Below are 112,518 nucleotides of genomic sequence, written 5' to 3'. Positions count from 1 at the left end.
GTATCGACCCGGCCCGGCACCGCAACTCATCGGTGCGCGCCGAACTCGGTGTCCGATGGCCGCCAGCGGCGGCTCCCCGCCCCCGCTTTCCTTGAATCCGCAACCAGTTGTGTGATCTCAAGGAGGCGGGGAGCGATGTCCACGAGGAACGCGATGAACGGGACGGCGGTGCTGGTGACGGGCGGCAGCCGCGGCATCGGCGCGGCGACGGCGGTCCGGCTGGCCCGGGAGGGCGCCGACGTGGCCTTCACCTATGTACGGGACGAGGCGGCGGCCAAGGAGGTCGCGGCCCGCATCGAGGCGACCGGTCGGCGCGCCCTGCCGCTGCGCGCGGACGCGGGCGACGCCGGGGAGGCGGCGGGCGTGGTGCACCGGGCGGCGGACGACCTGGGCCGGCTCGACGTCCTGGTGAACAACGTCGGCATCGGCGTCCTCGGCCCGCTGGGCGAGCTGACCCTGGCCGACGTGGACCGCGTGCTCGCGGTGAACGTCCGGGCCACCTTCCTCGCCTCCCAGGCGGCGGCGGAGCGGCTCCCGGACGGCGGCAGGATCGTCACGATCGGCACCTGCATGACCCGGCGCGTGCCGGGCCCCGGCGGCACCCTCTACACCCTGAGCAAGTCGGCCCTGGTGGGCCTGACGCGGGCCCTGGCGCGGGAGCTCGGCGGACGCCGGATCACCGCGAACATCGTCCACCCGGGCCCGGTCGACACCGACCTCAACCCGGCGGACGGCCCGTACGCGGAGGCCCAGGCGGCCATGACCGCACTCGGCCGCTTCGGCACCCCGGACGAGGTCGCCGCCGCCGTCGCCTACCTGGCGGGCCCGGAGGGCCGCTATGTGACGGGCGCCGAACTGTCGGTCGACGGCGGCCACGCGGCCTGACGGGGGGCGGGGGGCTGAGCCTGGTGACCCGGGCCCGGCCTCGCCCGAGGGGCCGGGCTTCACCCGACGGGCTGAGCCTCGCCCGGCTCGGCCGGCGAGTGAGCCGAAGGGGCGCGCCGGGGGAACGGGTCCGAGCGCGCGGAGCCTCCCGAGGAACGAGGGAGGCGAGCACGGTCGGGCCCGTGAGCCCGGCATGAAGCGCCCCGGAGGCGAACCGAGCCCAAAAAAATGCAGAGGGCGCACCGGTGCTGTCGGGTCGGTGCGCCCTCGTGGCCGGGCGGGGTGTCGTACCCGCCCGGTCAGGGGCCGGTCGGTGTCGGCCGGCCGCGCCCCCGAGTCGTACGGGCTCCCCGTCAGCCGCCGAGTTCCTGGTGGCGGGCGGTGAGGCGGGCGGCGCCCGTCTCGGTGAGGGAGCCGAAGAGGCGGAGGCGGGAGATGCCGCCGTCCGGGTAGATGTCGATCCGCACCCGGGAGCCGACCGCGGGCGTGTCGAGCACGAAGCGGTGGTTGGTGTCGGGCTGGAGCCGGGTCCGGGGCAGGATCTCGGTCCAGTCGTCGGAGCCCTCGGCGGCGACGGAGAGCGCGGCCCAGCCGGCGCTGTTGCCCTTGAGGTAGGCGGTGTCGATCTCGACGGCGCGGATCTCGGACTCGGCGGCGAGCGCGTAGCGGATCCAGTCGTTGCCCTTGTCGCGGCGGCGGCGGGTCTCCCAGCCGTCGTCCATCTTGCGGGAGCGGCCGGGCTGGATGGTGTTGGTGGCCGGCGAGTAGAAGCGGTCGGAGGCGTCCTCGACCTGGCCGCCGTTCTCCAGGGCGGCGAGGTCGAAGGTGCCGAGGACGGCCAGCCACGCCGGGTCGGGGGCGACCTCGCCGTACACGCGGAGGCGGGCGATGCCGCCGTCCGGGTGCTGGTTGACGCGGAGGTGGGTGAAGCGCTGCTCGACGTCGACGGCGAAGCCGTTCGCCGCGTGGCCGCCGATGGCGGTGCGCGGGACGAGGGTCGTCCACTTCACGTCGTCGGCGAGCAGGTCCTCGGGCGAGGGCGAGCCGGGTACGGAGGTGGCCTCGACGGAGACGGCCTGCGGGTAGTTGCCGCGGAAGTGGGCGGTGTCGACGACGATGCCGCGGATCACGCCGGGCGCGCCGAGCCGGACGAGCGCCCAGTCGTGGTCCTCGGCGGTGGGGTGCGGCTCGGCGGCGGAGACGCCGCGCCGGCGGCGGGTCTCCCAGCCGTCCATGATCTTGCCCTTGTGGCCGAAGTGCTCGGGGTCGAACTCGGCGGGCTCGGGCTTCAGCAGGTTCTCGCGCTCGGCGAAGAACTCGTCGTTGGCGGCGATGACGCCGGCGCCGAGGCGGCGGTCGGCGAGGTCCGCGTACTGGGTGAAGGGGAACTCGGCCGTGCGGTAGTCGGCGTACGGGTCGCCGCCGCCGTACGGGCTGGCGTCGCCGGTGAAGGAGGGTATGCCGGTGCTCACGGGTCAGTTGTTCCTTTCGAGGAGACGGCCGGAGGGCTCGGCCAGGGTGCCGCGGTCGTTGATCTTCTCGCCGCGCAGCCAGGTGGAGGTGACCACGCCGTGGAGGGTCCTGCCCGCGTAGGCGGTGATGCGGTTGCGGTGCTGGAGCTCGACGGGGTCGACGGTGAAGGTGGCGTCGGGGTCGACGACGGCGAAGTCGGCGTCGCGTCCGGCCTCGATGGCGCCCTTGCGGTCGAGGCCGGCGAGGCGGGCGGGGCCGGCGGACATCCAGCGGACGACGTCCTCCAGCGAGTGGCCGCGGCGGCGGGCCTCGGTCCAGATGGCGGGGAGTCCGAGCTGCAGCGAGGAGATCCCGCCCCAGGCGGAGGAGAAGTCGGGCGTCTTCAGGTCGGCCGTCGACGGCGAGTGGTCCGACACGATGCAGTCGATCACGCCGTCGGCCAGGCCCTGCCAGAGGGCGTCCTGGTTGGCGGCCTCGCGGATCGGCGGGCAGCACTTGAACTCGGTCGCCCCGTCCGGGATCTCCTCGGCGGTGAGGGTGAGGAAGTGCGGACAGGACTCCACGGTCACCTTGAGGCCGTCGGCCTTGGCGGCGGCGATCAGCGGCAGCGCGTCCGAGGAGGACAGGTGCAGGACGTGGACGCGGGCGCTCAGCCGCCGGGCCTGGTCGATCAGGTTGGCGATGGCCGTGTTCTCGGCGTCACGCGGCCGGGAGGCCAGGAAGTCGGCGTACTGCTCCGAGGACTTCTGCGGCGCCGCCGCGAGGTGGTGCGGGTCCTCGGCGTGCACGATCATCAGTCCGTCGAAGCCGGCGATCTCCGCGAGCGACCGCGCCAGCTGCTCCTGGTCCAGCTCGGGGAACTCCTCCACGCCCGACGGCGAGAGGAAGCACTTGAAGCCGTAGACGCCGGCGTCGTGCAGCGGGCGCAGGTCCTTGACGTTGTCCGGCAGGGCGCCGCCCCAGAAGCCGACGTCGACGTGGGCCTTCGTCCGGGCGACGTCCTGCTTGACCCGCAGGTTCTCCACCGTCGTCGTGGGCGGCAGCGAGTTGAGCGGCATGTCCACGATGGTGGTGATGCCGCCGGCGGCGGCCGCGCGGGTGGCGGTCCAGAAGCCCTCCCACTCGGTGCGGCCCGGGTCGTTCACATGGACGTGCGAGTCGACGAGGCCCGGCAGGACGACGTCGTCGCCGACGTCCTCCAGTCGGGCACCGGCGGGAACCTCGGCCTCGTACGGCAGCACCGCCGCGATCGTCCCGCCCGAGACGGCGATGGCCGCCGGCCGCGTGCCCTCCGGGGTGATGACCCGTGTCGAGCGCAGTACCAGGTTGACGTCCACCATGCCCCTTTCCCGTTCCGCTTCCACGAAGCAGAATTTCAACGAACTGTTGAAGGAGTCTGCGGCCGGGACGAGATGCCCGTCAAGGGCCCACCCGGTCGGCCGTCCCTCCGCGGAACCGCCTTAGACGTTTCCACAAAGTGGAATGCGAATTTCGTAGAGTAGAAGGTATCTCCGCACAGGCGGGGTCGTCCAGATCCTGCGGAGCAGCCGCCGACAACGGACAAACACCCCGCTGACCGGCCCGGACGCCAGGCCCCGCACACGGTGCCCGGCGCGGCGGACCGGTAGGCTGCTGCCTTGCCCGCCTGCCCCGAAAGGACCGTTGACGTGCCGACGTCCAGCGCCAGCACCACCGACGCCGCCAAGCCCGCCGCGAGCGGCGGCGTCCAGTCCCTCGAGCGCGCCTTCGATCTCCTGGAACGGATGGCCGACGCCGGGGGCGAGGTCGGGCTGAGCGAGCTCTCCGCCAGCAGCGGACTTCCGCTGCCCACCATCCACCGTCTCATGCGCACCCTGGTCGCCTGCGGTTACGTCCGCCAGCAGCCCAACCGTCGGTACGCGCTCGGCCCCCGCCTCATCCGCCTCGGCGAGTCCGCCTCCCGGCTGCTCGGCACCTGGGCCCGCCCCTATCTGGCGCGGCTCGTCGAGGAGACCGGCGAGACGGCGAACATGGCGCTGCTCGACGGCGACGAGATCGTGTACGTCGCCCAGGTGCCGTCCAAGCACTCCATGCGCATGTTCACCGAGGTCGGCCGCCGGGTGCTGCCGCACTCCACCGGCGTCGGCAAGGCGCTGCTGGCGCACACCCCGGACGACGAGGTGCGCGCCCTGCTCTCCCGGACCGGGATGCCGGCCGCCACCGAGAAGACCATCACCACGCCGGACGGCTTCCTGGCGGCGCTCGCGGCGGTCCGCGAGACGGGGTACGCGGTCGACGACAACGAGCAGGAGATAGGGGTCCGCTGCCTCGCGGTCTCCGTCCCCGACTCCCCCACGGCGGCGGCCATCTCCATCTCGGGCCCGGCGGGGCGGGTGACGGAGGCGGCCACGGAGAAGATCGTCCCCATCCTTCAGCAGGTGGCCCGAGAACTCTCCACGGCCCTCACCAACACGACGGCGAACGGCCAGGCGTAGGCCCCGCCCGCACCACCGCGGCCTGCGCCCGGCGCCGCCGCCGTTTCGTTGTGGGCGATCGTTCCGCTGGGGCGATGGGGGTCCCCCCTGCTCGAGCGAAGCCGAGAGCTTGGGGGAGGGTGGGCACAACGGAACGGCACCCTCAGCGGTGCCTCCGCGCCCCGAGCCTGGACCCGCACCGGTACGGCCTCGTGCACGGGGTGCGGGTTCAGGCGCAGAAGCCTGGGCCCGGCAAGCGGCGCCGTTCCGTGCCCACCCGTTCCGCCCCTGCGGAACGCCTGCCCACACGGAGGCCCGGCGGAAGGGCCGCCCCGCAGCCGACCCCGGCGCGGAAGCCGGGCGTGCAGGGTGGGCCCCTGCGGAACGCCTGCCCACACGGGGGACCCGCAGAAGGCGCCGCCCCGAAGACCCGGGCCCGGCGCGGAAGCCGGACGTGCAGGGTGGCCCCGCCCTGCGGAACGCCTGGGGCCACACGGGGAGGCCCGCCCCCCGCGGGGGGGTCAGGCGGGGGTGGGGAGGGTGGCGCGGCCGTCCTGGACGGTGATCGTGGCGTCCGCCGCCCCCAGGTGCCCCTGGTCGTGGGTGACGAGCAGCGTCGCCGTCCCCCGCTCCCGCGTCAGCCTCGCGAGGAGCGCGACGATCGCCGCGCCCCGCTCGTGGTCCAGCGCGCTCGTGGGCTCGTCGACGAGGAGGACCGACGGCTCGTTCATCAGCGCCCGGGCGATGTTGACCCGCTGCCGCTGCCCGCCGGAGAGCTGGTGCGGCCGGCGCGCGGCCCGGTCCGCGAGGCCGACCGCGTCGAGGAGGTCCAGGGCCCGGTCGCGTACCGACTTCGGCGGACGGCCGGACAGGTGCGCCATCACCTGGAGCTGTTCCGCCGCCGTCAGCGAGGGCAGCAGGTTCGGCTGCTGGAAGACGATCCCGATCGAGGTCCGGCGGAGCTCCGCCCGGCCCGCCGCGTCGAGCCCCGCCGTGTCCGTGCCGGCCACGACGACCCGGCCCCGGTCCGGGGTGACGAGCGTCGCGGCGACGGCGAGCAGGCTGGACTTGCCGGAGCCGGAGGGGCCGACGACGGCGGTGAGCCGGCCCGGCGGGACGGTGAGGGAGACGTCGTCGAGGGCGGTCAGCCGTCCGTCGCCGTCCGGGTAGGTGAGGGTGACGGCATCGAGTGCGAGGCTCATCGGACGCTCCCGAGCGCGGTGAGGGGATCGACGGCGGTGATCCGCCGGATGGACAGGGCGGAGCCGACCGCGCCGAGCACGATGATGACGGCGGCCGGCCCGAGGACGGTGAGCGGCGAGAGGACGAACGGCACGTCGCCGCCGCTGACGAGCGCGCCGATGCCGAGCGCGAGACCGGTGCCCAGCAGCGTTCCCGCCACCAGCATCAGCACCGCCTGCCCGAGCGCGTCCCGCAGCAGATAGGGCGTGGAGGCGCCGAGCGCCTTGAGGACGGCGACGTCCCCGCTGCGCTGGATGGTCCAGACGGTGAAGAAGGCCCCTATGACGAGCGCGGAGATCACGAAGAGGAAGCCGCGCATCAGCTGGAGGGAGCCGTTCTCGGCCTGGTAGGACCCTATGGCGCCGAGGGCGTCGTCGACGGTCCGCGCCTCGGTGCCGGCGGCCGCGTCGCCGGCGGCCCAGTCGGCGCCGGCGCCGCGCAGGGCGATCACCGTCGCCTGCGCCTCCGTCGTCGTGCCGCTGTGGCCGAGCCGCTGCCAGTCGTCGAGCGACGTCCACACGACGGGCGTGTGGCTGTACGAGGCGTCCCCGGCCACGGCGGCGACGGTGACCTCCAGCGGGCCGAGCCGGACCGTGTCCCCGGCGCGCGCGTCCAGTTCCTCGGCCGCCGACCCGGACAGGACGGCCCGGCCCGGCGCGACGGCTCCGGGCGCGAGGCCGTCGCCCGGCTCCGTACCGAACGCGGAGACGGCGGCGGTCCGCTCGCCCGCGACCGCGTTGAGCGTGCGGATGCCGAGCGGCGCCGCGCCGGTCACGCCGGGCCGCTGCGCCCACGCGCTCCACTGCTCCTCCGTCACCGTGGAGTTGGTGAACGAGACCGACTGCCCCGCGGGCGGCGCCGCGAAGGCGATCCGGTCGGCGGGCAGGCCGGTGATCGCGGAGACGTTCTCCCGCGCGAGTCCGGCCGTCAGCCCGGATAGGAGCCCCACGAGCAGGGTGATCAGCACGATCACCGTGCCCATGAGGGCGAACCGCCCCTTGGCGAATCTCAGGTCTCTCCATGCCACGAACATGGGGCCAAGCCTGGCCGCCGGGACCCCGCGCGGACATCGCGCCACGGATGGCTCCGTATTCAAACTTTCGGTTGAGCCGCCATCCCTCGTCCCTGCCTACGCTGGTCAGGTCATGGATCCACGCAGTCTCACCCCCGCCCTCCGCGCCCTGCGCCTCTGCCTCCACCTCCTGATGGGGGGGCTGCTGGTGCTCGCCGCGGTCCGTGCCCACTCCACGGCCGGGACCGTCCTCGCGGTCCTGACCGGCGCGGTGTACGCGGCCGGGGCCTGGCTGCCCTCCGTACGGCGGTCGCAGCGGGCCGCCGCCGGCTGGCTCGCGGTCCTGGCGCTCGCCTGGCTGGCGCTGCTGTGGGCGACGCCGGAGGCGCTGTGGCTCGCCTTCCCGCTGTACTTCCTCCAGCTGCATCTGCTGCCCACCCGCTGGTCGCTGCCGGCGGTGGCGCTGACGGCGGGCGCGGCGATCCTCTCGTACGTCGGGCACGGCGCCGCGCTGAACCCGGGGGTCTTCATCGGGCCGCTGCTCGGCGCCGCCGTGGCCGTGGCGACCGTCCTCGGCTACCAGGCGCTGTACCGGGAGAGCGAGCGGCGGCGGCGCCTCATCGAGGAGCTGATCGCGACCCGCGCCGAGCTGGCGGCGGCCGAGCGGCACGCGGGGACGCTGGCCGAGCGGGAGCGGCTGGCCCGGGAGATCCACGACACGCTCGCGCAGGGGCTCTCCTCGATCCAGCTGCTGCTGCGGGCGGCCGAGCGGGCGCTGCCCGCGGGTTCGCCGGCGGCCGGGCACATCGACCGGGCGCGGCAGGCCGCGCAGGACAACCTGGCGGAGGCGCGCCGGTTCGTGCGGGCGCTGACGCCGCCGGATCTGGAGCACGGTTCGCTGGCGGCGGCCCTGGAGCGGTTGTGCGAGCCGGGCCCGGGGCCGCGGGCCCGGTTCTCGGTGAGCGGGACGCCGGTGGAGCTTCCGACGCCGTACGAGGTGGCGCTGCTGCGGATCGCGCAGTCGGCACTGGGCAACACGGTGCGGCACGCCGCGGCCTCGCGGGCGGAGATCACCTTGTCGTTCATGGACGCGTCGGTGACGCTGGACGTGGTCGACGACGGGCGGGGCTTCGACCCCGCCTCCGTGCACCCGTCCTCGGACGGCGGTTTCGGGCTTCCGGCGATGCGCTCGCGGGCGGAGTCGCTGGGCGGCACGTTCACCGTCGAGTCGGCGCCCGGCCAGGGCACCGCCGTCGCCGTCTCCCTCCCCCTTCCCGCCGGAGCCGCCGTATGACCGTCCGACTTCTCCTCGCCGACGACCACCCGGTGGTGCGGGCGGGGCTGCGCGCGGTCCTGGACACGGAGCCCGGCTTCACCGTGGTCGGGGAGGCGGCGACGGCGGAGCGCGCGGTGGAGCTGGCGGCGGCCGGGGGCGTGGACGTGGTCCTGATGGACCTCCAGTTCGGCGCGGGGATGCACGGTTCGGAGGCGACGGCGGCGATCACCGCGCTGCCGGGCGGGCCGCGGGTGCTGGTGCTGACGACGTACGACACGGACGCGGACATCCTGGCGGCGGTGGAGGCCGGCGCGTCGGGCTATCTGCTGAAGGACGCGCCGCCGGAGGAGCTGGCGGCGGCGGTGCGGACGGCGGCGGCCGGCCAGTCGGCGCTCGCGCCGGCGGTGGCGCACCGGCTGATGGACCGGATGCGGACCCCGGCGGAGGCACTGACCAAGCGGGAGCTGGAGGTGCTCCAGCTGGTCGGCGAGGGGCTGTCGAACCAGCAGATCAGCAAGGTGCTGTTCCTCAGCCAGGCGACGGTGAAGTCCCATCTGGTGCACGTCTTCGCCAAGCTGGGCGTGGACTCGCGGACGGCGGCGGTGGCGGCGGCCCGCGAGCGGCGGCTGATCCGGCGCTGACCCTCAGGAACCGGGTCGCTGGGGCGGCAGGGCGGGGCCGAAGAGTTCGACGGCGTGGCGGACGGCCGCGAGGGCCTCGGCGAGGGCGCTGACGGAGCCGAGCGAGCCGGCCACGAGGAGCAGGCTGCGGCGCAGCCGCCACACCTCGGGGGCGCCGCTGACGGCCATCGCGTCGAGCGCCGCGAGCTCGTCCTCGGCGATCTCCCGGTCGGCGAGCTCCACCCGGTGGCCGGCCAGTTCGCGCCGGAGGCGGGCCACGGCGGACCGGAGTCCGGCCACCCTCGGGTCCACTGTCTCGCCGGTCACTGGCCTCTGCTCCACGCTCCGCACCACGGCCCCCACTCCCGGACGTCCGCTCCGGGACGTCCGCCGCCGACTGGCTCCGGGCGGTGGTCGGGCGCCCTGAGTGGGGGTCAGTTAACCCCTCGGCCGCCCGGCGGGGAAGAGGCCGGGAGGCGCATTCATGCGACCGTGTCATTCCGTGTCATGAGGTAAGCAGTCCTCATGACGAAGACTGTCTCTCCCTCTCCTTCCTCCCCTTCCTCCCCGCCGCTCGTCGCCGGACTGCTGCTGGCCGCCGGCGGCGGGCGCAGGCTCGGCGGGCGGCCGAAGGCGCTGCTGCCGTACCGGGGCCGTCCGCTGGTCGAGCACGCGGTGCGGGTGCTGCGCGAGGGCGGCTGCGCGGTGGTGCACGTGGTGCTGGGGGCGTCGGCGGAGCGGGTGCGGGAGCGGGCCGAGCTGCCGGGGTGCGTCCTGGTGGAGAACCCGGCGTGGGCGGACGGCATGGGGGCGTCGCTGCGGGTCGGCCTGGCCTCGCTGGCGGCGGATCCGCGCGGGGTGGACGCGGCGCTGGTGTCGCTGGTGGACCAGCCGGGGATCGGGGCGGCCGCGGTGGCCCGGGTGCGGGCGGCGTACGGGGCGCGGGACGCGCTGGCGGCGGCCTCGTACGACGGGAGGCGGGGCCATCCGGTGCTGTTCGGCGCGGACCGGTGGGCGGGGATCGCGGCGGTCGCGGAGGGCGACCGGGGGGCGCGGGACTACCTGGCGGCGCACCGGGAGGCGGTCGCGCTGGTGGACTGCTCGGACGTGGCGGAGCCCTTCGACATCGACACGGAGGCGGACCTGTACCGGCTGGAGGGGTGAGGCGGTCCGGGTGCGGGCACCTGGAGTGAGGGGGCTGGCACCCGGAGCCATGTTCTGTCGACCCGAAGAATCTCGACATCAACAAACGATTGAACTTCCACCATGAGGAAACTAATATCCACTGCATAGAAGCGCCTGATCCCCTGTGAAGGCGCTCGCGGCCGTATCTCGGCACCCGCGGCACTCCGTGCCGTCTGTGACGCCCGGCGGCCGCCAGGCACCGCACGCGTAGTCCGCTGAAGGAAGTGACAGGTCATGTCCGCACCAGCGCCGTCCCCCCTGGCCGTCGTCGACGCCGAGCCCCTGCCGCGCCAGGAGGAGGTGCTGACGGAGGCGGCCCTCGCCTTCGTCGCCGAGCTCCACCGCCGGTTCACCCCGCGCCGGGACGAGCTCCTCGCGCGCCGCGCCGAGCGCCGCGCCGAGATCGCCCGCACCTCGACCCTCGACTTCCTGCCGGAGACCGCGGCGATCCGCGCCGACGACTCCTGGAAGGTCGCGCCCGCCCCGGCGGCCCTGAACGACCGCCGCGTCGAGATCACCGGCCCGACCGACCGCAAGATGACCATCAACGCGCTCAACTCCGGCGCTAAGGTGTGGCTCGCGGACTTCGAGGACGCCTCGGCGCCCACCTGGGAGAACGTGGTCCTCGGCCAGGTCAACCTGATCGACGCCTACACCCGCGCCATCGACTTCACCGACGCCCGCACCGGCAAGTCGTACGCCCTCAAGCCGGCCGAGGAGCTCGCCACGGTCGTCATGCGGCCGCGCGGCTGGCACCTGGAGGAGCGTCACCTCACCTTCGAGGGACGGGCCGTGCCCGGCGCGCTCGTCGACTTCGGCCTGTACTTCTTCCACAACGCGCAGCGCCTGATCGACCTCGGCAAGGGCCCGTACTTCTACCTCCCGAAGACCGAGTCGCACCTGGAGGCCCGCCTCTGGAACGACATCTTCGTCTTCGCCCAGGACTACGTCGGCATCCCGCAGGGCACCGTCCGCGCCACGGTCCTCATCGAGACCATCACGGCCGCGTACGAGATGGAGGAGATCCTCTACGAGCTCCGCGACCACGCCGCCGGCCTCAACGCGGGCCGCTGGGACTACCTCTTCTCCATCGTCAAGAACTTCCGTGACGGCGGCGCCGAGTTCGTCCTCCCGGACCGCAACGCGGTCACGATGACGGCCCCGTTCATGCGCGCGTACACCGAACTCCTCGTCCGCACCTGCCACAAGCGCGGCGCGCACGCGATCGGCGGCATGGCGGCCTTCATCCCGTCCCGCAAGGACGCCGAGGTCAACAAGGTCGCCTTCGAGAAGGTCAAGGCCGACAAGGACCGGGAGGCCGGCGACGGCTTCGACGGCTCCTGGGTCGCCCACCCCGACCTGGTCCCGATCGCCATGGCCTCCTTCGACGCCGTCCTCGGCGACAAGCCGAACCAGAAGGACCGGCTGCGCGAGGACGTCTCCGTGGCCCCCGGCGACCTCATCGCCATCGACTCGCTCGACGCCAAGCCCACCTACGACGGCCTGCGCAACGCCGTCCAGGTCGGCATCCGCTACATCGAGGCGTGGCTGCGCGGCCTCGGCGCCGTCGCCATCTTCAACCTGATGGAGGACGCGGCCACCGCCGAGATCTCCCGCTCGCAGATCTGGCAGTGGATCAACGCGGGTGTCGTCTTCGAGAACGGCGAGACCGCGACCCCGGAGCTGGCCCGCAAGGTCGCCGCCGAGGAGCTGGCCGCCATCCGCGCCGAGATCGGCGAGGAGGCGTTCGCCGCCGGCAAGTGGCAGCAGGCCCACGACCTCCTCCTGCACGTCTCCCTCGACGCCGACTACGCGGACTTCCTCACCCTCCCCGCGTACGAGCAGCTCGTCGGCTGATCTCCCGCACGCCCCCGTCCAGGGCCCGTCCCTCCCGGTGAACGCACAGCTCCGGGGAGACGGGCCCTGGCGCGTCACAGGGGACGTGACGCAACCGAGATATGCAGCTACCTAGCGGTAATAAGTCAGCGCGTGCGAGATTCCGCCATGCCACCGGCCGGCGGCTGTCCCCCACGTCACTGCGTCCCCGCAGGAGCACACAGCCATGCCCTCGACCCCCCACCGCGCGCTGCGCGCCCTCCTGGCCCTGTGTACCGCCGCCGGTCTCGCCTCCGTCGCCGCCCCCGCCGCCCAGGCCTCCCCCGGCAGCGGCCCCACCGCCGTCGTCGCCATGGGCGACAGCTACATCTCCGGCGAGGCGGGCCGCTGGCTCGGCAACAGCCTCACGAACTCCGGCGGCCGCGACGGCACCGACCGCGCCTGGACCGGCAGCGGCTACGACCCGTCCCGGGTGTACGGCCCCACCGCCGGCGGCTGCCACCGCTCGGACGTCTCCGAGGTCAGGAGCGCCGGACCGATCGCGAGCACCCTGATCAACCTGGCCTGCTCCGGGGCCACCACGGCGAACGTCGTCCGCGCCGCACAGGGCGGCCAGGCGTACAAGGGAGAGGCGCCGCAGGCCGACCAGCTGGCCGCCGTCGCCGCCACGCACGACGTGGAGCTGATCGCCCTCTCCATCGGCGGCAACGACCTCGGCTTCGCCGACATCATCACCACCTGCGCGACCGATTACATCGTCTGGTACTCGTACTGCCACGACGACCAGCAGGCCGAGGTCGACGCCCGGATCGACGGCGTGATGGCCGGCGTCGGCAAGGCGGTCGACGAGATCCGGGCCGTGATGACCGGCGCGGGCTACGCGGCCTCCGACTACCGGATCGTGCTCCAGTCGTACCCGTCGCCGATCCCCCGCGCCGCCGAGAACCGCTACTCCGAGAGCGGCTGGTCCCGGACGAACACCGGCGGCTGCCCGTTCTGGAACAAGGACTCCGACTGGGCGCGGGACTCCCTCGTCCCCCAGCTCGCGAACCGACTGCGGCAGGTGGCGGTGGCGAAGGGCGCCCAGTTCCTCGACCTGCGGGACACGCTCCAGGGCCGCGAGGTGTGCGCGAAGGCGAGCCGTCAGGTGACGGCGGCGCTGCCGCCGTCGGGGGCGGCGAGCGAGTGGGCGCGGTGGATCGACAGCCAGTCCACCCAGGGCCTCGTCCAGGAGTCCATGCACCCCAACGCGTACGGCCAGCAGGCGCTCGGGCGCTGCCTCGCGCTGATCCAGGCCGTCCCGACCGGCCACCGGGCCTGCCGCAACACGGCGGGCGCGGGACCGTCCGGGATGTACCTCACGGCGGGCTGAGTCTCCTCACGGCGGGATGAGGCGCGGGCTCGGACGCCTCACGGCAGGCTGATGCCGAGCGGGCCGAGGGCCCGCTCGGTGCCGTGCCGGTCGGCCCCGGCCATCGCCTCGACCAGGGCGGCCGAGCCGCCCGGCCAGTCGGCCGCCGCCGCGTCGAAGGCGGCCCGCCGGGACTCCAGCGGGCCCTTCTTCGCGGGCAACCGGTCGAGGACGCGCAGGGCCCGGGACGACACCGGCACCTGGAGCGGCTCCGCGTCCTCGCCGCGCACCCGGAGGGCGTCCAGGGCGTAGGCGCCGACGACCGGATCGCGCAGCGCCCCGCGCAGGGCGGAGGGCGGCGCGGCGGCCGTGTCGAGGAGCCCGAACAGGGCGCGCACGGCGGCCCCTTCGGAGGCGTGGGCGTGGACGGCGCCGAGCGCGGCCAGCAGCTCCGACCAGGCGTCGGCGGTCTCCCCGCGCGCGTGCAGCCAGTCGGCGAGCACGCGCGCGGCGGCCGGATGCGGCCACTGCGCGGCGGCGGTCACCAGCTCCTTCGCGGTCCAGGCGGCGGCCTCGGCCGCGGTGGGCGCGGCGATCCGGCGCACCCGGAGCAGGTAGCGGACGGTGGCGGCGCCGCGCGGGGTGAGGCCGAAGGCGTCGCCGGAGCGCAGGACGAGGCCGGTGGCGGCGAGCCGGTCGGCGACGGCGGCGAGGTCGCGGGCCGGGCCGTCCAGCCGGGCCCGGTCGTCCTCGGTGATCCCGGCGGAGCCGAGCAGCCGGACGAGTTCGGGCACGGGCGGGGTGACGTAGTCGCCGGTGGCGCCCTCGGGGACGGGGACGGGCACGTCCTCCAGGGCCGGGTCGACGGTCCAGTCCTCGTACTCGGCGGCGCGGCGGGCGATCGAGTCGGCGGCGCAGCCGCGCTGGTAGAGCGCGTAGAGCAGGTGCGGTGCCTCGCCGCCGTACGGCTCGTACTCCTCCTCGGCGAGTTCCTCGACGGCGGCGAGCAGCGCGTCGGCGTCCCGTTCGGTGTCGCCGGCCGGGCCGTCGTCGGCCGGCGGCGGGACGGCGACGGAGGGGTCGCCGTAGTAGTCCATGTGCTCGTCGAGGAGGGCGTCGGCGAGGACGAGGTGGGGGAAGTCGTCGGGGCCGGGAGCGAAGCGGGCGAAGGGGCCGGCGAGCTCGTCGGCGAGGCCGGCGGCGGTCCAGCGGTCGAGGAGCGCGGCGGTGACGCGGCCGATGCCGGCGGCGACGGCGTGGTCGGTGAGGAGCGGGCCGGCGGCGGGCGGCTGCTCGGCGTCGCGGACGTAGGCACGGGCGACGGCCTCGGCGAGCACGGTCTCGGCGAGCGCGGTCCGTCCCATGAGGTCGGCGCGGAGGACTCCGTCGGGCAGCGGCGCCCCGTCGAGGGCGCCGATCCGCCGCCGTACGTCGTCGGCGTCGGCGAGGTCGGCGCCGACGGTCCGCAGCAGCGAGGCGTACCAGCGGTGCCAGGTGAGGTTGCCGGGGTCGGTCATGGCCCGTTCGAAGTCGGGCCCGGCCTCGGCGACGACGGCGGCGACGCGCTGCCGCAGCTCGCCGTCGAAGCAGCCGGCGAGGGCGCCGACGACGGCCGGGTAGGCGGGGAGGTCGCCGGGCGGGGCGTAGACGAAGGCCGGCAGGTCCTCCACGAGCAGCTGCCGCACGAGGCGCGGGTCCGGCTCGGGCAGCCCTGCGGTCCGGTCGGCGCCGCGCAGGGCGAGCAGCCCCAGCACGGCTTCGGCGGCCCGCGCGAAGGCCGGGTCGCGGTGCTCCGGCCTGCCGTCGAGGAGCGCCAGGAACTGGTCCAGCCCGGTATTGGTGAGAACGGTCTCGGCCACGGTTCCAGGGTAGTTCGGGGGCGCCGGGAACGGCCTGAGGGACACCCCCGGCGGTGTTCAGCGGACGACGACGGTCCGGGGGGCGGAGAAGTCGCCCCAGGTGCCGTCGGGGAGGCGGGCGCGGAGGGTGAGGGTGAGGGTGGTGCCGGGGCGGGCCTGGGCCGGGAAGGTGTAGGTGGCGCGGCCGGGGGGCGGGGTGGTGCCCCAGACGACGGTGGTGGCGAAGCGGCCGTCGATGTGCAGTTCGTGGTGGGTGACGGGGGCTCCGGTGCCGGGCGGGGTCCAGGTGAGGGTGATCTCGCCGTCGGCGGAGGCGGCGGCGAGGGCGCGCGGGGAGGTGTTGGGGGGCGCGCCGGGGGCGGCGGGGGTGGTGAGGTCGGCGGGGGCGGTGTCCGGGGAGGAGTTCTCGGCGGCGTCGCGGGCGCGGAGGGTGAAGGAGTAGGCGGTGCCGGGGCGCAGTCCGGTGACGCGGGCGGTGGTGGCGGAGCCGGGGGCGGTGTGGACGCGGACGCCGGCCTGGTGGACGTCGTAGGCGGTGACGCGGGTGTCGTCGCGGGAGGGGGTCCAGGTGAGGACGGCGGCGTCGGGGCCCGCGGGGGTGGCGCGGAGGGTGCCGGGGGCGGTGGGGGGTTCGCGGTCCTCGGCGGTGGCGCGCAGGGTGGTGGCGGGGACGGCGGGGGTGGGGGGCGAGGTGTTGCCGGCGGCGTCGCGGGCGCGGACGGCGAAGGTGTGGCGGGTGCCGGGGGCGAGGCCGGTGACGTCGGTCATGAGGGTGCCGGCGGGGAGTTCCCTGACCTGGCGGCCGTCCTGGAGGACCTGGTAGCCGGTGACGGCGCGGTCGTCGGTGGCGGCCTCCCACATGACGTGCACGGTGGTGGCGCTGCCGGAGGTGGCGGTGAGGCCGGTGGGGGGTGCGGGCGGGGTGGTGTCCGGGGGCGTCCCGGCGGTGCAGGCGACGAGGAGCGCCGCACTTGTCAACAGGCTTGCGGCGAGCGGGCGTTGCACGGGCCGGCCTCCGTCCGTCGAAAAGGTCCAGACCTATATCGCACGCCTGGGGAGGGGTGCGCAAGGGGGCTTCACGGGGGCGTTGTCAGGGGGGTGCGCTTCACTGGAACCGTTACTCTCCGTAGTCGATTCTTGGGGGGATCATGACGGACCGTTCGCTGTACGTGTCGCCGGCCGGGGTCCGGCGGCGCGGCTGGACCGACGCGTTGATGCGGGAGCTGCTGGGGCTGCCGGACGTGCAGGGGCGCGACCCGCGGCGGTACGCGCCGCGGCCGGTGCGGCTGTATCTGCTGGCTCGGGTGGAGGCGGTGGAGCGGACGCCGGAGTTCGCGGCGGCCGCCACGGCGCTGGTGGAGGCGCGCCGGAGCGCCGCCGTCGGGGTGCTGGCCGGGAGGCGGCGGGCCGCCGTGCTCGCGGCGATCCGGGCCGAGCCGATCGAGGTGCCGCGGCTGCCGGCGGCCGAGCTGGAGCGGCGGGCGGTCCGCCACCGGCACCTGCTGGCCGCGCGCGCCCCGGCCGGGCGGGGCGGCCCGGCACCGGCCGGCTCGCTCGTCCGGTGGCAGGTGGGCTATCTGCGGCAGGCGCTGGCGCGGTACGAGACGCTGCTCGACGGGTTGTACGGCGACACCGGCCGCCGCGAGGCCGAACGGCTGCTGCGGCGCAGGCTGTACGAGGCGATCGCCGCCGCGTACCCGGCGCTGGCCGGGGAGTGCGCCCGGCGGATCGCCCTGGAGTCGGCGTGAGGGCGGCGGGCACGACGCCGCCCCGGGTCCCGCGGCGTGCGCGGGGCCCGGGGCGGGCGGGGCGGTTCCTCGGACGGGTCCTAGTGGGCGTGGACCGTCTTGGCGCGGGTCTCGGAGATCTCCTCGCCCGGCTCCATCGGGGCCGTCACCTCGTCGTCGTCCCGGCGCCCGCCGAAGTGGTTGAAGACCACGTTGAGCAGGACGGCCGCCACGCAGCCGGTGGAGATGCCGGAGTCCAGGATGATCTGCGCGGTCTCCGGGAAGGCGTGGTAGAAGTCCGGCTTGGTGATCGGGATGATGCCGACCGCCAGCGAGACGGCGACGATGAGGACGTTGTTGTCCTTCTCCAGGCCGGCCTTGACCAGGGTCTGGATGCCGCTGGCCGCGACCGAGCCGAAGAGGACGACGCCGGCGCCGCCGAGGACCGGGCGGGGCACCACCGAGATCAGCGAGGCCATCACCGGCGAGAGGCCCATGAGGACCAGCAGGCCGCCGCCGCAGGCGACGACGAAGCGGCTGCGGATCCGGGTCATGGCGACCAGGCCGACGTTCTGGGCGAAGGCGCTGCACATGAAGCCGTTGAAGAGCGGGCTGATCGCCGAGCCGAGGGTGTCGGCGCGCAGACCGGCCGCGATGGTCTTCTCGTCGGCGGGCCGCTCGACGATCTCGCCGAGCGCCAGCATGTCGGCGGTCGACTCGGTCATCGAGACCAGCATGACGACGCACATGGAGACGATCGCGGCCAGGGCGAACTGCGGGGCGCCGAAGTGGAAGGGGCTGGGGAAGCCGACCAGGTCCGCCTCGGTCACCGGGGTGAAGTCGGTGACGCCGAAGGGTATGGCGATCAGCGTGCCGAGGACGAGGCCGACGAGGACCGCGATCTGCTTGAGGAAGCCGCGGGTGAAGCGGCGCAGCAGCAGGACGATCAGGAGGGTGACGGCGGCCAGGCCGAGGAATCTGCCCGAACCGTAGTCCTCCGCCGCGGGGTTGGGCCCCTGGGCCCAGCCGAAGGCGACCGGCAGCAGCGAGACGCCGATCAGGGTGATGACGGTGCCGGTGACGACCGGCGGGAAGAACCGCACCAGCCGGGAGAACCAGGGCGCGGCGAGGAAGCCGAGGAGACCGGCGACGATGATCGCGCCGAAGATGACGGGCAGCGCGTCGGCCTTGTCCTCGGTCGTGTCGACGATGGCGAGCATCGGGGCCACGCCGGCGAAGGTGACGCCGTTGACGAACGGGAGCTTGGCGCCGATCTTCCAGACGCCGAGGGTCTGGAGGAAGGTGGCGAGGCCGGCGGTGAAGAGGCTGGCGCCGGTGAGGAAGGTGAGTTCGGTGCCGGAGAGGCCGACGGCCGCTCCGACGATCAGCGGCGGGGCCACCACGCCCGCGTACATGGCGGCCACGTGCTGGAGGCCGCTGGTGAACATCTTCAGTGGGGGCAGGGTCTCGTCGACCGGATGCTTGGTCCGGTCTTCCGGGGCGGTGCCTGCGTCTTGTGCATTGCGAACCTGGGGCTCGTCGGCCACGGCGGTTCCTCCGGTCGGGTACACGTCGGCGGTGACGCGGGTGTCAGGGAGGTGGTGCGATGCGGTGCGAAGTGCAGGAGGTGCGGCTCGGTGCGGGGTGGTGCGGTGCGCCGGAGGAAGGGGTGCGGCGCGGTGACGGGGCGCCCGGTGGGGGTGCGGGCACGGGTCGCCGTCCCGGGGGGCGCCGTACGACTGGTGCGTACGGCGCCGCCCGGTCGGGCTGCCGCGGACCCCGCTCGGGTCCGCGGCGACCGGTCGGGGGCCGTCCCCCCCGACCGGACTCCGGGGGGAGCGTCAGCCCTGGGCCGCGATGCGGGCCAGGCGCTGCGCCTCCGTGCGCGCGTCCCGCGCGATGGTGTCCTCGTCGACGGTGAGCAGGCGGTTGTTCTCCACGATCTGCTTGCCGTTGACGAAGGACGCGGTGACCGGGGCCGCCGCGCCGAAGACGATGGCGGTGACCGGGTCGGCGATCGACGAGTGGCCGAGGCCGTCGATCTTCCAGAGGACGAAGTCGGCGAGCTTGCCGGCCTCCAGGGAGCCGATGTTGTCGGCGCGGCCGAGGACCTGCGCGCCGCCGTAGGTGCCGAGGCGGAGGGCCTGGCGGGCGTTGAGCGCGGATTCGCGGTGGGCGCCCAGGCGGTTGATGAGGAGCGCGTTGCGCAGCTCGGTGTGGAGCTCGCCGGACTCGTTGGAGGCGGTGCCGTCGACGCCGAGGCCGACCGGGACGCCCGCCTTCAGCATGTCGGGGACGCGGGCGATGCCGGCGGCGAGGCGCGCGTTGGACGACGGACAGTGGGCGACACCGGTCTTCGTGCGGGCGAAGGCGGCGATGTCGGAGTCGTTCATGTGGACGCAGTGCGCCATCCACACGTCCTCGCCGAGGAAGCCGGTCGACTCGAAGTAGTCGGTCGGGCCCATGCCGAAGAGCTCGTGGCAGAACTTCTCCTCCTCCACGGTCTCCGAGCCGTGGGTGTGCATGCGCACGCCGAGGCGGCGGCCGAGGGCGGCGCCCTCGCGGAGCAGCTCGGTGGAGATGGAGAAGGGCGAGCAGGGGGCGACGGCGACCTGCGTCATCGAGTCGAAGGAGGCGTCGTGGTGCTTCTTGACGGTCTCCTCGGTCGCGGCGAGCGCGCCCTCGGTGGTCTCGACGGCGAAGTCCGGCGGCAGGCCGCCGTCCTTCTCGCTGCGGTCCATGGAGCCTCGGGCCAGGGTGAAGCGCACGCCCATCTCGGAGGCGGCGCCGATGATGGCGCCGGAGAGGTCGCCGGAGCCCCGCGGGAAGACGTAGTGGTGGTCCATGGCGGTGGTGACGCCGCCGCGGGCCATCATGGCGAGCGAGCCCTGGGCGGCGACGCGCACCATCTGCTCGTCGATCCGCGCCCACGTGGGGTAGAGCGCGACCAGCCAGTCGAAGAGGTTGTGGTCGGTGGCCAGGCCCCGGGTGATCCACTGGTAGAAGTGGTGGTGGGTGTTGACCAGGCCCGGGGTGATCAGGTGGCCGGTGGCGTCGATCCGCCGGACCACGTTCTCCAGGTTCTCGGGGGCCTTGCCGGCGCCGAGGGACTCGATCCTGTTGCCGGCGACGACGAGGTGGCCGGAGGCGTACTCGGTGTCGTGCGCGTCGACGGTGGCGATCGCCGCGTTCTCGATGACGATGCGCTGGGCTGCCGAAGGTGCTGCCATGGCGGTGCTTCCTTCATTCCTCATGGGTGGGGTGGGCACGGCAGGACCCTAGGAGGATTTGAGTGCCGGGGCCGTCTGACGGCTCCGGGTGCCGAGATGGTGGAAGAAGAGGTTCAGCAGGACGGCGACGAGCGCGCCGGCGCTGATGCCGGAGCCGAGCACGGTCTGCGCCCAGGCGGGGAATCCGGCGTAGAAGGTGGGAGCGGCGAGCGGGATGATGCCCGCGCCGAGCGCGACGGCCACCAGGATGATGTTGGAGCTGTCGTCGAGTCCTGCCTCGGAGAGGGTCCGGATGCCGCTGACCGCGATGGAGCCGAAGAGGACGATGCCGGCGCCGCCGAGGACGGGCATCGGGACCAGGGAGACGACCGCGCCGAGGACCGGGAAGGCGCCGAGCACCAGGAGGGCGCCGCCGGCGACGGCGACCACGTAGCGGGAGCGGACCCGGGTGAGCGAGACGACGCCGACGTTCTGCGCGAAGGCGGAGGTCGGGAAGCCGCCGAAGACGGGGCCGAGCAGGGTGGCGATGCCGTCGGTGCGCAGCCCGCGGGTGATGGTCTTCCCGTCGCTGGGCCGGTCGCAGATCTCGCCGAGGGCGAGCATGCCGGCGCTGGACTCGGTCATCAGGACCAGCATCACGATGCACAGGGAGAGGATCGCGGCGGGCTGGAACTCGGGGGCGCCGAAGGCGAAGGGGGCGGGCAGCGCGGCGACGGGCGCCTCGCGCAGGGCGGTGAAGTCGGCCATCCCGAACGGGATCGCGGCGAGGGTGCCGATGAACAGGCCGAGGAGCAGGGCGATCTGCTTGAGGAAGCCGCGGCCGAAGCGCTGGAAGAGCAGGACGACGACCAGGGTGAAGCCGGCGAGCGCGAGGTGCTTCATGGCGCCGAAGTCGGCGGCGGTCTTGTCGCCGCCCTGGGCCCAGCTGACGGGCACCGGCATCAGGGTGACGCCGATCAGGGTGATGACGACGCCGGTGACGAGCGGCGGGAAGAAGCGCAGCAGCCGGCCGAAGAAGGGGCCGACGGCGAGGCAGAAGACTCCGGCGACCATGACCGCGCCGTAGATGGCGGGGAGCTGGTGCCCGGGGGCGCTCGTCTCGGCGATGGCCAGCATGGGGGCGATGCCCGCGGAGGAGGCCGCGTTGACGAACGGGAGCCGGTTGCCGGCCAGGTTCCGCACGCCGAGGGTCTGCAGGATGGTGGCGAGACCGGCGATCAGCAGGCTCGCCGCGATGAGCCGGGTCATCCCGGCCGCGTCGAGGCCGACGGCCTGGCCGATGATGAGCGGAGGGGTGACGACGCCCGCGTACATGGCGGCGATGTGCTGGAGTGCCGCGGGGACGAGCCGCGAGGCGGGGAGTTTCTCGTCGACCGGATGGCAGACGGCCTGGGACGGGGCCGTGCTGGACGACGGGGTGGGACACGGGCCTTCGGCGGACGCCGGCCCCGGTGCGGGCAGTGCCATGCTGGGTTCCCTCCGGTCTGGTGCCGGTCCCCGCCCGACTGCGGGCGGGCGGGGACCGGGTCACTCAGTGCCGCTCAGAGATGTGGTGCCGCTCAGAGATTGGTCATGTCGACCGGGATGAGCGCCTCGGCGCCGTCACGCAGGACCGTGGCCTCGATGAGGCCGTACATACGGTCCGCGGCGTAGTAGACCTCGTTGTCGTTCTTCAGCCCGAAGGGCTCCAGGTCCACCAGGAAGTGGTGCTTGTTGGGGAGCGAGAAGCGCACCTCGTCGATCTCCGCGCGGTGGTTGATGATCCGCGTGGCCATCTGGTACAGGGTCTGCTGGAGGGAGTACGAGTACGTCTCCGCGAAGGCTTCCAGCATGTGCTTCCTGGTCTGCTCGTAGGACCGCTCCCAGTGGGGCATGCGCTGCTCGTCGTCGGTCCAGTTGAACCGCCAGCGGCCGGACACCTGGGTGGCCAGGATGCGGTCGTACGCCTCCTGGAGGGTGGTGTACTGGTCCTTGATGTAGCCCCAGAACTCCGAGTTGGTGGAGTTCATGACGACGAGGTCCTTGAGGCCGGAGATGACCTCCCACTTCTCGCCGTCGTAGGTGATCTGGGTGACGCGGGTCTCCTGGCCCTTGCGCGCGAAGGAGTGGTTGACCTCGTCGGCGCCGATGAACTTGGAGTTGGCGTCGGAGGAGGCGATGCGCTCCCAGGCGTACTCCTCGATCCGGATCCGGGCCCGCTTGATCGGCTCCTGGCTCGTCACGAAGTGGCGGGCGAGGTGGATGCCGAACTGCTCGGCGGACTCGATGCCGTACTCCTTGGCGAACGCGAAGACGGTGTTCTTCGTCGTGTCGGTGGGGAGGCAGTGGGCGTTGGAGCCGGTGAGGTGGACGTCGTCGAGGTCGCCGGAGAGGGCGACGGAGACGTTCAGGTCCTTGATGTGGTGGGTGGCGCCGTCCCGCGTGATCTTGACGACGCGGTTCTCTGCTTTGCCGTACTGGTTCTGGCCGAGAATCGTGGGCATGTCTGCTAGCTCCCTCGGTAAACGGAGTAGCCGAACGGGTTGAGCAGCAGCGGTACGTGGTAGTGCTCGCCCGGCTTGACGGCGAACGTGATCGCCACCTCCGGGAAGAAAGCACCGGCCGGACCGCTGTCCCGATTCGCGGGGGCGTCCTGCTGCGCCTCGGCTTGCTGGTTCTGCTTGCTCAGGAAGTACGCCTCGGTCTCGAAGTCGAGGCGTACGTGGGTGGTGCCGACCGGCAGGGCCGGCAGGTCCTTGCACCGTCCGTCGGCGTCGGTGGCCGAGCCGCCGAGCGCGACCCAGGCGGCGTCGGAGCCGGCGCGGGCGGCGAGGGTGATCGCCACGCCCTCCGCGGGGCGTCCGATGCTGGTGTCCAGGATGTGGGTGGACACCGAGGCCGTGGTGTCGGTGCTCATGCGGCGCTCTCTTCCTCTACGAGTCGGGTGAGCCGGATGCGGTTGATCTTGCCCAGTTCGGCGCGGACGATCTCGCGCTCCTGCTCGGGCGCGTTGCCGATCCGGTCCTTGACCGCGTCGCGCATCTGCTCGCCGGTCCTGCCGGTGGCGCAGATGAGGAAGACGTGGCCGAACTTCTCCTGGTAGGCCAGGTTCAGTTCGAGCATCTCGGCCTTGAGCTCGGCGGAGGCGCCGGCCATCCCGCTCTGCTCGCGGGTGGAGGTGGCATCCCCTTCCTTCGGACGACCGATCGGCGGGTGGCCCTCCATCGCCTCGGCCAGGTCCTCGGCGGTGAGCTCGGCCATGGCGGCGTCGCTCGCGAGGAAGAGGGCTTCGGCGGTGGTGTACGGGCGCTGGGCGAGAATCCTGCTCCCCCACGCCGAGCTGGAGCACACCTCGTGGAGCGCGGCGAGGGCCTCGCTGTCCGCCGAGGTGTTGAACCGGGTGAGGCCCGGTGTCGTACCTGAAGTCACGGGAAGCCTCCGTGGCTGTTTTTCGCTGTGCGTCGGACGGGCTGCGGATAGCTAACGCCCTCGACAACAACACGTCAACACTTTGTTGAAAACTCGGCGTTACAAAAGCCGCCGTCCCGGCATGTGGACGGCGGCTGGTGGCTGCTCTTGATCAACTACGCGTTCTTGGAGGCGTTTTCCCTGTTCAGGTAGTTGTAGACGGTGAAGCGGCTGACACCGAGTGCCCCCGCCACGGTCTCCACCCCGTGCCGCACCGAGAAGGCGCCACGGGCCTCCAGGACGCGGACCACCTCCTGCTTGCTCTTCCGGTCGAGCTCCGACAGCGGCATCCCGTGCCGCCGCTCCATCGCCGCGAGGATGTGGTCCAGCGAGTCGGAGAGCTGCGGCAGCCGCACGGCGAGGACGTCCTCGCCCTCCCAGGACAGGACGACGTCGTCCGCCGCCGCCTGGCCGGGCTCCACCAGCTCCGCGCCCATCGCGTCGACCAGCGGCTTCACCGCCGCCGCCAAGGGATGCTCGGTCACTTCGCGTCCTCCCCGCCCTCACCGATCACGTTGACCTGGAGCGAGACCCGGGTGGCACCGGCACCGAGCGCCTTGCGCAGCAGCTCGTCGACGGCGGTGAGCACGGCGTCGGCGCCGCCTTCCGCGGTGTTGCCGAAGGGGCCGACGTCGACGGCGTCCAGTTCGGCCGACTGGATGACCTCACGAGCCACGACCGCGTGCGCCGGCGCCTCGTCGAGGTCGAACGGCTCGGTCGTGAACTCCACTCTCAAACGCACCATGCCCCCACGCTACGGGCCGTTCGAGCCGCTGGGGAGCCCCGGACCTGCGGGGACCTCTTGACAAGTCAGGCGCCCGCCCGGCAACCTTCCGTCAGACAGAAAACGACTTCCGCAATACGGAAGGAGCGCCGCCCCTCATGGGATACTCGGACCAGCGCTTCGATGTGAACCTGTCGATCCTCTTCACGGAACTCCCGCTCCTGGAGCGCCCCGCGGCCGCCGCCGCGGCCGGCTTCACCGCGGTCGAGCTGTGGTGGCCCTGGATCGACACCGCCACCCCCGAGCAGAGCGAGCTCGACGCCCTCAGGAAAGCCCTGGAGGACGCCGGCACCCAGCTGGTGGGCCTGAACTTCTACGCCGGACAGCTCCCCGGCCCGGACCGCGGCGCGGTCTCGGTCCCGGGCGAGGAGTCCGACCGCTTCAAGGCCAACATCGACATCGCCGCGGACTTCGCCGCCTCGGTCGGCTGCAAGGCGCTCAACGCGCTCTACGGCAACCGCGTGGAGGGCGTCGACCCGGAGGTCCAGGACGCCCTCGCCCTGGAGAACCTGGTCCTGGCCGCCCGCGCCGCCGACCGCGTCGGCGCGATCCTGCTGATCGAGACCCTGAACAAGCCGGAGTCGCCGCTCTACCCGCTGGTGAGCGCCCCCTCCGCGATCGAGGTCGTGGACAAGGTGAACGAGGCCACCGGGCTCGGCAACGCCAAGTTCCTCCTCGACATCTACCACCTGGCCATGAACGGCGAGGACGTCAGCGACGTCATCGCGCGGTACGCGGCGAAGACCGGTCACGTCCAGATCGCGGACATGCCGGGCCGCGGCGCCCCGGGCACCGGCGAACTGCCGCTGGAGCAGCTCCTCGACGAGCTGAGGAAGGCCGGTTACGACGGCTTCGTGGGCCTGGAGTACAAGGCCGCCGACGCCGCCGCGTCCTTCGAGTGGCTCGCCTCCGAGGCCCGCCCGGCCCGCTGACGCAGGCCCCCTCCCCGTACGACCTTGTTCTGAGAGGCACCCTCACCATGAGCAGCAACCTTCCCAAGATCGCGTGGATCGGCCTCGGCATCATGGGCTCCCCCATGTCCGAGAACCTGATCAAGGCCGGCTACTCGGTCACCGGCTTCACCCTGGAGCAGGACAAGCTGGACCGCCTGGCCGCCGCCGGCGGCACCGCGGCCGGCTCGATCGCCGAGGCCGTCGAGGACGCCGACGTGATCATCACGATGGTGCCCGCCTCCCCGCAGGTCGAGGCGATCTCCTACGGCCCCGAGGGCATCCTGGAGAACGCCAAGCAGGGCGCGCTGATCGTCGACATGTCGTCGATCACCCCGCAGACCTCGGTCGACCTGGCGAAGAACGCCAAGGAGAAGGGCATCCGCGTCATCGACGCCCCCGTCTCCGGCGGCGAGGCCGGCGCCATCGAGGCCGTGCTCTCCATCATGGTCGGCGGCGAGCAGGCCGACTTCGACGAGGCCCTCCCGATCCTGGAGGCGCTCGGCAAGGTCATCGTCCTCTGCGGCCCGCACGGCTCCGGCCAGACGGTCAAGGCGGCCAACCAGCTCATCGTCGCCGTGAACATCCAGGCCTGCGCCGAGGCCGTGGTCTTCCTGGAGAAGTCCGGCGTGGACCTCAACGCCGCCCTCGACGTCCTCAACGGCGGTCTGGCCGGCTCCACGGTGCTGACCCGCAAGAAGGACAACTTCCTGAACCGGGACTTCAAGCCCGGCTTCCGGATCGACCTGCACCACAAGGACATGGGCATCGTGACCGACGCCGCCCGCAACGTCGGCGCGGCCCTCCCGGTCGGCGCCGTGGTCGCCCAGCTCGTCGCCTCGCTGCGCGCGCAGGGTGACGGCGGCCTGGACCACTCGGCCCTGCTCCGCGCCGTCGAGCGCCTCTCCGGCGCGCAGGTCTGAGCCGACGCCCCGCCTCGGCGGGGCCCCAGATTTCCGGTCGGCGGCGGTGCTGACACCTGTCCTGTCGCGCCCAAGGCGCCGCCGCCGACCGGAACACCCCACTTCATTTTCAACAAACTGTTGACGCTGTGTTCGAGGCGAACTTACGCTCCACCGCAGTCAGCAGCATCCGTACGGAAAGGCCACCATGTCGAAGCGCGTGCTTACGACCGAGTCCGGCGCCCCCGTCGCCGACAACCAGAACTCCGCCACCGCCGGCGTCGGTGGCCCTCTCCTCCTCCAGGACCAGCACCTGCTGGAGAAGCTCGCGCGCTTCAACCGTGAGCGGATCCCGGAGCGCGTGGTGCACGCCCGCGGCTCCGGCGCGTACGGCTACTTCGAGGTGACCGACGACGTCACCGCGTACACCAAGGCCGACTTCCTCTCCCAGGTGGGCAAGAAGACGGAGCTGTTCATCCGCTTCTCCACCGTGGCCGACTCGCTCGGCGGCGCGGACGCGGTCCGCGACCCGCGCGGCTTCGCGGTGAAGTTCTACACCGAGGAGGGCAACTACGACCTCGTCGGCAACAACACCCCGGTGTTCTTCATCAAGGACCCGATCAAGTTCCCCGACTTCATCCACTCCCAGAAGCGCGACCCCTTCACGGGCAAGCAGGAGCCGGACAACGTCTGGGACTTCTGGGCGCACGCCCCCGAGGCCACCCACCAGATCACCTGGCTCATGGGCGACCGCGGCATCCCGGCCTCGTACCGTCACATGAACGGCTACGGCTCGCACACCTACCAGTGGACCAACGAGGCGGGCGAGGCGTTCTTCGTCAAGTACCACTTCAAGACGAACCAGGGCATCCGCTCGCTCTCCTCCGAGCAGGCCGCCGAGCTCGTCGGCAAGGACGCCAACTCGCACCAGACGGACCTGCTCCAGGCCATCGAGCGCGGCGTGAACCCGTCCTGGACCCTGTACGTGCAGGTCATGCCGGCCGCCGAGGCCGCCGACTACCGCTTCAACCCGTTCGACCTCACCAAGGTGTGGCCGCACGCCGACTACCCGCTCCAGCGGGTCGGCCGGATGGTCCTCGACCGCAACCCGGACAACGTCTTCGCCGAGGTCGAGCAGGCCGCGTTCTCCCCGAACAACTTCGTCCCGGGCATCGGCCCCTCGCCGGACAAGATGCTCCAGGGCCGCCTCTTCGCCTACGCGGACGCCCACCGCTACCGCCTCGGCGTCAACCACACCCAGCTCCCGGTGAACGCCCCCAAGGCGACCGTCGCCGAGAACTACGGCCGCGACGGCCTCATGGCGACCCGCAACGGCTCGCGGTACGACAAGAACTACGAGCCCAACTCGTACCAGGGCCCGGCCCAGACCGGCACGCCGCTCTCCGCGCCGCTCGCCATCCACGGCTGGACCGGCACTCACGCGGCCCCGCAGCACACCAAGGACGACGACTTCTTCCAGGCCGGCGAGCTCTACCGCCTGATGTCGGAGGACGAGAAGTCCCGTCTGATCGCCAACATCGCCGGCGGTCTCTCCCAGGTGTCCCGCGAGGACGTCATCGAGAAGAACATCGCCCACTTCGCCGCCGCCGACGCCGACTACGGCAAGCGCGTCGAGGAGGCCGTCCGCGCCCTGCGCGAGGACTAGTTCTTCTCGATCCCCGGACCGCGTACGGCACCTGACGGGAGGTCAGAGCCGTACGCCGTCCGGAACGCCGGCCCGGATGAGGGGTGGCCGGTGATCCGGACAGCGTGAGGACCGCGGTGGCTCCGAGCCAGTGCGGTGGCCAGGACGCCAGGCCGCCCTTCCAGACCTGAAGGAAGGACCGGCCGAAGCGTCCGCCGGAGCCGCCGCGGTCCCAACGCCCGCTCCCCGCGAGGGAGCCCGCCGACTCCGCCCGGCGGTGCGAACGTCCTGTCGCGCCAGCCTCGCCCCGCCGGGCGGTCACCAGACGAGAGCGCGGAACCAGGTTTACGGTCCCTGGTTCCGCGCTCTTTTCCATGCCCCGGTACGGGGACACAGCGCATCGTTTCTGCGGTGAACATCCGCGCCCGCTCGGCGGAGCGCACCGCGATTCGGCCCCGTGCGCCCCCGCTCCGGCGCTATCCACCGGTACGTGATCAAGAACCTGATGCGCGGGCTCGCCCCGCTCGCCCTCGTCCTGTCCCCGCTCGCCGCCCCCTCCCCCGCCGTGCCCGCCGCCCCCGCCGGCGTCCAGCTCTTCCCGGACGCGCTGGCCGAACTGGCCGAGGCCACCGAGGACTCCACCGGGTACAAGGAGTCCGCCTTCCCCCACTGGGACAAGGGCCTCGACGCCGACGACGCCTGCGACACCCGGGCCGAGGTGCTGCTCGCCGAGGCCGTCGAGGCGCCCACGACCGGCACCGGCTGCGCGCTCACCGGCGGCCGGTGGACCTCGTACTACGACGGCCAGACCGTCACCGACCCGGCGCTGCTCCGGGTCGACCACCTCGTCCCGCTGGAGGAGGCGTGGGCCTCCGGGGCGTCCGGCTGGACGGCGGCCCGCCGGGCGAAGTACGCCAACGACCAGGGCGCCGCGGCGACCCTGGTCGCGGTCACCGCCCGCAGCCAGAAGGCGAAGGCCGGCCAGGACCCGGCCGCGTGGGTGCCCGACGGGAACGCCGCCTACTGCCGCTACGTCGGCGAGTGGGTGGGGACGAAGCTGCGCTGGGGGCTCTCGGTCGACAAGGACGAGATGGAGGCGCTCAAGCTGTTCGCCGACGGGCCGTGCGAGGAGACGGTCGTGCTGCGCTCGACAGCCCCGCGGTGAGGGCGGCGGTGACGGCGAGCGAGGCCACCGCCAGAAGGGCCATCGCCGTCGCCGGCGAGGTGAGCTGCGCGAGACCGCCCGCCAGGGCCGCGGCGAGTCCCTGGCAGGCGAGCATCCCGGAACCGTGCAGGCCGAGCGCGTGCCCGCTCGACTCGTCCGGGACCAGCGCCAGCAGCCGCTCCTGGTGGAGCAGGCTCGCGCCGTAGCCGACCGCGGAGACCGCCACGGCCGCGCCGGCCACCACCACGGGCAGTCCCGTGCCCAGCGCGAAGAGCAGGTACGGGGCGGCCAGCAGGGCCTGGAGGGGCGCGGCGAGCCGCGCCCTCAGCCGCGCCGGCACGAACCGCCCCAGGACCGTGTCGCCGGCGAGCATGCCGGCGGCGGCGCAGGCGAAGAGCAGGCCGGCGCGGCCGGGGTCGTACGCCACGAAGAGCGCCTCGCAGCCGACGATCAGCCCGTTGGGCACCCACAGGGCCAGGTAGAGGAGACGGCGGTGCCGGTCGGCGAGCAGCCGGGCGTTGGTCCGCCAGGTCTCGGCAGCCGAGATCCGGCCGGCGGCGCGGGGCGGGCGGGCGGCGAGCCCGCCGCGGTAGAGCAGGGCGCCGAGGAGGTAGAGGGCGGCGCCGACGAGCAGGGTGCCGCGCGCGGAGAGCACGGCGAGGAGCACGCCTCCGGTGGCGAAGCCGGCGATCTGGCAGACGCCGACGGCCATGTTCATCACCGAGCGGCCGAGCAGATAGCGCTCGCGCGGCAGGATCTCGCCGAGGAGCCCGTACCGCACCCCGCCGCCCAGCGACCCGACGACGCCGAGGACGGCGAGCAGCCCGAACGCGGCACCGAGCGGCAGCCCGGGCACGGCCTGGACCGCCGTCCCCGCCGCGAACACGACCGCGACGACGGTCAGCGCGGTACGGGGCGGCAGCCGGTCGGCGGCGGAGAGCAGGGTCGTGGCGCCGAGCAGCTGGGCGAGCGAGGGCCCGAACATCGCGAGCGCGCTGAGCAGCGGGGATCCGGTGGAGCGGAAGACGAGCGTGGCGAGCCCGAGTCCGGCCACCGTCTGGGCGGCGGTCTGCGCGGAGCCGGCGAGGAAGAGGGGCGTGAACTCGGGCGTGCGGAACAGGTCGCGGTAGCCCGCCTGGGCGGGCGTCTCGGAGACGGAGAGGGACATGCCGGGGATTCTGCGGAGCCGGAAATCGCCCCGGTACTGTTTCGCGGGACCGCGAAACAGTGGGCGCGGGGCAGCGCGTGCGACGAGGCTCGGGCGGCGGGGCCGAGGCGGGGCACGAGCGGGGGGACGGGCAGGGCGGGGGCCGGGGCGTGGGGTGGTGGCGGATCGGGGCGGACACGCTCGCGGGCGGCCGGTTCGTGGTGTCGCCGCTCGCCGAGACCGTCGCGGCGCTGAAGGCGCTGCACGCCGGGCGGGCCGGGCACCCGGGCGAGCGGGGGTGGCTGGCGGAGCACCTGCCGGCCTACCGGGCGCGGATCGCGGCCGAGCCGCTGGACGGGCTGCTGGTGCGGGCGGCGATCAGCCCCACCTGGAACGCGGACTTCCTCACGCCGACCCCGCTGGGCGAGGGCGAGCGGTGCTTCGAGGAGGAGGTGGCGGTCGTCCGCGCCACCGGACAGCCGGCGGCCCTGGCCGACCTCGCGGTCTCGGTCGGCGGCCCGGTGCCGGAGCCGCTGGCCTCGGCGCGTGATCTGCCGGGGCGGCTCGCGGAGTTGCTGACCTGGGTGTGGCGGGAGACGGTGCTGCCGGAGTGGCCGCGGCGGCGCCGGGTGATGGAGGCCGACGTGACGGCCAGGACCGCGCGGCTCGCGCGGGACGGCTGGGCGGCCGCCCTGGACGAGTTGTGCCCGGGGAAGATGCGGTGGCTGGGGAACGGCAGGCTTCAGGTCAACGCCCGCGACTATCCGCCGCGTTCGGTCGAGGGCGGCCGGCTGCTGCTCGTGCCGGTGACGCCGAAGACCGGCTGGGTGTCGTGGGACGCGACGCGGGAGGGGGACGAGCGGTACGCGATCGTCTACCCCTGCGCGGGGGTTCTGGCGCACGGGGCGGGCCCGGCGGTGCCGGAGGCGCTGGGCGCGCTGCTCGGACCGGCCCGGGCCGGGGTGCTGCTGCGCCTGGAAGCGCCGCTGTCCACGAGCCAGTTGGTGGCGCTGACGGGCCAGGGCCTCGGATCGGTGGGGCGCCACCTGAAGGTGCTGCACGACGCCGGGCTGGTACGCCGCAGGAGGGCGGGCCGTTCGGTGCTGTACGACTGGACGGAGGCGGGCGCGGTGCTCGTACGTGCCCAGCGGCCCGCCCCCTAGAACCCGGCCCAGGCGCGCAGCCGTTCGCCGAGGACGACGGGGTGCGGCAGGCCGGCGAGGGCGGCCGGGGCGATGTCCACGCCCTGGCGGGCGAGGATGCCGGCGAGAGCGGCCCAGTGGGCGTCCGCGGCCTCCTCCTGGGTCTGGTCGCCGTAGGGCTCGTCCGGGCCGACGACGGTCCGGGCGGTCTCCTCGACGGACTCCACCGTGAGGTGGTCGCGCACGTCGGCGCCGCCGACGACGCTCTCGGCCCAGCCCCGGTCGTCGAGGAGGACGAGGGCGCGGCCGTCGGAGAGTTCGGCTTCCAGCCGTGCGGAGACGGACAGCTGCCGGTCGGTGGTGTGGGCCTCGAGGAGTTCGGCGTGGGTGACGAGACGCAGGGGGGTGGCGGAGGTCATGGGTCCACGGTAGACGCCGCGTGCCCGGCCGGATGGAGCCGGCCGGGCACGTCGGGGCGGGACGGGAGCGCGTCCCGGGTCGGCCCGCCCGCCCCGTCACGTGGACGACGGATGCGGGCGGGAGCCGGGGGCGGGCCCTCGGAGGGCCCGGCGGTCAGACCGCGAGCGGCTTGATCGCCGTCGGGGCGTGGCCCGGCTCGGTGGCCAGGTCCTCGAACTCGGTGACGTCGCTCATGTCGACGGTCTTGCTCATCGCGATGTTGGTGATGCGCTCCAGGATCGCCTCGACGACGACCGGGACCTGGAACTCGACGGCCATCTTCTTGGCCTGCTCCAGCGCCTCGCCCAGCTTCGCCGGGTCCTCGACGCGGATCGCCTTGACGCCGAGGCCCTCGGCGACCTTGACGTGGTCGACGCCGTAGACGCCGATCTCGGGGGTGTTGATGTTCTCGAACTCCAGGTTGACCTCGAAGTTGATGCCGAGGCCGCCCTGCGCCTGCCGGATGAGGCCGAGGTAGGCGTTGTTCACGAGGACGTGGACGTAGGGGACCTTGTGCTGGGCGGCGACCGCCAGCTCCTCGATCATGAACTGGAAGTCGTAGTCGCCGGAGAGCGCGACGACCGGGGTCTCCGGGTCGGCGGTGGCGGCGCCGATGGCGGCGGGGATGGTCCAGCCGAGCGGGCCGGCCTGGCCGCAGTTGATCCAGTGGCGCGGCTTGTAGACGTGCAGGAACTGCGCGGCGGCGATCTGGGAGAGGCCGATGGTGGTGACGTACCGGGTCTCCGGGCCGAAGGCCTTGTTCATCTCCTCGTAGACGCGCTGCGGCTTCATGGGGATGTTCTCGAAGTGCGTGCGGCGCTGGAGGGTGGCCTTGCGCTCCTGCGCGGAGGCGGCCCAGGCGGTGAAGTCGGGCAGCCGGCCCGCGGCCTTCCACTCCTCGGCGATCTCGACGAAGAGCTCCAGGGCGGCCTTGGCGTCGGAGGCGATGCCGTAGTCCGGCGCGAAGATCTTGCCGATCTGGGTGGGCTCGATGTCGACGTGGACGAACTTCCGGCCGGCCGTGTAGGCGTCCATGTTGTAGCCGGTGTGGCGGTTGGCCCAGCGGTTGCCGATGCCGAGGACGAAGTCCGACTCCAGGAAGGTGGCGTTGCCGTAGCGGTGCGCGGTCTGCACGCCGACCATGCCGGCGGCGAGCTCGTGGTCGTCCGGGATGGTGCCCCAGCCCATCAGGGTGGAGATGACCGGGATGTTCGTCAGCTCGGCGAACTCGACCAGCAGGTCGGAGGCGTCGGCGTTGATGATGCCGCCGCCGGCGACGATCAGCGGGCGCTCGGACTCCAGGAGGAAGGCGAGCGCCTTCTCGGCCTGGGCGCGGGTCGCGGAGGGCTTGTAGACCGGCAGCGGCTCGTAGGTCTCCGGGTCGAACTCGATCTCGGTCAGCTGGACGTCCAGCGGGAGGTCGATGAGGACCGGGCCGGGACGGCCGGAGCGCATCAGGTGGAACGCCTGCTGGAAGACGCCGGGGACCTGCGCGGCCTCCAGGACGGTCGTCGCGGCCTTGGTGACCGGCTTGGCGATCGAGGCGATGTCGACGGCCTGGAAGTCCTCCTTGTGGAGCTTCGAGGTCGGCGCCTGGCCGGTGATGCAGAGGATCGGGATGGAGTCGGCGATCGCCGAGTACAGGCCGGTGATCATGTCGGTGCCGGCGGGGCCGGACGTACCGATGCAGACGCCGATGTTCCCGGCCTTGGCGCGGGTGTAGCCCTCGGCCATGTGGGAGGCGCCCTCGACGTGGCGGGCCAGCGTGTGGCTGATGCCGCCGACGTTCTTGAGCTCGCGGTAGAAGGGGTTGATCGCCGCGCCGGGCACGCCGAACGCGTTGGTGACGCCTTCGCGCTTGAGGATCTCAACGGCCGCTGCGGCGGCGGTCATACGAGGCATGGGAGTGCTCCTGCTCGGCCGGTCGGTCGCAGGTTCCGGGCGAGCCGCCCGTCCCTGTTTCCGTAATGCGGAAGAACTGTTCTGCTATACGGAAGCAATGTAGGTGGGGGTCGGGAAGCCGTCAAGGGACCGCCCACCAGGCGGGCGCCCGCGAACGCCCGCGGGCCGTCCCCGATGGCCGAAGTCGCACCCCCGCGCGGCCGGATTGGTGGACGATGGACGAACGGGAAGAGGGGGTTCGGTGTGGGTGAATCGGTGACGGTGCGCTGCCCGGAGTGCCGGCGGAGCCATGCCTACGCGGCGCCCGCCTTCCCCTGCCCCTGCGGCAGCCCGGTCGCCCCGCGGCTGACCCCGGACTCCACCGCCGAACCGGTTCGGCGCCGCAACTGGCTCGACGAGTGGGTCACCGTCCGCTGCCGCGCGTGCGGCCGCGAGGACCAGTGGCCCCACCCGGAACTCGGCTGCGCCTGCGGGGCGGTCCTGCGGGTCCCCGTCGCCCCGCCCACGGAGGACGAGAACCGGCAGCGGACGGAGCCGGGGGCGGCTGCCGCCGGGACGGCGACGGGGACGGCGACGGGGCAGGCGCCCGGCCCGACGACCGGTCCGGAGAACGGGCCGGTGGCCGGGATGGGGAGCGGGCCGGGAAGCGGGACGGCGACCGGACCGTGGGTCGGACCGGAGACCGGGGCGGCGACGAGGTCGGCGAGCGGACGGGCGACGGGACCGGAGGCCGTGCCGGAGCCCTGGCCGGCGACGGGCGCCGAGACCGGGCCGACGGCCGGGCTGGGGATTGGGCCAGGGGCCGGACCGGGGGCTGGGCCGGGGACCAGGACGGAGAGCGGGCCGGAGATCCCGCCGGGAAGCGGGCTGGAGCCCGGACCGGAGAGCAGATCGGGGACCAGGCCGGAGAGCGGGCCGGAGATCCCGGCGGGAAGCGGGCTGGAGAACGGACAGGAGGTCGGGCCTGGGAACGGAGCGGAGATCGCTCCGGGAAGCGGGCCGGAGCCCGGACCGGCTACCGGTACGACCACCGGGCCCGCGACCGGGGCAGACGACGGGGCCGGGGAGGGGTACGGCTCCGAGTCGCGGCGTTCTCGCGCGTACGACCCCGGCGACTCCGCCGGTACCGGGTCCGGGGCCGGGCCGGCCCGGCCCCTCGCCGCCCGGGACGACGACGTCGAGACCGGACGGCGCAGGCCCGCCGGTCCCGTCTCGGACTGGTTCGGGAACCCGCCGCGGTCCTTCGCCGAGCGGTACCCGGAGCGCGTCCCGCTGCAGCCGACCGCGCCACGGTCCGCCGCCGCGCGGGACGCGTTCCGGCCGGTGACGATCCGGACGGCGCGGGACGCGGTCGCCGCGGCGGCCACGTATCTGCACTGGCTCGGCTTCCGGGACATCGTGCAGCCGGAGGACCGGCACTCCGCCGGGGTGGACCTGCGCGGCACCGGGCTCGTCGCCCAGGTGGACCCGAGCACCCGGCCCGCCGGGCTGCGGGCCGTCGAGTGCCTGTGGCTCAACGGACTCAGCGCCTCCGCCGTGAGCGTCTTCTTCTCGCTCGCCGGCTACACCCCCGAGGCCCGGTCGCGCGCCGCCGAGATACGGCTGCCGCTCTTCGTCCTCGACCTCACCGGCACCCCGCAGCCGGTGAACGACGCGGCCGACGAACTCACCTCCGGCGGCGCCGTCTGAGCCGGGCGGGATGCACGACCCCGCCCTTTGAGCGAACGGATCCGGCCATCCACGCGTGATGATCACGCTCCCCCGGGCAGAAACACCCTGGGGGTGGAGGGCATGGGAACGGGGACGTGGTGGTGCGCGGCGGCCGCCTGGGCCGAACTGCTGGCGGCGGCGGTGCTGCTGCGCGGTACGGGCAGAGGCGGAGGTACGGGCTCCGCCGGGGCGGTGCCGGGGCCGGAGGCGCTGGCCCTGCTGCGCGGCGGCCGGCGGGCCGCGGTGACGGTCGCGCTGGTGGCGCTGCACCAGCGCGGCGCGGTCGCGGCGGGCCGCAAACATACGGTTCGGGCCAATGGCGGGCCGGGGCGGATCCGCAACCCCGTCCAGCTCGCCGTCCACCGCTCGCTCCGCAACGCCCTCCCCCCACGCGCGCTGGCCCTGCGCCCCGAGGCGCGCCGGGCGGTGGACGGGCTGCGGGCCGAGCTGGGGCGGGCGGGGCTGCTGCGTCCGCCGGGGCCCCGGCGCGCGGCCCGGCTGCTGTCGGCCGCGGCGCCCCTGACCCTCGCGGCCGGACTGCTCGCGGACGCCGCCGCCGGCGACGGTCCCGGGCTCGTGCCCGCCCTCGCCCTGGGGGTGCCGGTCGCCGTGGCCGCCGTCGCCCTGCTGCGGCTGCCGACGACGACGGGGGCCGCCCGGCGGCTCCTGGCCGAGCTGCGGGAGCGGCACCCGCTGCCCGCGCACCGGAGCGAGGTGACGGACGGCCGGCTGGTCCAGCTGTACGTGGCGCTGTACGGCGACCCGGCGCTGGCGCTCTTCCTGCCGCGCTTCTCCCGCGACGGGGGCCTGCTCGACGAGCGGTGAACCGGAGCCATACTGGCGTATGCGCATCCGAGCTGCCGCACCGGCCGAACTCCCGCTGCTCCAGTCGATCGAACGCGCGGCGGGCGAACCCTTCCGCACCCTCGGCATGGCGGCGATCGCCGATGACGAACCCCTGCCGCTGGAGGTGCTGGAGGGGTACCGCGCGGCGGGCCGCGCCTGGGTGGCGGTCGACGGGGCCGACCGGCCGGTCGCGTACCTGATCGCGGAGACCGTCGACGACGCCGCCCACATCGAGCAGGTCTCCGTGCACCCCGATGCGGCCCGCCGGGGCGTCGGCCGGGCGCTGATCGAGCACCTGGCGGAGGCCGCCCGCGCGGAGGGCCTGACGGCCCTCACCCTGACGACCTTCGCCGAAGTGCCGTGGAACGCCCCGTACTACGCGCGACTCGGCTTCCGCCCCCTCGCCGACACCGACCCGGCCCTCACCGACGGCCTGCGCGCCATCAGCAGGGCCGAGGCCGCCCACGGCCTGGCGGCCTGGCCCCGCGTCTGCATGCGGCGCGACCTGCCGGCGGAACCCGGCTAGGCCGTCTCTTCCGGATCATGCCGGGCTCGCGGCGTCTGGCACGCACGCTCGCGGCGTTGTCGTCGGTCGCCGACGCTCCGCGTCGACTCCCTCCTCCGCCTTGCGAGCGCACGCACCAGACGCCGCTCCCTGATCCGGCCTGATCCGAAAGAAACGACCTAGGCGCCGTACCGCTCCCGCAGTTCCACCTTCCGCACCTTGCCGCTCACCGTCATCGGGAACTCGGTGAGGATCTCGACGCGGCGCGGGACCTTGTAGTGGGCGAGGCGGTCGCGGCAGAAGGCGGTGATCTCGTCGAGGGTCGGCGGGTCGGCCGGGTCGCGCGGGATCACGCAGGCCAGGATCTCCTCGCCGTACCGCTCGTCGGGGACGCCGACGACCTGGACGTCGGCGATCTTGGGGTGCCCGTACAGGAACTCCTCGATCTCGCGCGGGTACACGTTCTCGCCGCCGCGGATGATCATGTCCTTGATGCGGCCGACGATCTGGACGTAGCCGTCCTCGCGCATCACCGCGAGGTCGCCGGTGTGCATCCAGCGGCCGGCGTCGACGACTTCGGCGGTCTTCGCCGGCTCGTCCCAGTAGCCGAGCATCACGCTGTAGCCGCGGGTGCACAGTTCGCCCGCGGTGCCGCGCTCCACGGTGAGGCCGGTGGCCGGGTCGACGACCTTCACCTCGACGTGCGGCATGACCCGGCCGACGGTGCCGGTGCGGCGCTCCAGGTCGTCGTCGCGGCGGGTCTGGGTGGAGACCGGCGAGGTCTCGGTCATGCCGTAACAGATCGACACCTCGGCCATGTTCATCTCCGCGACCACCCGCTTCATCACCTCCACCGGGCACGGGGAGCCCGCCATGATGCCGGTGCGGAGGGAGGAGAGGTCGTACGCCGCGAAGTCCGGGAGGTTCAGCTCCGCGATGAACATGGTCGGCACGCCGTACAGGGAGGTGCAGCGCTCCTCCTGGACGGCGCGGAGGGTCGCGGCCGGGTCGAAGGACGGGGCCGGGATCACGACGCAGGCGCCGTGCGAGGTGGCCGCCAGATTGCCCATCACCATGCCGAAGCAGTGGTAGAAGGGCACGGGCACGCAGATCCGGTCCTGCTCGGTGTAGGCGATCATCTCGCCCACGAAGTAACCGTTGTTGAGGATGTTGTGGTGGGAGAGGGTGGCGCCCTTCGGGAAGCCGGTGGTGCCCGAGGTGTACTGGATGTTGACCGGCTCGTCGGCGGCGAGCGGTTCGGGGGCGAGGCCGCCGGACGGGCGGGCCGCGAAGGACTCCCAGCTCGGGTCGCCGAAGTACACCGCCTCCCGCAGCTCCGGGCACTCGGCCCGGACCTCCTCGACCATCGCCCGGTAGTCGCTGGTCTTGTGGGCGAGCGAGGCGAAGAGCAGCGAGATCCCCGACTGGCGCAGGACATAGGCGAGTTCGTGTGCGCGGTAGGCCGGGTTGATGGTGACCATGACGGCGCCGACGCGGGCGGTGGCGTACTGGACGAGCACCCACTCGGGGCAGTTGACCGCCCAGATCCCGACCCGGTCGCCCTTGCGGACGCCGCTGCCGAGCAGCGCCGCCGCGATCCGGTCGACGTCGGCGCCGAACTCGGCGTAGGTCCAGCGCCGTCCGCCGGCCACGTCGACCAGGGCCTCGCGGTCGGGCCAGGCGGCGACGGCCCGGTCCAGGTTGGCGCCGATGGTGTCGCCGAGGAGCGGGGTGTCCGAGGTGCCGTGCGCGTAGGACGCCTCCGTACCGGTCACGCCAGGTCTCCTTCGGTGAACTCCGGGCCGGTGGACGCGCCTTCGGCGGTGAGGCGGCGCAGCTCGACCCGCCGGATCTTGCCCGAGACGGTCTTCGGCAGGTCGGCGAACTCGATGCGGCGCACCCGCTTGTACGGCGCGAGGACCGCCCGCGAGTGGGCGAAGAGGGCCCGGGCGGTCTCCGCGTCCGGCTTGAAGCCCTCCGCGAGGACGACGTACGCCTTCGGGACGGCGAGCCGCAGCGGGTCGGGCGCGGGGACGACGGCCGCCTCGGCGACGGCCTCGTGCTCCAGGAGCGCGCTCTCCAGCTCGAAGGGGCTGATCTTGTAGTCGGACGCCTTGAAGACGTCGTCGGCGCGCCCCACGTAGTGGATGTAGCCGTCCTCGTCGCGGCTGCCGATGTCGCCGGTGCGGTAGTAGCCGCCGGCCATCGCCTCGGCCGTCTTCTCCGGGTCGCCGTGGTAGCCGGTCATCAGGCCCACGGGGTGGGCGGACAGGTCGAGGCAGATCTCGCCCTCGTCGGCGTCCGGGCGGCCGGTGACCGGGTCGACCAGGGTGACCGCGTAGCCGGGGCTCGGGCGGCCCATCGAACCCTCCTTGAGCCGCTGGCCGGGGCTGTTGGAGACCTGGACGGCGGTCTCGGTCTGCCCGAAGCCGTCGCGGATGGTGACGCCCCAGGCGCGCCGGACCGCCTCGATGACCTCCGGGTTCAGCGGCTCGCCGGCGGCGACGACCTCCCGCGGCGGGGTGGTCAGCCGGCTCAGGTCGGACTGGATGAGCATCCGCCACACGGTCGGCGGGGCGCAGAAGGAGGTGACGCCGTGGCGTGCCATCTCGTCCATGAGCCGGCCCGCGTCGAAGCGCGTGTAGTTGTGGATGAAGACGGTCGCCTCGGCGTTCCAGGGGGCGAAGAGGTTGGACCAGGCGTGCTTGGCCCAGCCCGGCGAGGAGATGTTGAGGTGGACGTCGCCGGGCTTGAGCCCGATCCAGTACATCGTCGCCAGGTGCCCCACCGGGTAGGAGGTGTGGGTGTGCTCGACCAGCTTGGGGCGGGCGGTGGTGCCGGAGGTGAAGTACAGCATCAGGGTGTCGTGGGCGAGGGTGACGCCGTCGGGCTCGAAGACGTCCGACTCGGCGGCGGAGAGCTCGTACCCCAGCCAGTCCGTGCCGTCGCCGCCGATCGCGATGCGGGTGTAGTCGCCGGGGACGTCGTCGAACTTGGCGGTGTCCTCGGAGCGCGCGATCACGTGCCGCGCCCGGCCGCGTTCGACCCGGTCGCGGAGGTCGGCGGGGCCGAGCAGCGGGGTGGCGGGGATGACGACGGCGCGCAGCTTCATCGCGGCGAGCATCGTCTCCCACAGCTCGGCCTGGTTGCCCAGCATCACGATGATCCGGTCCCCGGCGCGGACGCCCTGGGCGCGCAGCCAGTTCGCGACCCGGTTGGAGCGGGCCGACATCTCCGCGAAGCTCAGCTTCGTCTCGGAGCCGTCCTCCTCGACGATGTGCAGGGCGGTGCGGTCGTTGCCCTCGGCGATGACGTCGAACCACTCCAGCGCCCAGTTGAACCGGTCGGGGCGGGGCCAGGCGAAGCCGCCGTACGCCGTCGCGTAGTCCTCGCGGTGCCGGAGCAGGAAGTCCCGGGCGGTCCGGAACTCCTCCGTCGCGCTGGTTGCCGTCATGTGTCCTCCTCGTTGCGGGACCGGTCCCGCACATCGTGTAATCGGTGACCCAGGTCTCACTACCCCCGTTCGGGGGTGATGGAGTGAGAGGGAAGGAGCGTTCTCCCGTGTCCGAGCGGATCGAGGCGGTGGAGCTGCGGGCCGCGCTGCTGCGGCTGCGGCGCGGCAGCGGGCTGCCCGTGGTCTTCGGCGGCCTGGTGCGGGACGCCGGCCGGCCGCTGCGGATCGCCGAGCTGCACGGGGCGGTGACCCCGGCGCTCCAGGGCCTGGCGATCTCGCCCGGCAACGGCCTGGGCGGCAAGTGCCTGGCGCTGGCCCGGCCGTGCGCGGTCACCGACTATCCGGTGGCCCGGCACATCACCCACGAGTACGACCTGCCGGTGTCGGCGGAGGGCCTGCGGTCGGTGATCGCGGTGCCGGTGGTCGTCCGGCGGCAGGTGCGCGGGGTGCTGTACGGGGCGCTGCGGGACGCGCTGCCGCTCGGCGAGCGGGTCTTCGACGCGGCGGTGGCGGCGGCCCGGGACGTGGAGCAGGCGCTGGCCGTACGGGACGAGGTGAGCCGGCTGGTGGAGCCGTCCGGGCCTCCGGGCCCGTCGTGGGAGGAGGTGCGGCACGCTCACGGCGAGCTGCGGGCCCTCGCCCCGCAGGTCGTCGACGAGGAGCTGCGGGCCCGGCTGCTCGCCGTCTGCGGCCGCCTGGAGTCGGCGTCCGGGCGCCCCGCGCCGCTCCCGGGGCCGGCGCTGACGCCGCGCGAGACGGACGTGCTGGCGGCGGTCGCCTCCGGTGCGACGAACGCGGCGGCGGCGCAGCGGCTCGGGCTGCGCCCGGAGACGGTCAAGGGCTATCTTCGCTCGGCGATGCGGAAGCTGGGGGCGCACACCCGCCTGGAGGCGGTGGTGGCGGCGCGGCGGGCGGGCGTGCTGCCGTAGCCGGTCCGCGCGGGAACGGGGTCAGTCCTCGGCGCGGAAGACGAGGTCGTACGCGCCGTCGGCGGGCACGGTGAGGCGGAGCGTCCGCTCGGCCTCGGCGGTGAGGGCGGCCCGGTCGGCGCGGGTGAACCGGGTGAAGGGCTCGACGGTGAGGGTGACGCGCTCCTTGGTCTCCTCCAGGTGCCAGAGCCCGGCGAGGAACCCGTCGAGGAGGAAGACGCGGTGGGCCTGGTTGCCGGTCCAGGTGCGGGCCCGGTGCGCCTCGGGGACGATCCGGCGCCGGTCGGCGTGGGAGAGCAGCAGGTTGTCGAACTCGGGCAGGAAGCGCGGCGGGGCCGGGGTGGTCTCGTCCGGGCGGGGCGCGTCGGGCAGGTCGAACAGCTCGGTGCCGTCCTCGTCCCGGAAGGTGACCAGGTCGGGCCGCAGCCGTTCGAAGGCCGGCCGCAGCCGGGTCAGCCCGCACCAGGTCTGCATGTCCCTGACGGAGGCGGGGCCGAAGGCGGCGAGGTAGCGCAGCACGGTCTCGCCGGGGTCGGCGGGCTCGTACGACGCTCCCCCGAACCACACGTCGGTGGTGGTCAGCGCCACCTGCCCGCCCCTGCCCCACAGGCCGCGCGGAGTGACCTGGACGAGCGGCAGCATGCAGCGGGCTGCCATGGTCAGGGCCAGCGGGTCGGCGTCCGGCCACGTGCCGAGGAGGTGTTCGCGGAGCTGCTTGGGGGTGCGGGGCTCCTCCTCGACGAGGTCGCGGGCGAGGGCCGCGAGCCGGTCGAGGTCGACGCCGTCGAGCTTCTTGCGGAAGATGGCGAGCTCGCGGTCGACGGCGCCCGGCTGGGCGAAGGCCCGCAGGGCGACGGCGTCGCGGGCGGTGTGGGTGTGGACGGTGGAGCGCAGGGTGGCGATCCGGGCGACGGCCCGGGACTCCATGAGCGCGGACAGCTCCTCGGGCCGGAACCCGTCGAGGCGGGCGGCGAGCGCGTAGTACGGCGGCTTGGTGTTCTGCGCCTGCAGTCCCACCAGATGACGCACGGCCTCCTCGGGCGAGAGCGCCGAGGGCGCGAGCAGCAGCTGACGGGCGAGGGTGGCGCGCCCCAGGGCGCGACGCGAGACCGGGGGAAGGGTGTCCATACGGGGGACGCTACAAGGCAACCAGGACAGTTCCTGACCTCTTTCACCCGCGCGGCGCGAACGCGTCGAGCACGGCGGCCGCCCCCGACTCCCCTCCCCCTCCCCTCCCCCACCTCCGACCCCGCCCCCAGCCGCCCCATTCCGACCCATATACCCTTCTCATCCCCGGCGGAGATCCGTCCGGGTCCCGCAAGCAGCCGACGGAGGTACGTACGTGTCCGACCGCCGACCCCGCGCGGCCTGGCGCCGCCGCCCGGAGCCGTCCCCGGCCGCCGCGCAGCCGGAGCCCTCGGACGGGCCGAGCGTGATCCAGGCGACCCTGTACCGCGACGGACGCAAGGTGTCGTCGCCGGCGACGCTGGCGGAGACGTACCGGCAGCTGCGCGAGCACCCGGACGGCATGGCGTGGATCGGTCTGCACCGCCCGACGGAGGAGGAGCTCCACTCCCTGGCCGCCGAGTTCGACCTGCACGAACTCGCCGTCGAGGACGCGCTCGAAGCCCATCAGCGGCCGAAGCTGGAACGGTACGGCGACACCCTCTTCGTCGTGCTGCGCGCGGCCCGCTACCTGGACGCGCAGGAGGAGGTCGACTTCGGCGAGCTGCACATCTTCGTCGGGCCCGACTTCCTCATCACGGTCCGGCACGGCGGCGCCCCCGACCTGTCGGCGGTCCGCCGCCGCATGGAGGGGAACCCCGATCTGCTGGCGCTCGGCCCGGAGGCCGTGCTGTACGCCATCCTGGACACGGTGGTCGACGGCTACGCCCCGGTCGTCGCCGGTGTGCAGAACGACATCGACGAGATCGAGACCGAGGTCTTCGGCGGCGACCCCGCCGTCTCCCGCCGCATCTACGAACTCTCCCGCGAGATGGTGGAGTTCCAGCGCGCCACCCGCCCCCTCGTCGGCATGCTGCACGGCCTGATGGCCGGCTTCGCCAAGTACGGCACCGACGAGGAGCTCCAGCGCTACCTCCGGGACGTCGCCGACCACGTGACCCACACCAGCGAACGCGTCGACGGCTTCCGCCAGGCCCTCACGGAGATCCTCACCGTCAACGCGACCCTGGTGACCCAGCAGCAGAACGCGGAGATGCGCGCCCTGGCCGAAGCCGGCTTCGAGCAGAACGAGGAGATCAAGAAGATCTCGTCGTGGGCGGCGATTCTCTTCGCGCCCACGCTGGTCGGAACCATCTACGGGATGAACTTCGACAACATGCCGGAGCTGCACTGGGCGGGCGGGTATCCGTTCGCGGTGGTGCTGATGGCGATGGTGTGCACGAGCCTGTACGTGGTCTTCAAGAGGAAGGATTGGCTGTAGCCGGTGCGGGCCGGGCGGGCGTGGCCGGATCTGACAGAACATGGTCATTGCGGCCGTCGGGGCGGGCCGACATGATCGGTGCATGCTTCCACCGCACAGGGTCGTCATCGCCGCCTTTCCCGGCGTCGAACTGCTCAACGTCACCGGTCCGGCCGAGGTGTTCTCGATGGCCGGGCGGCTCGGGGGCGCCGGGCGGGCCGGCTACACCGTGCGGATCGCGACGGGGCGGGGCGAGCCGGTGGCCACGGCGGGCGGGATCCGGCTGATGGCCGATCTGGCCCTGGACGAGGTGGCCGGCGATGTGGACACCCTGCTGGTGTCGGGTGCCGTCCGGGTGCGCGGCCACGAGGTGGAGCCGGTGCTCGACCGCGAGATGGTGGACTGGCTTCGGGAGGTGGCTCCGGACACGCGCCGGGTCGGGTCCGTCTGCGCGGGCGCGCATCTGCTGGCGGCGGCGGGGCTGCTGGACGGACGTGCCGCCACGACGCATTGGCGGACGGCCGCGCGGCTGGCCGCCGACCATCCGCTCGTCACCGTCGATCCGGACCCGATCTTCCTCCGGGAGGGCGGGCTGTGGACCTGCGCCGGCATCGCGTCGGGGATGGACATGGCGCTGGCCATGGTCACCGAGGACCACGGTCCCGAACTCGCCCTCGCCACGGCCCGGACGATGGTCATGTACGTCAAACGCGCGGGCGGACAGAGCCAGTTCAGCGTGCCGCTCACGCCGCCCGCGGCGCCCGGCGACCGGGTGGACGACCTGCGCGTGTGGATCGGCGAGCACCTCACCGAGGACCTGTCGGCCGAGGTCCTCGCGGCCCGGCTGCACCTGAGCGTGCGTCACTTCTCGCGGCTGTTCCGCGACCGCACCGGCACCACGCCGGCCGTGTACGTCGAGTCCGTCCGGCTGGAGGCCGCCCGCCGGCTGCTCCAGGACACCGCCCACGGTCTGCCCGAGGTCGCCGCCCTCAGCGGCCTCGGTTCCGTGGAGAGCCTGCACCGTTCCTTCCGGCGCCGTCTCGGCACCACCCCCGCCGAGTACCGCCGCCGCTTCCGCTGAGCCCCGCACCCCCTTCCCCTGCCGTCCGCGGGCCACCGCGCGACGGAGGACCGTCATGCCCGAGGAGAGACACGTGTCCCGAACCAAGGTCGTCCCCATCCCGGTCATGGGCCGGCACCACATCAACGCGTACCTGCTGCTCGGCCGGCGGCCCGTCATCGTCGACGCGGGCACGCCCGGCAGCGGCCGCAGGATCCACGAGCAGGTCGCCGCCCACGGCGTGGACCCCGCGGACGTGTCGCTGATCGTCATCACGCACGGCCACATCGACCACTTCGGCTCCGCCGCCGAACTGCACCGCCTGACCGGGGCGCCCGTCGCGGGGCACGTCGCCGACCTCGGCCCCTACCGCTCCGGCCGGGCCCGCGAACCGTACCTGCCCACCGGGCTGATGGGCCGCCTCATGGCCCGGCACCGGAACCTGCACGTCCGGGTCCCCCCGTTCGAACCCGACGTGGTCGTGACCGGCGAGACCGACCTGGAGGACTTCGGCGTCTCGGCGCGCATCATGCCGACCCCCGGGCACACCGCCGGGTCGGTCTCCGTCCTCACCGACCGGGGCGACCTCGTCGCCGGCGACCTGGTCGCCAACTCCCTCTTCGGACTCGTGCGGGGCCGCCCCGCCAACCCGCCCTTCCACGACGACCCGCTGGGCAACCTCGCGAGCCTGCGGAGGATGCTCGACCTCGACCCCACCCGCCTCCACGTCGGCCACGGCACCCCGCTGGAGCCCGACCGGGTCCGGCGCTGGGCCGACCGGGAGCAGCGGCGCCTGACCCGGCTCGCGGCGGCGGGCCGGCTCCCCGCCCGCACGGAGACCGGCGCACCCCGATAGCGGGATCCCGTCGCCGGGGCCCGCTCGCCCCGCCGCTGCCGCGCCTGTGCCGGCCGGCGGGCGGACGCGGGCGCCGTCAGGCCGCCGGCTCGGGCTTCCGGAGCCAGTGGCGGAGGTTGACGGCCGCCGCGCGGGCCACGGAGTGCGGGCTGAGGAAGCCGAGGGGGCCGATGAGCCGGGAGGCGAAGAGGTACATGTGGCGGGCGGCGGCCGCGTCCCGGGCCGCGGCGGAGAACATGAGGCGTTCGCCGGGGTTGAAGGGACGGGACCGCGCGTAGTCGACGGCCAGTTGCTGGTGGGGCCGGAGCCGGCGGCGGTGGGTGCGGCCGTACGCGGCGAGGGCGCGGTCGAGGTCGCCGCGGCCGGTCACGGCGGGGGCGACCGCGTCGGCCAGCCACTGCGCGGTCTGCAGGGCCCAGCCGCAGCCGACGCCCCACAGGGGGTCGCCGGTGAGGGCGGCGTCGCCGACGAGGGCGATGCCGGGGGCGGTGGGGTCGCGGGTGATCAGCGGGTAGTCGACGGTGCCGACGAACTTCGAGACGCGCCGGGCGGAGTCGATGGCGGGCGCCTCGGGCAGGGCGCGGACGAACGCGTGGAAGCTGCCCTCCAGGTCCTCGCGGAAGGCCGGCAGGTGCTTCTTGTCCGGGAGGACGGCGAGGACGGTGACGCCGTCGTCGTTGGGGAACGAGTACGCCATGTCGGGTTCGAGGAACCACGCCTGACCGATCCCGCCGGGCAGCGGCAGGTCGCGGAAGTGGGCGAGGTAGCCGAACCGTCCGTTCTCGTACCGCCGTTCGCGGATGCCGGCGAGCCCGGCGACGGCGGAGTCCTTGCCGTCGGCGCCGACGACCAGGCGGGCGCGGAGCTCGCGTGCGCCGCCGGGGCCCGTGACGCGGACACCGGTCGCGCGGTCGGCGTCCCGGAGCAGTCCGGTGACCTTGTGGCCGAGGAGCAGGTCCACGCCGGGGGTGCGCGCCGCGTGGGACCTGATGAGCGGGTCGAGGGTGGAGCGTCGGACGTTGTACGCGTACGGGAGCGCGGGTCCGCCGGGTGCGGCGCGCGGTTCGATCCAGCCCCAACGGGTGTACCAGCGCGCCTCGTTGCGGACGGCTCCGGCCTTCTCCAGGTCGGGAAGGAGGCCGAGTTCGTCGAGGACCGGGTGGGCGCAGGCGGTGAGGGCGTGGGTGCAGAGCACCTTGTACGCGTCGGGGTCCGAGCGGCGCTCCAGGAGGGCGACGCGGGCGCCGCGCCGCGCGAGCAGGATCGCCGCGGCGCTGCCGGCGAGGCTCGCCCCGCTGATGACGACGTCGTAGGTGCCGTCCGGTCGCGGGCCGGGTGCCGTGCTCTCGGGCTCGGTCATGGGCCGATCGCCCCCTTCGAGGTGTCAGTCGCCGGTGGAAGTCGTGCGGCCACTCCTGTCAGGGGCATGACCTCGCTGTCAAGGGGTCGGGGGCCCGGGCGGACGGGCGTCCGCGCGGGCCCCCGGGAGGAGGGAGCGGCTCCGGTCAGCCGGTGGTCCAGCGCTGGAGGGCGCTCCCGGTGTCCGGCTGCTGGGTGACCTTGGCCCCGTTCGCCGGTGAGGCGGTGGTCAGGAGGAGGCCGCTGCGCACGGAGGTGACGGTGGAGGTGCCGTCGGGGAGGCGCTGGAGCGTCCAGCGCTGGTTGGCGCCGCCGTGGCAGGTCCACTGGATGACCCGGGCACCGGCGGCGGTGGAGCCGTTCTCGATGTCCGCGCACTTCCCCGAGGCGTTGTTGCGGAGCTCGTAGCCGCCGTCGGCGTGCGGGGTGAGGGTCCACTTCTGGTTGGCGCCGCCGTTCGGGGTCCAGGTGACGAGCCCGGTGCCGTCGGCGGTGCTGCTGTCGGGGTTGTCGAGGGCCTTGCCACCGGCGGTGAGGGTGACGGTCCGCGGCGCGTCGCCGACCGGGGTGAGGGTGAGGCTCTGCTCGCCGGCCGTGCGGCCGGCGCCGACCGGGGAGCCGGTGGTGTCGGTCCAGCTGCGGGCCGGCACGGTCTCGGCGGCGCGGGCGGCGGTGGCGGAGAGTCCGAGGACGAGGCCGCTGTACCGGTTGACCAGCTTCACGGTGCCGGTGGGGGTGTTGTCGGCGGCGGAGGCGCCGCGGATCACGAACCAGTCCTGCCCGGTGCCGGAGGCCGCCGCGGCGACCGTCGGCTTCGTGCCCCACGCGCGCGTGCCGGGTCCGGTGGAGGCGACGCCGAGGAGGCCGCCGGTGGCGGCGTTGGCGATGCGGTAGGAGCCGTCGCCCTTCGCGGTGAAGGTCCAGTGCTCCAGCGCCGAGCCGGTGGCGGCCGGCGTGGAGGTGGTGGCGGAGCCGCCGGGGACCTGGGCGAGCACCCGGCCGTCCGTGGCGGCGATCCGGTAGGCGCGGGCGGTGTCGACGGGGGCGGCGGGCTCGTTCGTCCCGATGCTGAGGTTGACGTACTCCCCGCTCGCGCCGCCGGAGCAGCCGAAGGAGCAGTAGGCGCGGAAGTCCCTGCCGACGATGCCGGAGGAGGTGCGGTTGCCGGCGTCGAGGAACCAGCGGTACCAGGAGGCGGTCCGGTAGCTGCCGGTGTCGCCGAGCCGGAACCACTTCTGGGTGGTCAGGTCGGTGGTGGCGTAGATCTCCTGTGGCGCGTTGCCGCTCTGGTCGACGGCCTGCGGCTCGCCGATGTACAGGCCGAGGTGGGCGTTGTAGGTGATGTCCATGACGAAGAGCGGGGAGGTGGCGGGGGTGAGCCCGGCCGCGACCTGCTGGCTCACCGTGCCGGCGTGGGCGGGGTCGTACTCCTTCTCCTTCGGCACGTAGCCGGTCGCGCTGCCCGCGCCGACCGGGACCATGGTCGACTCCCGGCCGCCGACGCCGGGCTGCGCCCAGGCGCCGTCGTACCACTTGCGCCACGAACCGGGCGCCATCTTCCCGGAGATGGGGGCCCGGGCGACGTGCCCGTAGAAGGCGGCCCAGCCGCCGCCCTTGTTGACGATCCGGGAGCCGTAGAAGGCGTAGAAGTAGCCGGAGGCGGTGTCGACGAAGAGGCGCGGGTCGCCGGTGCCGTAGTGGTACGTCTGCTGCGGGAACGCGGCGGTGTCGCCGCGCTTCGTGCTGTACGGCGAGGTGATGACGTGGTCCTTGACGGTCCAGGTCCGGCCCTGGTCCCGGGAGACGGCGTAGTCGATGCCGTCGTAGTGGATGCCGTCGGCGAAGGGCTGCGGGGTGAACTCGTTGTGGACGAGGCCGTACCAGTCGCCGGTGTCCGGGTCGACCCACATCCCGGTCAGGTCGCAGTAGTTGCGGTGGGCGTAGCCGCTGCCGGCCGGGGCCGGGGTGGACTCCACGCCGGTGACGCTGTTGTTGCAGCGCCAGGTGGTGTCGTTGTTGCGGTCGGCGGAGTTGGCCGGGTTCACCGCGTCGCTGATCGCCGACGAGCGGGTGGCGGAGTCGAAGTCGGCGCCGGTGTAGAAGGTCCACTTGCGGGGGTCGGTCGCCCCGTACAAAGCGTGGGCCTGCTGGTAGTAGAAGGTGCCGTCCTTGTCGATGTACGGGCTGGCCGGGGTGTCGTCGGGCCGGTTCCAGGAACCCTTGGCGCCGACGGTGACCGTGTAGGTGGCGGTGGCGGAATCGGTGGTCGCGGGGGCGGGCCCGGCGGTGGCCGACGGGGCGGCGGCGAGGGCGGCGCCGCTCACGGCCAGGGCCGCCGCGACGAGCGTGCTCACGAATCTGCTGCGCGGAAGGTGCACGAGTACTCCCAGGGGTGGAGGAGTCGAGCCGCTGGTGGCACGGACCCTAGAGCGCATTTGACCGGTAAAACAAGAGCCCTGCGAGCGCCTGTCGCCTTTCTCCCCAAGGGAGTTGGCGGTCGGACCGGCCTCCGGGGAAGCGCGGGAACGCCTTGACCGCAGGTGGGGGCCCGGTTACGTTGCGAGCCTGGCGGGGCGGGGGCGACGGGGGGCGTCATGGTCACCATGCAGGACGTGGCGGAGCGGGCCGGCGTCACCAAGCAGACCGTCTCCAACGTCGTCACCGGGCGCGTCGCGGTGCGCCCGGCGACGGAGGCGCGGGTCCGCGCGGCGATCGCCGAGCTCGGCTACGTACCCAATCTGGTGGCCCGCTCGCTCGCCACCGGCAGCAGCCGCACCGTCGGGCTCTTCGTGCCGACCGTCTCCGCGCCCTTCTACGCGGACCTGGTCGAGGAGGTCGAGGACGCGCTGGAGGAGCGCGGCCACCGGCTGCTGCTCTGCACCACCCGCCTCGACGGCGAGCGGGCCCGCCGCCATCTGGCCGCGCTGGCCAGCCGCTCCGTGGACGCCCTGCTGATCGCCGGCGACCAGGGGCTCACCGGCCATCTGCCGCTCCTCGCCGACGCCCGCTTCCCGGTGGTGCTGTGCGCCTGGGAGGCCGCGCTGCCGGACGGCTTCCCGGTGGTCACGGTCGACTACGAGCACGGCGGCCACCTCGCCGGCCGGCATCTGCGGGCGCTCGGGCACGAGCGGGCCCTGGTCCTCGCCAGCCCCGCGCACACCGTCCGGACGGCCGGATTCCGGCGGGCCTTCCACGAGGACGGCGTCCCGCTGCCGGACGACGCCGTGCGGATCGCGGCCGAACCCACCTTCCGGGGCGGCCTCGCGGCGGCGCTCGACGCGCTGCGGGCCCACCCGGAGGCGACCGCGCTCTTCGCCACCCACGACGTCCTCGCGGTCGCCGCCGTGGAGGCCGCCCGGGCCCTGGGCCGTACCGTCCCCGGCGACCTGTCCGTGGTCGCGCACGACGACACCCCGGCCGGCGTGCTCTCCGGCCAGACGCTCACCAGCGTCGTCCTCCCCCAGCGGGAGATGGCCCGGCAGGCCGTCGACCTCGCGCTCGGCGCCGCCTCCTGCGCCGCCCCGCCGGACCCGCGCCCCCGGCCGCTGCTCCCCGCCCTGGTCCCGGGCGACAGCACCGCCGCCCCACGCCGCCCGTGAGACGGCCGGGCTCTCACGCGTCGGGGAGCTCCGGCACCGTTGACCGGGGCGCGGCGGGGCCCGCCACCCGGATCCGGTCGGTGCCGAGAAGACGCGCCAGGGTCGGCTCCCGGGCGAGGACGGCGCCGATGGTGAAGGCGAAGGTCAGCGCGGCGCAGACGACGATGAGCCAGGACAACAGGGTGAGGACCAGGCCGAGGCCGCCGTACTCGGCCAGGGCCCGGTTGAGCGCGCCGGGCATGTAGAAGCGGGCGGTGACGCCGAGGGCGGTGGAGGTGGCCGCGCCCAGCAGGGCGCCGGGCAGCAGCGGCAGCCAGGGGACGCGCTTGGCGAGCAGCAGGTGCTGGGTCCACAGCCAGACGCCGACGGCGAGGAGGAAGAAGAGCGGGACGCCGAGCCAGGCGCCGGCGCCGAAGCCGTCCCGGATCGGCGCCTGGAGGAGGACCACCACGACCAGGGCGAGCAGCCAGACCGCCCACCGCCAGGCGCCGATCCGGGTGCCGGCCCTGGGCAGGCCCCAGGCGCGTTCGCAGACGCGGGCCATGGCGCGACTGAAGCTGGTGGCGGAGACGAGGGCGATGACGGCGCCGACGGCGCCGCTGGTCTCCCGCACCCCGTCCTCGGTGCTCCGGTCGAAGACCTGCTGGAGCTGCTGGTCGGCGGCGCCGGTGAGGCCGAACATGGCGCGCAGGGACTCGCGGAGCTGGTCGCGGACCGGCTCGGGCGCGAAGGCGGCGAGCGCGAAGAGGAGCGGGACGGCCGCGAGGAACGCCTGGGCGGCCAGGCGGGTGCCGGCGTCGAGGAGGTTGCCGCCGACCAGCCGTTCGGTCACCTCGGTCAGCACGGGGAAGCGCCGCTCGGCGCCGGCACGGAGGTTCCGCACCCGGTCCGCCCACCCCATCGCGCCTCCGCCCGCCTCGCCGGTCTCCCCCGCCGCGTCCGGCCGGGGCCGCCGTCCGCGCGCGGACGGTCCCCGCCATGAGACGCCACCGGCCGGGCCCCGGCCAGCCGGCGGCGGCCGAACGGGGGTCGGGTCACCCGGTCCAGTAGCGGGCCAGCGCGCCCTCCTTGTACGGGGCGGGGCTCACGCTCAGCTCGCCGGCGAAGGGCCGGTCGAGGACGAGGACGAGCAGCAGGCTGAAGCCGATCAGGGCGGCGACGGAGGCGACGAACAGGACCTGGATCCGCAGCCGCCGCATCCCGTACAGGAAGGTCAGCGGGACCAGGACGAGGGCGCCGCCGAAGGCCAGGACCTGGAGCAGCGGCGGGAGTTCCTGCTCGGCCATGGTGATCCGGGCACGGCGCTGCGCGGCCACGTCGTTGAGGTGCGCCACGGCCTCCTCGTAGAAGACCTCCTCGCGCGGGGTCTTCGGGTCGTACGCCTGGAGCACCTCGAAGGCGTCGACGAGGCTGCGCTCGGTGGCGCCGTACTGGGGCACGCCCTCGCGCATCCGCGGCCACTGCTTCTCGACGACGGCGTGGACGTAGTCGCTGAGGGCCGCGTCGAGTCCGGAGCGGACGGGCGGCGGGAAGGCGGCGGCGTCGCGGGCGATGAGGGCGACGTCGGTGGCCTCGGCGGCGACGATCGTCTGGGTGCTCTCCAGCTGGGTCCAGAGGGTGACGATGACGAAGGCGAGGATGATCCCGTAGATCGCGCCGAACATCCCCAGGGTCACGCCGACCATGTCGTTGTGCTCCCCCTCGGCGAGCGACGGATGGCGGCGGCGGAGCAGCACGCTGCCCGTGACGGCGAGCACGACGGTGCCGCCGACGAGGAGGACGGCGAGGGTCAGGGAGCTGAAGTGGTTGAGCAGCCAGAGCGACATGAGCGCGGAGTGTAGGGATCCGGCGCACCCCCTCCGGACCACGACCGAGGCGTACGCCCCCGGCGCACGGGGAGAGTGCACCCCATCGGGTGACCGCGCCGAACGGCCCGGTGACCGCCGTGGGGAGTACGCCGTCCACGGGGCGCGGTTCGCGCCGCCGGGGCCCGGCGGCGCCCGCCCGAGGGCCCGCGCGCTCCCGCGCCGATGTCGGCGCCCCGCTTCTTCATCCGTCGTCCCCCTCGCCGTTCCCGGCCGCTCGTCCGGGCCACCCGGGCGTCGTTCATCGTTCCTCGGGCGCACCTGCCCGGTCGTTCCGCGTCCCTGTAGATTGACGCGGGTCCGACCGGCGTCCCGTCCCCCGCCAGGAGTGTCCCCCCGTGTTCGGTATGAGCGAGATCGCGATCCTGCTGGTCGTCGTCGCCCTGGTGGTCGGCGCGCGCAAGCTGCCGGAGCTGGCCCGCAACGCCGGCAAGGCGGCCCGCATCCTGAAGGCCGAGGCGCGGGAGATGAAGGCGGGCGACGCGCCGCGGGAGCCGGCGGCCACCTACACCGTGAAGGAGACGGTCCGGAGCTCCGCCGAGGAGCGCTGAGCGGCCGGCCCCTCCGCCTCAGCCGTCCGCGCCGTCGTCGCGGGTGAGCCGCGGCAGGGGCCACCGCCCGTCGAGGACCGAGGGGTCGGGGCCGTAGAGCCGGAGCGTGACGGCGAACGGCCCGGCCGGGGCGGGCAGCCAGTTCGCGGCCCGCTTGGCGTCCGCGGGGCGCCGGTGGGCGACGTACACGGTGAGCCCGCCGTCGTCGTCGTAGAGGATCCCGGGCGTGCGGTCGCCGATCGCGGACCGGCCGATCGCGTTCTCCGTGAAGCGCCGGCCCGGCAGCCCGTACAGGGAGGCCGACCAGAGGAAACGGGCCGGCGGCAGCTGCCCGGGGGCGAAGCGCAGTGTGTACGCGTGCCGGGCGCCGTCCGGCGGGCCGTCGGCGGCCGGGTCGCGCTGCCACACCTCGACCTCCGGGAGCCCGTACAGGTCCTCGTGGGCGCCGATCGCCCGGCGCAGCGGGTCGGCGCCGAGTTCGGCCCGGGTGCCGCCGAGGCCCGCCGGGCGCGTCGTCCCGGCGGTCGCCTCGGCGAGCCGCGTCCGGCCGTCGGCGACGCCCGCCTCCAGGGCGGCGCGGAGCTCCGGGGACAGCGCGGCGGGCTCGAACTCGCCGCCGCCGTCGACGCCGAGGGCGGCGAGCCGGGTGCGCAGGTCGCGGTCGGCGGCGAGGACGGGGAAGAAGCGGAGCAGGAAGTCGAGGACGGTGAAGAACTCGACGGTGCCGGTCTCCTCCTCCCGCCAGACCGGCCAGACCGGCTCCTCCGCCGGGTGCGGGGCGGCGGTGTCGGTGAACGCGGAGAGCGGGCGCAGCCGGTACCCCTCCTGGACGGCGCGGAGGCCCGGGACGTCGTCGGGTCCGGCGACGTGGGTGCGGCCGAGGACGCCGGCGAGGTGGGTCGCGGTGTGCAGGACGCCGCTGACGCCGTCGGGGACGGGGCCCGTCCAGCCGGGTCCGGCGACGAGGTGGTGACCGGCCTCCCGGCCGGTGGCGCGGCTGCCGACGAAGCCGGCGTGGACGGTGTCGAGGTCGTGCACCGCGAGCACGTGGTAGCGGTCGGTCGCCGGGACGGACAGCACCCACGGCTCCGCCCGCAGGTCGAGCCAGGCCGTCGAGTGGGCGATGTCGGCGCCGTCCGGCGCCACCGGTCCGGCGTCGTGCCGGAAGCTGCCGAACCCGCCGGCGGAGCCCGGGTCGGTGGGGTCGACGGCCTGGGCGTACAGGTTCCGGTAGTCGGCCAGGAGCGGGTATCCCCAGATCCACGCCTCGGCGGCGGTCCGCCGCGCGTCCTCGGCCGTCGGCAGCGTGCGCTCCGCCATGTCCGCCTCCTCGCCCGACGCATTTCCGCCCAAACTGTCACGCTTCGGGACGGCGTGCATCCGGAGGAGGGGCTACGTCCGGGGCAGGTCCGGCGCGGGCAGCGGGACGGCGACCGAGGCGAGGTAGCGGGCGTACTCGTCGAGCGCGGCCAGCGCCTGCTCGTCGTCGCGGTCGACGAGCCAGGTGAGGGTGAGGCCGTCGAGGACGCCGAGACCGTGGCGGGCGAGCACCGCGAGGTCCACCGTCCAGGCGAGGCCGGCCGTCCGGGCCATCGACTCCAGGTGGGCGCGGTTCACGTCGAGGTAGTGCCGGTACTGGCGGCGGGCCAGGTCGGCGAGGCCGGGGCGGCGGAGCGCGTACTGGGTGACCTCGTACGTGACCAGGTGCTCGTCCGGGCGGGTCCGGACCAGCTCCCAGTAGGCGTGCAGGATCGCGCGGATCCTCTCGTAGGGGGTGGCGCCCGCGGGGTGCGCGAGGCCGGCCGGCGGGAGGTTCCGCTCCATGATCCGCTCGATGACGGTCTGGAACAGCTCCTCCTTGGAGCGGAAGCAGTAGTGGAAGGCGCCGAGCGGCACCCCCGCCTCGGCGACCACGGCCCGGGTGGTGGTCTTGGCGACCCCGTCCCGGATCATGACCCGGATCGCCGCCTCCGCCAGCTGCTCGCGGCGCTCTGCGGCGGGGAGTCGGGGCATGGGGCGGTCTCCTCGGGAGGGGGCGGGCGGCGCGGTCGGGTCACCGTACCGCGCCGGGGTCGGGGCCTCGGCCGTACGGTCGCCGGCGCCTCGGCGTACGGTCGCCGGCGCCTCGGCCGTACGGCGTCGGGGCCGGTTCGGGCGGGGTCGGGGGCCCGGTCAGAGGAACGCCATGCCCTCGCCCCGGTAGGTGGGGACCTCGTCCACCACCCGGTCGTGCTCGACGAGGTGGAGGGTGTCCACCCGCTCGCAGAGCTCGCCCGCCTTGGCGTGCCGGAACCAGACGCGGTCGCCGCACCGCAGGGTGTCGGCGGCGGGTCCGGCGAGCGGGGTCTGCACCTCGCCCGCGCCCTCGGCGGCGAGCACCCGCAGCCCCGCCGGGTGGACGGGGACGGGCAGCCGGTCCGGGCCGGGGGCGCCGGAGGCGGTCCAGCCGCCGCCGAGGACGGTGACGTGGCCGGGGGCGGGGCGGCGGACGACCGCCAGCGCGAAGAAGGCGGCGGGCAGCGGGCTGAAGCCCCGGTAGTGGTCGAAGAGGGCGGGGGCGTACAGCCCCGATCCGGCGCCGAGTTCGGTGACGGCGGGCTCGGCGGAGGTGGTCTCCAGGCTGCCGGTGCCACCGCCGTTGACGAACTCCAGCGGCGCCACCTCGCGGACCGCCCGGACGGCGGCGGCGCGGCGGGCCCGCAGCTCGCGGGCGGAGAGCCGCTGGACCGCGCGGACGGCGGTGCGCATCGGGCGCGCCTGGGTCGGCTGGTCGTCGCCGACGCCGGCGATCTGCCCCTCGTACGCCATCACGCCGGCCAGCCGCAGGCGCGGGCGGGCCACGACGGCGCGGGCCAGGGCCGCCGCCTGCGCGGGTGCGTGCAGGGGCGAGCGGCGCATGCCGAGGTGGACCCGGCCGCCGAGCAGCCGGAGGGAGGCGTCGAGGTCGAGGCAGACCCGGACCGGCGGGCCGGAGGGGCCGATCGCGGCGGTGAGGAGGTCGAGCTGTTCGGCGGAGTCGACCATGACGGTGATCCGGGCGGCGGCGTCCTCGTCGGCGGCGAGCCGGCCGAGCGCGTCGGTGTCGGCGGTCGGGTAGCCGACGAGGACGTCCAGGGCGGGGTCGTGGGCCGCGAGCCACAGCGCCTCGGGGAGGGTGAAGGCGAGGACGCCGGAGAAGCCCGGCCCGGCCAGGACGGTGTCGATGAGGGCGCGGCAGCGGAGCGACTTGCTGGCCAGGCGGATGGGCTTGCCGCCGGCACGGCGGGTCATCTGGGCGGCGTTGGCGCGCAGGGCGCCGAGGTCGACGACGGCGAACGGCGGCTGGAGTCCGGCGGTCGCCTTCTCCAGGTCGGCGAAGCCGGCGGGACGCGGGGCGGGCGCGGCGGCGGTGGCCGCGGCGTCGGCGGGGCGGGCGCTTGCCATGGTGGGCGGCCTTTCGTGGGCCGGCGGGGAGCGGGCCTCCGCCGGAGCGGACCTCTGCGGGGACCGGACGACGCCGTCACCGTCTCTTGGTCGCCTGTCCAAGTCAAGGCTCCGGGACCCTTGACTTGGACGCACGACCAAGTCCACCCTTCCGGACAGCGAGAACCGGCGGTAACCCGCCACGACACGACGCCCACCGACCCGAAGGGAAAACGCCCGGCATGAGCAGCAGCGAGAACGGCGGCGTCTGGCGCAACTGGGCCGGCAACGAGGAGGCCCGCCCCCGGCGGATCGTGCGCCCGGCCCGCACCGAGGAGGTCGCCGCCGCGGTGAAGGACGCGGTACGGGACGGGCTGCGGGTCAAGGCGGTCGGCTCCGGGCACTCCTTCAGCGGCGTCGCGGTCGCCCCGGACGTCCAGCTCCGCCTCGACCGGCTCGACGCCGTGCACGCCGTGGACCCGGAGACGGGGCTCGTCACCGTCGGCGCGGGCATGCCGCTGTGGAGGCTGAACCCGCTGCTCGCCTCGCACGGCCTCGCCCTGGAGAACATGGGCGACATCGACCGGCAGACGGTCTCGGGCGCGATCTCCACCGGCACCCACGGCTCCGGCGTCCGCTTCGGCGGCATCGCCACCCAGGTGCGGGCGCTCGAACTCGTCCTCGCCGACGGGTCGGTGACGGCCTGTTCGGCAGACGAGCGGCCGGAGCTGTTCGCCGCGGCCCGGGTGGGCCTCGGGGCGCTCGGCGTCCTCACCAAGGTCACCCTCCAGACCGTCCCCCTCTACGCCCTGCACGCCCGGGACACCGCGATGCCGGTCGCCGAGGTCCTCGGCCGGATCGACGAACTGGTCGACGAGAACGCCCACTTCGAGTTCTTCTGGTTCCCGCACAGCGAGACCGCGCTGACCCGCCGCTTCCGCCGGCTCCCCGCCGACACCCCCCTCTCCCCCATCGGCGCCCTCTCCCGGCGGCTCGACGAGGCCGTCAGCGGCCCCGGCTTCGAGGCGCTGAACCGGCTCGGCACCCGCGTGCCGCGCCTGGTGCCGCCGATCACCCGCTTCGCCGCGCGCGCGATGTCGTCCCGGAGCTGGACCGACCACGCGTACAAGGTCTTCGCCTCGGTGCGCGATGTCCGCTTCCACGAGGGCGAGTTCGCGATCCCGCGGGCCCACGCGGCGGAGGCCCTGCGGGAGCTCCGGGCGTGGATCGACGCCCACGGGGAGCCGGTGTCGTTCCCGCTGGAGGTCCGCTTCACCGCCGCCGACGACATCTGGCTCTCCACCGCGCAGGGCCGGGAGAGCTGCTACATCGCCTTCCACCAGTACCACCGGATGCCCTACCGCCGGTACTTCGACGCCTGCCAGAAGATCCTCGGCGCGTACGGCGGGCGGCCGCACTGGGGCAAGATGCACGACCTCGGCGCGGCGGAGCTGCGGCCCCGCTACGAGCGGTTCGACGACTTCGTGGCCCTCCGCAACCGGCTCGACCCGTCCGGCGTCCTGTCCAATCCCTACCTCGACCGCGTCCTCGGCGCACCCCCGGCGAGGGGCTGATCCTCCGCGCGGCACGGTGGCACACTGGCTCCCGGTCTGCCGAAGGAGTACCACCGTGTCCGTCATCCAGCGCCTGCGCACCGCCGTCCGCCGGACCTACCGGCGCACGGTGGACCTCAGCCACCCGGCCCGCTCCCCGCTCGGCAGCGCGGTCGTCAACTGCGTGGTGTACGTCGACGGGGTGCGTCGGACGGTCCGCGGCGCGAGCGCCGAGGACGCCCTGCGGTACGTCCGCCGGGGCGGCGACGGCTTCGTCTGGATCGGGCTGCACGAGCCGGCGGAGAAGGAGCTGACGGTGCTCGCCGAGCTCTTCGGGCTGCACCCGCTGGCCGTCGAGGACGCGGTCCACGCCCACCAGCGGCCCAAGGTCGAGGAGTACGACGGGGTGCTGTTCGCCGTCCTGAAGACGGTGCGGTACGTCGATCACGAGGTGCTGACCGCCACCAGCGAGGTGGTGGACACCGGCGAGCTGATGGCCTTCGTCGGGCCCGACTTCGTGATCACCATCCGGCACGGCGGGCACGGCTCCCTCGGCCCGCTGCGGGAGGCGCTGGAGGCGACGCCCGAGCAGCTGGCGAAGGGTCCCTCGGCGGTGCTGCACGCGATGGCGGACCACGTGGTGGACGACTACCTCGCCGTCGCGGACGCGGTCCAGACCGACCTCGACGCGATCGAGAACACGGTCTTCTCCGCCCAGGCGGACCGCGGCGACGCCGGCCGGATCTACCAGCTCAAGCGCGAACTGCTGGAACTGCGCCGGGCGGTCGCCCCGCTCGCCCGCCCGCTGACGGAGCTCGCCGGCCGGCCGATGCCGCTGGTGGACCCCGAGATCCGGGCGTACTTCCGGGACGTCACCGACCACCTCGCCCGGGTGACCGAGCAGATCGCCTCGTACGACACCCTGCTCGACTCGGTGCTCCAGGCCCATCTGGCGCAGGTCACGGTGGCGCAGAACGAGGACATGCGGAAGATCACCGCGTGGGCGGCGATCGTCGCCGTGCCGACCATGGTCTGCGGGGTGTACGGCATGAACTTCGAGCACATGCCGGAGCTGCGCTGGACCTACGGCTACCCGGTGGTCCTCGGGGTGATCGCGGTGGCGTGCTTCGTCATCCACCGGGGCTTCCGCCGCAACGGCTGGCTGTGAGACCGCCCGCGTCCGTGGATATGAGAGGTTTGCTCCGTTCATCCGATCAGCGGGCGGAGAGGTGCGGCACGGCATGGCGCGGTGGGACGGTACGGAGACGGCGGCGGGTCCCGCCGGGGACCCGGGGACGGCGGACGGCGAGGCCCGCTGGTTCCGGGTCCTGCTCCACGCGGGCTTCTTCCTGCTGCTCGGCTCCTCGCTGACCCGCTTCCTGATGCGGCACACCGGCGACGGGATCGCCCCCTGGGTGGTCGCCCTGTCCGCCGTCCTCGCCGCGCTGTACGTGGCCGAGCCCGCGATCGGCGACGAGCGGCGGCACCGGCACCTGTGGCTCGGCGCCTGCGCGGCGGTCTGGGTCGCGCTGGTCCTCCTCGCCCCCAGTTTCGCCTGGTGCTCGATCCCGCTCTTCTACCTCGGGCTGCGGCATCTGCGGCCGCCGGCCGCGGGGGTGCTCGTCGGGCTGCTGACCGTGGTCTCGGTCACCGCCCAGCTGCGGCTCGCGGGCCGGTTCGAGTTCGACCTCCTGCTGGCCCCGCCCGCCGTCGCCGCGATCTGCGTCGCCGTCTTCGTCCGCATGGACGAGCAGACCCGGCGGCAGCGCGAACTGATCGCCGACCTCGTCCGGACCCGGCGCGAACTGGCCGCGACCGAGCGGCGCGAGGGCACCCTCGCCGAGCGTCAGCGGCTCTCCATGGAGATCCACGACAGCCTCGCGCAGGGCCTGTCGAGCCAGCGGATGCTGCTCCAGGCCGCCGACCGGACCTGGCGCTCGGACCCCGCCACGGCCCACCGCCACGTACGGGCGGCCGGCGAGATCGCCGAGCGCAACCTCACCGAGGCCCGCCGCTTCGTCCACGACCTCGCCCCGGCCGACCTCGCCGGGGGCGGCGGCCTGGACGAGGCGCTGCGCGCCCTGGCCCGCCGGGAGTCCACGGCGGGACTCGCGGTCCGCTGTCACATCGAGGGCGCCCCGCCGCGCCGGGTGCCCGACCGGGTCCAGTCGGCGCTGCTGCGGATCGCGCAGGGCGCGCTGGCGAACGTCCGGGAGCACGCGGCCGCCCGTACCGCCGCGCTCACCCTGACCTACCTCGACGACCAGGTCGTCCTCGACGTCGCCGACGACGGACGCGGCTTCGACCCGGCGGCCGTCCGCGCCGACGGCGGGGTGCGCGGCCACGGCCTGCCGGCCATCCGCACCCGGACCGACCAGCTCGGCGGCACCCTCACCGTCGAGTCGGCGCCCGGCGAGGGCACGGTCCTGTCCGCCGCCGTCCCGCTGCCCGCGGTCTGAGGGCGGGGCGGCGACGGTCTACGGCCGGCCGGCGCGGGCGGACAGGAGGTCCCGGTACCAGGGAAGGTGGCGGGCGAAGGCGTCGGGGAAGGCGGGGCCCGGGCCGCGGCCGAAGTCCTCCCAGGGGCGCTCGTCGGCGAACCAGTGGTCGACGGCGAACATCTCCAGGTGGTGGGCGGCGACCGGGTTCCCGGCGAGCAGCGCGCGGGCCTCGGGGAGCTCCAGCGCGGGAAGACCCCGGGCGGCCCGTACGGCCTCCGGCAGCAGGGGGTCGACGGCGGCGAGGAACGCGGCGTCGGAGACGGGTTCGGGGTGGGAGACGTAGTACGCGCCGGGCCGGGTCGCCGGGGAGAGCGCCGCGCCCAGCAGGGCGCCCGCCAGGCTGTCCACCTCGACCGTCGAGTGGAGCGTGCCGGTGCAGGCGAGCGGTCGCGGCAGCGCGGCGAGCAGCGTCAGGAGGCCGGGGACGACCTGCCGGTCCCCCGTCCCGTAGACGAGGTGCGGGCGCAGCACGCTGCCGCCGGCGTCCAGGACGTACCGCTCCCCGGCCGCCCTGGTCCGGCTGGTCGTGGACCCGGGGGCGAGCGGGAGGCTGCCGGGCGCTGCGGCGCGGAAGGGGCCGCGGCCGTGCACGGAGGCGGTGCTGAGGGAGACGATCCGGCCGGTGCCGGCCCGGACGGCGGCGGTCACGAGGTCGCGGGTGCCGTGGTCGTTGACGGCCCGCTGGAGGTCCGCGGGGCCGCCGATCGCGGAGGCGCAGTGGACGACGGCGTCGACCCCGTCGCAGGCGCGGCGCAGGCTCTCCGGGTCCCGGAGGTCGCCGTGGACGGTCTCGACGACGGGTCCGCCGGCGGCCGGTCCGGCCGTGGGCGGGGCGGGGGGAGCGTCGGTGCGCCGGACGAGGAGGCGTACGTGGGCGAGGCCGGGGTGCGCGGCAGCCGCGGCGGCGACCCGGCTGCCGATGAAGCCGGTGGCGCCGGTGACGAGGATGCGGGTTGCCATGGGACCTTCCGGGGCGCGGGTGGGCCCTGCGAGTTTACGCCCCGGTCAGCCCGTGAGACGCCGGTCGAGCCGGGCGAGCGCGGGGGCGTCGGCCGGCGAGGAGAGCGTGCAGTGGAAGACGGGCTCGCCGTCCTGGTGTCCCTCGACCCGGACCGCGACCAGTTCCGGGTCGGTGGAGGGGACGAACTCGGCCGTGATCCAGCAGGGCGGTGCGAGTTCGACGTAGCGGGAGAAGGACATGTTCACGACCGACGGAAAGAACGTTTCCGTACCGGTCACCTGGTGGGCCGCCTGGCGGGCCGCCTCCAGGAGCAGCATGCCGGGGACGTGGTCGTTGGGCCGGCGGAAGAGGGTGGGGTGGGCGGTGTTGATGCGCAGCCGCCATCGGTTCCGGCCGGTGGCGGGCGCGAGGACGACGTCCTCGGGATGTTCCCTGCCGACCTCCTCGGGTGCCACTCCGGGTATGAGGGGGACGGGGGTGGTGAGGGCGTCCATCCGGGCGCCGCGTATCCGGCGGTAGGCGAGCGGGGAGGTGCAGCTGATCCGGCCCCGGGCGGTCGCGACCCGGCGGCCTTCGCGGTGGATCACTCCGTCGGCGCGGAAGGTGCGGAGGTTCCGGCCCCGCCCGCGGACCTCCGAGAAGACCAGGCCCACCGCCACCTCCGGGGAGAGGCCGTAGAGGGAGAGCGCCTCGGGGTCGACGCGGTAGGTGAGGTCCCACATGACGAACTGATGGTCCACCGGCACCCCGATTTCCGCGTGGGCCACCAGCATGGTCGCCTGCCGCAGCGTCTCGGCCACCAGGACGGGATCGTGCAGGCCGCCCACGAGCGGGGAGAAGAAGGCGTGGGCGTCGGGCCAGCGGGCGGAGACGGAGAAGCGGTTCTCGTCCTCGCGGGCCCATCCCGTGGGCATGATGTCGGCGGGGTTCGCGCGGTGAACGAACTCTCCCGGGACGCCCGTTGACGACTCTCGCCCGGTGCTGTCCATGGGTCTCCCTCGCGTCCCGGCACCCCGGCGGGTTGACCGGCCCGGCGTAGAATACGTACAACGCGGTTTTCATTTCAATGCTTCATGTCACACGGTGAGCACGGACGAGCGAGACAGCAGGAGGCACCGTTGGCGCAGCAAGCGCGCGCGATACGAACCAGGCAGCTGATCCTGCAGTCCGCCGCGTCCGTCTTCGCCGAGCGCGGCTACGAGCGGACGACCATCGGGGAGATCCTGGCGCGCGCCGGGGTCACCAAGGGGGCCCTCTACTTCCACTTCGCGTCGAAGGAGGAAGTGGCACTCGGGGTGCTCGGCGCACAGATGTTCGACGACCCGATCCCGCCGCAGACCCTCAAGGTCCAGGAGCTCGTGGACCAGGGCTTTCTCCTCGCACACCGCCTCCAGCACGACGCCCTGGTGCGCGCGAGCGTGGCCCTGGCCCTCGACCCCGGAGCCACCGGGGTGAACCGCGCGGCGCCGTTCCGCGTCTGGATCGACTCGATCGCGGAGGCCCTGACGGTCGCGAAGGAGCGGGGGGAGCTGCTGCCGCACGTGAACCCGCAGGACTCCGCCGAGCTGTTCTCCGCCGCCTTCTCGGGCGTCCAGGCCACCTCCGCCGTGCTGTGCGACCGCGCCGACCTGATGCACCGGGTGGCGGTCCTCGTCCACCACGTGATGCCGAGCATCTGCACGCCGGGGGTCCTGATCTCCCTGGACGTGAGCATGGAGCGCGCCGAGCTCCTGGCGGCCGAGTACGAGGCCGCCCGGCGCCGTTCGGAGGAGAACCTGACGGACTCGGAATGAGAAACGGACCCGACGGTTCGGAAAGCGGATCGGGCGCCCCGACGGCATCAGCCGTCGGGGCGCTCTGGCGTCATGGCACTGAGTGTGTTTTGCTGAGGGTACTCAGTGCCATACGCGGTGCCGCGGGCGTTTCCGGGTACCACCAGCCAGGTGCCACAAGCATTTCCAGGGAGCTCAAGACCATGGGCAAGGACTTCGACCTGTACCGGACCTCCGAGGAGCACGAGATGCTCCGGGAGTCGGTGCGCGCGCTGGCGGACGCGAAGATCGCCCCGTTCGCGGCGGCGGTGGACGAGGAGGGGCGTTTCCCGCAGGAGGCCCTGGACGCGCTGGTCGCCAACGACCTGCACGCGGTGCACGTGCCGGAGACCTACGGCGGCGCGGGCGCGGACGCGCTGGCGACGGTGATCGTGATCGAGGAGGTCGCCCGCGCCTGCGGTTCGTCCTCGCTGATCCCGGCGGTGAACAAGCTCGGCTCGCTCCCGGTGATCCTGTCCGGCTCGGAGGAGCTGAAGCACAAGTACCTCGCGCCGCTCGCGGCGGGCGAGGCGATGTTCTCCTACTGCCTGTCGGAGCCGGACGCCGGCTCGGACGCGGCCGGCATGAAGACCCGCGCGGTGCGCGACGGCGACTTCTGGGTGCTGAACGGCGTGAAGCGGTGGATCACCAACGCCGGCGTCTCGGAGTACTACACCGTGATGGCCGTCACCGACCCGGAGAAGCGGTCGAAGGGCATCTCGGCGTTCGTGGTGGAGAAGGGCGACGAGGGCGTGTCCTTCGGCGCGCCGGAGAAGAAGCTCGGCATCAAGGGCTCCCCGACCCGCGAGGTCTACTTCGACAACGTCCGCATCCCCGCCGACCGCATGATCGGCGACGAGGGCACCGGCTTCGCCACCGCGATGAAGACCCTCGACCACACCCGCATCACCATCGCCGCCCAGGCCCTCGGCATCGCCCAGGGCGCCCTCGACTACGCCAAGGGCTACGTCAAGGAGCGCAAGCAGTTCGGCAAGCCGATCGCCGACTTCCAGGGCGTGCAGTTCATGCTCGCCGACATGGCCATGAAGCTCGAGGCCGCCCGCCAGCTCACCTACGCCGCCGCGGCGAAGTCCGAGCGCGTCGACGGCGACCTGACCTTCTTCGGCGCCGCCGCCAAGTGCTTCGCCTCCGACGTCGCCATGGAGGTCACCACCGACGCCGTCCAGCTCCTCGGCGGCTACGGCTACACCCGCGACTACCCCGTCGAGCGCATGATGCGCGACGCCAAGATCACCCAGATCTACGAAGGCACCAACCAGGTCCAGCGCATCGTCATGGCCCGCAACCTCCCGTAACCCCACCCCTCGTCGAAAGGAGACAGGCCGTGACCCTGAGGATCGCTGTCTGTGTGAAGTACGTGCCCGACGCGACCGGCGACCGCGGTTTCGCCGACGACCTGACCGTGGACCGCGACGAGGTCGACGGTCTGCTGTCGGAGCTCGACGAGTACGCGGTGGAGCAGGCGCTGCGGATCTCCGAGGAGGCCGACGACGCCGAGGTCACCGTCGTCACGGTCGGCCCGGACGACGCCAGGGACGCCCTGCGCAAGGCGCTGTCGATGGGCGCCGACAAGGCCGTCCACGTCAACGACGAGGCCATCCACGGCTCCGACGTCATCGCCACCTCCGCGGTGCTCGCCAAGGCCCTGGAGAAGACCGGCTTCGACCTGGTCGTGTGCGGCATGGCCTCGACGGACGGCACCATGGGCGTGCTGCCCGCGCTCCTCGCCGAGCGGCTGAGCCTGCCCCAGGCCACCCTCCTCTCCGAGGTCTCGGTGGAGGGCGACCTGGTGAAGGGCCGCCGGGACGGCGACGCCGCCACCGAGCTCGTCGAGGCCCCGCTGCCGGCCGTCGTCTCGGTCACCGACCAGTCCGGCGAGGCCCGTTACCCCTCCTTCAAGGGGATCATGGCCGCCAAGAAGAAGCCGGTCGAGGAGCTGGAGCTCGACGACCTGGAGATCGACGAGGACGAGGTCGGCCTGGCCGGCTCCTGGACCCTGGTCGAGTCGGCGGACGCCCGCCCGGCCCGCACCCAGGGCACGATCGTCACGAACGAGGACGGAGACGGCGGCAAGCAGCTGGCCGCCTTCCTCGCCGCCCAGAAGTTCATCTGACCGACCGTCACCCCACCTCAGGAGCAAGGAATCATGGCTGAGATCCTGGTTCTCGTGGACCACGCCGACGGTGCGGTCCGCAAGCCGGCCCTCGAACTGCTCACCCTGGCCCGCCGCCTGGGCGAGCCGTCCGCGGTCGTCCTGGGCGCCGGCGAGGCCGCCGCCTCCGTCGCCGCCACCGCCGCCGAGTACGGCGCCGGCACCGTCTACGTGGCGGACGGCGCCGAGTTCGCCGAGCAGCTCGTCGTCCCCAAGGTCGACGCGCTCACCCAGATCGCGAAGGAGAAGGAGGTCGCCGCCGTCCTGGTGACCTCCTCCGGCGAGGGCAAGGAGATCGCGGCCCGCGTCGCGCTCCGCCTCGGCTCCGGCCTCATCACCGACGCCGTCGAGCTGGAGGCCGGCGCCGACGGCCCGGTCGCCACGCAGTCGGTCTTCGCCGCCTCGTACACGGTGAAGTCCCGCGTCTCGCACGGCGTCCCGGTCATCACCGTCAAGCCGAACTCCGCCGCCCCGGAGGCCGCCCCGGCCGCCGGCACGGTCGAGAACGTCACCGTCGCCTTCACCGGCAACGCCGCCACGGTCGTCTCCCGCACCGCGCGGGTCTCCACCGGCCGTCCGGAGCTGACCGAGTCCGCCATCGTGGTCTCCGGCGGCCGCGGTGTCGGCGCCGCCGAGGGCTTCGAGGTCGTCGAGAAGCTGGCCGACTCGCTCGGCGCGGCCGTCGGCGCCTCCCGCGCCGCGGTGGACGCCGGCTGGTACCCGCACTCCAACCAGGTCGGCCAGACCGGCAAGCAGGTCTCGCCGCAGCTGTACGTCGCGGCGGGCATCTCCGGGGCGATCCAGCACCGGGCCGGCATGCAGACGTCGAAGACGATCGTCGCGGTCAACAAGGACCCCGAGGCCCCGATCTTCGACCTGGTCGACTACGGCGTGGTCGGCGACCTCTTCGAGGTGCTGCCGCAGCTGACCGAGGAGATCGGCGCGCGCTGACGCCGTCGGACACGCCCAAGGGGGTGGCACTCTGTGCCACCCCCTTCGTCTGCGCCCGGGCTCAGATCCAGCCGTCCAGCGGGACCTCCTCGCACAGCCGGACGACCGGCCGGCGGCCGGTGTCGGCGGCGCTCGCGAGCTTGACCCGGACGCCCGGACGCACCGCGTGCGGCGGCCCGTCGACCCGGCAGCGGACCACGAAGCCCTCGGCCATGTGCACCGGCCAGAGGTCGGCCTCGGCGGCGGTGTGGGCCCTGCGGACGGTGATCACGCCCTCCCCCTCGCTGAGTTGGGGGGACAGGTCGGTCGACCCGCAGGTCGGGCAGAGCAGGCGCTGGAAGGTGGTGGTGTGGCACCAGGCGCAGCGCTGGAAGTAGAGATCGGTGCCGGCGGCCGATTCCTCGGTCCGGACGGCGCCGGGGGTCCTCAGTCCCGTGTGGAACACGATGCCTTCTCCTCGCACTCGGCGGCTCGACCGTGCATGGAGCCCAAGATATGGCACTCAGTGCCAGCAAAGAAAGACCTGAGTTCCCTCAATTCGAGATACTGAGATCCCCCTCAGCTCTCGTCGAGGCTCGACTCCACCTCGCGCACCACGCGCCACATCGGCGTGGACCGCTTGGTGATGACGACGACCACGTCGTCGGCCCCCTCCGCCGCGTCGCCGCCGGTGCCGGCCGGAGTGTCCGGGCTCCAGGTGGCGCGGACGAACTCCAGGGCGCGGTCCACCTCCGCCAGCTGGTCGCCCTCGCCGCCCGAGCGCAGCCAGTGCCGCAGGGCGTGGTTGTGGGCGGCGACGACGGCCGCGGCGGCCACGTTGGCGCGCAGGGTGCCGTCCTTGCGGTCGGCCCAGCGGCCCCTCAGGTAGTCGCCGAGGGTCTTCTCGTACCGCCACACGACGGAGAGCTCGTACGTGCGCAGCCCGGCGACCTCGCGGGTCAGCCGGTAGCGCTGGACGGAGAAGGTGGGGTTCTCGGCGTACATCCGCATGACCAGGCGGGCGGCGTCGCAGACCCGGACCATGGGGTCGTCGGTGTCGGCGCTGGCGGCGAGGAAGCGGGTCATGTCGTCGAGGCACTGCTCGTGGTCGGGGAAGACCACGTCCTCCTTCGACGGGAAGTAGCGGAAGAAGGAGCGCCGTCCGACGCCCGCGAGGGTGACGATGTCGTCGACGGTGGTCTGCTCGTAGCCCCGCTCCAGGAAGAGCTGGAAGGCCGCGGCGATGAGGGAGTCGCGCATCGCGGGCTTCGGAGGGGTCCGGGGGTTCGTCGCCGCTGCTGCCATGGCATGAACCTAACACCGTCGACGCCTCCGTGCGGCACTCGGTGCCGGAATTTTCCGGCACCGAGTGCTCTCGTCAGGGGTCGCGGTCAGCGGGCGGCCATCCGCAGCGCGCCGTCCATCCGGATCGTCTCGCCGTTGAGGTAGTCGTGCTCGGCGATCATCGTGATCAGGCGGGCGTACTCCTCCGGCTGGGCGAGGCGCTGCGGGAAGGTGACGCTCGCGGCGAGCCCGGCCCGGATCTCCTCGCTGAAGCCCGCCATCATCGGGGTGTCGACGATGCCGGGGGCGACCGTGACGACCCGGATGCCGAACTGGGCGAGGTCGCGGGCGGCCGTGATGGTCATGCCGGCGACGCCGGCCTTGGAGGCGGCGTAGGCGATCTGCCCGACCTGGCCCTCGAACGCGGCGATCGAGGCGGTGTTGACGACGAGGCCCCGCTGGCCGTGCGCGTCGGGCTCGTGCCGGGCGATGGCCTCGGCGGCGAGCCGCATCACGTTGAACGTGCCGATCAGGTTGACGTTCACGACGGCACGGAACAGGTCGAGGTCGTGCGGGCCCTTGCGGCCCAGCACCCGCGCCGACGGGGCGATGCCGGCGCAGTTGACCGCGAGCCGCAGCTCGGCGCCGTCGGCGTCGATCTCCGCGAGCGCGGCGCGGACCTGCTCCTCGTCGGTCACGTCGGCGGCGATGAGCCGTACGCCCTCCGGCAGGGCCCCGGCGGCGGCGACGGCCTTCTCCAGGTCGAGCCCGTAGACCGTGGCGCCGCGCGCGGCGAGCGCGGCGGCGGTGGCGGCGCCGAGCCCGGAAGCGGCACCGGTGACGAGAGCGGCGGAGCCGGCGATGTCCATGGAACTCCTCGTTCGTGTCGTGCGGGTGACCCTGCCGGCGGGTTGGCCGCCGGACCGGGGGCGCGTCCCCGCGGGGGACCGCGCGGTCTGCGCGATCTGCGCCGCCACCATAGAACCCCGCGGGCGGGGCGGACGGGACGGGGGTCATCCGATCGGCGGACCCCGGGGTCCGCCGATCCGCGCGCGGTCCGCAGCCGGTGCGCCGACCGCCGGGGCCCGGACCGGCGCCCAGGATGAAGCGTCAGTCGATCATCATCCCCCTGGAGCGAACGCCCTATGCAGCACGCGAAGAAGAAGGCCCGCCGCACCCGTCTGACGACCGGCGGCGCGGTCGTCGCCCTCGGCCTGGCGGGCGTCGGCGCCTACTCCGCGAGTGCCGGCGGCGGCCGGGACGCCGCCCCGGCGGTCGCCACCGAGGCCGCGCCCGCGCACACGACCGCCACCACCCGCCTGACGGTCGCCGCGGCGACGGAGGCGGCCAGGGCGGCGCTGGCCGCGGCCGAGGCGGAGAATCAGCGCGTCACGGTCGCGGTCGTCGACCGCGACGGCAAACCGCTCGTCACCCTGCGCGGCGACGGCGCGGGCCCGCAGTCCCCCGAGTCGGCGGAGCGGAAGGCGTACACGGCGGTCTCGTGGAACGCCCCCACCTCGGTCCTCGCCGGCCGCCTGGCCCAGACCCCCCGCCTGAAGGACATCCCCGGCACCCTCTTCCTCGCCGGCGGCGCCCCGGTCACCGCACAGGGCGCCCCGATCGCGGGCATCGGCGTGGCGGGCGCCCCCTCGGGCGACCTGGACGAGAAGTACGCCCGCGCGGGCGTGGCGGCCCTGGAGCGGTAGTCCGCCCGGCCCCGGAAACGCCGGACCCCGGTGCGCCTGAAACGGGGGAACACAGGCGTACCGGGGTGGCGCTCCCGAGCATACGCCGGAAATGGTTCAACACGAAATCACTACGCGATCACCTCGTCCCCCGCCGGGACGCCTACTTCTCCGGGCGGGCCAGGCCCCGGCTGATGACCAGTCGCTGGATCTGGTTCGTGCCCTCGAAGATCTGCATGATCTTCGCCTCGCGCATGTAGCGCTCGACCGGGAAGTCGCGGGTGTAACCGTAGCCGCCGAGGACCTGGACGGCGTCCGTGGTGACCTTCATGGCCGTGTCGGTGGCGATCAGCTTGGCCGCGCTGGCCTGGCGGCTGAAGGGGCGGCCGAGGTCGCGGCGGCGGGCCGCGTCCAGGTAGGTGGCGCGGGCCGCGTCGACGGCGGCGGCCATGTCGGCGAGGAGGAAGCCGAGGCCCTGGTGGTCGACGATCCGGCGGCCGAAGGTGGTGCGCTCGTTGGCGTAGTCGACGGCGGCGTTCAGGGCGGCCTGGGCGAGGCCGGTGGCGCAGGCGGCGATGCCGAGGCGGCCGTTGTCGAGCGCGCTGAAGGCGATCTGGAGGCCCTGGCCCTCCGCGCCGATGAGCCGGTCCTCCTCGATGAGGGCGCCGTCCCAGTAGGCGGAGGTGGTGGGCACGGCCTGGAGGCCCATCTTGCGCTCGGGGGCGCCGAAGGAGAGGCCCTCGGCCTCGCCGGGGGCGAGGAAGCAGGAGACGCCGTGGCTGCCCGGCGCGGTGCGGGCGAAGAGGGCGTAGAAGCCGGCCCGGCCGCCGTGGGTGATCCACGCCTTGGTGCCGGAGACGCGGTAGCCGCTGCCGTCCTCCTGGCGCTCCGCCTTGCAGGCGAGGGCGGCGGCGTCGGAGCCGGCCTGCGGCTCGGAGAGGCTGTAGCCGCCGACGAGCCGGCCCTCCAGCATCGACGGGAGCCAGCGCTCCTTCTGCGCGTCGGTGCCGAAGGCGTACAGCGGGTGGCAGGCGAGGGTGTGCACGCTGGTGGCGACCGCGACGGCCGCCCAGCGGGCCGCGAGCTCCTCCAGGACCTGCAGGTAGACCTCGTACGGCTGGCCGCCGCCGCCGTACTCCTCGGGGTACGCGAGGCCGAGCAGGCCGGCCTTCCCCAGGGTGGCGAAGAGCCCCTCGGGATAGCTCTCGGCTGCCTCGTGTGCGTCCACCCGGGGAGCGAGCTCGCGGTCGGCGATCTCCCGGGTGAGGGCGATGAGGTCCGCCGCCTCGGGGGTGGGGAGCAGGCGGTCGACATCCATGGCGACTCCATCGGCGCGCAAAACGGTACTTGGACTGGTACTCCAGTACCGCTAAAAATAGCGCATGCGTGCGCGGGGGGAACCCCTTCGGCCGAGTGGCCCGGCATACTGTTCGGGTGATCGAGACCTCCGCCACCGACACCCCGAAGCTCACGGGGCGCGGTGCGGCGCGCCGTTCCGCCCTCTTCGAGGACCTGGTCGCCCTGCTCGTCGGCGAGGGCTTCGCCCGGCTGACCCTGGACGACCTCGCGGCCCGGCTGCACTGCTCCAAGCGCACCCTGTACGGCCTGGCCGGCAGCAAGGAGCAACTCGTCAGGGCGGCCGTCGTGCACTTCTTCCGGCGCGCCACCAGCCGCGTCGAGGCGGTCCTCGCCGCCGCGAACGGGCCCGCCGAGCGGCTCTCCGCCTACCTGCGGGCCGTCTCCGCCGAGCTGGCACCGGTCTCCCCGCAGTTCTTCGACGACGTGGCCGCGTTCGAACCGGCCGCGGAGGTGTACGAGCGGAACACCCGGGCCGCCGCCGGCCGGGTGCAGCAGCTCATCGAGGAGGGCGTCACCGCCGGCGTCTTCCGGGAGGTCCACGTCGCCTTCGCCGCCGACGTGATCGCCTCCGTGATGGTCCGCATCCAGCGCCGCCAGGTGGCCGCGTCCACCGGCCTCGCCGACGCCGAGGCGTACGACCAGCTGGCCGAGCTGCTGCTCAGCGGGCTCCGCCGGGCCTGAGCCGGCCACCCGATGCACCGCCCGACCGACGACTACCGCGAGGGGCCCCAGTGACCAGACCGAACGGCCGGACCGTGCGGGACCTGCGGCGCGAGAACCGCACCGCGGTCCTCCGGCGGCTCTACTTCGACGGCCCGCTGAGCCGCTTCTCGCTCGGCCCCGCCACCGGGCTCAGCTCCGGCTCGATCAGCAACGTGGTCGCGGAGCTGGTCGCCGAGGGGCTCGTCGAGGAGGCCGGCAGCGTCGACTCGGCCGGCGGCCGCCCGCGGATCCTGCTGCGGGTCGCCCCCGACAGCGGCCGGATGATCGGCGTGGACGTCGGCGAGACCCGGGTCCGGGTCGAGCTCTTCGATCTCACCCTCACCGAACTCGCCCGCGCCGAACGGCCCTTGACCGCCTCGGGGCAGGACACGGGACGGTACGAGGTCGGGGTCGTCGTCGACCACATCCGCGACGCCATCGCCGAGGTGCTGCGCACGGCGGACGTCCCCGCGGAGTCGCTGCTCGGCGTCGGCATCGGCGTCCCCGGCATCGTCGAGCGGACGGCGGAGGCCGGGGCGGTGGTGCACGGGCAGACGATCGGCTGGGACGCGGTCCCGCTGGAGCGGCTGCTCCGCGAGGCGGTCGACCTGCCCGCCGGGGTCCCCTACCGGATCGACAACGGCGCCCGGACCCTCGGCCAGGCCGAGATGTGGTTCGGCGCCGGCCGGGGCGCGACCAGCGCGGTCGTGGTCCTCTTCGGCTCCGGCGTCGGCGCCTGCGTCACCACCGATCCGTCCGGCCCCGGGCGGGCGCTGGAGTGGGGCCATCTGAAGGTCCAGGTCCGGGGGCGGCGGTGCCGCTGCGGCGCCCAGGGCTGCCTGGAGGCGTACGCCGGGGCCGGCGCGCTCCTCGAACGGTGGCGGGAGGCGGGCGGGCCCTCGCCGGCCGGCGCGGACGAGGAGACGGCGCTGGCGGCGCTGGCGTCCGCGGCGTACCCCGAGGACGGCGGTACGCCGGACCCGGCCGCGGTCGCCGTCCTCGCAGAGACCGCCGAGTACCTCGGCGCCGGTTTCGCCGACCTCGTCAACCTCTTCCAGCCGGAGCGGATCCTGGTCGGCGGCTGGGCCGGACTGCTGCTCGGCCCGCGCTTCCTCGCGGAGGTCGAGCGGCACGCGCGCGCGTACGCGCTGGCGTACCCGGCGGCGCGGGTCACCCTCGGCATGGGCACGCTCGGCCCGGACGCGGTCACGGTGGGCGCGGCGATCCTCCCCCTCGCGGACTTCTTCGCCCGGGGCGGCCGCCGCGAGTCCCCCGCCCCACCCGAGGCACCCCCCGCCTGGACCCGGTCCCTCCGGGACCGCACGACCCGCTGACCGGGTAGGCGGACACGCCCGCGTGAGTACCGCTACTCACGCGGCGGCGGGCGCTGCGGGCCTACCGTCGGGGCAGGACACGACAGCGGGGGTGGGCTGATGGGGCGGCGGATGGCGGGGGTCGTCGCGGGGGTGCTGGTGGCGGTCGGCGTCGCGGGATGCGGGACCTTCTCGACCGGCGACGACCGGGAGCGGGCGGTGGAGGTCGCGGAGCGGGTCGCGCCGGGGCAGCTGGAGGTGGTGGACACCCGGTCGCTCTTCCCGCAGGACAACGGCGCCGAGGTGAGCTTCCGGATCAAGGGCGACGCCGACGCCGTGGTCCGGCTGCGGGTGAACGCGGAGAAGGACGACTGCGGGGGGCAGTCCTGCGACGACCGGCTGACCGCCGCGCTCGCCGACGCCCGGCGCCGGGCCGACGGGTTCCGGGCGTTGCGGCGGGAGTTCCGGGCCTGCGGGTACGAGGTCCACGGCCTGTCCGCGGACGGCACCGGGCCCTGGATCTCGGCGCGGCTGGGGGCGGACACCGCGCGGACCGTCGTGGCGTCCGTCGGGGAGTGCCTGGACCGCTGGTCCCGCGTGCGCGGCGAGACCGCACCCGCCTCCCTCGCGGTGAAGGTGGCCCCGCCGGAGGTCCTGGACGGGCTCCCCGACGACCCGGGGCGCCCCACTCTGATGCGGCTCACCGCCGGGAAGCGGCTGGCCGCGCTGAGCCGGGGGACGTACCACCGGGTGGTGTTCCGGGGCGGGCCGCGCGGCGTCGACCGGGACTCGGGCGAGGTGCACCTGGTCCAGCCGTTCGCCGAGCGGCAGCGCTTCGCGGCGGCCGCGCGGACGGCGGCCGAGCGGTGGCTGCGGACGGAGAACGGAGCGCCGGACGCGGTGGCCGGGGAGTACGTCGGCGTGTGGAGGCTGGTCCCGGGCCGCGTCGACCGGGTCGGCGGCTGGGTGCTGTTCTGCGACCGCCCCGAGGGCGAGCGCCCGCGCTGCGTCGGCCGGCACGCCCTGGCGGTCACCGTGGGCCTCGACGGCGCCCTGGCCGCCGATCCGCGGGTCTTCCGCGGCGTCCGGGACGCCGAAGGCCCCCTCGGTCTGCCGACCGAGGAGGACGGGGCCCCGTCGTACGCGTGGGAACGGGGTCGGGGCCAGGCCGTTTCTTTCTGATCAGGCCGGCATGCTCCGGAAGAGACGGCCTAGGCGACGGAGCCGATGCGGCCCGCGACCGGGGCGTCCGGGCCGTCGTGGTGGATCGGGGTGTGGGCGCCGGTGAGCGAGGCGCCGCTGCCGCCGCGCCGGTCGGCGACGATCTCCGCGCCGATCGACAGGGCGGTCTCCTCCGGGGTGCGGGCGCCGAGGTCGAGGCCGATGGGCGAGCGCAGCCGGGCCAGTTCGAGCTCGGTGACGCCGACCTCGCGGAGGCGCTTGTTGCGGTCCTCGTGGGTGCGGCGGGAGCCCATCGCGCCGACGTAGGCGACGGGCAGCCGCAGGGCCGCCTGGAGGAGGGGGACGTCGAACTTGGCGTCGTGGGTGAGGACGCACAGCACGGTCCGGGCGTCGACCTCGGTCGACTCCAGGTAGCGGTGGGGCCATTCGACGACGATCTCGTCGGCCTCGGGGAAGCGGAGCCTCGTCGCGAAGACGGGCCGGGCGTCGCAGACGGTGACGTGGTAGCCGAGGAACTTGCCGACCCGGACGAGGGCGGAGGCGAAGTCGATGGCGCCGAAGACGATCATGCGGGGGGCGGGGACGGAGGACTCCACGAGCAGGGTCAGCGGCTGTCCGCAGCGGCTGCCGTCCTCGCCGATCTCGACCGTGCCGGTGCGGCCGGCGTCCAGCAGGGCGCGGGCCTCGGCGGCGGCGGTGCGGTCCAGCTCCGGGTGGCCGCCGAGCCTGCCCTCGTACGAGCCGTCCGGGCGGACCAGGAGGGCCTGCCCCAACAGGTCCTCCGGGCCCGAGACGATCCGGGCGAGGGCCGCCGCCTCCCCCGAGACGGCGGCGGCCAGGGCGGCGGGGAAGACCCCGCCGCGGACCGGGGTGACGAGGATGTCGATGACGCCGCCGCAGGTCAGGCCGACCGCGAAGGCGTCCTCGTCGCTGTAGCCGAAGCGCTCGACGGCGACCTTGCCGTCGTCGAGCGCCGCCTGGCACAGCTCGTAGACCGCGCCCTCCACGCACCCGCCGGAGACCGAGCCGATCGCGGTGCCCTCGCTGTCGACGGCGAGGGCGGCGCCGGGCTGCCGGGGCGCGCTGCCGCCGACGGCCACCACGGTGGCCACGGCGAAGTCGCGTCCCTGCTCGACCCACCGGTGCAGCTCTTCGGCGATGTCCAGCATGTCGGTCTCCTTGGCGGTGTGGGGAGGGCGGGGGCGTCAGCTGACGCCCAGCCAGCCCTCGATGGGGTGAAGGGCGAAGAACACGATGAAGATCGCGGACAGGCACCACATGAACGCGCCGACCTCGCGCGCCTTGCCCTGCGCCACCTTGATGACGGTGTAGGCGATGACGCCGGCCGCGACGCCCGGGGTGATGCTGTACGTGAACGGCATCAGCACCACGGTCAGGAAGACCGGGATGGCGACGGAGCTGTCGCCCCAGTTCACGTGCTTGGCGTTCATCATCATCATCGCGCCGATGACGACCAGGGCGGCGGAGCCGACCTCGCGGGGCACGATCTGGGTGATCGGCGTGAAGAAGAGGCAGGCCGCGAAGAACAGGCCGGTGATCACCGAGGAGAAGCCGGTGCGGGCGCCCTCGCCGACGCCGGTGGCGGACTCCACGAAGACGGTCTGGCCGGAGGCGCCGGAGACGCCGCCGATCGCGCCGCCCGCGCCGTCGATGAACAGCGCCTTGGACAGGCCGGGCATCCGGCCCTTGTCGTCGGCGAGGTTGGCCTCGGTGCCGACGCCGATGATGGTGGCCATGGCGTCGAAGAAGCCGGCGAGCACCAGGGTGAAGACGATGACGCCGACGGTGATGTAGCCGACGTCGCCCCAGCCGCCGAAGGAGACGTCGCCGAAGAGCGAGAAGTCCGGGGTGGAGACCGCGCTGCCCTTGAGCTCCGGGGAGCCGTTGGCCCAGGAGCCGGGGCCCTTGGCGGGGATGTCGGCGACGGCGTTGACGATCAGCGAGATGACGGTGCCGGCGACGATGCCGATGAGGATGGCGCCCGGGACCTTGCGGGCCTGGAGGGCGAAGATCGCGAGCAGGGTGACCGCGAAGATCAGGACGGGCCAGCCGACCAGCTCACCGCCGGCGCCGAGGGTGACGGGCGGGCCGAACTGCGGGCCGGCGCCGACGAAGCCGGCCTTGTTGAAGCCGATCAGGGCGATGAAGAGGCCGATGCCGATGGTGATGCCGTGCTTGAGCGGCAGCGGGATGGCGTTCATGATCATCTCGCGGAGGCCGGTGACCACCAGGAGACAGATCACGACACCGTAGACGACGCACATGCCCATCGCCTGGGGCCAGGTCATCTGGGGCACGACCTGGGTGGCGAGCACACCGGAGACGCTGAGTCCCGCCGCGAGGACGAGCGGCACCTTGCCGACGAAGCCCATCAGCAGGGTGGTCACCGCCGCCGCGAAGGCGGTCGCGGTGATGACCGCGGAGGAGGCGAGGACGTTCTTCTCGACGTCCGGGCCTCCGAGGAGGATCGGGTTGAGCAGGAGGATGTACGCCATCGCCATGAAGGTGGTGACGCCACCGCGGATCTCCGTGCCGACGGAGGATCCTCTCTCCGAGATGTGAAAGTACCGGTCGAGCCAAGACCGTCCGGCGGGGTTGCGCGAGCCGGAGCCCGCGTCCTCCGCGGCGGTCTTCGGCTCCACAGACGACTGGGTCATGGGGCCTACTCCCAAGGTTCAAAGGGGCACCCGCATCAGACTTCGGGAGCTCTGACGGTGAAGCTGCGGGATTTGGGATATTTCGTTGGCTGCACGACCCGGGGGACGGCCCGAGACGAACGGGGTACTGCGGGTACTTCGGAACTGCGGGTACTGCGGTACTGCGGGTACTGCGGGGTACTGCGCTCCGGGCGGTGCGGGCGGGGAGGGAAGTGTGACGTTCCTGGGAGGCGCACACCGCCCGGAGGGTCCTACAGGGTGCCGGTGAGCGCCTCGGGGCGGACCGGCGTCTTGTTCAGCTCCAGCCCGGTCGCCGCCCGGATCGCCGCGAGGACGGCCGGGGTGGACGACAGGGTCGGGGCCTCGCCGATGCCCCGGACGCCGTACGGCGCGTGGGGGTCGGCCAGTTCGAGGTAGTCGACCGGGATGGTCGGCGTGTCGAGGATGGTCGGGATCAGGTAGTCCGTGAAGGAGGGGTTGCGCACCTTCGCGGTCTTCGGGTCGACGATGATCTCCTCCATCACCGCGACGCCCAGGCCCTGGGTGGTGCCACCCTGGATCTGGCCGACCACGGAGAGCGGGTTGACCGCCTTGCCGACGTCCTGGGCGCAGGCCAGCTCGATGACCTTGACGAGGCCGAGCTCGGTGTCGACCTCCACCACCGCGCGGTGCGCGGCGAAGGCGTACTGGACGTGCCCGTCGCCCTGGCCGGTGACGAGGTCGAAGGCCTGGGTGGGGCGGTGCCGCCACTCCTCCTCGACCTCCACGGCCTGGTCCTCCAGGACGTCGGCGATGGAGGCGAGGGCCTCGCCGTTGTCGGTGACGACCTTGCCGCCCTCCAGGAGGAGTTCGGCGTTGGCCCACGCGGGGTGGTACGAGCCGAACTTGCGCCGGCCGATCTCCAGGACCTTCTCGCGGACGAGCTCGCAGGAGTTCTTGATGGCGCCGCCGGTCATGTACGTCTGGCGGCCCGCGGAGGTCGAACCGGCCGAGCCCACCTGGGTGTCGGCGGGGTGGATGGTGACCTGCTGGACGCCGAGCTCGGTGCGGGCGATCTGCGCGTGGATGGTGACGCCGCCCTGGCCGACCTCCGCCGCGGCGGTGTGGACCATCGCGACGGGCTCGCCGTTGATGACCTCCAGGCGGATCTTGGCGGTCGAGTAGTCGTCGAAGCCCTCGGAGAAGCCGACGTTCTTGATGCCGACCGCGTAGCCGACGCCCCGGACGACGCCCTCGCCGTGCGAGGTGTTGGAGAGGCCGCCCGGCAGCGCGCGGACGTCCGCGCCCTCGCCGGCGGTCTCCCACTGGCGCTCCGGCGGCATCGGGCGGGCCTTGACCATGCGGAGCAGCTCGGCGACGGGCGCCGGCGAGTCCACGACCTGGCCGGTCGGCATGATCGTGCCCTGCTCCATGGCGTTGAGCTGGCGCAGCTCCACCGGGTCCATGTCCAGCTCGGCCGCGAGCTTGTCCATCTGGGCCTCGTAGGCGAAGCAGGCCTGGACCGCGCCGAAGCCGCGCATGGCGCCGCAGGGCGGGTTGTTGGTGTAGAGGCCGATCGCCTCGATCTCGACGTCCTCGACGACGTACGGGCCGATCGAGAGGGAGGAGGCGTTGCCGACGACCGAGGCCGTGGACGAGGCGTACGCGCCGCCGTCGAGGACGATCTTGCACTTGACGTGCGTGAGCTTGCCGTCCCTGGTGGCGCCGTGCTCGTAGTACAGCTTCGCCGGGTGCCGGTGGACGTGGCCGAAGAAGGACTCGTACCGGTTGTAGACCATCTTGACCGGCTTGCCGGTGCGCAGGGCGAGCAGCGAGGCGAGGATCTGCATGGAGATGTCCTCGCGGCCGCCGAAGGCGCCGCCGATGCCGGCCATCGTCATGCGGACCTTCTCCTCGGGCAGGCCGAGGCAGGGGGCGATCTGCTTGAGGTCCGAGTGCAGCCACTGGGTGGCGACGTACAGGTCGACGCCGCCGTCCTCGGCCGGTACCGCGAGGCCGGACTCGGGGCCGAGGAAGGCCTGGTCCTGCATGCCGAAGGTGTACTCGCCCTTGACGATCACGTCGGCGCGCCGGGCGGCCTCGGCGGCGTTGCCGCGGATGATCGGCTGGCGGTGCACGATGTTGGGGTGCGGGACGTGGCCGGAGTGGTGGTCGTCGCGGTTCTCGTGGACCAGGATCGCGTCCGGCGCGAGGGCGGAGGCCTCGTCCGTGACGACCGGGAGCTCCCGGTACTCGATGACGATCTTGGCGGCGGCGCGGCGGGCGGTCTCCGGGTGGTCGGCGGCCACGAGGGCGACCGGCTCGCCGTGGTGGCGGACCTTGCCGTAGGCGAGGACGGGGGTGTCCTGGAACTCCATGCCGTAGTTCTTGGCGGCGGGGAGGTCCTCGTGGGTCATGACGGCGTAGACGCCGTCCATCGCGAGGGCCTCGGAGGTGTCGATGGACACGATCTCGGCGTGCGCGACGGTGGACCGCAGGACCTGCCCCCACAGCATGTCCTCGTGCCACATGTCCGAGGAGTAGGCGAACTCGCCGGTGACCTTCAGGGTGCCGTCGGGGCGGAGGGTGGACTCGCCGACGCCGCCCTTGACGTGGTTCTGGGTGACGTCGCGGGGGATGCCCGTGGTGGTGCCAGCCATGGTCAGACCGCCTCTCCCTGACGGGCGGCCGCGAGGCGGACCGCGTCGAGGATCTTCTCGTAACCGGTGCAGCGGCAGAGGTTGCCGGAGAGCGCCTCGCGGATGTCCGCGTCCGTCGGGGACGGGTTGCGCTCCAGCATCTCGTCGGCGGCGACCAGCAGACCGGGGGTGCAGAAGCCGCACTGGACGGCGCCGGCGTCGATGAACGCCTGCTGGATCGGCGAGAGTTCGACGCCCTCGCCGGTCTGGGAGTCCTGACCGGGCTTGGCTTCCCACCGCTTGGCCTCGTCGATCGAGGTGCCGCAGGCGCCGGAGGCGCAACCGGCGTGCTCAGCACGCTCCTTGGCGTAGTCGGCGAGGCCCTCGACCGTGACGACCTCGCGGCCCTCGACCTGGCCGGCGGCGACGAGGCAGGAACAGACCGGCACGCCGTCGAGGCGGACCGTGCAGGAGCCGCACTCGCCCTGCTCGCAGGCGTTCTTGGAGCCCGGCAGGCCCAGCCGCTCGCGGAGCACGTAGAGAAGGGACTCGCCCTCCCAGACGTCGTCGGCTTCCTGCGGACGACCGTTGACCGTGAAATTGACGCGCATGATCAGGCAGCTCCCTCAAGCGTGCGGCCGGCGCCGCGGTACTGCTCCCAGGTCCAGCCGAGCTGGCGGCGGGCCATGATTCCGACGGCGTGGCGGCGGTACTTGGCGGTGCCACGGACGTCGTCGATCGGGTTGGCGGCGCCCGAGCAGAGGTCGGCGAACTGCTTCGCGATCGACGGGGTGATGATCTTGCCGCTCTCCCAGAAACCGCCCTCCTCCAGGGCCGCGTTCAGGAAGTTCTCGGCCTCCTTGGCGCGGATCGGGGTCGGCGCGGCCGAGCCGATGCCGGTGCGCACGGTGCGGGTCTCCGGGTGCAGCGCCAGGCCGAAGGCGCAGACGGCGATGACCATCGCGTTGCGGGTGCCGACCTTGGAGTACTGCTGGGGGCCGTCCGCCTTCTTGATGTGAACGGTCTTGATGAGCTCGTCGGGCTGGAGCGCGTTGCGCTTCACGCCGGTGTAGAACTCGTCGATCGGGATGAAGCGGCTGCCGCGGGCCTGCGACTCGACCTCGACCTCGGCGCCGGCGGCGAGGAGGGCGGGGTGGGCGTCACCGGCCGGGGAGGCGGTGCCGAGGTTGCCGCCGACGCCGCCGCGGTTGCGGATCTGCGGGGAGGCGACGGTGTGCGAGGCGAGCGCCAGGCCCGGCAGCTCGGCCCGCAGGTTCTCCATGATCTGCGTGTACGGAACGGAAGCGCCGAGTCGGACGTTCTCCTCGCCGACCTCCCACTCGCGCAGCAGCTCGATGCGGTTCAGGTCCAGCAGGTACTCGGGGCGCCGGTGGTCGAAGTTGATCTCGACCATGACGTCGGTACCGCCGGCGATGGGCACGGCCGTGGGGTGCTCTGCCTTGGCGGCGAGCGCCTCCTCCCAGCTGGCGGGGCGAAGGAAGTCCATGGTGGCTCTCTTCTAGTGATTCTGGTGATCGGGGACGGTCGTCCGGGCACTGGGGGACGTCCGGCCCTCGACTTCGGTGTTCATGTCCTGTTCACGCGGTGTGTGGCCTAGTACACAAGCCACGGTGGCCGGGGTGCAGTCACCGAAAACATGAAGGAATTCGCCGGTGCCCCGGGACGTCTTGTAGATTCGAACGAAAGGCGGGGAACGGATACCTCGCCGTTTCCCCCTGGAAACAGGGACACCACCCGAACGACCCCACCGTCGAATACACGACAACCCCACCACCCACTCGAAGGAACGGCGGCGACACGATGCGGCTGCGCGCACTGCTGGAGAACGACGCGCTCGGGCTGCGCCTGCTGGGCGGCGAGGACGAGCTGGACCGCTCCGTCCGCGGCGTGATGACCACGGACCTCAAGGATCCCAGCAGGTACCTGTCCGGCGGCGAGCTGGTCCTCACCGGCCTGGCCTGGATGCGGGAGCCGGCCGAGTCCGAGCCCTTCGTCCGGGTCCTCGCCTCGGCCGGCGTCTCCGGGCTCGCGGTCGGTGAGGTCGGGGTGGCGGCGCTCGCCACGGGCGAGGCCGGACGGGGCGACGTCCCCGACGAGCTCGTGGAGGCGTGTTCTCGCCACCGTCTGCCGCTGTTCATCGTGGAAGAATCCGTTGCGTTCGCGACGATCACCGAGCACGTTGTTCGACAGGTCTCCGGCGAGCGGGCGGGCGACCTGGCCGCCGTCGTCGATCGGCACAGGCGCCTGATGACCTCCGGCCCGGCGGGCGGCGGCCCGGAGGCCGTCCTCGACCTGCTCGGCTCCGACCTGGATCTGCGCGCCTGGGTCCTCTCCCCCACCGGACGGCAGGTCGCGGGCGCCGGAGAGCCGCTGGACCCGGCCCTCGCGGCCGGTCTGGCCGCCGAGCACCTGGCCGCCACCCGGACGGGCAGGCGCGGCCCGCACCGGCTGACCGTGCACGGCACGCCGTACTCGCTCTTCCCGATCCGCAACACCGGCCGGGCCGCCGCGCCGGCCTCCCGGGACGTCCGGGAGACCGTGCTCTCCGACTGGCTGCTCGCCGTCGAGGCGGACGCCGGAGACTGGCCGGCCGCCCGGCTGGACCTGCTGCAGGGCGTCACCCAGCTGATCTCGGTGGAGCGCGACCGGCGCGACGCGGCCCGTACGGTGCGCCGCCGGCTCGCCCAGGAGGTGCTGGAGCTGGTGCAGACGGGCGCCGCGCCCGCCGAGATCGCCGCCCGGCTGCGGGTCGCCGCCCCGGTGCTGCTGCCCGGCCTCGGCGCCGCCCCGCACTGGCAGGTCGTCGTCGCCCGCGTCGAGTGGGACCAGGAGGGCGGCCAGCCCCCGGTGGAGGCCGGACCGGTCACCCAGGCGCTCCTGGAGGAGATCCTGGTCGACCCGGCGACCGTCGGCGCCGAGTCCGCCGACCGGATCGCCGTCGCCCACACCGGCGACGAGGCCATCGCCCTGGTGCCGCTGGCCGCGGGACCGATCCCGGAGAGCGAGGACGACGGCGCGGCGCCCGCCCTGGGCCTGCACGCCGACGCCCTGCTCGCCGCGGTACGGGCTCCGCTCTCGGCCGGCCTCGCCGACGACGGGCGGCTCACCCTCGGCGTCTCCGCCTCCGTGCACTCGGCGGAGGGGCTGCGCGGCGCCCTGGAGGAGGCCCGGCACGCCCGCCGGGTGGCCGCCGCCCGCCCCGGCCGGGTCTGCGCGGCCGGCCACCACGAGCTGGCCTCGCACGTCCTGCTGCTGCCCTTCGTCCCGGACGACGTGCGGCGCGCCTTCACGGCCCGGCTGCTGGACCCGCTGCGGGACTACGACCGGCGCCACCGCGCGGAGCTGATCCCGACCCTGGAGGCGTTCCTGGACTGCGACGGCTCCTGGACGCGCTGCGCGACCCGGCTGCACCTGCACGTGAACACGCTGCGCTACCGGGTCGGCCGGATCGAGCAGCTGACCGGCCGCGACCTGTCCCGCCTGGAGGACAAGCTCGACTTCTTCCTGGCCCTGCGGATGAGCTGACGGACCGCCCCCGCGGTTCCGGAATTCACTCCTTCGGTTGAGTCCGCAGGAGTGACGGACGGCCCTTCCGGCCGCGCTCCCGTGGCCGCCCGCCGCACCACCGCTCTTCCCTGATCACCGCCGTGATCACGGGCCTCGGCAGCCCCTGACGCCCCGTCGGACCCGGTTCCGGCGGGGCGTCACGCCTGCCCCGCGGCTTTGTGAAATTTTTCACCCGACCCCTTGGCCGGGTACGGCCGTTCGTGCTGAGATGCCGTCCTACTCAACAGCTCGATGGCGCGCTCGGGGAGGGCAATGTGGCGGACACCGCCATGTCTGGTTCCGAATCAGGGGGCGGCGCACGTCCGTCCCTCGCCTACGGCAAGGAGACTCCGGTGGAGACCGCCATATGGCGGCTCCGCTCCCGCGGCTGCTGGGCCGACGCGGCGGCGCTGCTCGCCCCCCGCGCCCACGAACCGGCCGCGGCACTCGAACGGGCCGCGCTGCTGATCGAGCGCTGCCTCTACACCGAACAGGGCTGGGCCGAGGCGGAGGAGGCGCTGCGCGCCGCCGAGGCGGTCGCGAGCAGTGACGAGGAGCGCGGGGCGGCGGCCTGCGAGCGCGGCTATCTCGCCTACGCCTCCACCCTGTTGGGCGTCCGGGACCGCGCCGACGAGGCCCGGATGGCGCTGGGCCGGGCGGCGGCGCTGATCGCCCCCTCGGAGCCGGGCCGTCCGCTGCTCGACTACCGGCGCGGGCTGATGGCGCAGAACCTGGGCGACTCCCCCCAGGCGGCCAGGGCCGCGTACCGCCGTGCGCACGCGGGGGCCACCGCTCAGGGCGACTCGCTGCTGCTCTCCTCCACCTGGCGCCATCTCGCGGGCCTCGCGCTGCGCGAGGGCGAGCTGGCCGAGGCCCGGCACGGCTTCGCCGAATCGCTGCGGATCCGGGAGGAGTTGGGCTACCTGGTGGGAACGGCCCCGGCGCTGACGGCGCTGGCCGAGACGGAGACGGAACCGGAGGCGGGCCGGCTGCGCGCCGAGGCCGGCCGCCTCTTCCGCCTCCTCGGCGGGGTACCGACCTGGCTGGCGGCCCAGTTGACGCCCAGGACCGCCATGTGAAGCGCCGGAGCGCCTTCTTGATGGGCCGTCACTTCCCGTGCGGTTCAAGGCAGATGAGGCTCTCCTCGGTGCCGACCAGCAGGGCTCCGGTGGCCGTGACGGCGACGGCGCGGACCGCCGGCCCCGGCCGGAAGACACGCCGCCGGCCGCCCTCCGCGGGGATCAACTCCACCCGCCCGTCGGCCCAGGCGGCCGCGACGAGCGGACCGCCGGGAGCGGGTGCCGCGTGCAGGGCGACCACCGGCGCCCGGCGCTCCGCGAGCGGTTCGGGGACCGGCGGCCGCCCCGGCGTCCAGAGCCGTACGGTGCCGTCGGCGCCGCCCGAGCAGACGAACGGCGTCTCGGACTCGACCGCGGTCACGGCGGTGACCCGGCCGCTGTGCGAGGCGGCCTGGTGGAGGCCGTTGACGCCGAAGGCGTGCACCGAGCCGAGCCGGTCCCCCACCACCACCGAGCCCGCGATGGCCGCGAGCGCGGTGCCCGGGTGCCGGGACAGGGTGGTGGAGACGGCCTCGGTGAGCCGTTCCAGATAGGGCGGGCGCGGCGCCGTGCCCCGTACGGTGTGCAGCCGGCCGCGCTCGTCGAGCAGCAGCACCGTCCCGTCGGCGGTGGGCGCGAGGGCGGTGACCCGGCCGCCGGCCCGGTGGGCGAGCCGCCCGGCGCCGGAGGCGTCCGCCTCCCGCAGCAGCCGGACGGTGCCGGTGCGGTCGCCGACGAGGACCAGATCGGCCGTGGGCCCGCCGGCCGTCGCCCCCAGCGCCGCGACCGGGCCCGGCCACGGCGGGGTGACGTCGCCCCGGTGCCGGGCCCAGCGCACCCGCCACGGCGCCGGCGCCGCCCGTTCGGCGAGGGCGGGCCGCAGCCGGGGGTCGGCGCCGTCGCCGAGCGCGGTGAGCAGCACCAGCGCCCGGCCGGCCGGCCCGTCCGCCGCGCACACCGCCTGCCCGGCCCGCAGCCAGGCGTCGCGCAGCCCGCCGTGGTCGTCGGCGGAGGCGGTCGCGTACCCGGTGGTGACGAGGAGCGGATCGGCGGCGCAGACGGCGGCGGGATCGGAGAGGTCGGGGAGCGGCGGGGCGGGCGGGGCGGGTTCGGGTCCGGCGTCCCCGTCGAGGTCGACCACGGTGGTGCGGGCGGCCCGCGGCGGCCGGGTGCCGGTGCGGGCCTCCACCACGATCCGGATCCGCCCGACCTCGGCGAGCCCGGCGAGCAGGTCGGCGACGGCCTCCGGCTCGGCGGCGGCGTGCAGGTCGGTGAGGAGGAGCACGGTCCGGCCGGTGCGGCGGGCCTCGCTGGTGGCGAGGGTGTGGACGAGGTCGGCGGGGGTCCTGGCGACCACGCCGAGCCGGTTCGCGAGGGTCCAGGCGACGCCGAGGGCGCTCTGTCCGGCGAGCGGCACGAGGATCCGGTCGGTCCTGGCGCGGCCGCGCCGGGCCCGGGTCTCGTGCGCCGCGAGCCAGCCGAGGAGGGCGGTCTTGCCGCTGCCGGGGGCGCCGGTGACCAGGCACAGGCGGGGCGCGTCGGGGTCGGTGAGCCAGCCGAGCAGGGCGGCGGCCTCGGGTTGCGTACCGATGGAGGGTCGGCGTCCGTCCGGCGGGGACGGGATCGCGGACGGCATGGGGCAACCTCACGGGCGGCGCGGTGCGGGCGGCTGTCGTCCACGACCTTAGTGGGCGCGGGGGGCGGGGAGACGGCCCGTTCGCGGGACCGCTCGCTCCGGGGCGGAGGTCGCCGCGGCCGGCCCGGCCTCAGCCGTTCGCGCCGGTGAAGTGCTCCCGGACGAGCTCCTCGACGACGGGGAGGTCCTGGGCGGTCAGGGCGTCGAGGAGCGCGGAGTGCTCGGCGGCGTCCGCGACGAGGTCCGCGTGGCGCGGGACGGGGGTGCTGAGGAGCGGCCACTGGGAGCGGCGGTGGAGGTCGTCGGCGATGGCCAGGAGCTGTTCGTTGCCGGCGAGGGCGAGGACCGCGCGGTGGAAGGCGCGGTCGGTCTCGGCGTAGTGGGCGCGGTCGCCGCGGGCCGCGGCGGCGCCGGTGGCCTCGGCGAGCGGGCGCAGCGCGGCCCAGTCGTCGGCCGGGACGGTGCGGGCCAGCCGCAGCATGACGGGGACCTCGATCAGTGCCCGCACCTCGGCCAGCTCGGCCAGCTCGCGGGGGGTGCGGACGATCACGCGGAAGCCGCGGTTGGGGACGACCTCGACGGCGCCCTCGACGGCGAGGCGCTGCATGGCCTCGCGGACGGGGGTCGCGGAGACGCCGAAGCGCTCGCCGAGGACGGGGGCGGAGTAGACCTCGCCGGGGCGCAGCTCGCCGGCGACGAGGGCGGTCCGCAGGGCGTCGAGGATCTGGCCCCGGACGGAGTGGCGCCGCACGGTCCGCGGGCCGTCGCCGGGGAAGGGGTACGGGGCCTCGCCGCGGGGGTGCTCGCCATGGGTGTGCTCGCCGCGGGCCTGGTCGCCCCGGGGCTGGTCGCCGCGGGCCTGCCCGGGGACGCGGGCGGTCTCCTGGGCGGCTCCGTACGCGTCGTCCGGCCGCCCGTCGGCGGGGTCGCCGAATCGCACGGACGACCCTTCCGTCGCCCGCTCGCGCGCTGCGCCCTGCTCCACCCGGGTCCTCCTGCGGCCTCGTGCCGGTCCCGGCTCGCGATGCCGGGGTCCCCTGTGCACCATAGGCGAACGGACCGTTCCGCGGGACCGCGCCCGTCCGGCGCAGGTGGGAAGGGGTCCGCAGGTGGTGAGACGTGATGCCGTTTCGGGTAAGGTAAGGCTAACCTGCTAACGATCGCGATTCGGTGGTCCGCATGACCGTCCCCGCTCTGCTGCCTTCCCCGCTCGTCTCGCCCGTCGCGGCCGCGTACGCCCGGCTCGCCGAGGCGTTCCCCGGCCTGCGCGTGGAGGAGACCGCCGGGGACGCACGGCTGCCGAGCGGCGCCGGCTGGGTCCGCGCCGAGGAGCTCGCCGCCGGCGGGGCCGCCCTGGACGCCTTCCTCGCCTGGGACAACGCGCAGGTGCTCCGGGACTACGGCCGGCAGGCCCGCCCCGACGTCGTCGCGAGCTTCGGACTGCACCGGTACGCCTGGCCGGCCTGCCTCCTGGTGACCGTCCCCTGGTTCCTGCACCGCCGGGTCCCCCGCCTCCCCGTGGGCGCGGTCTCCTTCCAGCGGGCCCTGGGCCGGATGGCCGTCCGGGTCGGGGAGTTCGCATGCCTGCCGGACGACCCCGCCGCCGCCCTGCCCGGCGCCCGGGTGGTCTCCGGCGAGGACGCCCTGCGCGCCGAGGTGCGCGCCTCGCTCGCCGAGCACTTCGAGGCCCTGCTCACCGGCTTCGGCCCGCGGATGCGGCGCGGGCAGCGCGCGCTGTGGGGCATGGTGACGGACGAGATCGTGGAGGGCCTCTGGTACATCGGTGCCCTGCTCGGCGAGGAGGAGCGGGCGACGGCCGAGCTGGAGGAGCTGCTGCCGGGGAGCTCCGGCCGGCCGGAGAAGCCGTACGCGGGCGGCGCCGGGTTCCGCCCGCTGCCCGGGGCCGAGGGGCCGGACGGCACCCCGCGCGCCACCCGGGACCGGGCCGCCTGCTGCTTCTTCTACACGCTGCGCCCCGAGGACACCTGCCTCACGTGTCCGCGCACCTGTGACGCCGACCGGGTCCGGCGGCTCACGGCGACCGCCTGAGGAATACGCCACCCGAACGGGTGACGTGAATCGAACACAACTCCGCCTGCACGGGGGAACGTTCGAGCAGAAGGTACCTATTCGTATGCCCTGAGCCCCCGTTGGCGTGCTCTTGCCCCGAAACCCCGTGAGCCCACCGATCGGTCGGACAGTATGGGCGGCCAAACGCCCCACTGCGATGCGAGGGACACCGCATGAGACTGACCGACATATCGCTGGACTGGCTGCTTCCGGGTGGCGTGATGGTGGCCGGAGTCCTGACGGCGGTGGCGGTGCTCGCGCGCGGGAAGCGCGCCGGTGACCAGGCCGCGGCCGAGGACTCCTGGGAGCGCAGCGAGGAGCGGCGCCGGCGCAAGGAGGCCATCTACGGATTCGCCTCGTACGGGCTGCTGTTCTGCTGCGCCGCGGTCGCGGCGGCGCTCTCCTTCCACGGCCTCGTCGGCTTCGGCCGGCAGAACCTCAACCTGACCGGCGGCTGGGAGTACCTGGTCCCGTTCGGCCTCGACGGCGCCGCGATGTTCTGTTCGGTGCTCGCCGTCCGCGAGGCCAGCCACGGCGACGCGGCCCTCGGCTCCCGTCTCCTGGTCTGGCTCTTCGCGGGCGCGGCGGCCTGGTTCAACTGGGTGCACGCGCCGCGCGGCCTGGGCCACGACGGGGCCCCGCAGTTCTTCGCGGGGATGTCCCTGTCGGCGGCGGTCCTCTTCGACCGGGCGCTGAAGCAGACCCGCCGGGCTGCGCTGCGCGAGCAGGGCCTGGTGCCCCGCCCGCTGCCGCAGATCCGGATCGTGCGGTGGATAAGGGCTCCGCGGGAGACCTTCGCCGCCTGGTCGCTGATGCTCCTGGAGGGCGTACGGACCCTGGACGAGGCCGTCGACGAGGTCCGGGAGGACCGGCGGGAGAAGGAGCAGAACCGGATCCGCCGGCGGGAGCAGGCCAAGCTCGACCGGGCGCAGATCAAGGCGCTCAACCGCCAGCACCGGGCCTTCGGGCGCGGCGGCGGGCGTCAGGTGGAGGTGGCGGCGCTGTCCGCCGGCGGGACCGGCGGGGGTCAGGCCGCCGGGTCCGGGCCGGGTTCCGCGACGGCGGCGGCGGTGTCCGCCGCCGTCGCGGAACCCGCCATAGCGGACCCGGGACAACTGCCGCTACGACCCCGGCCCTCCCTGCAAGCCGTCAGGCACGGTGAGCCGCGGACGGTGGACCTCACCGCCGAGGACGACACCCAGGGGCTGCTGCTCGACAATCTGGAGGCGAAGATCTCCGAGATGGAGCGGAAGCTCGGCTGACGGACCGCGTCACCCCACGGCGGGGCCGCCCTCAGGCGGCCCCGCCGTTCAGTTCGAACCAGACGACCTTGCCGGTGTCGCGCTCCTCGATCCCCCAGGAGTCGGCGAGTTCCCTGACGAGGAAGAGCCCCCGCCCGTGCGTACCGTCGTCGGCGGGCGGTACGAGCGGAGCGGTGAGGCCGGCCTCGAAGTCGCGGACCTCGACCCTGAGCTGGCCGGGATCGACGGTGGCGGTCACGATGGCGCCGTGGCCGGTGTGGACCAGCGCGTTGGTGACGAGTTCGCTGGTGAGCAGTTCGGCGACGTCGCCGGCGCCCGGTCCGCCCCAGGTCCCGAGGAGTTCGCGTAACGCGTGGCGCACCTCCGGCACCGCGGTCAGGTCGGCTCCCCCCACCTTTCTGAGCAGTTGAGTCGGCTGTCGTGCCTTCCCGGCCATAGCCCCCACCCACGGTCGTGTCGAACAGGCTCACGGGGAAGCCTGCCCCGCGAGCCCGTGGGCATGCGCCGGGCTCCGGGAGCTCAGGGCCGGGGCACGTTGCGCAGATTGGAACGGGCCATCTGGAGCATCCGGCCCACTCCCCCGTCGAGCACGATCTTGCCGGCGGAGAGGGCGAAGCCGGTGACCATCTCGGTGCTGATCTTCGGCGGGATGGAGAGGGCGTTGGGGTCCGTGACGACGTCGACGAGGGCGGGGCCCCGGTGCCGGAAGGCGTCCTTCAGGGCGCCGGCCAGGTGCTTGGGCTTCTCGACGCGGACGCCGTAGGCGCCGGCCGCGCGGGCGACGGCGGCGAAGTCCGGGTTCTTGTAGCCCGTTCCGTACGAGGGGAGCCCGGCGACCAGCATCTCCAGTTCGACCATGCCGAGCGAGGAGTTGTTGAACAGCACGATCTTCACGGGGAGTTCGTACTGGACGAGGGTGAGGAAGTCGCCCATGAGCATGGAGAAGCCGCCGTCGCCGGAGAGCGAGACGACCTGCCGGCCGCGGTCGGTGAACTGGGCGCCGATCGCCTGCGGCAGGGCGTTGGCCATGGAGCCGTGGCTGAAGGAGCCGATGATCCGGCGGCGCCCGTTGGGGGTGAGGTACCGGGCCGCCCAGACGTTGCACATGCCGGTGTCGACGGTGAAGACCGCGTCGTCGTCGGCGAGTTCGTCGAGGACGGAGGCGACGTACTCGGGGTGGATCGGGGTGTGCTTCTCCACCTTGCGGGTGTACGCCTTCACCACGCCCTCCAGGGCGTCGGCGTGCTTCTTCAGCATCTTGTCGAGGAAGCGGCGGTCGGTGCGGGGGCGGATCCGGGGGGTGACGCAGCGCAGGGTCTCCCGGACGTCCCCCCAGACGGCGAGGTCGAGCCGGGAGCGGCGGCCGAGGTGTTCGGGCCGGACGTCGACCTGCACGATCCGGACGTCGTCCGGGAGGAAGGCGTTGTACGGGAAGTCGGTGCCGAGCAGGATCAGCAGGTCGCACTCGTGGGTGGCCTCGTAGGCCGCGCCGTAGCCGAGGAGCCCGCTCATGCCGACGTCGAAGGGGTTGTCGTACTGGATCCACTCCTTGCCCCGCAGGGCGTGCCCGACGGGGGCCTTCAGCCGCTCGGCGAACTGCATCACCTCGGGGTGGGCGCCGGCGGTGCCGCTGCCGCAGAAGAGCGTCACCCGTTCGGCCGCGTCGATCATCCGGACCAGGGCGTCGATCTCGGAGTCGCCGGGGCGGACGGTGGGGCGCGCGGTGACGAGGGCGCTGCCGGTGCTCTTCTCGGGGGCGGGCTGGTCGGCGATGTCGCCGGGGAGCGAGACGACCGAGACGCCGCCGCGTCCGACGGCGTGCTGGACGGCGGTGTGCAGCAGCCGCGGCATCTGCTTCGGGCTGGAGATCAGCTCGCAGTAGTGGCTGCACTCGCGGAACAGCTGGTCGGGGTGGGTCTCCTGGAAGTAGCCGAGCCCGATCTCGCTGGAGGGGATGTGGGAGGCGAGGGCGAGGACGGGGGCCATCGAGCGGTGCGCGTCGTACAGGCCGTTGATGAGGTGGAGGTTGCCGGGTCCGCAGGAGCCGGCGCAGGCGGCGAGGCGGCCGGTGATCTGGGCCTCGGCCCCCGCGGCGAAGGCGGCGGTCTCCTCGTGCCGCACCTGCACCCAGTCGATGGCGGGGTTGCGCCGGATGGCGTCGACGACCGGGTTCAGGCTGTCGCCGACCACGCCGTAGAGCCGCTGGACGCCGGCGCGGACGAGGATGTCGACGAACTGTTCCGCTACGTTCTGTTTGGCCATGGGTCCATCAACACACGGCCCCGCCCGTCACGCCTCCCAGACGGCCGCCCCCGTACGGTCATCGGCGTACCCGGTCACCCTCAGCTGGGTGTCGGCGAGGAAGGCGGCGAGGCCGGGCGGTTCGGCACCGGACCAGCGGGCCGCGAGTTCGCGGGCGAGGCCGGGCTCGCCGCGCATCGGCTCGGCCAGTCCCGGCGAGGCGAGCAGGAGGGTGTCGCCGGGCCTGGCCACCGAGGCGCGGAACCGGAAGGGTTCGGCCGGCGGCGGGACGGGCTCCTCGACGAGCGGCCCGGGCGCGGTGGTGATCCCGAGGTCCATGGTGAGCCGGTCGCCCTCCTCGGTGACCTCGGGCGTGCCGTGCGGCGGCGTCGAGCCTCCCCCAGCCTCCGGCCGGGGGGACCCCCCTCTCGCTTCGCTCGCCACGACCGGTTCGCCGGTGACCGAGGCCGGGTCGGGCAGCAGCGGTTCGATGTCCTGCCAGGAGCCGTCGCGGAGCCGGAACAGCCCGCCGCCGCCGATGCCGAAGAAGACCCGGGTGCGGCAGTCGGGGTCGGCGGGGATCAGCAGGCAGCGCAGGGTCGCGGTGTACAGGTCGGGTGCCAGGCCGCGTTCGGCGGCGCGGGCCCGGAGCCGTCCGTAGGTGCGGTCGGTGAGCCGGTGCAGTCCGGACTTGAGGTCGCCGCGGCGGCCGGAGCGGATGTCCTCGGAGAGCCGGGCGTGGCTGCGGCCGACGGCCTCGCCGATCCAGCGGCAGGCGTCGGCGGCGGCGAGGTGGGCGTCGTCGGCGGCGCGGGAGCCGGCGGCGACGGCGACCAGCACGAGGGCGGTCTCGTCGTGGCCGAAGCGGGCGGTGAGCAGGGCGTCCCGGCGGGGTTCGCCGCGGTAGCGGGCGGAGTCGCCGCGCACGGAGGCGGCCCGGAGGGTGGCGGTGCCGTAGCGGGCGCCGTCGAGGACGGTGTCGGCGACCAGGTCGCCGAGTTCGCCGGGCCGCGCGGTGGGCAGGGCGGTGGGTTCGGGCTCGTACGTGGGCGGGCGGCTGCCGACGAAGCCGGTGCGGGGCCGGGGCATCGCCACCTGGACCGTCGGCTCGTGCCCGGCGGGGGCCTGGGCCCGCGCGGTGGCGTCGCCGCCCCGGGGCTCGGGCGTGCCTTCGGGTTCGGGCTCCGGCTCCGGCGCGGGTGCGCGTACGGGCGGCGGTGGAGGTGACGGGAAGGTACGGGGTCCGCTGACGGGGGCCTCCCACGGCGCGGGCCCGAGCACGGCGGGCGCGGCGGTCGGCCGCGGCGGCGGGAGCACGGACCGGGCCGGGCCGGGCGCCTGTGCCGGTGCCGGAGGTGTCCGGGGTGCCTCGGCGGCGGGCGGTGCGGGTACGGCCGGGTGGGCCGGCGGAGGCGGCGGTGCCAGGGGAGGTGCCGGGGCGGCCGGTGGCGGTGCGGTGGGTTCGGGTTCGGGTGCGGTGGCGCGGGTGGCGGAGGCGAAGCGGGCGTCGAGGGTGTCACCCGGGGAGGCCGGGGTGCTGTCCTCCGCCGTGTCGTCGTAGAGAGCGTCCCACCAGTTGTCCCCCTGCTGCGTCATGCCCTTATTGTCCACCGCGGGCGGCCCGGGAAAACGGGACACGGGAAAAACCGTTGCTGCGAATGGGTGGTCCGCCGGACGACCCCACCCCCCACGGGAAGGACGTCCGGCGGACCGGCGTGGTCAGCGCACGTCGTAAGCGCGGACCACGGTCTGGGTGACGGAGTTGCCGTGGGCGTCCGTCAGTTCGGTCTTCAGGGTGACCTGCTTGCCGGTCGCGCCCGTGTGGTTCACGGTCGCGACCCAGGCGTCGCCGTCCCTGGCGACCGGGGCCTCGGTCCAGGTGACGCCCTCGTCGTAGGAGTAGGAGAGGGCGGCCGAGGCGAGAGCCCCCGCCTTGTATCCGGCGTGACCGGTGGCGCCGAGGCGGATCCGCTGGCCGTCGGTGGCGGCGAGGGTCTTGAGTCCGTCCACCGGCAGGTCGTACCGGGGGAAGAGAATCGGGATGCCCTGAGAATAGACCGTCTCGTCGAGCTGGGAGGTGAATTTCCAGATCGACCGCACGGAGGTGGAGCGGGCCCAGTTCCGGTTGCCGAGCTTCATGGTGTTCTGTTCCAGCTCGTACGTGCCGGCTTCCGCGGGCACCTCGAAGACGCCGAACGGCCAGGCGCTCTCGCCGATCGTCTCGCCGTCGCGGCGCAGCCGCAGGTTGCCGATGTCGCCGAAGGAGCCGGGCTCGGCGTGGTGGCTGCCGTCGCCCCACATCGCGGCGGCGAAGCCGATCAGGTTGCCCTGCCGCTCGGAGACGAGGACGGGTTCGCCGGCGGCGTCGCGCGGGGCGGTCGGGGCGAGGACGCCGCCGTACCAGTGCTCGGTGCGGCGCTCGCCGGGGGCGTAGCCGTGGATGTCGCCGATCATCAGCTCGCCGAAGGGGAAGCTGCTGCCGGTCATCTGCTGCCAGTCCGTGTCACCCGGCGTGTAGTACTCGGCGCGGGTGCCGGGGGCGGGGACCGTCTCCAGGCCGGCGAAGCCGACCTGGAGGCCGTTCGGGCGGTGGGCCACGGGGAAGTTCATGAAGTCCGCGGCGACGCCCGCCGAGCCGTAGGTGATCTCCGAGCGGCCGAGGCGCGCGTCCCGGACCCGGTAGCGGCGCTCGTCCTCGATCTCGCCGGTCTCGGGGAAGGCGAGGCTGTAGACGTACGGGGTCTCGGCGGTGGCGTTCCAGTGCAGGGTGACCTCGCCGGCCGCGAGCCTGCCGAGGAGCGCGGACGCCTCGGCGGCCGGGATCGCGAGGACGGGCAGGCCGGCGCCGGTGAAGCCGCCGGCCGGGTACCAGCGGGCCGGCGAGGCGTGGTGGACGACGACGCCGATCGCGCCGGCGGCCTTGGCGTTGCGGGCCAGGGTGCCGACGGCGGTGGTGTCGTCGGGGAGGCGGACCAGGGCGAGGCGGCCCTGGACGCCGGCGGCCTTCAGCTCGTCGGGGGTGCCGGTGCCGGCGTCGACGAGGGCGGCGGAGCCGGTGCCGTCGAGGTTGTCCGAGCCGGTGGAGGCGGTCACCGGGTGGAGGGCCAGGCCGTCGCCGGTGCGCAGCGAGGTGATCTGCGGGGCGGCGGCGCGCCAGTAGCTGCCGGACTCGAAGTCGCCGTCGCGGGCCTCGCCCTCGACGGAGGCGTAGTGGGCGCGGAGGGTGCGGGGGCCGGTGACGGTGCCGGCGTGGGTCCAGGTGTCGTCCCAGGAGCGGGCGAACGCGAGGGTGGTGCCGCGGAGTTCGGAGGGCCGGTCGGTGCGGACCGAGAGCCGGTGGGCCTCGCGGGCGTCGAGGACGACGGTGGTGTCGTCCCTGAGTTCCAGCTGCGGGCGGGCCAGGTGGGTGAGCGAGTCGTCCAGGGTGGCGCCCTCGCCGGCGTCGCGGGTGGTGACGAAGGAGGTGAGGAAGTAGGAGCCGGGCCGGACCCGGAAGACCTGGTCGGTGGCGCCCTCGTTGAAGCGGCGTTCGCCGGTGGCGGTGTCGAGGCCGATGACGTCGAGCGAGGAGGCGCCGTCGGCGGGCTTGCCCTGGCGGTCGATCAGCTTGACGCGGAGGGTGACCGTCTCGGGCTCGACGTAGAGCGAGAAGGGGGTGGAGACGTGGACGCCGCCGGGGCCGGTGGCGACGATCCGGCCGGTGACGTCGCCGTACTGGGCGCGCTGCAGGCGGGCGGTGGGGTCGATCGCGAGCGGGACCTCGACGGTGGCGCCCGCCGGGACGGTGACGGTGGGCCGGCCGAGGCGGGCGACGGTGGACGCGACGGCGGAGCCGTCGTTGCCGGTGACCTTCTCGACGGCGAGGGCGAGGGTGACCGGTGCGTCGGAGGTGTTGGTGTAGGGGACGGTGACCGTGGTGCGGTCGCTCTTCGCCTGCGGCCAGTGGTACGTGCCGCCCTGGACGGCCGGGGCGGAGAGGACCGTCTGGTCGATCGCGGCCTTGACGTCGAGCCGGCCGCCGCCGGTCTCCCGGACGTCGCCGGGGATGCCGGTGTCGGCGGAGGAGACGAGGGCCGCCTTCAACTGCTGTGCGGTCCAGTCGGGGTGACGCTGCTTCAGGATCGCGGCGGCGCCGGCGACGTGCGGGGTGGCCATCGACGTACCGGACATGGCCTGGTAGGCGTAGAGGCCCCGGCCACCGGCCGCGGCGGCGGAGATGGCGACGCCGGGGGCGGCGATCTCCGGCTTGAGGGTGTGCGCCTCGTTGGCTATGGGGCTGCGGCTGGAGAACCAGGCGGTGGAGTCGTCGCGGTCGGTGGCGCCGACGGTGAGGACACCGGGCGCGCAGCCGGGCGAGGAGACGGAGTTGAGGGAGGGGCCGGAGTTGCCGGCGGCGACGACGAACAACGTGCCCTGGTTCTGGGCGAGTTCTTCGGCGGCGGCGCTCATCGGGTCGTCGCAGTCGGTCTCGGAGGGGTTGCCGAGGCTCATGGAGACGACGTCGGCGCCCTGGGCGACGGCCCACTCCATGCCGGCGATGATCCACGACGTGGCGCCGGAGCCGTAGTCGTTGAGGACCTTGCCGTTGAGCAGCCGGGCACCCGGGGCGATGCCCTTCTTCTTTCCGTCACTGGCGGCGCCGGAGCCGCCGACGGTGGAGAGGGTGTGGGTGCCGTGGCCCTGGTGGTCGGTGGCGCTGTCGGAGTCGGTGAAGTTCTCCGAGGCGACGATCCGGCCCTGGAGGTCGGGGTGTCCGGCGTCGGCGCCGGTGTCGAGGACGGCGACCGTGGTGCCGGTGCCGTCGTAGCCGGCGGCCCACGCCTCGGGGGCGTGCACCTGCTGGGCGGAGCGCTCCAGGGCGGCCTCGACCTTGCGGTCCAGCCACAGCTTCTCGATGCCGGCGGCGGCGGAGCGGGCGGCGGGGGCGGAGACCTCGGCCCAGAAGGTGCCGGCCTGCTTCTTGTCGGCCTGGAGGGCGACGCCGTCGATGGTCTTGAGGACCTGGCCGCGGCGGGCGCCGCGCGGGGCGGCGGGGGTGGTGCGGGCGGTGGCGCCGGAGCCGTAGACGGCGATCAGCGGCAGGGTGGTGGTGGAGGCGTCGTCGTAGCCCTGGCGGACCAGGCCGGTGACGTTGAACAGCTCCTCGTCGACCCGGTCGGCGGCGAGCGCGCCGGTGGCGTCCTCGGGGTAGACGTAGAGGTCCTGGCCGGAGCGGCGGGTCTGGACCAGCGGGACGGTGCCGTCCTCGCGGGGCAGCACGGTGGCGGCGGGGTTGCCCCGCTCGTCGCGGGTGACCAGGACGCGGTCGCCGGTGACCAGGGTCACCGTGGCGGCCCGCTCCCCGGCGCGGGCCTGGGCCTCGCTGCCGACCAGCGGGCGTTCGGCCGGCCCGCCGGCCGGCGGCTGGGCCGCGACGGACGGCAGGGCCGCGGTGACGGCCAGGACGGCGGCGGTCGCCGCCCCCAGGGCCGTACGCGAAATCGGGCGCATCGCTCTCCCCATCAGAATCCGGACAAGATGGCGCAAGTCACCTGTATCCGGAGGCGGTTGGTGCTGCGGTGGCGCCACATTGGCAGAGCCGAGGGCGGTACAGGGATGATGGGAGAGGCGGGAATACGCCGTGGCCGTTTCCCGCCAGGTCACCAACGGAACGAATGACTCCGGAGAACACCCGCGGAACATCGCGCGCGGTGCGCCGGAGGCACGGCGAGGGGCGGGAACCGATGCTGGGAGCGATAGGACTGGACGAACGGCAGGAGTCCGCGTACCGCGCGCTGATCGCGCTCGGGGCGGCCGAGGTCACCGACCTGGCGCACCGGCTCACCCTGCCCGAACGGGACGTCGAGCGGTCGCTGCGCCGGCTGGAGGCGCAGGGACTCGCCGCCCAGTCCTCCGCGCGTACCGGCCGCTGGGTGGCGGCGCCCCCGGGGGTCGCGCTCGGCGCGCTCCTCACCCAGCAGCGGCACGAGCTGGAGCAGGCCGAGCTCGCGGCGGCGCTGCTCGCCGAGGAGTACCGGGCCGAGGCCACCGAGCCGGCCGTGCACGACCTGGTCGAGGTGGTGACCGGCGCGAGCGCCGTGACCCACCGCTTCCTCCAGCTCCAGCTCGGCGCGCAGGAGGAGGTCTGCGCGCTGGTCACCGGCAAGCCGATCGCCGTCACGGGCCTGGAGAACGACGCCGAGGAGCTGGCCGCCGGACGCGGCGTGCGCTATCGGGTGGTGATCGAGCGGGAGGTGCTGACCCTCCCCAGCGGCCTCCTCGAACTGTCCGCGGCGCTCGGCCGCGAGGAGCGCATCCGGGTCGTCGACCGGGTGCCGACCAAGCTGGTGGTGGCCGACCGCACCCTCGCGATGGTCCCGCTCACCGGCCGGGGCGCGGAGCCGGCCGCGCTGGTGGTGCACGCGAGCGGGCTCCTGGAGTCCCTGATGGGCCTCTTCGAGTCGGTGTGGCGGGAGGCGCTGCCGCTGCGGCTCGGCGCGGGCGCGCAGATCACCGAGGACCAGGCCCCCGGCCCGGACAGCACCGACCTGGAGATCCTCTCCCTGCTGCTGGCCGGGATGACCGACGCGAGCGTGGCGAAACAGCTGGACCTGGGGCTGCGGACGGTCCAGCGGCGGGTGAAGGGGCTGATGGAGCTGGCGGCGGTGACCACCCGCCTCCAGCTCGGCTGGCACGCGTACGAGAAGGGCTGGGTCGCCAGGACCTGACCGTACGGTCCACCCCGCCACCGGCTCGTCGCGACCTGACCGGGCGGTCGCTCCCGTCGCGGGTCGCCAGGACCCGACCGTACGGTCCACCCCGCCTCCGGATCGTCGGGACCTGACCGGCGGGCCACCCCATCGGCCCTCGCGACCTGCGGGAACCCTTCGGGTGGGGGAGGCTGGGCGGGTGGGTGTGTGGCAGCTCCTCATGGTCGCGGCGGTCATGCTCCTCGGCCTGTTCGGGGTCCTGGCCCCCGGTGTGCCGGGCAGTTGGCTGATCTGGGCCGCCGTGCTCTGGTGGTCGCTGCACGAGCAGACCGGCCTCGCGTGGATCCTGCTGGTCTCCTCGACCGCCCTGCTGCTGCTCACCCAGGTGGTGGTCTGGCAGCTGCCGCCGCGCCGCTTCCGGGGCGCGGGGCTCACCCGCCGCGCGATCGGGTACGCGGGCGCCGGCGCCCTCCTCGGCTTCGTCCTGGTCCCGGTGCTCGGCGCGGTACCCGGCTTCGTCGGCGGGATCTACCTCTGCGAGCGGCGCCGGCTCGGCGGCCACGGCCAGGCCCGCGCCGCCACCCGGACGGTCATGCGGGCGGCCGGCACGAGCGTGCTGGTCGAGCTGTTCGCCTGTCTGCTGATCGTGGGCGCCTGGGTCGGCGCGGTCATCTGGGGCTGACGTCCCGGTAGCGCTGCGCGTACGACCGCCAGGGCGCCCACTCCGGCGCGTCGGCCCCGTCCGGCGCGGGCACGTCCGGGTCGCCCAGGGACCGGACGCGGATCCGCGCGGCCGCGCGGGCGCCCACTCCGGGTACGGCTCCGAGGACGCGGGCGGCCTCGTCGCGGTCGGCGCCCGGGTCGAGGCGGAGGACGCCGTCGGCGAGGGCGCGGGCCAGCGGACCGGCGACCGGATGGCCGGTGAGCTCCGCCGGCGCGGGGAAGAGCGCCCGGAGCGAGCCGTCGGGCGCGTCCAGCGGGGTGCCGGACTCCGCCAGGACCCGCGCGGAGCCCTCGGGGCCCAGCACGGTCCGGAGGGCGTACTCCTCCGGGTCGGCGGCGCCGGGCGAGCGGACGCCGGGCCGGGCGGCGACCGCGGCGGCCAGGCGGGGGTCGGCGCCGAGCCGCTCGGCGACCGCGTACGGGTCGGCGTCCAGGTCGAGGAGGCGGCGCAGCCGGTGCACGGCGGTGGTGAGGTCGCGCAGCTCGGCGAGGTGCAGCCGGGCCTCCAGCCAGCGGCCGGGCGCCCGCTCGCCGACGGCGACGACGCCGGGCCCGTACGGCAGCCGCAGGGTCCGCCGGTAGGTGCGGTCGCCGGGCGGCCCGGTGACCTCCTCGACGCCCGGCAGGGCCTCGGCGGCCAGCAGGTCGAAGACCTCGCGGGTGGCGTACGGCCCCCGGTACGCGAGCCGCAGCGGCACGCCCGCGGCGTCCCTCGGGCCCGGGGCGCCGGGCGTCTCGGCGCGCAGCTCGGTCGGGGTGCGGGCGTACACGGCGCGGATGGTGTCGTTGAACTGCCGGATGCTGCTGAAACCGGCCGCGAACGCCACCTCGGTGACCGGCAGCGCGGTGGTCTGGAGCAGCAGGCGGGCGGTGTGGGCCCGCTGGGCGCGGGCGAGCGCCATCGGGCCGGCGCCGAGCTCGGCGGTGAGCTGGCGCTGGACCTGGCGGGCGCTGTACCCGAGGCGGACGGCGAGCCCCGGGACGCCCTCGCGGTCCACCACGCCGTCGCCGATCATCCGGACCGCGCGCCCGACGACGTCGGCCCGCACGTTCCACGCGGCGGAGCCGGGCACCGCGTCGGGCCGGCACCGGCGGCAGGCCCGGAAGCCGTGTCCCTGGGCGGCGGCGGCCGTGGTGAAGAAGGCCACGTTCCGCCGCTTGGGGGTGACGGCGGGGCAGCTGGGCCGGCAGTAGATGCCGGTGGTCCGCACGGCGAAGAAGAACTCTCCGTCGAACCGCGCGTCCCGGCTGCTCACCGCCTGGTAGAGGGTGTCCCCCTCGTCGTCCGTCATGCCTCCAGTGTGCGGCGGCGGACCGCCGCACACTCGCGGGATTCGGACACGACGCTCCGGGGACCGCGGGGGCCAGCGGAGCCGGAGCCCCGGAGCTAGCGAAGCCGGCCCTCGCGCTTGAAGGCCAGGGCGGCGCGTCCCTCGGCGCCCTTGCGCTTCCAGTCCTTGCGGATCTCGTGGCGCATCCGGGCGTCGGTCTTGGCGACGAGCCGCTGGTTCTCGCGCAGCAGCTTGCGGTAGCTCTCCAGCCGGCGCACGGAGAGCGAACCCTCGTCGAGGGCGGCGACGACCGCGCAGCCGGGCTCGGACTCGTGGGAGCAGTCGTGGAAGCGGCAGTCGGCGGCCAGCTCCTCGATCTCCGAGAAGGTCTGCCCGACCCCGGCCTCCGCGTCCCAGAGGCCGACCCCGCGCAGCCCCGGCGTGTCGATGAGGACCCCGCCCCCGGGCAGCACGAAGAGGTTCCGGGTGGTGGTGGTGTGCCGCCCCTTGCCGTCCACGTCCCGGGCCGCCCGCACGTCCATGACGTCCTCGCCGACGAGGGCGTTGGCGAGGGTGGACTTCCCGGCGCCGGAGACGCCGAGGAGGACGGTGGTGCCGCCGGAGACGACGGCCGCGAGGACGTCGATCCCCTCGCCGCTGGCCGAGCTGAGCGGCAGCACCTCGACGCCGGGCGCGACGGCCTGGACGTCCTCCACGAGGTGGGCGAGGACGACCGGGTCGGGCACCAGGTCGGCCTTGGACAGCACGACGGTCGGCTGGGCGCCCGACTCCCACGCGAGGGCGAGGAAGCGCTCGATCCGGCCGAGGTCCAGCTCGACGGCGAGCGAGACGGTGATGACGGCGTGGTCGACGTTGGCCGCGAGGATCTGCCCCTCGGACCGCTTGGAGGAGGTGGACCGGGCGAACGCGGTCCGCCGCGGCAGGCAGGCCCGCACGTACCGGGGGTCGCTCGTGCCCTCGGGGTCGACGGCGGCCCAGTCCCCGGTGCAGACGACCCGCAGCGGGTCGTGCGGCGTCACGAACGCCGTGTCGGCCCGGACGACGCCGTCCGCGGTGGCGACGTCGCACTGCCCCCGGTCGACGCGGATCACCCGCCCCGGCACGAGCCCCTGGGCGGCGTACGGCGCGAAGCTCTCGGCCCAGCCGGAGTCCCAGCCGTGCGCGTCGAGCGAAGAGGAGGAGAAGGAGGAGGAAAGCGAGAAAGACAAGGGGAACCCTTCACAGGGTGGCCCCGGCCGCGCGCTCCGCGCGCGAGAGGTCGAGTGATGTCAGCCGGAGACCACAGGGGTGGGAACGATGAACTCCTGAATGCGGGCAGAGCCCGTCACCGTGACAGTCATCAATGTCCTCACCTCCTGCTTCTTCTCTACGTACCGACGCCGCCCCTCGGGGACGGACAGGAGCACCATAGTCCGCCCCGAGGCACGGCACCACCGAATTTGGTTCAGTTGACGGCCGGGCTGCTGCCGAAGGCCTTCACGGCCTGGTAGTAGGTCCAGGCGGTGGAGTCGCAGGAGGTGCGGGTCAGGCCCGAGTAGCGGGCGCAGACGCGCTTGAGGTCGGCGTAGAAGGCGTCGTCGAGGCGGGGCTTGTTGGCGCTGAAGGTGCCGGCGGCCTTGTAGTTGCGGTAGCCGAAGTCGTGGCGGGCGCAGGCCGTCTGGAAGGGGAAGCCGAGCGGGTTGTCCGGCGAGGACGAGCAGTAGTCGGTCGACCAGTCGAAGCCGTAGGCGGACCAGGCGCTCTGGTTCGCCCGGGCGGTGACCCAGGCGTTGTAGCTCGTCGCGGTCGTCTGCGTCCAGCTGCTGAGCACCTGCGGCTTGTCGGCGGGTGCGGCGGAGGCGGGGGTGGCGAGGGCGATCAATCCGGCTGTCACGGTGGCGGTCACGGCGGCGACTCGACTGCGCATCAGCGATCCTCCCGGGGGAAGGCGCCGGGGATCTCCCGGCGCCGAAGTCGTGATCCTGGGAGAACGGGTACCAGCTCCGCTGACGCGACGTCATGGAATCGGCGAGAGTTCGCTCCGACGTCGTCCGGTGGAGCAGTCCCGGTTGCCGAACGGCGGCTTCCGGACGGCGGATCGGGCCGAATGTCCGCGTCCGATTCGTACAAGACCGGGGGCGGGGGGCGGGCCTACGGTGGCGCCATGGACCTCACCCCTCGTCTCGACCTCGTCGGCCTCGTCGTCTCGGACATGGCCGCCTCGCTCGCGTTCTACCGGCGCCTCGGCCTGGACATCCCGGCCGGCGCGGAGTCCGCACCGCACGTGGAGGCGGTGCTGCCCGGCGGGCTGCGGATCGCCTGGGACACGGAGGACGTCGTCCGCTCCTTCGACCCCGGCTGGACGCGGCCGGCCGGCGGCCACCGGATCGAGCTCGCCTTCCGGTGCGGGTCGCCGGCGGCGGTGGACGCGGTGTACGAGGAGCTGGTCGCCGCCGGGTACGGCGGGCACCTGAAGCCCTGGGACGCGGTGTGGGGGCAGCGCTACGCGGTGGTCCTGGACCCGGACGGCTCGGGGGTGTCGCTCTTCGCGGACGAGGCGGCGGAGCGCGCGTAGGCGGTGAGCGTCGTGCCGGCCAGGGCCCGGGTCTCGCGGGCGAGATGGGCCTGGTCGGCGCAGCCCGCGCGCAGTGCCGCCTCCGCGAACGGCGCCCCGGCCCGGACCAGGGCGAGCGCGCGCTGGAGGCGCAGCACGCGGGCGAGGGTCTTGGGGCCGTAGCCGAAGGCGTCGAGGGAGCGCCGGTGCAGCTGCCGGGCGCCGAGCCCGACCGCGTCGGCGGTCTCGGCGACCGTCCGCCCGGCCGCGAGGCGGGCCACCACGGCCCGGAGCAGCGGATCGGGTCCCGGGGTGTCGGCGGCCCTGCGCAGCGCGAACTCCTCCAGGGCGGCGGCCGGGTCGGGGGCGTCCGTGATCCGCTCGGCGAGCCGCCGTGCCGCGGCCTCGCCCCAGAGGGCGCCGAGCGGGACCCGCCGGTCACGGAGTTCGTGGGCGGGGACGCCGAAGAAGCCGGGGGCGTCGCCGGGGGCGAAGCGGAGGCCCGCGTAGCGGGCGACGGGCGTGTCCGCGCGGTACGCGCGCGTGTCGGCGCCCGCGACGAGGAGCCGGCCGTCGGCCCAGATCAGGTCCATGCAGCCGTCGGGGACGACGAGGGCGTCCGAGACGACGGGGGCGGGCGCCGTCCGGGTCCACAGGACGGCGCCGTCGAGCCGGGCGGGGCGCTCCTCGTACATCCTCCCCAGGCTAGACGGGCTCCGTCAGTCCTTCTCCCAGCCCGTGTGGAGGCGGGCCTTGACGTCGTCCGGGGGGAGGAACCGGGACCAGCGTTCGGGGAACTCCGAGGGCATGTCGGGGTCGTCCTCGTCGACGTCCTCGGCCTCCGCGCGGATGCGGGCGACGAGTTCCGCGGCCTGGACCGCGCGGGCGCGCTCGTTGGCCTCGCGGGCGGCGGCCGTGGCGACGGAGGGCCAGACGCGGTCGATGGCCGCGTTGACCGCGGCGCCGACGAGGACCGCGAAGGCGGAGACGCCGATCCAGAGGAGGATGGCGATGGGCGCGGCGAGGGAGCCGTAGATGGTGGGGCCCTCGACCTGGCTCGTCAGGTAGATCCGGAGCAGGAAGCTGCCGAAGGCCCACATCGCGAGGGCGACGAGCGCGCCGGGGATGTCCTCGATCCAGGGGGACCGGACGGGGACGGAGACGTGGTAGAGCGTGGTGAGGAAGGCGATGGAGAGCAGGATGACGGCCGGCCAGTAGAGGACGGCGACGACGTCCGTGCCCCAGGTGACGAGTTCGACGACCCGGTCGGGGCCGACGACCGCGAGCGGCAGCACCACCGCCCCGATCAGGAGCGCCACGATGTAGAGGAGGAACGCGAGGAGGCGGGTCTTGACGATGCCCCGGTGCCCGTCGAGACCGTACATGACGGTGATGGTGTCGATGAAGACGTTCACCGCCCGGGAGCCGGACCACAGGGCGATCGCGAAGCCGAGGGAGACGAGCTCGGGACGTTTCGCCCGGGTGATGTCGTCGAGGACGGGCTGGGCGATCTCGTGGACGCCGCGGTCGGAGAGGACCGTGCCGGCCGCCCGGAGGATGTTCTCCTGGATGGACGCGACCGTGTCGGTGTTGGTCCAGTCGTCGGCGTAGCCGAGGAGGGCGATGAGGCCGAGCAGCAGGGGTGGCAGGGACAGCAGGGTGAAGAAGGCGGCCTCGGCGGCCAGCCCGAGGATCCGGTACTCGATGCACGAGTTCACGGTGTCCTTGAGGAGCAGCCAGACCATCTTCCGCTTGGAGACGTTGCGGTAGAGGACGCGGGCGCGGTGGAGCCTGCTCCAGGGGCGCCGCTCCGGCCGTTCGGGTGTTTCGCTTGCTGCCTGCACCTGCTTACCGTATCGGCATGGAAGCGCCCTCCCACACCGTGACCAATCAGGCTCCGCCCCTGGTGGGGTACGACGTGTACGCGTCCGACCGGGCGCTGGCGGAGGCGGTCGGGCGCCATCTGCCGGCGGAGGTCCTCGACGAGGCCCGGGAGGAGCTGGGGGCGCTGGGCCGGGCGACCGGTTCGGAGCAGGTGCGGGAGTGGGGCGAGCAGGCGAACGCGTACCCGCCCCGGCTCCGGACGCACGACCGGTACGGGCACCGGATCGACGAGGTGGAGTTCCATCCGGCCTGGCACCGGCTGCTCGGCAAGGCGGTCGCGGCGGGGCTGACGGACGCCTGGGGGCGGCCCGGCGGGCATGTGCGGCGCGCGGCCGGCTTCCTGGTGGCGACGCAGGCGGAGGCCGGTATCGGCTGTCCGGTGTCGATGACGCACGCGGCGGTGCCGGCGCTGCGGGCCGAGCCGGAGCTGGCGGCGGTCTGGGAGCCGCTCGCCGCCTCCCGGGTGTACGAGCGGGAGCTGCTGCCGGTCGCCTCGAAGGCGGGGGTGCTGCTCGGGATGGGGCTGACGGAGAAGCAGGGCGGGAGCGATGTACGGGCGATCACGACGTCGGCGCGGCCGCTGGCGGCGCCGGGCGAGTACGTGCTGACCGGGCACAAGTGGTTCTGCTCGGCGCCGATGTCGGACGCCTTCCTGGTGCTCGCGCGGGCGCCCGGCGGACTGACCTGTTTCCTGGTGCCGCGGGTCCTGGAGGACGGCTCCCGCAACGCGTTCGCGCTCCAGCGGCTCAAGGACAAGCTCGGGAACCGTTCGAACGCCTCCGCGGAGGTGGAGTTCCACGGGACGACGTGGGCGCGCCGGGTCGGCGAGGAGGGGCGCGGGCTGCGGACCGTGAGGGGGATGGTGGCGGCGACCCGGTTGGACTGTGTGCTGGGGTCGGCGGCGCTGATGCGGCAGGCGGTGGCGCAGGCCGTGCACCACGCCTCGTACCGCTCGGCCTTCGGCGGTCTTCTCGCGGACAAGCCGCTGATGCGGAACGTGCTGGCGGACCTGGCGGTGGAGTCGGAGGCGGCGACCGTCCTCGGGATGCGGCTGGCGGCGGCGTACGACGCCGCCGGAGGGGGGTCGGAGCGGGACCGCGCGCTGCTGCGGATCGCGGTGCCGGCGGCGAAGTACTGGGTGACGAAGCGGTGCGTGCCGGTGGTGGCGGAGGCCCTGGAGTGCCTGGGCGGGAACGGCTACGTGGAGGAGTCCGGGCTGCCGCGGCTGCTGCGCGAGTCGCCGCTGAACTCGGTCTGGGAGGGCGCGGGGAACATCCAGGCGCTGGACGTGCTGCGGGCGCTGCGGACGGAGCCGGCGGCGCTGGACGCGTATCTGCGGGAGGTCGGGGAGGCGCGCGGTGCGGACCCCCGGCTGGACCGGGCGATCCGCGGGCTGCTCGCGGAGCTGGCCGACCTGGAGGGCGTGGAGGCGCGGGCGCGGCGGCTCGCGGAGCGGATGGCGCTGGTGCTGCAGGGCGCGCTGCTGGTCCGCTGGGCGCCGCCGGAGGTCGCGGACGCGTTCTGCGCGGGCCGGCTGGGTGGCGACACGGGCTCGGCCTTCGGAACGCTGCCGCACACGCTGGACCTGCGGGCGGTGGTGGAGCGGGCGCGGCCGGTGGAGTGAGGGCGCGTCAGGGGCCCGGAGCGCGGAAGGCTGGTCCGCGCGTACCAGGGGTGGACCCGGCGGGCCCGCGGAGCGGGGCGCGGGGTCGGCACGCGCGGAAGGCGGGGGTGGTGCTGCGCCGACACGGCACCACCACCCGCCATCACCACCCTGACGCACGGGGTGCCGCGGGGCCAGAGTTGCAAAGGGTTGCAGGATTACGCGAACCGGGCTCCGTGGAGGGCTTCCGGACGGCACGATGGACCCGCGACACTGCGAGCCACGGCCGGGGACGACAATTCGGACGGGGCCGTACGGCGCTCACGACACTCCGGTCATCCGCCCGGACACTGCAGAACCGATACAGCACTCCGGGTGGCGGGAGGGACCGATGAACAACACGCGGCTCGACTTGAGGCGCCTGGCCACCATGGACGCCGCCCAGGCGGCCCGTCTGCTGCACCGCGTCCGCGAGGAGACGCTGGCGGGACGCAAGCCGCCGATCGCGCCCCGCCCGGAGATCGACGCCTCCTGGCGGCGGATGGCCCGGCTCGGCCTCGACCCCGACCAGGGGACCCGCAGCGTCCTGCTGCGCCGCGACGAGCTGGAGCACCGGCGGCGGAGCACCCTGCTCGCCGAGGTGATGCAGACGCTCAGCTCCGGTCTGGCCGGGATCGCCGACGCCTCGCTCCAGATCATGGTGGTCACCGACGAGCAGGGCCGGGTGCTGTGGCGGGAGGGCCACCCCTCGGTGATCCGCCAGGCGAACGGGATCTGCCTGGAGGAGGGCGCGGCCTGGACCGAGCACACCACCGGCACCAACGCGGTCGGCACCGCCCTCGCCACCCGCCGGGCGGTGCAGGTCCACTCCGCCGAGCACTACGTGCAGTCGCTGCACAGCTGGACCTGCGCGGCGGCGCCCGTCCACGACCCGCGCGACCAGCGGCTGCTCGGCGTCCTGGACGTGAGCGGGCCGGCCTCCACCTTCCACCCCTCGATGCTGGCCCTGGTCGGCTCGGTCGCCCGGCTGGCGGAGGCCGAGCTGCGCGAGCGGCACCGGGGCACCCTGGAGCGGCTGCGGGCGGTGGCCGCGCCGATCCTGTGCCGGGTGGGCGGCCGGGCCGTCGCGGTCGACCCGCACGGCTGGACGGCGGCGGTGACCGGGCTGGCCCCGACGGACCGGATCGTGCTGCCGAAGTCGTTCGGCGCCGGCCGGGTCTGGCTGCCCTCGCTGGGGCTGTGCGCGGTGGAGCCGCTGCCCGGCGGCTGGCTGCTGCGGGTCGAGGAGGACACCGCCCCGGCCGGCGCGGAGTCGGGCGCGGCGAGCCGGGTGGTGCTGGACCTGAGCCGGCCGCGCCGGTGGACGGTGGCGGTCTCCGGGGCGGCGGGGAGCTGGCAGCAGGAGCTGAGCCCCCGCCACGCGGAGCTGCTGTACCTGCTGGCCCTGCACCCGGACGGGCGGACGGCGGCCGATCTGGCGGAGGACGTGTTCGGCGACCGGACGAGGACGGTGACGGTCCGGGCCGAGATGTCGCGGGTACGCCGCACCCTCGCGGGCGTCCTGGCGCACCGCCCGTACCGCTTCCGCGAGGAGATCGCGGTGGAGGTGCGCCGTCCCGAGGACCCCGCCGACCTGCTGCCGCACTCGGCGGCACCGGCGGTCCGGTCGGCGAGCAGGGTCTGAGCGCACTGTCCACATGGCGGACACTCCGTCCGGCGGAACCCGGAGAGACGGGCCCCACCCTGGCCCGCCTTGGGAATCCGCGGCTCCGCATGATGCGATAAGGGCATGAGCATCACTCTCACCACGTGGTCCCTGGAGCAGACCTCGCCGGACGACCTCCGTCCGGCCCGGGTCCCCGAGGGCGACGACATCACGGTCCGCCGGGCCGAGGTCCCCTCCCCCGAGTTCAGCCGCTTCCTCTATACGGCGGTCGGCGGCGACGTCAACTGGGCCGACCGGCTCCCGCTGAGCTACGCGCAGTGGAAGGAGATCGCGGAGAAGCCGGGCGCCGAGATCTGGGTGGCGTACGACCGGGGGACGCCGGCCGGGTACGTGGAGTTCGACCCGCAGGACGACGGGGTCGTCGAGATCGTCTACTTCGGCCTGATACCGGCCTTCCGGGGCCGCGGGATCGGCGGCCACCTGCTCTCCGAGGGCATCCGGCGCGCCTGGGACCTGGCCGACCGCTGGCCGGACCGGGAACCGACCAAGCGGGTCTGGCTGCACACCTGCTCGCTGGACGGTCCGCACGCGATGGCCAACTACGAGCGCCGCGGCTTCCGCCTCTTCGACACCAAGGTGGAGGAGACCGAGGAGAGCGAGACGCCCGGGCCGTGGCCCGGCGCCCACGCCTGACCCCACGCCGGTCCGCCGGCTCGCGGCCTGACGCCAACCCGGTCCGCCGGCCCACCCGTCCGCCGGCCCGCCCGTCCGCCCGTACGCCGGCCGGCCCTCCGCCGGCCGGCCCTCCGCCGGCCGGCCCTCCGTCGGCCTGCCCGCCCGCCGACTCACGGCCTGACCCCACGCCGGTCCGCCACCTGGCCGGTCCGCCCGTACGCCGGCCTGCCCATCCGCCGGCCTGCCTCTCCGCCGGTCCGCGGCCGGGCCGGTCCGCCGGTCCGGCGGCCTGGTCCGCGCGCCCGCCGGTCCGCGGAGTCCATCCGTCCGCCGAGTCGCCGCGGTCCGCCGCGAAAGGGGCCCCGACCAGGGCCCCTTTGGCGTGACCCAGACCACATCGTCTCGCACAGCGAGACGTTCATGTCCACATAACGGACGATGCTGGACTGGGTCCAAAGTCCCGTGACACGCTTCCGCCATGCCTGGAACTGGAACTGCCTTGGTGAGTCGGCGGCACGTCGACCTCGGCCGCATGTCCAGCGCCATCTGTCCGGCGCGCTGAACAAGCCAGCACCGCCGCACCACCCCCTCTGCCCGACCCTGCTGCGCACCGTCGCGCCACTCTCTGTCCTGCGCGCGAGTGTGCAGGTCAGAGCCGCCCTCTCGCAGTCCCGAAGGACAAGACGCCATGGCCGCCACCCCGGAAAACCCCACTCCCGCCGCCGCCCGCCGCAAGGCCGGACGCCACCGTGGCGAGGGTCAGTGGGCCGTGGGGCACTTCACCCCGCTGAACGGCAATGAGCAGTTCAAGAAGGACGACGACGGTCTCAATGTGCGGACACGTATTGAGACGGTCTACTCGAAGCGCGGCTTCGACTCCATCGACCCCAACGACCTGCGCGGCCGCATGCGCTGGTGGGGCCTCTACACCCAGCGCAAGCAGGGCCTGGACGGCACCAAGACCGGCGTCCTGGAGCCGGAGGAGCTGGACGACGAGTACTTCATGCTCCGCGTCCGCATCGACGGCGGCCGGCTGACCACCCGGCAGCTCCGGGTGATCGGCGAGATCTCCGAGGAGTTCGCCCGCGGCACCGCCGACATCACGGACCGGCAGAACGTCCAGTACCACTGGATCCGCATCGAGGACGTCCCCGAGATCTGGAACCGGCTGGAGGCGGTCGGCCTCTCCACCACCGAGGCGTGCGGCGACACCCCGCGCGTCATCCTCGGCTCGCCGGTGGCCGGCATCGCCGAGGACGAGATCATCGACGGCACCCCCGCGATCGACGAGATCCAGCGCCGGATCGTCGGCAACAAGGACTTCTCCAACCTGCCCCGCAAGTTCAAGTCCGCGGTCTCCGGCTCGCCGCTGCTCGACGTGGCGCACGAGATCAACGACATCTCCTTCGTCGGCGTCGTCCACCCCGAGCACGGCCCGGGCTTCGACGTCTGGGTCGGCGGCGGTCTCTCCACCAACCCCAAGCTCGGCGTCCGCCTGGGCACCTGGGTCTCCCTGGACGAGGTCCCCGACGTCTACGAGGGCGTCATCTCGATCTTCCGCGACTACGGCTACCGCCGGCTGCGCAACCGCGCCCGCCTGAAGTTCCTCGTCGCCGACTGGGGCCCGGGGAAGTTCCGCCAGGTCCTGGAGGACGAGTACCTGAAGCGGAAGCTCACCGACGGGCCCGCCCCGGCGGAGCCGGCCGGCCGCTGGCGCGACCACGTCGGCGTGCACCGGCAGAAGGACGGCAACTTCTACGTCGGCTTCGCCCCGCGCGTCGGCCGCGTGGACGGCCCGACCCTCACCAAGATCGCCGAGATCGCCGAGGCGCACGGCTCCGGCCGGGTCCGCACCACGGCCGAGCAGAAGATGCTCGTCCTCGACGTGGTCGAGGCGCAGGTCGAGTCGCTGGTCGCCGCCCTGGAGGCGCTGGACCTGCGGGTCACCCCGTCGCCCTTCCGGCGCGGCACGATGGCCTGCACCGGCATCGAGTTCTGCAAGCTCGCCATCGTCGAGACGAAGGGCCGCGGCTCTTCGCTCATCGACGAACTGGAGCGCCGCCTCCCCGACTTCGACGAGCCGCTGACCATCAACATCAACGGCTGCCCGAACGCCTGCGCCCGCATCCAGGTAGCCGACATCGGCCTCAAGGGCCAGCTGGTCCTGGACGACGACGGCAACCGTGTCGAGGGCTACCAGGTCCACCTGGGCGGCGCCCTCGGCCTGGAGGCCGGCTTCGGCCGCAAGGTCCGCGGCCTCAAGGTCACCTCGGCCGAACTGCCCGACTACGTCGAGCGCGTCCTCACCCGCTACCGGGCGGAGCGCGAGGACGGCGAGCGCTTCGCCACCTGGGCGGCCCGCGCCTCGGAAGAGGCGCTGTCGTGAGCGAGCGCGCCGCCCCGTTCTACTGCCCGTACTGCGGCGACGAGGACCTGCGCCCGAACGAGCAGGGCCACGGGGCCTGGGAATGCGCCGCGTGCGGCCGAGCCTTCCAGTTGAAGTTCCTGGGGCTCCTCGCCTCGGCGACTTCGGTCGACACCTCTGGAGGGGAAGAGATATGACGGTCACTCAGGTCACCGAGGCGACCACCGACGCCGAGCTGAAGGCGCTCGCCGAGCAGGCCGGCCGCGACCTGGAGGACGCCTCCGCGCTGGAGATCCTCCAGTGGGCCGCCGCCACCTTCGGCCCCAGGTTCTGCGTCACCTCCTCCATGGAGGACGCGGTCGTCGCCCACCTCGCCTCCCGCGCCATGCCCGGCGTGGACGTCGTCTTCCTCGACACCGGCTACCACTTCGAGGAGACCATCGGCACCCGTGACGCCGTCGAGGCCGTCATGGACGTCAACGTCATCACCCTGACCCCGCGTCAGACCGTGGCCGAGCAGGACGCCGAGTACGGCCCGAAGCTGCACGACCGCGACCCCGACCTGTGCTGCGCGCTGCGCAAGGTCAAGCCGCTCCAGGAGGGGCTGACCGCGTACACCGCGTGGGCGACCGGACTGCGCCGCGACGAGTCCCCGACCCGGGCCGGCACCCCGGTCGTCGGCTGGGACGAGAAGCGGCGGAAGGTGAAGATCTCCCCGATCGCCCGCTGGACCCAGGACGACGTCGACGCCTACGTCACCGAGTACGGGGTCCTCACCAACCCGCTCCTCATGGACGGTTACGCCTCCGTCGGCTGCGCCCCCTGCACCCGCCGGGTCGAGGCGGGCGAGGACGCCCGGGCCGGCCGCTGGGCCGGCCGTGCCAAGACCGAATGCGGGCTGCACGGCTGATGACCACCCCCGACACCCCCCTGGAGAATCACGTGACCGGTGCCACCGTCTGGCTCACCGGCCTGCCGAGCGCCGGCAAGACCACGATCGCCTACGAGCTGGCCGGCCGGCTGCGCGAGGAGGGCCGCCGCGTCGAGATCCTCGACGGCGACGAGATCCGCGAGTTCCTCTCCGCGGGCCTCGGCTTCTCCCGCGAGGACCGGTTCACCAACGTGCAGCGGATCGGCTTCGTCGCCGAGCTGCTCGCCTCGCACGGCGTCACCGTCCTCGTCCCGGTCATCGCCCCGTACGCCGACAGCCGCGAGGCGGTCCGCAAGCGGCACGAGGCCGCGGCCACCCCCTTCGTCGAGGTCCACGTCGCCACCCCGGTCGACGTCTGCTCGGTCCGCGACGTCAAGGGCCTCTACGCCAAGCAGGCGGCCGGCGAGATCTCCGGCCTGACCGGCGTCGACGACCCGTACGAGGCCCCCGAGGCGCCCGATCTGCGGATCGAGTCCCAGAACCAGACCGTGCAGGAGTCCGCGGCGCAGCTCCACGCGCTGCTCACCGAGAGGGGCTTGCTGTGAGCGACGTCCGCGCGGCCGCCGGTCCGCAGACGAGTACGACAGCCGCAGCTCTGCGCCGCGTGGGCGGAGATGGGGGTACCCCCTGGACGAAGTCCTCGGCGGAGAACGAAAGGGACGCAGCATGACGACCGTCGCCCACACGCATGACACGATCGACAGCCCGTTCGCGCTGTCGCACCTCGACTCGCTGGAGTCCGAGGCCGTCCACATCTTCCGTGAGGTGGCGGGCGAGTTCGAGCGGCCGGTGATCCTCTTCTCCGGCGGCAAGGACTCCATCGTCATGCTGCACCTGGCGCTGAAGGCGTTCGCCCCCGCGGCGATCCCCTTCACGCTGCTGCACGTCGACACCGGGCACAACTTCCCCGAGGTCATCGAGTACCGCGACCGGGTCGTCGCCGAGCACGGGCTGCGGCTGTACGTCGCCTCCGTGCAGGAGTACATCGACGCCGGCAAGCTCCGCGAGCGCCCCGACGGCACCCGCAACCCGCTCCAGACGGTGCCGCTCACCGAGGCGATCCAGCAGCACCGCTTCGACGCGGTGTTCGGCGGCGGCCGCCGCGACGAGGAGAAGGCCCGCGCCAAGGAGCGGGTGTTCTCCCTCCGCGACGAGTTCTCGCAGTGGGACCCGCGCCGCCAGCGCCCCGAGCTGTGGCAGCTGTACAACGGCCGGCACGCCCCCGGCGAGCACGTCCGCGTCTTCCCGCTGTCGAACTGGACCGAGCTGGACGTCTGGCAGTACATCGCCCGCGAGGGCATCGAGCTGCCGGAGATCTAC

100 protein-coding genes (1 of these 100 running past the window's edge) are annotated in these 112,518 nt (G+C 74.0%); 49 read left to right on the top strand and 51 right to left on the bottom strand.

Going from position 1 to position 112,518, the window contains the following annotated elements; all coding sequences use genetic code 11:
* Positions 1-135: 135 nt before the first annotated feature.
* Positions 136-885, top strand: coding sequence for an SDR family NAD(P)-dependent oxidoreductase (locus ABFY03_RS29290; protein WP_319009223.1), 750 nt, complete (start codon positions 136-138; stop codon positions 883-885).
* A gap of 353 nt (positions 886-1,238) precedes the next feature.
* Here ABFY03_RS29290 and alc read toward each other — a convergent pair whose 3' ends face one another.
* On the bottom strand, positions 1,239-2,357 hold the full coding sequence (gene alc / locus ABFY03_RS29285) for an allantoicase (protein ID WP_346171209.1): 1,119 nt from the start codon (positions 2,355-2,357) through the stop codon (positions 1,239-1,241).
* A 3-nt stretch (positions 2,358-2,360) separates the two neighbouring features.
* A complete protein-coding gene (gene allB, locus ABFY03_RS29280; protein ID WP_346171208.1) occupies positions 2,361-3,698 on the bottom strand; it encodes an allantoinase AllB in 1,338 nt (445 codons plus the stop codon).
* 327 nt (positions 3,699-4,025) lie between these two features.
* Here allB and ABFY03_RS29275 point away from each other — a divergent pair, with 327 nt between their 5' ends.
* Positions 4,026-4,832, top strand: coding sequence for an IclR family transcriptional regulator (locus ABFY03_RS29275; protein WP_319009220.1), 807 nt, complete (start codon positions 4,026-4,028; stop codon positions 4,830-4,832).
* 500 nt (positions 4,833-5,332) lie between these two features.
* Here the strand turns inward: ABFY03_RS29275 and ABFY03_RS29270 are convergent, their stop codons facing one another.
* Together ABFY03_RS29270 and ABFY03_RS29265 are read right to left on the bottom strand one after the other, a co-directional pair.
* Positions 5,333-6,013, bottom strand: a complete 681-nt coding sequence (locus tag ABFY03_RS29270; protein ID WP_319009219.1) for an ABC transporter ATP-binding protein — start codon at positions 6,011-6,013, stop codon at positions 5,333-5,335.
* Complete coding sequence (locus tag ABFY03_RS29265) at positions 6,010-7,086, bottom strand: ABC transporter permease (RefSeq protein ID WP_319009218.1); 1,077 nt, start codon at positions 7,084-7,086, stop codon at positions 6,010-6,012. Before ABFY03_RS29265 ends, ABFY03_RS29270 begins: the two co-directional genes overlap by 4 nt.
* A 112-nt stretch (positions 7,087-7,198) precedes the next feature.
* Between ABFY03_RS29265 and ABFY03_RS29260 the strand changes: the two genes are divergently transcribed.
* The gene (locus ABFY03_RS29260; protein WP_319009217.1) at positions 7,199-8,359 is read left to right on the top strand and encodes a sensor histidine kinase; all 1,161 of its coding nucleotides are present in this window, start codon (positions 7,199-7,201) and stop codon (positions 8,357-8,359) included.
* A complete protein-coding gene (locus ABFY03_RS29255; protein WP_319009216.1) occupies positions 8,356-8,982 on the top strand; it encodes a response regulator transcription factor in 627 nt (208 codons plus the stop codon). The genes ABFY03_RS29260 and ABFY03_RS29255 overlap by 4 nt, the downstream gene beginning before the upstream one ends.
* Before the next feature lie 3 nt (positions 8,983-8,985).
* Here ABFY03_RS29255 and ABFY03_RS29250 read toward each other — a convergent pair whose 3' ends face one another.
* Positions 8,986-9,315: a DUF5955 family protein gene (locus tag ABFY03_RS29250; RefSeq protein ID WP_319009215.1), complete on the bottom strand. Its 330-nt coding sequence runs from the start codon at positions 9,313-9,315 to the stop codon at positions 8,986-8,988.
* 171 nt (positions 9,316-9,486) lie between these two features.
* On the opposite strand from ABFY03_RS29250, the gene ABFY03_RS29245 reads away from it, so the two are divergent.
* The 3 genes from ABFY03_RS29245 (at position 9,487) to ABFY03_RS29235 (ending at position 13,354) form a co-directional block, all read left to right on the top strand.
* A complete protein-coding gene (locus tag ABFY03_RS29245; protein WP_319009214.1) occupies positions 9,487-10,125 on the top strand; it encodes a nucleotidyltransferase family protein in 639 nt (212 codons plus the stop codon).
* Between the two features lie 255 nt (positions 10,126-10,380).
* Positions 10,381-12,003, top strand: coding sequence for a malate synthase A (gene aceB, locus ABFY03_RS29240; protein ID WP_346171207.1), 1,623 nt, complete (start codon positions 10,381-10,383; stop codon positions 12,001-12,003).
* A 205-nt stretch (positions 12,004-12,208) separates the two neighbouring features.
* Positions 12,209-13,354: a GDSL-type esterase/lipase family protein gene (locus tag ABFY03_RS29235; protein ID WP_319009212.1), complete on the top strand. Its 1,146-nt coding sequence runs from the start codon at positions 12,209-12,211 to the stop codon at positions 13,352-13,354.
* A 38-nt stretch (positions 13,355-13,392) separates the two neighbouring features.
* On the opposite strand, the gene ABFY03_RS29230 is transcribed toward ABFY03_RS29235, so the two are convergent.
* A complete protein-coding gene (locus ABFY03_RS29230; protein ID WP_346171206.1) occupies positions 13,393-15,192 on the bottom strand; it encodes a hypothetical protein in 1,800 nt (599 codons plus the stop codon).
* A gap of 57 nt (positions 15,193-15,249) precedes the next feature.
* The gene (locus tag ABFY03_RS29225) at positions 15,250-16,197 is read right to left on the bottom strand and encodes a fibronectin type III domain-containing protein (protein ID WP_346171205.1); all 948 of its coding nucleotides are present in this window, start codon (positions 16,195-16,197) and stop codon (positions 15,250-15,252) included.
* Between the two features lie 143 nt (positions 16,198-16,340).
* On the opposite strand from ABFY03_RS29225, the gene ABFY03_RS29220 reads away from it, so the two are divergent.
* Positions 16,341-16,940 carry a hypothetical protein gene (locus tag ABFY03_RS29220; protein ID WP_319009209.1) on the top strand — a complete coding sequence of 200 codons (600 nt, stop codon included), beginning with the start codon at positions 16,341-16,343 and terminating at the stop codon, positions 16,938-16,940.
* Between the two features lie 80 nt (positions 16,941-17,020).
* Here ABFY03_RS29220 and ABFY03_RS29215 read toward each other — a convergent pair whose 3' ends face one another.
* The 8 genes from ABFY03_RS29215 to ABFY03_RS29180 all read right to left on the bottom strand — a co-directional run bounded on the left by ABFY03_RS29215 (position 17,021) and on the right by ABFY03_RS29180 (position 24,338).
* Complete coding sequence (locus tag ABFY03_RS29215) at positions 17,021-18,367, bottom strand: nucleobase:cation symporter-2 family protein (RefSeq protein WP_319009262.1); 1,347 nt, start codon at positions 18,365-18,367, stop codon at positions 17,021-17,023.
* A 393-nt stretch (positions 18,368-18,760) separates the two neighbouring features.
* A complete protein-coding gene (locus ABFY03_RS29210; RefSeq protein ID WP_346171204.1) occupies positions 18,761-20,149 on the bottom strand; it encodes an 8-oxoguanine deaminase in 1,389 nt (462 codons plus the stop codon).
* Positions 20,150-20,197: 48 nt separating this feature from the next.
* Positions 20,198-21,616 carry a nucleobase:cation symporter-2 family protein gene (locus tag ABFY03_RS29205; RefSeq protein ID WP_346171203.1) on the bottom strand — a complete coding sequence of 473 codons (1,419 nt, stop codon included), beginning with the start codon at positions 21,614-21,616 and terminating at the stop codon, positions 20,198-20,200.
* A 92-nt stretch (positions 21,617-21,708) separates the two neighbouring features.
* Positions 21,709-22,632, bottom strand: a complete 924-nt coding sequence (pucL, locus tag ABFY03_RS29200; RefSeq protein WP_319009206.1) for a factor-independent urate hydroxylase — start codon at positions 22,630-22,632, stop codon at positions 21,709-21,711.
* Between the two features lie 5 nt (positions 22,633-22,637).
* Positions 22,638-23,045: a hydroxyisourate hydrolase gene (gene uraH, locus ABFY03_RS29195; protein WP_031015272.1), complete on the bottom strand. Its 408-nt coding sequence runs from the start codon at positions 23,043-23,045 to the stop codon at positions 22,638-22,640.
* Entirely contained in the window at positions 23,042-23,557 is a 516-nt protein-coding gene (uraD, locus tag ABFY03_RS29190) for a 2-oxo-4-hydroxy-4-carboxy-5-ureidoimidazoline decarboxylase (RefSeq protein ID WP_346171202.1), read from the bottom strand. The genes uraH and uraD overlap by 4 nt, the downstream gene beginning before the upstream one ends.
* A gap of 155 nt (positions 23,558-23,712) precedes the next feature.
* A complete protein-coding gene (locus tag ABFY03_RS29185) occupies positions 23,713-24,033 on the bottom strand; it encodes a helix-turn-helix domain-containing protein (RefSeq protein ID WP_319009261.1) in 321 nt (106 codons plus the stop codon).
* A 44-nt stretch (positions 24,034-24,077) separates the two neighbouring features.
* A complete protein-coding gene (locus ABFY03_RS29180) occupies positions 24,078-24,338 on the bottom strand; it encodes a YkoF family thiamine-binding protein (RefSeq protein ID WP_037881565.1) in 261 nt (86 codons plus the stop codon).
* 140 nt (positions 24,339-24,478) lie between these two features.
* Between ABFY03_RS29180 and ABFY03_RS29175 the strand changes: the two genes are divergently transcribed.
* From ABFY03_RS29175 to ABFY03_RS29160, 4 genes are all read left to right on the top strand, one after another.
* On the top strand, positions 24,479-25,312 hold the full coding sequence (locus ABFY03_RS29175) for a TIM barrel protein (RefSeq protein WP_346171201.1): 834 nt from the start codon (positions 24,479-24,481) through the stop codon (positions 25,310-25,312).
* Between the two features lie 47 nt (positions 25,313-25,359).
* Complete coding sequence (locus tag ABFY03_RS29170) at positions 25,360-26,253, top strand: 2-hydroxy-3-oxopropionate reductase (RefSeq protein WP_319009203.1); 894 nt, start codon at positions 25,360-25,362, stop codon at positions 26,251-26,253.
* A gap of 187 nt (positions 26,254-26,440) precedes the next feature.
* Complete coding sequence (locus ABFY03_RS29165) at positions 26,441-27,898, top strand: catalase (RefSeq protein ID WP_319009202.1); 1,458 nt, start codon at positions 26,441-26,443, stop codon at positions 27,896-27,898.
* A 469-nt stretch (positions 27,899-28,367) separates the two neighbouring features.
* On the top strand, positions 28,368-29,042 hold the full coding sequence (locus ABFY03_RS29160; protein WP_346171200.1) for an HNH endonuclease: 675 nt from the start codon (positions 28,368-28,370) through the stop codon (positions 29,040-29,042).
* On the opposite strand, the gene ABFY03_RS29155 is transcribed toward ABFY03_RS29160, so the two are convergent.
* Positions 28,978-30,210: an MFS transporter gene (locus tag ABFY03_RS29155; RefSeq protein ID WP_346171199.1), complete on the bottom strand. Its 1,233-nt coding sequence runs from the start codon at positions 30,208-30,210 to the stop codon at positions 28,978-28,980. The two genes, ABFY03_RS29160 and ABFY03_RS29155, sit on opposite strands and share 65 nt — an antisense overlap.
* A 149-nt stretch (positions 30,211-30,359) precedes the next feature.
* On the opposite strand from ABFY03_RS29155, the gene ABFY03_RS29150 reads away from it, so the two are divergent.
* Positions 30,360-31,352, top strand: coding sequence for an ArsR/SmtB family transcription factor (locus ABFY03_RS29150; protein WP_319009199.1), 993 nt, complete (start codon positions 30,360-30,362; stop codon positions 31,350-31,352).
* Here ABFY03_RS29150 and ABFY03_RS29145 read toward each other — a convergent pair.
* From ABFY03_RS29145 to ABFY03_RS37955, 3 genes are all read right to left on the bottom strand, one after another.
* Entirely contained in the window at positions 31,349-31,750 is a 402-nt protein-coding gene (locus ABFY03_RS29145; protein ID WP_346171198.1) for a hypothetical protein, read from the bottom strand. The two genes, ABFY03_RS29150 and ABFY03_RS29145, sit on opposite strands and share 4 nt — an antisense overlap.
* A gap of 154 nt (positions 31,751-31,904) precedes the next feature.
* Positions 31,905-33,692 (bottom strand): glyoxylate carboligase, encoded by a 1,788-nt coding sequence (gcl, locus tag ABFY03_RS29140; RefSeq protein ID WP_346171197.1) that lies wholly within the window; start codon positions 33,690-33,692, stop codon positions 31,905-31,907.
* Positions 33,693-33,985: 293 nt separating this feature from the next.
* Positions 33,986-34,723, bottom strand: a complete 738-nt coding sequence (locus ABFY03_RS37955; protein ID WP_386723546.1) for a hypothetical protein — start codon at positions 34,721-34,723, stop codon at positions 33,986-33,988.
* A 292-nt stretch (positions 34,724-35,015) separates the two neighbouring features.
* Between ABFY03_RS37955 and ABFY03_RS29130 the strand changes: the two genes are divergently transcribed.
* The 3 genes from ABFY03_RS29130 (at position 35,016) to ABFY03_RS29120 (ending at position 36,774) form a co-directional block, all read left to right on the top strand.
* The gene (locus tag ABFY03_RS29130; RefSeq protein WP_346172379.1) at positions 35,016-35,381 is read left to right on the top strand and encodes a hypothetical protein; all 366 of its coding nucleotides are present in this window, start codon (positions 35,016-35,018) and stop codon (positions 35,379-35,381) included.
* Positions 35,382-35,483: 102 nt separating this feature from the next.
* The gene (locus ABFY03_RS29125; protein WP_346171196.1) at positions 35,484-36,227 is read left to right on the top strand and encodes a TIGR04222 domain-containing membrane protein; all 744 of its coding nucleotides are present in this window, start codon (positions 35,484-35,486) and stop codon (positions 36,225-36,227) included.
* 19 nt (positions 36,228-36,246) lie between these two features.
* Entirely contained in the window at positions 36,247-36,774 is a 528-nt protein-coding gene (locus ABFY03_RS29120; RefSeq protein WP_346171195.1) for a GNAT family N-acetyltransferase, read from the top strand.
* A 158-nt stretch (positions 36,775-36,932) separates the two neighbouring features.
* Here ABFY03_RS29120 and ABFY03_RS29115 read toward each other — a convergent pair whose 3' ends face one another.
* Together ABFY03_RS29115 and ABFY03_RS29110 are read right to left on the bottom strand one after the other, a co-directional pair.
* Entirely contained in the window at positions 36,933-38,528 is a 1,596-nt protein-coding gene (locus tag ABFY03_RS29115) for an AMP-binding protein (RefSeq protein WP_346171194.1), read from the bottom strand.
* Positions 38,525-40,207, bottom strand: coding sequence for an AMP-binding protein (locus ABFY03_RS29110; protein ID WP_346171193.1), 1,683 nt, complete (start codon positions 40,205-40,207; stop codon positions 38,525-38,527). Before ABFY03_RS29110 ends, ABFY03_RS29115 begins: the two co-directional genes overlap by 4 nt.
* Before the next feature lie 107 nt (positions 40,208-40,314).
* Between ABFY03_RS29110 and ABFY03_RS29105 the strand changes: the two genes are divergently transcribed.
* The gene (locus ABFY03_RS29105) at positions 40,315-41,136 is read left to right on the top strand and encodes a helix-turn-helix transcriptional regulator (RefSeq protein WP_319009192.1); all 822 of its coding nucleotides are present in this window, start codon (positions 40,315-40,317) and stop codon (positions 41,134-41,136) included.
* A 21-nt stretch (positions 41,137-41,157) separates the two neighbouring features.
* Here the strand turns inward: ABFY03_RS29105 and ABFY03_RS29100 are convergent, their stop codons facing one another.
* A complete protein-coding gene (locus ABFY03_RS29100; RefSeq protein ID WP_346171192.1) occupies positions 41,158-42,264 on the bottom strand; it encodes a winged helix DNA-binding domain-containing protein in 1,107 nt (368 codons plus the stop codon).
* A gap of 214 nt (positions 42,265-42,478) precedes the next feature.
* On the opposite strand from ABFY03_RS29100, the gene ABFY03_RS29095 reads away from it, so the two are divergent.
* The 3 genes from ABFY03_RS29095 (at position 42,479) to ABFY03_RS29085 (ending at position 45,477) form a co-directional block, all read left to right on the top strand.
* Complete coding sequence (locus ABFY03_RS29095) at positions 42,479-43,582, top strand: magnesium and cobalt transport protein CorA (protein ID WP_319009190.1); 1,104 nt, start codon at positions 42,479-42,481, stop codon at positions 43,580-43,582.
* Positions 43,583-43,664: 82 nt separating this feature from the next.
* Complete coding sequence (locus tag ABFY03_RS29090; RefSeq protein ID WP_346171191.1) at positions 43,665-44,642, top strand: GlxA family transcriptional regulator; 978 nt, start codon at positions 43,665-43,667, stop codon at positions 44,640-44,642.
* 73 nt (positions 44,643-44,715) lie between these two features.
* Positions 44,716-45,477 (top strand): MBL fold metallo-hydrolase, encoded by a 762-nt coding sequence (locus ABFY03_RS29085; RefSeq protein WP_319009188.1) that lies wholly within the window; start codon positions 44,716-44,718, stop codon positions 45,475-45,477.
* A 76-nt stretch (positions 45,478-45,553) separates the two neighbouring features.
* On the opposite strand, the gene ABFY03_RS29080 is transcribed toward ABFY03_RS29085, so the two are convergent.
* Positions 45,554-46,837, bottom strand: a complete 1,284-nt coding sequence (locus ABFY03_RS29080) for an NAD(P)/FAD-dependent oxidoreductase (protein ID WP_346171190.1) — start codon at positions 46,835-46,837, stop codon at positions 45,554-45,556.
* Positions 46,838-46,982: 145 nt separating this feature from the next.
* Positions 46,983-49,190, bottom strand: coding sequence for an RICIN domain-containing protein (locus ABFY03_RS29075; RefSeq protein ID WP_346171189.1), 2,208 nt, complete (start codon positions 49,188-49,190; stop codon positions 46,983-46,985).
* 240 nt (positions 49,191-49,430) lie between these two features.
* Between ABFY03_RS29075 and ABFY03_RS29070 the strand changes: the two genes are divergently transcribed.
* Positions 49,431-50,435, top strand: coding sequence for a LacI family DNA-binding transcriptional regulator (locus tag ABFY03_RS29070; protein ID WP_319009185.1), 1,005 nt, complete (start codon positions 49,431-49,433; stop codon positions 50,433-50,435).
* Between the two features lie 13 nt (positions 50,436-50,448).
* Here ABFY03_RS29070 and ABFY03_RS29065 read toward each other — a convergent pair whose 3' ends face one another.
* Together ABFY03_RS29065 and ABFY03_RS29060 are read right to left on the bottom strand one after the other, a co-directional pair.
* Positions 50,449-51,336 (bottom strand): YhjD/YihY/BrkB family envelope integrity protein, encoded by an 888-nt coding sequence (locus tag ABFY03_RS29065; RefSeq protein ID WP_346171188.1) that lies wholly within the window; start codon positions 51,334-51,336, stop codon positions 50,449-50,451.
* A gap of 133 nt (positions 51,337-51,469) precedes the next feature.
* The gene (locus ABFY03_RS29060; RefSeq protein ID WP_319009183.1) at positions 51,470-52,261 is read right to left on the bottom strand and encodes a bestrophin-like domain; all 792 of its coding nucleotides are present in this window, start codon (positions 52,259-52,261) and stop codon (positions 51,470-51,472) included.
* A gap of 386 nt (positions 52,262-52,647) precedes the next feature.
* Here ABFY03_RS29060 and ABFY03_RS29055 point away from each other — a divergent pair, with 386 nt between their 5' ends.
* Complete coding sequence (locus tag ABFY03_RS29055; RefSeq protein ID WP_386723547.1) at positions 52,648-52,851, top strand: twin-arginine translocase TatA/TatE family subunit; 204 nt, start codon at positions 52,648-52,650, stop codon at positions 52,849-52,851.
* A gap of 18 nt (positions 52,852-52,869) precedes the next feature.
* Here the strand turns inward: ABFY03_RS29055 and ABFY03_RS29050 are convergent, their stop codons facing one another.
* The 3 genes from ABFY03_RS29050 to ABFY03_RS29040 all read right to left on the bottom strand — a co-directional run bounded on the left by ABFY03_RS29050 (position 52,870) and on the right by ABFY03_RS29040 (position 56,274).
* Complete coding sequence (locus tag ABFY03_RS29050; protein WP_346171187.1) at positions 52,870-54,171, bottom strand: DUF1254 domain-containing protein; 1,302 nt, start codon at positions 54,169-54,171, stop codon at positions 52,870-52,872.
* Positions 54,172-54,243: 72 nt separating this feature from the next.
* The gene (locus ABFY03_RS29045; RefSeq protein WP_319009180.1) at positions 54,244-54,864 is read right to left on the bottom strand and encodes a TetR/AcrR family transcriptional regulator; all 621 of its coding nucleotides are present in this window, start codon (positions 54,862-54,864) and stop codon (positions 54,244-54,246) included.
* A 159-nt stretch (positions 54,865-55,023) separates the two neighbouring features.
* Entirely contained in the window at positions 55,024-56,274 is a 1,251-nt protein-coding gene (locus ABFY03_RS29040; protein WP_346171186.1) for an alanine racemase, read from the bottom strand.
* Between the two features lie 221 nt (positions 56,275-56,495).
* On the opposite strand from ABFY03_RS29040, the gene ABFY03_RS29035 reads away from it, so the two are divergent.
* The 3 genes from ABFY03_RS29035 (at position 56,496) to ABFY03_RS29025 (ending at position 60,265) form a co-directional block, all read left to right on the top strand.
* Entirely contained in the window at positions 56,496-57,827 is a 1,332-nt protein-coding gene (locus ABFY03_RS29035) for a D-arabinono-1,4-lactone oxidase (RefSeq protein WP_346171185.1), read from the top strand.
* A gap of 55 nt (positions 57,828-57,882) precedes the next feature.
* Positions 57,883-58,974: a magnesium/cobalt transporter CorA gene (corA, locus tag ABFY03_RS29030; RefSeq protein ID WP_319009177.1), complete on the top strand. Its 1,092-nt coding sequence runs from the start codon at positions 57,883-57,885 to the stop codon at positions 58,972-58,974.
* A gap of 73 nt (positions 58,975-59,047) precedes the next feature.
* Positions 59,048-60,265, top strand: a complete 1,218-nt coding sequence (locus tag ABFY03_RS29025; RefSeq protein ID WP_346171184.1) for a sensor histidine kinase — start codon at positions 59,048-59,050, stop codon at positions 60,263-60,265.
* An 18-nt stretch (positions 60,266-60,283) separates the two neighbouring features.
* Here the strand turns inward: ABFY03_RS29025 and ABFY03_RS29020 are convergent, their stop codons facing one another.
* Positions 60,284-61,267, bottom strand: coding sequence for an NAD-dependent epimerase/dehydratase family protein (locus tag ABFY03_RS29020; RefSeq protein WP_346171183.1), 984 nt, complete (start codon positions 61,265-61,267; stop codon positions 60,284-60,286).
* 45 nt (positions 61,268-61,312) lie between these two features.
* Entirely contained in the window at positions 61,313-62,257 is a 945-nt protein-coding gene (locus tag ABFY03_RS29015; RefSeq protein ID WP_319009174.1) for a ScbA/BarX family gamma-butyrolactone biosynthesis protein, read from the bottom strand.
* A gap of 129 nt (positions 62,258-62,386) precedes the next feature.
* On the opposite strand from ABFY03_RS29015, the gene ABFY03_RS29010 reads away from it, so the two are divergent.
* From ABFY03_RS29010 to ABFY03_RS28995, 4 genes are all read left to right on the top strand, one after another.
* Complete coding sequence (locus ABFY03_RS29010; RefSeq protein WP_319009173.1) at positions 62,387-63,061, top strand: ScbR family autoregulator-binding transcription factor; 675 nt, start codon at positions 62,387-62,389, stop codon at positions 63,059-63,061.
* 182 nt (positions 63,062-63,243) lie between these two features.
* On the top strand, positions 63,244-64,395 hold the full coding sequence (locus ABFY03_RS29005; RefSeq protein WP_319007277.1) for an acyl-CoA dehydrogenase: 1,152 nt from the start codon (positions 63,244-63,246) through the stop codon (positions 64,393-64,395).
* 29 nt (positions 64,396-64,424) lie between these two features.
* Positions 64,425-65,213 carry an electron transfer flavoprotein subunit beta/FixA family protein gene (locus ABFY03_RS29000; RefSeq protein WP_319010633.1) on the top strand — a complete coding sequence of 263 codons (789 nt, stop codon included), beginning with the start codon at positions 64,425-64,427 and terminating at the stop codon, positions 65,211-65,213.
* Between the two features lie 33 nt (positions 65,214-65,246).
* On the top strand, positions 65,247-66,203 hold the full coding sequence (locus tag ABFY03_RS28995) for an electron transfer flavoprotein subunit alpha/FixB family protein (RefSeq protein WP_319010634.1): 957 nt from the start codon (positions 65,247-65,249) through the stop codon (positions 66,201-66,203).
* Between the two features lie 61 nt (positions 66,204-66,264).
* Here the strand turns inward: ABFY03_RS28995 and ABFY03_RS28990 are convergent, their stop codons facing one another.
* The 3 genes from ABFY03_RS28990 to ABFY03_RS28980 form a co-directional block, all read right to left on the bottom strand.
* Positions 66,265-66,648: a Zn-ribbon domain-containing OB-fold protein gene (locus tag ABFY03_RS28990; RefSeq protein ID WP_037878622.1), complete on the bottom strand. Its 384-nt coding sequence runs from the start codon at positions 66,646-66,648 to the stop codon at positions 66,265-66,267.
* A 113-nt stretch (positions 66,649-66,761) separates the two neighbouring features.
* Complete coding sequence (locus ABFY03_RS28985) at positions 66,762-67,487, bottom strand: TetR/AcrR family transcriptional regulator (RefSeq protein WP_346171182.1); 726 nt, start codon at positions 67,485-67,487, stop codon at positions 66,762-66,764.
* 86 nt (positions 67,488-67,573) lie between these two features.
* Entirely contained in the window at positions 67,574-68,335 is a 762-nt protein-coding gene (locus ABFY03_RS28980; protein WP_346171181.1) for an SDR family NAD(P)-dependent oxidoreductase, read from the bottom strand.
* Positions 68,336-68,611: 276 nt separating this feature from the next.
* On the opposite strand from ABFY03_RS28980, the gene ABFY03_RS28975 reads away from it, so the two are divergent.
* Positions 68,612-69,172, top strand: coding sequence for a GlcG/HbpS family heme-binding protein (locus ABFY03_RS28975; RefSeq protein WP_346171180.1), 561 nt, complete (start codon positions 68,612-68,614; stop codon positions 69,170-69,172).
* 142 nt (positions 69,173-69,314) lie between these two features.
* Here ABFY03_RS28975 and ABFY03_RS28970 read toward each other — a convergent pair whose 3' ends face one another.
* Positions 69,315-70,469, bottom strand: coding sequence for an acyl-CoA dehydrogenase family protein (locus ABFY03_RS28970; protein ID WP_346171179.1), 1,155 nt, complete (start codon positions 70,467-70,469; stop codon positions 69,315-69,317).
* A 116-nt stretch (positions 70,470-70,585) separates the two neighbouring features.
* Between ABFY03_RS28970 and ABFY03_RS28965 the strand changes: the two genes are divergently transcribed.
* From ABFY03_RS28965 to ABFY03_RS28955, 3 genes are all read left to right on the top strand, one after another.
* Positions 70,586-71,191 carry a TetR/AcrR family transcriptional regulator gene (locus ABFY03_RS28965; protein ID WP_319010639.1) on the top strand — a complete coding sequence of 202 codons (606 nt, stop codon included), beginning with the start codon at positions 70,586-70,588 and terminating at the stop codon, positions 71,189-71,191.
* Positions 71,192-71,241: 50 nt separating this feature from the next.
* A complete protein-coding gene (locus tag ABFY03_RS28960) occupies positions 71,242-72,546 on the top strand; it encodes an ROK family transcriptional regulator (RefSeq protein ID WP_346171178.1) in 1,305 nt (434 codons plus the stop codon).
* Positions 72,547-72,657: 111 nt separating this feature from the next.
* Complete coding sequence (locus ABFY03_RS28955) at positions 72,658-73,707, top strand: SCO7460 family lipoprotein (RefSeq protein WP_346171177.1); 1,050 nt, start codon at positions 72,658-72,660, stop codon at positions 73,705-73,707.
* A gap of 29 nt (positions 73,708-73,736) precedes the next feature.
* On the opposite strand, the gene ABFY03_RS28950 is transcribed toward ABFY03_RS28955, so the two are convergent.
* From ABFY03_RS28950 to ABFY03_RS28930, 5 genes are all read right to left on the bottom strand, one after another.
* Complete coding sequence (locus ABFY03_RS28950) at positions 73,737-74,876, bottom strand: XdhC family protein (protein ID WP_346171176.1); 1,140 nt, start codon at positions 74,874-74,876, stop codon at positions 73,737-73,739.
* A 36-nt stretch (positions 74,877-74,912) separates the two neighbouring features.
* Entirely contained in the window at positions 74,913-76,385 is a 1,473-nt protein-coding gene (locus ABFY03_RS28945; RefSeq protein ID WP_319010643.1) for an NCS2 family permease, read from the bottom strand.
* A gap of 251 nt (positions 76,386-76,636) precedes the next feature.
* Positions 76,637-79,024 (bottom strand): xanthine dehydrogenase family protein molybdopterin-binding subunit, encoded by a 2,388-nt coding sequence (locus tag ABFY03_RS28940; protein WP_319010644.1) that lies wholly within the window; start codon positions 79,022-79,024, stop codon positions 76,637-76,639.
* Positions 79,025-79,026: 2 nt separating this feature from the next.
* Positions 79,027-79,614: a (2Fe-2S)-binding protein gene (locus ABFY03_RS28935; RefSeq protein ID WP_319010645.1), complete on the bottom strand. Its 588-nt coding sequence runs from the start codon at positions 79,612-79,614 to the stop codon at positions 79,027-79,029.
* Between the two features lie 2 nt (positions 79,615-79,616).
* Positions 79,617-80,510 (bottom strand): FAD binding domain-containing protein, encoded by an 894-nt coding sequence (locus tag ABFY03_RS28930; protein WP_031005159.1) that lies wholly within the window; start codon positions 80,508-80,510, stop codon positions 79,617-79,619.
* Positions 80,511-80,824: 314 nt separating this feature from the next.
* Here ABFY03_RS28930 and ABFY03_RS28925 point away from each other — a divergent pair, with 314 nt between their 5' ends.
* Together ABFY03_RS28925 and ABFY03_RS28920 are read left to right on the top strand one after the other, a co-directional pair.
* Positions 80,825-82,549 carry a PucR family transcriptional regulator gene (locus ABFY03_RS28925; RefSeq protein WP_319010646.1) on the top strand — a complete coding sequence of 575 codons (1,725 nt, stop codon included), beginning with the start codon at positions 80,825-80,827 and terminating at the stop codon, positions 82,547-82,549.
* Between the two features lie 296 nt (positions 82,550-82,845).
* Entirely contained in the window at positions 82,846-83,649 is an 804-nt protein-coding gene (locus tag ABFY03_RS28920; protein ID WP_386723621.1) for a hypothetical protein, read from the top strand.
* Positions 83,650-83,677: 28 nt separating this feature from the next.
* On the opposite strand, the gene ABFY03_RS28915 is transcribed toward ABFY03_RS28920, so the two are convergent.
* Positions 83,678-85,264, bottom strand: a complete 1,587-nt coding sequence (locus ABFY03_RS28915) for a hypothetical protein (protein ID WP_346171175.1) — start codon at positions 85,262-85,264, stop codon at positions 83,678-83,680.
* Between the two features lie 130 nt (positions 85,265-85,394).
* Positions 85,395-86,249 (bottom strand): GntR family transcriptional regulator, encoded by an 855-nt coding sequence (locus tag ABFY03_RS28910; RefSeq protein ID WP_386723620.1) that lies wholly within the window; start codon positions 86,247-86,249, stop codon positions 85,395-85,397.
* 194 nt (positions 86,250-86,443) lie between these two features.
* On the opposite strand from ABFY03_RS28910, the gene ABFY03_RS28905 reads away from it, so the two are divergent.
* Both ABFY03_RS28905 and ABFY03_RS28900 read left to right on the top strand, forming a co-directional pair.
* Positions 86,444-87,313 carry a (2Fe-2S)-binding protein gene (locus ABFY03_RS28905; protein WP_319010650.1) on the top strand — a complete coding sequence of 290 codons (870 nt, stop codon included), beginning with the start codon at positions 86,444-86,446 and terminating at the stop codon, positions 87,311-87,313.
* Between the two features lie 194 nt (positions 87,314-87,507).
* Positions 87,508-88,596, top strand: a complete 1,089-nt coding sequence (locus tag ABFY03_RS28900) for a DUF2637 domain-containing protein (RefSeq protein ID WP_346171174.1) — start codon at positions 87,508-87,510, stop codon at positions 88,594-88,596.
* Between the two features lie 31 nt (positions 88,597-88,627).
* Here the strand turns inward: ABFY03_RS28900 and ABFY03_RS28895 are convergent, their stop codons facing one another.
* The 4 genes from ABFY03_RS28895 to ABFY03_RS28880 all read right to left on the bottom strand — a co-directional run bounded on the left by ABFY03_RS28895 (position 88,628) and on the right by ABFY03_RS28880 (position 96,327).
* On the bottom strand, positions 88,628-89,032 hold the full coding sequence (locus ABFY03_RS28895) for an ATP-binding protein (protein WP_319010651.1): 405 nt from the start codon (positions 89,030-89,032) through the stop codon (positions 88,628-88,630).
* Between the two features lie 83 nt (positions 89,033-89,115).
* Positions 89,116-90,858, bottom strand: coding sequence for a pyruvate dehydrogenase (locus ABFY03_RS28890; RefSeq protein ID WP_319010652.1), 1,743 nt, complete (start codon positions 90,856-90,858; stop codon positions 89,116-89,118).
* Between the two features lie 27 nt (positions 90,859-90,885).
* On the bottom strand, positions 90,886-92,433 hold the full coding sequence (locus ABFY03_RS28885; RefSeq protein WP_346171173.1) for a protein phosphatase 2C domain-containing protein: 1,548 nt from the start codon (positions 92,431-92,433) through the stop codon (positions 90,886-90,888).
* Positions 92,434-92,556: 123 nt separating this feature from the next.
* Positions 92,557-96,327: a S8 family serine peptidase gene (locus tag ABFY03_RS28880; RefSeq protein ID WP_346171172.1), complete on the bottom strand. Its 3,771-nt coding sequence runs from the start codon at positions 96,325-96,327 to the stop codon at positions 92,557-92,559.
* Positions 96,328-96,560: 233 nt separating this feature from the next.
* Here ABFY03_RS28880 and ABFY03_RS28875 point away from each other — a divergent pair, with 233 nt between their 5' ends.
* Positions 96,561-97,544, top strand: a complete 984-nt coding sequence (locus ABFY03_RS28875; protein WP_319010655.1) for a helix-turn-helix domain-containing protein — start codon at positions 96,561-96,563, stop codon at positions 97,542-97,544.
* A 181-nt stretch (positions 97,545-97,725) separates the two neighbouring features.
* Complete coding sequence (locus ABFY03_RS28870) at positions 97,726-98,208, top strand: DUF456 domain-containing protein (RefSeq protein WP_319010656.1); 483 nt, start codon at positions 97,726-97,728, stop codon at positions 98,206-98,208.
* Here the strand turns inward: ABFY03_RS28870 and ABFY03_RS28865 are convergent.
* The 3 genes from ABFY03_RS28865 to ABFY03_RS28855 form a co-directional block, all read right to left on the bottom strand.
* Complete coding sequence (locus tag ABFY03_RS28865) at positions 98,195-99,541, bottom strand: AlkA N-terminal domain-containing protein (RefSeq protein ID WP_319010657.1); 1,347 nt, start codon at positions 99,539-99,541, stop codon at positions 98,195-98,197. The genes ABFY03_RS28870 and ABFY03_RS28865 overlap by 14 nt on opposite strands.
* A 95-nt stretch (positions 99,542-99,636) precedes the next feature.
* On the bottom strand, positions 99,637-100,749 hold the full coding sequence (gene rsgA, locus ABFY03_RS28860; RefSeq protein ID WP_346171171.1) for a ribosome small subunit-dependent GTPase A: 1,113 nt from the start codon (positions 100,747-100,749) through the stop codon (positions 99,637-99,639).
* 236 nt (positions 100,750-100,985) lie between these two features.
* Entirely contained in the window at positions 100,986-101,447 is a 462-nt protein-coding gene (locus ABFY03_RS28855; protein ID WP_319010740.1) for a phospholipase, read from the bottom strand.
* Between the two features lie 237 nt (positions 101,448-101,684).
* On the opposite strand from ABFY03_RS28855, the gene ABFY03_RS28850 reads away from it, so the two are divergent.
* Entirely contained in the window at positions 101,685-102,095 is a 411-nt protein-coding gene (locus ABFY03_RS28850; RefSeq protein WP_346171170.1) for a VOC family protein, read from the top strand.
* Here the strand turns inward: ABFY03_RS28850 and ABFY03_RS28845 are convergent.
* On the bottom strand, positions 102,023-102,769 hold the full coding sequence (locus tag ABFY03_RS28845; protein WP_346171169.1) for a helix-turn-helix domain-containing protein: 747 nt from the start codon (positions 102,767-102,769) through the stop codon (positions 102,023-102,025). The genes ABFY03_RS28850 and ABFY03_RS28845 overlap by 73 nt on opposite strands.
* Positions 102,770-102,793: 24 nt before the next feature.
* Positions 102,794-103,918: a YihY/virulence factor BrkB family protein gene (locus ABFY03_RS28840; protein ID WP_319010743.1), complete on the bottom strand. Its 1,125-nt coding sequence runs from the start codon at positions 103,916-103,918 to the stop codon at positions 102,794-102,796.
* A gap of 17 nt (positions 103,919-103,935) precedes the next feature.
* On the opposite strand from ABFY03_RS28840, the gene ABFY03_RS28835 reads away from it, so the two are divergent.
* From ABFY03_RS28835 to cysD, 9 genes are all read left to right on the top strand, one after another.
* Positions 103,936-105,582: an acyl-CoA dehydrogenase family protein gene (locus tag ABFY03_RS28835; RefSeq protein WP_346171168.1), complete on the top strand. Its 1,647-nt coding sequence runs from the start codon at positions 103,936-103,938 to the stop codon at positions 105,580-105,582.
* Positions 105,583-105,952: 370 nt separating this feature from the next.
* Entirely contained in the window at positions 105,953-107,245 is a 1,293-nt protein-coding gene (locus tag ABFY03_RS28830; RefSeq protein WP_319010745.1) for a helix-turn-helix domain-containing protein, read from the top strand.
* Positions 107,246-107,350: 105 nt separating this feature from the next.
* On the top strand, positions 107,351-107,920 hold the full coding sequence (locus ABFY03_RS28825) for a GNAT family N-acetyltransferase (RefSeq protein WP_319010746.1): 570 nt from the start codon (positions 107,351-107,353) through the stop codon (positions 107,918-107,920).
* A gap of 460 nt (positions 107,921-108,380) precedes the next feature.
* Positions 108,381-108,464 (top strand): putative leader peptide, encoded by an 84-nt coding sequence (locus ABFY03_RS28820; protein ID WP_311136957.1) that lies wholly within the window; start codon positions 108,381-108,383, stop codon positions 108,462-108,464.
* A 126-nt stretch (positions 108,465-108,590) separates the two neighbouring features.
* On the top strand, positions 108,591-110,288 hold the full coding sequence (locus tag ABFY03_RS28815; RefSeq protein WP_346171167.1) for a nitrite/sulfite reductase: 1,698 nt from the start codon (positions 108,591-108,593) through the stop codon (positions 110,286-110,288).
* Positions 110,285-110,464, top strand: coding sequence for a hypothetical protein (locus tag ABFY03_RS28810; protein WP_346171166.1), 180 nt, complete (start codon positions 110,285-110,287; stop codon positions 110,462-110,464). The genes ABFY03_RS28815 and ABFY03_RS28810 overlap by 4 nt, the downstream gene beginning before the upstream one ends.
* Positions 110,461-111,177, top strand: a complete 717-nt coding sequence (locus tag ABFY03_RS28805) for a phosphoadenylyl-sulfate reductase (protein ID WP_319010749.1) — start codon at positions 110,461-110,463, stop codon at positions 111,175-111,177. Before ABFY03_RS28810 ends, ABFY03_RS28805 begins: the two co-directional genes overlap by 4 nt.
* Positions 111,177-111,743: an adenylyl-sulfate kinase gene (gene cysC / locus ABFY03_RS28800; RefSeq protein ID WP_346171165.1), complete on the top strand. Its 567-nt coding sequence runs from the start codon at positions 111,177-111,179 to the stop codon at positions 111,741-111,743. The genes ABFY03_RS28805 and cysC overlap by 1 nt, the downstream gene beginning before the upstream one ends.
* A gap of 121 nt (positions 111,744-111,864) precedes the next feature.
* On the top strand, positions 111,865-112,518 hold the 5' portion of the coding sequence (gene cysD, locus ABFY03_RS28795; RefSeq protein ID WP_319010751.1) for a sulfate adenylyltransferase subunit CysD. It continues 282 nt past the right edge of the window; only the first 654 of its 936 coding nucleotides appear in the window; it begins with the start codon at positions 111,865-111,867; its stop codon lies beyond the right edge, outside the window.

Origin of the sequence: Streptomyces roseofulvus (genome assembly GCF_039534915.1) — a bacterium.
Lineage (GTDB): Bacteria > Actinomycetota > Actinomycetes > Streptomycetales > Streptomycetaceae > Streptomyces > Streptomyces roseofulvus.
Note: the sequence above shows the minus strand (reverse complement) of the source record. Positions and strands in the feature narration are given on the sequence as shown.

Coding starts and splice junctions, on each gene's coding strand:
- ABFY03_RS29245 (WP_319009214.1), top strand. CDS start 9,487: ATGACGAAGACTGTCTCTCCCTCTCCTTCCTCCCCTTCCTCCCCGCCG.
- ABFY03_RS29155 (WP_346171199.1), bottom strand. CDS start 30,210: ATGTCCCTCTCCGTCTCCGAGACGCCCGCCCAGGCGGGCTACCGCGAC.
- uraH (WP_031015272.1), bottom strand. CDS start 23,045: ATGAGCACCGACACCACGGCCTCGGTGTCCACCCACATCCTGGACACC.
- ABFY03_RS28955 (WP_346171177.1), top strand. CDS start 72,658: ATGGCGGGGGTCGTCGCGGGGGTGCTGGTGGCGGTCGGCGTCGCGGGA.
- ABFY03_RS29145 (WP_346171198.1), bottom strand. CDS start 31,750: ATGACCTCCGCCACCCCCCTGCGTCTCGTCACCCACGCCGAACTCCTC.
- ABFY03_RS28935 (WP_319010645.1), bottom strand. CDS start 79,614: ATGCGCGTCAATTTCACGGTCAACGGTCGTCCGCAGGAAGCCGACGAC.
- ABFY03_RS29175 (WP_346171201.1), top strand. CDS start 24,479: ATGGGATACTCGGACCAGCGCTTCGATGTGAACCTGTCGATCCTCTTC.
- ABFY03_RS29265 (WP_319009218.1), bottom strand. CDS start 7,086: ATGTTCGTGGCATGGAGAGACCTGAGATTCGCCAAGGGGCGGTTCGCC.
- ABFY03_RS29025 (WP_346171184.1), top strand. CDS start 59,048: ATGGCGCGGTGGGACGGTACGGAGACGGCGGCGGGTCCCGCCGGGGAC.
- ABFY03_RS29100 (WP_346171192.1), bottom strand. CDS start 42,264: ATGGACACCCTTCCCCCGGTCTCGCGTCGCGCCCTGGGGCGCGCCACC.
- ABFY03_RS28995 (WP_319010634.1), top strand. CDS start 65,247: ATGGCTGAGATCCTGGTTCTCGTGGACCACGCCGACGGTGCGGTCCGC.
- cysC (WP_346171165.1), top strand. CDS start 111,177: ATGACCACCCCCGACACCCCCCTGGAGAATCACGTGACCGGTGCCACC.
- ABFY03_RS28820 (WP_311136957.1), top strand. CDS start 108,381: ATGCCTGGAACTGGAACTGCCTTGGTGAGTCGGCGGCACGTCGACCTC.
- ABFY03_RS28825 (WP_319010746.1), top strand. CDS start 107,351: ATGAGCATCACTCTCACCACGTGGTCCCTGGAGCAGACCTCGCCGGAC.
- ABFY03_RS29220 (WP_319009209.1), top strand. CDS start 16,341: ATGACGGACCGTTCGCTGTACGTGTCGCCGGCCGGGGTCCGGCGGCGC.
- ABFY03_RS29055 (WP_386723547.1), top strand. CDS start 52,648: ATGAGCGAGATCGCGATCCTGCTGGTCGTCGTCGCCCTGGTGGTCGGC.
- ABFY03_RS28940 (WP_319010644.1), bottom strand. CDS start 79,024: ATGGCTGGCACCACCACGGGCATCCCCCGCGACGTCACCCAGAACCAC.
- ABFY03_RS29070 (WP_319009185.1), top strand. CDS start 49,431: ATGGTCACCATGCAGGACGTGGCGGAGCGGGCCGGCGTCACCAAGCAG.
- ABFY03_RS28875 (WP_319010655.1), top strand. CDS start 96,561: ATGCTGGGAGCGATAGGACTGGACGAACGGCAGGAGTCCGCGTACCGC.
- ABFY03_RS28900 (WP_346171174.1), top strand. CDS start 87,508: ATGAGACTGACCGACATATCGCTGGACTGGCTGCTTCCGGGTGGCGTG.
- ABFY03_RS29050 (WP_346171187.1), bottom strand. CDS start 54,171: ATGGCGGAGCGCACGCTGCCGACGGCCGAGGACGCGCGGCGGACCGCC.
- ABFY03_RS29120 (WP_346171195.1), top strand. CDS start 36,247: ATGCGCATCCGAGCTGCCGCACCGGCCGAACTCCCGCTGCTCCAGTCG.
- ABFY03_RS29015 (WP_319009174.1), bottom strand. CDS start 62,257: ATGGACAGCACCGGGCGAGAGTCGTCAACGGGCGTCCCGGGAGAGTTC.
- ABFY03_RS28855 (WP_319010740.1), bottom strand. CDS start 101,447: ATGCGCAGTCGAGTCGCCGCCGTGACCGCCACCGTGACAGCCGGATTG.
- ABFY03_RS28830 (WP_319010745.1), top strand. CDS start 105,953: ATGAACAACACGCGGCTCGACTTGAGGCGCCTGGCCACCATGGACGCC.
- ABFY03_RS29210 (WP_346171204.1), bottom strand. CDS start 20,149: ATGGCAGCACCTTCGGCAGCCCAGCGCATCGTCATCGAGAACGCGGCG.
- ABFY03_RS29260 (WP_319009217.1), top strand. CDS start 7,199: ATGGATCCACGCAGTCTCACCCCCGCCCTCCGCGCCCTGCGCCTCTGC.
- pucL (WP_319009206.1), bottom strand. CDS start 22,632: ATGCCCACGATTCTCGGCCAGAACCAGTACGGCAAAGCAGAGAACCGC.
- ABFY03_RS28975 (WP_346171180.1), top strand. CDS start 68,612: ATGCAGCACGCGAAGAAGAAGGCCCGCCGCACCCGTCTGACGACCGGC.
- ABFY03_RS28950 (WP_346171176.1), bottom strand. CDS start 74,876: ATGCTGGACATCGCCGAAGAGCTGCACCGGTGGGTCGAGCAGGGACGC.
- ABFY03_RS29020 (WP_346171183.1), bottom strand. CDS start 61,267: ATGGCAACCCGCATCCTCGTCACCGGCGCCACCGGCTTCATCGGCAGC.
- ABFY03_RS28905 (WP_319010650.1), top strand. CDS start 86,444: ATGACCGTCCCCGCTCTGCTGCCTTCCCCGCTCGTCTCGCCCGTCGCG.
- ABFY03_RS29215 (WP_319009262.1), bottom strand. CDS start 18,367: ATGTTCACCAGCGGCCTCCAGCACGTGGCCGCCATGTACGCGGGCGTG.
- ABFY03_RS28925 (WP_319010646.1), top strand. CDS start 80,825: ATGCGGCTGCGCGCACTGCTGGAGAACGACGCGCTCGGGCTGCGCCTG.
- aceB (WP_346171207.1), top strand. CDS start 10,381: ATGTCCGCACCAGCGCCGTCCCCCCTGGCCGTCGTCGACGCCGAGCCC.
- ABFY03_RS29205 (WP_346171203.1), bottom strand. CDS start 21,616: ATGGCACTGCCCGCACCGGGGCCGGCGTCCGCCGAAGGCCCGTGTCCC.
- ABFY03_RS29170 (WP_319009203.1), top strand. CDS start 25,360: ATGAGCAGCAACCTTCCCAAGATCGCGTGGATCGGCCTCGGCATCATG.
- ABFY03_RS28865 (WP_319010657.1), bottom strand. CDS start 99,541: ATGACGGACGACGAGGGGGACACCCTCTACCAGGCGGTGAGCAGCCGG.
- ABFY03_RS29090 (WP_346171191.1), top strand. CDS start 43,665: ATGCTTCCACCGCACAGGGTCGTCATCGCCGCCTTTCCCGGCGTCGAA.
- ABFY03_RS29060 (WP_319009183.1), bottom strand. CDS start 52,261: ATGTCGCTCTGGCTGCTCAACCACTTCAGCTCCCTGACCCTCGCCGTC.
- ABFY03_RS29040 (WP_346171186.1), bottom strand. CDS start 56,274: ATGGCAAGCGCCCGCCCCGCCGACGCCGCGGCCACCGCCGCCGCGCCC.
- ABFY03_RS28915 (WP_346171175.1), bottom strand. CDS start 85,264: ATGCCGTCCGCGATCCCGTCCCCGCCGGACGGACGCCGACCCTCCATC.
- ABFY03_RS29035 (WP_346171185.1), top strand. CDS start 56,496: ATGAGCAGCAGCGAGAACGGCGGCGTCTGGCGCAACTGGGCCGGCAAC.
- ABFY03_RS28845 (WP_346171169.1), bottom strand. CDS start 102,769: ATGTACGAGGAGCGCCCCGCCCGGCTCGACGGCGCCGTCCTGTGGACC.
- ABFY03_RS29165 (WP_319009202.1), top strand. CDS start 26,441: ATGTCGAAGCGCGTGCTTACGACCGAGTCCGGCGCCCCCGTCGCCGAC.
- ABFY03_RS29065 (WP_346171188.1), bottom strand. CDS start 51,336: ATGGGGTGGGCGGACCGGGTGCGGAACCTCCGTGCCGGCGCCGAGCGG.
- ABFY03_RS28930 (WP_031005159.1), bottom strand. CDS start 80,510: ATGGACTTCCTTCGCCCCGCCAGCTGGGAGGAGGCGCTCGCCGCCAAG.
- allB (WP_346171208.1), bottom strand. CDS start 3,698: ATGGTGGACGTCAACCTGGTACTGCGCTCGACACGGGTCATCACCCCG.
- ABFY03_RS28970 (WP_346171179.1), bottom strand. CDS start 70,469: ATGGATGTCGACCGCCTGCTCCCCACCCCCGAGGCGGCGGACCTCATC.
- ABFY03_RS29125 (WP_346171196.1), top strand. CDS start 35,484: ATGGGAACGGGGACGTGGTGGTGCGCGGCGGCCGCCTGGGCCGAACTG.
- ABFY03_RS29290 (WP_319009223.1), top strand. CDS start 136: ATGTCCACGAGGAACGCGATGAACGGGACGGCGGTGCTGGTGACGGGC.
- ABFY03_RS29080 (WP_346171190.1), bottom strand. CDS start 46,837: ATGACCGAGCCCGAGAGCACGGCACCCGGCCCGCGACCGGACGGCACC.
- ABFY03_RS28880 (WP_346171172.1), bottom strand. CDS start 96,327: ATGCGCCCGATTTCGCGTACGGCCCTGGGGGCGGCGACCGCCGCCGTC.
- ABFY03_RS28945 (WP_319010643.1), bottom strand. CDS start 76,385: ATGACCCAGTCGTCTGTGGAGCCGAAGACCGCCGCGGAGGACGCGGGC.
- ABFY03_RS29235 (WP_319009212.1), top strand. CDS start 12,209: ATGCCCTCGACCCCCCACCGCGCGCTGCGCGCCCTCCTGGCCCTGTGT.
- ABFY03_RS28885 (WP_346171173.1), bottom strand. CDS start 92,433: ATGACGCAGCAGGGGGACAACTGGTGGGACGCTCTCTACGACGACACG.
- ABFY03_RS29110 (WP_346171193.1), bottom strand. CDS start 40,207: ATGACGGCAACCAGCGCGACGGAGGAGTTCCGGACCGCCCGGGACTTC.
- ABFY03_RS28815 (WP_346171167.1), top strand. CDS start 108,591: ATGGCCGCCACCCCGGAAAACCCCACTCCCGCCGCCGCCCGCCGCAAG.
- ABFY03_RS29005 (WP_319007277.1), top strand. CDS start 63,244: ATGGGCAAGGACTTCGACCTGTACCGGACCTCCGAGGAGCACGAGATG.
- ABFY03_RS28890 (WP_319010652.1), bottom strand. CDS start 90,858: ATGGCCAAACAGAACGTAGCGGAACAGTTCGTCGACATCCTCGTCCGC.
- ABFY03_RS29185 (WP_319009261.1), bottom strand. CDS start 24,033: ATGGGCGCGGAGCTGGTGGAGCCCGGCCAGGCGGCGGCGGACGACGTC.
- ABFY03_RS28895 (WP_319010651.1), bottom strand. CDS start 89,032: ATGGCCGGGAAGGCACGACAGCCGACTCAACTGCTCAGAAAGGTGGGG.
- ABFY03_RS28805 (WP_319010749.1), top strand. CDS start 110,461: ATGACGGTCACTCAGGTCACCGAGGCGACCACCGACGCCGAGCTGAAG.
- ABFY03_RS28850 (WP_346171170.1), top strand. CDS start 101,685: ATGGACCTCACCCCTCGTCTCGACCTCGTCGGCCTCGTCGTCTCGGAC.
- ABFY03_RS29045 (WP_319009180.1), bottom strand. CDS start 54,864: ATGCCCCGACTCCCCGCCGCAGAGCGCCGCGAGCAGCTGGCGGAGGCG.
- ABFY03_RS28985 (WP_346171182.1), bottom strand. CDS start 67,487: ATGGCAGCAGCGGCGACGAACCCCCGGACCCCTCCGAAGCCCGCGATG.
- ABFY03_RS29270 (WP_319009219.1), bottom strand. CDS start 6,013: ATGAGCCTCGCACTCGATGCCGTCACCCTCACCTACCCGGACGGCGAC.
- ABFY03_RS28835 (WP_346171168.1), top strand. CDS start 103,936: ATGGAAGCGCCCTCCCACACCGTGACCAATCAGGCTCCGCCCCTGGTG.
- gcl (WP_346171197.1), bottom strand. CDS start 33,692: ATGCCTCGTATGACCGCCGCCGCAGCGGCCGTTGAGATCCTCAAGCGC.
- ABFY03_RS28980 (WP_346171181.1), bottom strand. CDS start 68,335: ATGGACATCGCCGGCTCCGCCGCTCTCGTCACCGGTGCCGCTTCCGGG.
- ABFY03_RS29255 (WP_319009216.1), top strand. CDS start 8,356: ATGACCGTCCGACTTCTCCTCGCCGACGACCACCCGGTGGTGCGGGCG.